The organism is Bacillus sp. PS196 (assembly GCF_037963555.1).
Taxonomy (GTDB): Bacteria; Bacillota; Bacilli; order Bacillales; family Bacillaceae; genus Bacillus; species Bacillus subtilis.
In genome coordinates this window covers 35001-150343 of sequence record NZ_CP150159.1, presented here as the reverse complement: position 1 = coordinate 150343, position 115343 = coordinate 35001, and the positions used below count along the sequence as shown (strand labels likewise).

The 115343-nt window shown below is 43.5% G+C and carries 122 protein-coding genes, 11 tRNA genes, 6 rRNA genes, 1 pseudogene and 2 other annotated features (2 of these 142 cut by a window edge); of the genes and pseudogenes, 1 reads left to right on the top strand and 139 read right to left on the bottom strand.

Annotated elements, in window-relative coordinates; all coding sequences use genetic code 11:
- From NST79_RS00875 to metG, 126 genes and pseudogenes are all read right to left on the bottom strand, one after another.
- Positions 1 to 446, bottom strand: partial view of an energy-coupling factor ABC transporter ATP-binding protein gene (locus NST79_RS00875; protein WP_212059412.1) — the 5' portion only. 400 nt of this gene lie to the left of the window's left edge; the window shows 446 of its 846 coding nt (coding positions 1–446); it begins with the start codon at positions 444 to 446; its stop codon lies off the left edge, out of view.
- 127 nt (positions 447 to 573) lie between these two features.
- A complete protein-coding gene (rplQ, locus tag NST79_RS00870) occupies positions 574 to 936 on the bottom strand; it encodes a 50S ribosomal protein L17 (protein WP_003225836.1) in 363 nt (120 codons plus the stop codon).
- 77 nt (positions 937 to 1013) lie between these two features.
- Complete coding sequence (locus NST79_RS00865; RefSeq protein ID WP_003225835.1) at positions 1014 to 1958, bottom strand: DNA-directed RNA polymerase subunit alpha; 945 nt, start codon at positions 1956 to 1958, stop codon at positions 1014 to 1016.
- Between the two features lie 176 nt (positions 1959 to 2134).
- Positions 2135 to 2530, bottom strand: coding sequence for a 30S ribosomal protein S11 (rpsK, locus tag NST79_RS00860; protein WP_009966385.1), 396 nt, complete (start codon positions 2528 to 2530; stop codon positions 2135 to 2137).
- Positions 2531 to 2550: 20 nt separating this feature from the next.
- On the bottom strand, positions 2551 to 2916 hold the full coding sequence (rpsM, locus tag NST79_RS00855; RefSeq protein ID WP_003235095.1) for a 30S ribosomal protein S13: 366 nt from the start codon (positions 2914 to 2916) through the stop codon (positions 2551 to 2553).
- A 22-nt stretch (positions 2917 to 2938) separates the two neighbouring features.
- Positions 2939 to 3052, bottom strand: coding sequence for a 50S ribosomal protein L36 (rpmJ, locus tag NST79_RS00850; RefSeq protein WP_003156543.1), 114 nt, complete (start codon positions 3050 to 3052; stop codon positions 2939 to 2941).
- A gap of 33 nt (positions 3053 to 3085) precedes the next feature.
- A complete protein-coding gene (infA, locus tag NST79_RS00845; RefSeq protein ID WP_003156508.1) occupies positions 3086 to 3304 on the bottom strand; it encodes a translation initiation factor IF-1 in 219 nt (72 codons plus the stop codon).
- Positions 3282 to 3550: pseudogene (locus NST79_RS00840) on the bottom strand (ribosome-binding protein ybzG). The gene infA and the pseudogene NST79_RS00840 overlap by 23 nt, the downstream one beginning before the upstream one ends.
- Before the next feature lie 65 nt (positions 3551 to 3615).
- A complete protein-coding gene (gene map, locus NST79_RS00835) occupies positions 3616 to 4362 on the bottom strand; it encodes a type I methionyl aminopeptidase (protein ID WP_003225828.1) in 747 nt (248 codons plus the stop codon).
- On the bottom strand, positions 4359 to 5012 hold the full coding sequence (locus tag NST79_RS00830; RefSeq protein WP_004399686.1) for an adenylate kinase: 654 nt from the start codon (positions 5010 to 5012) through the stop codon (positions 4359 to 4361). Before NST79_RS00830 ends, map begins: the two co-directional genes overlap by 4 nt.
- 54 nt (positions 5013 to 5066) lie before the next feature.
- Positions 5067 to 6362 (bottom strand): preprotein translocase subunit SecY, encoded by a 1296-nt coding sequence (gene secY, locus NST79_RS00825; protein ID WP_004399662.1) that lies wholly within the window; start codon positions 6360 to 6362, stop codon positions 5067 to 5069.
- 1 nt (position 6363) lies between these two features.
- The gene (gene rplO, locus NST79_RS00820) at positions 6364 to 6804 is read right to left on the bottom strand and encodes a 50S ribosomal protein L15 (protein WP_003225819.1); all 441 of its coding nucleotides are present in this window, start codon (positions 6802 to 6804) and stop codon (positions 6364 to 6366) included.
- 30 nt (positions 6805 to 6834) lie between these two features.
- A complete protein-coding gene (rpmD, locus tag NST79_RS00815) occupies positions 6835 to 7014 on the bottom strand; it encodes a 50S ribosomal protein L30 (protein ID WP_003156497.1) in 180 nt (59 codons plus the stop codon).
- Between the two features lie 13 nt (positions 7015 to 7027).
- A complete protein-coding gene (rpsE, locus tag NST79_RS00810; RefSeq protein WP_003328273.1) occupies positions 7028 to 7528 on the bottom strand; it encodes a 30S ribosomal protein S5 in 501 nt (166 codons plus the stop codon).
- A gap of 24 nt (positions 7529 to 7552) precedes the next feature.
- Entirely contained in the window at positions 7553 to 7915 is a 363-nt protein-coding gene (gene rplR / locus NST79_RS00805; RefSeq protein ID WP_003225816.1) for a 50S ribosomal protein L18, read from the bottom strand.
- A gap of 32 nt (positions 7916 to 7947) precedes the next feature.
- The gene (rplF, locus tag NST79_RS00800) at positions 7948 to 8487 is read right to left on the bottom strand and encodes a 50S ribosomal protein L6 (protein ID WP_003241996.1); all 540 of its coding nucleotides are present in this window, start codon (positions 8485 to 8487) and stop codon (positions 7948 to 7950) included.
- A gap of 29 nt (positions 8488 to 8516) precedes the next feature.
- Positions 8517 to 8915 carry a 30S ribosomal protein S8 gene (gene rpsH, locus NST79_RS00795; RefSeq protein WP_003241998.1) on the bottom strand — a complete coding sequence of 133 codons (399 nt, stop codon included), beginning with the start codon at positions 8913 to 8915 and terminating at the stop codon, positions 8517 to 8519.
- A 31-nt stretch (positions 8916 to 8946) separates the two neighbouring features.
- Positions 8947 to 9132 carry a 30S ribosomal protein S14 gene (rpsN, locus tag NST79_RS00790; protein ID WP_003156488.1) on the bottom strand — a complete coding sequence of 62 codons (186 nt, stop codon included), beginning with the start codon at positions 9130 to 9132 and terminating at the stop codon, positions 8947 to 8949.
- Positions 9133 to 9154: 22 nt separating this feature from the next.
- On the bottom strand, positions 9155 to 9694 hold the full coding sequence (gene rplE / locus NST79_RS00785; protein WP_003225809.1) for a 50S ribosomal protein L5: 540 nt from the start codon (positions 9692 to 9694) through the stop codon (positions 9155 to 9157).
- A gap of 26 nt (positions 9695 to 9720) precedes the next feature.
- Positions 9721 to 10032: a 50S ribosomal protein L24 gene (rplX, locus tag NST79_RS00780; RefSeq protein ID WP_003156486.1), complete on the bottom strand. Its 312-nt coding sequence runs from the start codon at positions 10030 to 10032 to the stop codon at positions 9721 to 9723.
- Positions 10033 to 10069: 37 nt separating this feature from the next.
- Positions 10070 to 10438: a 50S ribosomal protein L14 gene (rplN, locus tag NST79_RS00775; RefSeq protein WP_003225805.1), complete on the bottom strand. Its 369-nt coding sequence runs from the start codon at positions 10436 to 10438 to the stop codon at positions 10070 to 10072.
- Between the two features lie 40 nt (positions 10439 to 10478).
- Complete coding sequence (gene rpsQ, locus NST79_RS00770; RefSeq protein ID WP_003225804.1) at positions 10479 to 10742, bottom strand: 30S ribosomal protein S17; 264 nt, start codon at positions 10740 to 10742, stop codon at positions 10479 to 10481.
- A 22-nt stretch (positions 10743 to 10764) separates the two neighbouring features.
- Complete coding sequence (gene rpmC, locus NST79_RS00765) at positions 10765 to 10965, bottom strand: 50S ribosomal protein L29 (RefSeq protein WP_003156482.1); 201 nt, start codon at positions 10963 to 10965, stop codon at positions 10765 to 10767.
- Positions 10955 to 11389, bottom strand: coding sequence for a 50S ribosomal protein L16 (rplP, locus tag NST79_RS00760; RefSeq protein ID WP_003225801.1), 435 nt, complete (start codon positions 11387 to 11389; stop codon positions 10955 to 10957). Before rplP ends, rpmC begins: the two co-directional genes overlap by 11 nt.
- Before the next feature lies 1 nt (position 11390).
- Positions 11391 to 12047 (bottom strand): 30S ribosomal protein S3, encoded by a 657-nt coding sequence (gene rpsC / locus NST79_RS00755; protein WP_003235068.1) that lies wholly within the window; start codon positions 12045 to 12047, stop codon positions 11391 to 11393.
- A gap of 3 nt (positions 12048 to 12050) precedes the next feature.
- Positions 12051 to 12392 (bottom strand): 50S ribosomal protein L22, encoded by a 342-nt coding sequence (gene rplV / locus NST79_RS00750; protein WP_003156475.1) that lies wholly within the window; start codon positions 12390 to 12392, stop codon positions 12051 to 12053.
- A 16-nt stretch (positions 12393 to 12408) separates the two neighbouring features.
- Positions 12409 to 12687: a 30S ribosomal protein S19 gene (gene rpsS / locus NST79_RS00745; protein ID WP_003156472.1), complete on the bottom strand. Its 279-nt coding sequence runs from the start codon at positions 12685 to 12687 to the stop codon at positions 12409 to 12411.
- Positions 12688 to 12744: 57 nt separating this feature from the next.
- Entirely contained in the window at positions 12745 to 13578 is an 834-nt protein-coding gene (gene rplB / locus NST79_RS00740) for a 50S ribosomal protein L2 (protein WP_003225795.1), read from the bottom strand.
- A gap of 31 nt (positions 13579 to 13609) precedes the next feature.
- Positions 13610 to 13897, bottom strand: a complete 288-nt coding sequence (gene rplW / locus NST79_RS00735; protein WP_003156467.1) for a 50S ribosomal protein L23 — start codon at positions 13895 to 13897, stop codon at positions 13610 to 13612.
- The gene (gene rplD / locus NST79_RS00730) at positions 13897 to 14520 is read right to left on the bottom strand and encodes a 50S ribosomal protein L4 (RefSeq protein WP_003225792.1); all 624 of its coding nucleotides are present in this window, start codon (positions 14518 to 14520) and stop codon (positions 13897 to 13899) included. Before rplD ends, rplW begins: the two co-directional genes overlap by 1 nt.
- Positions 14521 to 14547: 27 nt before the next feature.
- Positions 14548 to 15177, bottom strand: a complete 630-nt coding sequence (rplC, locus tag NST79_RS00725; RefSeq protein ID WP_004399671.1) for a 50S ribosomal protein L3 — start codon at positions 15175 to 15177, stop codon at positions 14548 to 14550.
- A 39-nt stretch (positions 15178 to 15216) separates the two neighbouring features.
- A complete protein-coding gene (rpsJ, locus tag NST79_RS00720; protein WP_003156464.1) occupies positions 15217 to 15525 on the bottom strand; it encodes a 30S ribosomal protein S10 in 309 nt (102 codons plus the stop codon).
- Positions 15526 to 15761: 236 nt separating this feature from the next.
- The gene (locus NST79_RS00715; RefSeq protein WP_212059410.1) at positions 15762 to 16718 is read right to left on the bottom strand and encodes an alpha/beta hydrolase; all 957 of its coding nucleotides are present in this window, start codon (positions 16716 to 16718) and stop codon (positions 15762 to 15764) included.
- 98 nt (positions 16719 to 16816) lie between these two features.
- Positions 16817 to 18007, bottom strand: a complete 1191-nt coding sequence (gene tuf / locus NST79_RS00710) for an elongation factor Tu (protein ID WP_003235058.1) — start codon at positions 18005 to 18007, stop codon at positions 16817 to 16819.
- A 119-nt stretch (positions 18008 to 18126) separates the two neighbouring features.
- Positions 18127 to 20205, bottom strand: a complete 2079-nt coding sequence (gene fusA / locus NST79_RS00705; RefSeq protein ID WP_003235056.1) for an elongation factor G — start codon at positions 20203 to 20205, stop codon at positions 18127 to 18129.
- A gap of 53 nt (positions 20206 to 20258) precedes the next feature.
- Positions 20259 to 20729, bottom strand: a complete 471-nt coding sequence (gene rpsG / locus NST79_RS00700) for a 30S ribosomal protein S7 (protein ID WP_003225784.1) — start codon at positions 20727 to 20729, stop codon at positions 20259 to 20261.
- A 41-nt stretch (positions 20730 to 20770) separates the two neighbouring features.
- The gene (gene rpsL, locus NST79_RS00695; protein WP_003225781.1) at positions 20771 to 21187 is read right to left on the bottom strand and encodes a 30S ribosomal protein S12; all 417 of its coding nucleotides are present in this window, start codon (positions 21185 to 21187) and stop codon (positions 20771 to 20773) included.
- A gap of 113 nt (positions 21188 to 21300) precedes the next feature.
- Complete coding sequence (locus NST79_RS00690) at positions 21301 to 21549, bottom strand: 50S ribosomal protein L7ae-like protein (protein ID WP_003225778.1); 249 nt, start codon at positions 21547 to 21549, stop codon at positions 21301 to 21303.
- A gap of 178 nt (positions 21550 to 21727) precedes the next feature.
- Positions 21728 to 25327 carry a DNA-directed RNA polymerase subunit beta' gene (gene rpoC / locus NST79_RS00685; RefSeq protein ID WP_004399688.1) on the bottom strand — a complete coding sequence of 1200 codons (3600 nt, stop codon included), beginning with the start codon at positions 25325 to 25327 and terminating at the stop codon, positions 21728 to 21730.
- 61 nt (positions 25328 to 25388) lie between these two features.
- Positions 25389 to 28970: a DNA-directed RNA polymerase subunit beta gene (gene rpoB / locus NST79_RS00680; protein WP_009966326.1), complete on the bottom strand. Its 3582-nt coding sequence runs from the start codon at positions 28968 to 28970 to the stop codon at positions 25389 to 25391.
- 245 nt (positions 28971 to 29215) lie between these two features.
- Complete coding sequence (locus NST79_RS00675) at positions 29216 to 29821, bottom strand: class I SAM-dependent methyltransferase (protein ID WP_015252989.1); 606 nt, start codon at positions 29819 to 29821, stop codon at positions 29216 to 29218.
- Positions 29822 to 29910: 89 nt separating this feature from the next.
- Complete coding sequence (rplL, locus tag NST79_RS00670) at positions 29911 to 30282, bottom strand: 50S ribosomal protein L7/L12 (protein ID WP_003156436.1); 372 nt, start codon at positions 30280 to 30282, stop codon at positions 29911 to 29913.
- Between the two features lie 45 nt (positions 30283 to 30327).
- Positions 30328 to 30828, bottom strand: coding sequence for a 50S ribosomal protein L10 (gene rplJ, locus NST79_RS00665; RefSeq protein ID WP_003235042.1), 501 nt, complete (start codon positions 30826 to 30828; stop codon positions 30328 to 30330).
- A 65-nt stretch (positions 30829 to 30893) separates the two neighbouring features.
- Positions 30894 to 31034: a sequence feature (ribosomal protein L10 leader region), on the bottom strand.
- A 45-nt stretch (positions 31035 to 31079) separates the two neighbouring features.
- A complete protein-coding gene (gene rplA / locus NST79_RS00660) occupies positions 31080 to 31778 on the bottom strand; it encodes a 50S ribosomal protein L1 (protein ID WP_003235040.1) in 699 nt (232 codons plus the stop codon).
- Between the two features lie 94 nt (positions 31779 to 31872).
- The gene (gene rplK / locus NST79_RS00655) at positions 31873 to 32298 is read right to left on the bottom strand and encodes a 50S ribosomal protein L11 (RefSeq protein ID WP_003156430.1); all 426 of its coding nucleotides are present in this window, start codon (positions 32296 to 32298) and stop codon (positions 31873 to 31875) included.
- Between the two features lie 167 nt (positions 32299 to 32465).
- Positions 32466 to 32999, bottom strand: a complete 534-nt coding sequence (nusG, locus tag NST79_RS00650; RefSeq protein ID WP_003225764.1) for a transcription termination/antitermination protein NusG — start codon at positions 32997 to 32999, stop codon at positions 32466 to 32468.
- Between the two features lie 178 nt (positions 33000 to 33177).
- Complete coding sequence (secE, locus tag NST79_RS00645) at positions 33178 to 33357, bottom strand: preprotein translocase subunit SecE (protein ID WP_004399676.1); 180 nt, start codon at positions 33355 to 33357, stop codon at positions 33178 to 33180.
- A gap of 33 nt (positions 33358 to 33390) precedes the next feature.
- Positions 33391 to 33540 carry a 50S ribosomal protein L33 gene (gene rpmG, locus NST79_RS00640; RefSeq protein ID WP_003156421.1) on the bottom strand — a complete coding sequence of 50 codons (150 nt, stop codon included), beginning with the start codon at positions 33538 to 33540 and terminating at the stop codon, positions 33391 to 33393.
- 92 nt (positions 33541 to 33632) lie between these two features.
- Positions 33633 to 34289 carry an RNA polymerase sporulation sigma factor SigH gene (sigH, locus tag NST79_RS00635; RefSeq protein WP_003225758.1) on the bottom strand — a complete coding sequence of 219 codons (657 nt, stop codon included), beginning with the start codon at positions 34287 to 34289 and terminating at the stop codon, positions 33633 to 33635.
- Between the two features lie 62 nt (positions 34290 to 34351).
- Positions 34352 to 34864 (bottom strand): ribosome-dependent mRNA decay endonuclease Rae1/YacP, encoded by a 513-nt coding sequence (rae1, locus tag NST79_RS00630; RefSeq protein ID WP_003235032.1) that lies wholly within the window; start codon positions 34862 to 34864, stop codon positions 34352 to 34354.
- Positions 34865 to 34870: 6 nt separating this feature from the next.
- Positions 34871 to 35620, bottom strand: a complete 750-nt coding sequence (gene rlmB, locus NST79_RS00625) for a 23S rRNA (guanosine(2251)-2'-O)-methyltransferase RlmB (protein WP_080528831.1) — start codon at positions 35618 to 35620, stop codon at positions 34871 to 34873.
- Positions 35604 to 36035, bottom strand: coding sequence for a mini-ribonuclease 3 (locus NST79_RS00620; RefSeq protein WP_004399685.1), 432 nt, complete (start codon positions 36033 to 36035; stop codon positions 35604 to 35606). The genes rlmB and NST79_RS00620 overlap by 17 nt, the downstream gene beginning before the upstream one ends.
- Positions 36036 to 36038: 3 nt before the next feature.
- On the bottom strand, positions 36039 to 37439 hold the full coding sequence (cysS, locus tag NST79_RS00615; protein ID WP_014478619.1) for a cysteine--tRNA ligase: 1401 nt from the start codon (positions 37437 to 37439) through the stop codon (positions 36039 to 36041).
- Entirely contained in the window at positions 37436 to 38089 is a 654-nt protein-coding gene (gene cysE, locus NST79_RS00610) for a serine O-acetyltransferase (protein WP_003225749.1), read from the bottom strand. Before cysE ends, cysS begins: the two co-directional genes overlap by 4 nt.
- 68 nt (positions 38090 to 38157) lie before the next feature.
- Positions 38158 to 38388, bottom strand: a binding site (T-box leader).
- A gap of 2 nt (positions 38389 to 38390) precedes the next feature.
- Positions 38391 to 39842, bottom strand: a complete 1452-nt coding sequence (gltX, locus tag NST79_RS00605) for a glutamate--tRNA ligase (RefSeq protein ID WP_014478617.1) — start codon at positions 39840 to 39842, stop codon at positions 38391 to 38393.
- A gap of 90 nt (positions 39843 to 39932) precedes the next feature.
- Positions 39933 to 40409 carry a 2-C-methyl-D-erythritol 2,4-cyclodiphosphate synthase gene (gene ispF / locus NST79_RS00600; protein ID WP_003225745.1) on the bottom strand — a complete coding sequence of 159 codons (477 nt, stop codon included), beginning with the start codon at positions 40407 to 40409 and terminating at the stop codon, positions 39933 to 39935.
- Positions 40402 to 41100, bottom strand: a complete 699-nt coding sequence (gene ispD, locus NST79_RS00595; RefSeq protein ID WP_015252991.1) for a 2-C-methyl-D-erythritol 4-phosphate cytidylyltransferase — start codon at positions 41098 to 41100, stop codon at positions 40402 to 40404. The genes ispF and ispD overlap by 8 nt, the downstream gene beginning before the upstream one ends.
- Positions 41101 to 41114: 14 nt before the next feature.
- Positions 41115 to 42215, bottom strand: coding sequence for a PIN/TRAM domain-containing protein (locus NST79_RS00590; RefSeq protein ID WP_003235014.1), 1101 nt, complete (start codon positions 42213 to 42215; stop codon positions 41115 to 41117).
- 115 nt (positions 42216 to 42330) lie between these two features.
- Positions 42331 to 43413, bottom strand: a complete 1083-nt coding sequence (gene disA, locus NST79_RS00585) for a DNA integrity scanning diadenylate cyclase DisA (protein WP_003225736.1) — start codon at positions 43411 to 43413, stop codon at positions 42331 to 42333.
- 3 nt (positions 43414 to 43416) lie between these two features.
- On the bottom strand, positions 43417 to 44793 hold the full coding sequence (radA, locus tag NST79_RS00580; RefSeq protein ID WP_015252992.1) for a DNA repair protein RadA: 1377 nt from the start codon (positions 44791 to 44793) through the stop codon (positions 43417 to 43419).
- A gap of 91 nt (positions 44794 to 44884) precedes the next feature.
- Positions 44885 to 47317, bottom strand: coding sequence for an ATP-dependent protease ATP-binding subunit ClpC (gene clpC / locus NST79_RS00575; protein WP_014475592.1), 2433 nt, complete (start codon positions 47315 to 47317; stop codon positions 44885 to 44887).
- Positions 47314 to 48405, bottom strand: a complete 1092-nt coding sequence (locus tag NST79_RS00570; protein WP_003235007.1) for a protein arginine kinase — start codon at positions 48403 to 48405, stop codon at positions 47314 to 47316. Before NST79_RS00570 ends, clpC begins: the two co-directional genes overlap by 4 nt.
- Positions 48405 to 48962, bottom strand: a complete 558-nt coding sequence (gene mcsA / locus NST79_RS00565) for a protein-arginine kinase activator protein McsA (RefSeq protein ID WP_015252993.1) — start codon at positions 48960 to 48962, stop codon at positions 48405 to 48407. The genes NST79_RS00570 and mcsA overlap by 1 nt, the downstream gene beginning before the upstream one ends.
- A 13-nt stretch (positions 48963 to 48975) precedes the next feature.
- On the bottom strand, positions 48976 to 49440 hold the full coding sequence (gene ctsR / locus NST79_RS00560) for a transcriptional regulator CtsR (RefSeq protein ID WP_003225724.1): 465 nt from the start codon (positions 49438 to 49440) through the stop codon (positions 48976 to 48978).
- Positions 49441 to 49680: 240 nt separating this feature from the next.
- Positions 49681 to 49796: ribosomal RNA gene (gene rrf, locus NST79_RS00555) — 5S ribosomal RNA — on the bottom strand.
- Between the two features lie 55 nt (positions 49797 to 49851).
- Positions 49852 to 52779, bottom strand: a 23S ribosomal RNA gene (locus tag NST79_RS00550).
- 170 nt (positions 52780 to 52949) lie between these two features.
- Positions 52950 to 54499: ribosomal RNA gene (locus tag NST79_RS00545) — 16S ribosomal RNA — on the bottom strand.
- Positions 54500 to 54670: 171 nt separating this feature from the next.
- Positions 54671 to 54746, bottom strand: a tRNA-Ala gene (locus NST79_RS00540).
- An 8-nt stretch (positions 54747 to 54754) separates the two neighbouring features.
- A tRNA-Pro gene (locus NST79_RS00535) sits at positions 54755 to 54831 on the bottom strand.
- A 27-nt stretch (positions 54832 to 54858) separates the two neighbouring features.
- Positions 54859 to 54935 (bottom strand) — tRNA-Arg (locus NST79_RS00530).
- A gap of 9 nt (positions 54936 to 54944) precedes the next feature.
- Positions 54945 to 55030, bottom strand: a tRNA-Leu gene (locus NST79_RS00525).
- A 14-nt stretch (positions 55031 to 55044) separates the two neighbouring features.
- Positions 55045 to 55119: transfer RNA gene (locus NST79_RS00520), tRNA-Gly, on the bottom strand.
- Between the two features lie 40 nt (positions 55120 to 55159).
- A tRNA-Leu gene (locus NST79_RS00515) sits at positions 55160 to 55242 on the bottom strand.
- A 6-nt stretch (positions 55243 to 55248) separates the two neighbouring features.
- Positions 55249 to 55324 (bottom strand) — tRNA-Lys (locus NST79_RS00510).
- Positions 55325 to 55360: 36 nt separating this feature from the next.
- Positions 55361 to 55436 (bottom strand) — tRNA-Thr (locus NST79_RS00505).
- Positions 55437 to 55440: 4 nt separating this feature from the next.
- Positions 55441 to 55516, bottom strand: a tRNA-Val gene (locus tag NST79_RS00500).
- Between the two features lie 22 nt (positions 55517 to 55538).
- Positions 55539 to 55654, bottom strand: a 5S ribosomal RNA gene (rrf, locus tag NST79_RS00495).
- A 55-nt stretch (positions 55655 to 55709) separates the two neighbouring features.
- A 23S ribosomal RNA gene (locus NST79_RS00490) occupies positions 55710 to 58637 on the bottom strand.
- 170 nt (positions 58638 to 58807) lie between these two features.
- Positions 58808 to 60357, bottom strand: a 16S ribosomal RNA gene (locus NST79_RS00485).
- Together the 16S, 23S and 5S rRNA genes with 9 tRNA genes alongside form the textbook arrangement of a ribosomal RNA operon.
- A 310-nt stretch (positions 60358 to 60667) precedes the next feature.
- Positions 60668 to 62167 (bottom strand): lysine--tRNA ligase, encoded by a 1500-nt coding sequence (gene lysS, locus NST79_RS00480; RefSeq protein WP_003226674.1) that lies wholly within the window; start codon positions 62165 to 62167, stop codon positions 60668 to 60670.
- Between the two features lie 91 nt (positions 62168 to 62258).
- On the bottom strand, positions 62259 to 63260 hold the full coding sequence (dusB, locus tag NST79_RS00475) for a tRNA dihydrouridine synthase DusB (RefSeq protein WP_014475588.1): 1002 nt from the start codon (positions 63258 to 63260) through the stop codon (positions 62259 to 62261).
- A 23-nt stretch (positions 63261 to 63283) separates the two neighbouring features.
- The gene (locus NST79_RS00470) at positions 63284 to 63493 is read right to left on the bottom strand and encodes a helix-turn-helix transcriptional regulator (protein WP_003226678.1); all 210 of its coding nucleotides are present in this window, start codon (positions 63491 to 63493) and stop codon (positions 63284 to 63286) included.
- Positions 63445 to 63948, bottom strand: coding sequence for a 2-amino-4-hydroxy-6-hydroxymethyldihydropteridine diphosphokinase (gene folK / locus NST79_RS00465; protein WP_003242690.1), 504 nt, complete (start codon positions 63946 to 63948; stop codon positions 63445 to 63447). The genes NST79_RS00470 and folK overlap by 49 nt, the downstream gene beginning before the upstream one ends.
- A complete protein-coding gene (folB, locus tag NST79_RS00460; RefSeq protein ID WP_014478613.1) occupies positions 63945 to 64307 on the bottom strand; it encodes a dihydroneopterin aldolase in 363 nt (120 codons plus the stop codon). Before folB ends, folK begins: the two co-directional genes overlap by 4 nt.
- Positions 64300 to 65157 (bottom strand): dihydropteroate synthase, encoded by an 858-nt coding sequence (folP, locus tag NST79_RS00455; protein WP_003242672.1) that lies wholly within the window; start codon positions 65155 to 65157, stop codon positions 64300 to 64302. Before folP ends, folB begins: the two co-directional genes overlap by 8 nt.
- Positions 65139 to 66020, bottom strand: a complete 882-nt coding sequence (gene pabC / locus NST79_RS00450) for an aminodeoxychorismate lyase (RefSeq protein ID WP_212059559.1) — start codon at positions 66018 to 66020, stop codon at positions 65139 to 65141. The genes folP and pabC overlap by 19 nt, the downstream gene beginning before the upstream one ends.
- Positions 66020 to 66604, bottom strand: coding sequence for an aminodeoxychorismate/anthranilate synthase component II (gene pabA / locus NST79_RS00445; RefSeq protein ID WP_044052655.1), 585 nt, complete (start codon positions 66602 to 66604; stop codon positions 66020 to 66022). The genes pabC and pabA overlap by 1 nt, the downstream gene beginning before the upstream one ends.
- A gap of 13 nt (positions 66605 to 66617) precedes the next feature.
- Positions 66618 to 68030 carry an anthranilate synthase component I family protein gene (locus tag NST79_RS00440; protein WP_131226977.1) on the bottom strand — a complete coding sequence of 471 codons (1413 nt, stop codon included), beginning with the start codon at positions 68028 to 68030 and terminating at the stop codon, positions 66618 to 66620.
- Positions 68031 to 68196: 166 nt separating this feature from the next.
- Positions 68197 to 69123 (bottom strand): cysteine synthase A, encoded by a 927-nt coding sequence (gene cysK, locus NST79_RS00435; RefSeq protein WP_003218399.1) that lies wholly within the window; start codon positions 69121 to 69123, stop codon positions 68197 to 68199.
- Positions 69124 to 69198: 75 nt separating this feature from the next.
- A complete protein-coding gene (locus NST79_RS00430; RefSeq protein WP_024571698.1) occupies positions 69199 to 70092 on the bottom strand; it encodes a peptidyl-prolyl cis-trans isomerase in 894 nt (297 codons plus the stop codon).
- A 46-nt stretch (positions 70093 to 70138) separates the two neighbouring features.
- Positions 70139 to 71014 carry a redox-regulated molecular chaperone HslO gene (gene hslO / locus NST79_RS00425; protein WP_003226695.1) on the bottom strand — a complete coding sequence of 292 codons (876 nt, stop codon included), beginning with the start codon at positions 71012 to 71014 and terminating at the stop codon, positions 70139 to 70141.
- Positions 71015 to 71025: 11 nt separating this feature from the next.
- Complete coding sequence (locus tag NST79_RS00420; RefSeq protein WP_010886388.1) at positions 71026 to 71802, bottom strand: type III pantothenate kinase; 777 nt, start codon at positions 71800 to 71802, stop codon at positions 71026 to 71028.
- 194 nt (positions 71803 to 71996) lie between these two features.
- Positions 71997 to 73910 carry an ATP-dependent zinc metalloprotease FtsH gene (gene ftsH / locus NST79_RS00415; RefSeq protein ID WP_003243881.1) on the bottom strand — a complete coding sequence of 638 codons (1914 nt, stop codon included), beginning with the start codon at positions 73908 to 73910 and terminating at the stop codon, positions 71997 to 71999.
- 97 nt (positions 73911 to 74007) lie between these two features.
- Complete coding sequence (hpt, locus tag NST79_RS00410; RefSeq protein ID WP_003226700.1) at positions 74008 to 74550, bottom strand: hypoxanthine phosphoribosyltransferase; 543 nt, start codon at positions 74548 to 74550, stop codon at positions 74008 to 74010.
- Positions 74547 to 75965 carry a tRNA lysidine(34) synthetase TilS gene (gene tilS, locus NST79_RS00405; RefSeq protein ID WP_106074239.1) on the bottom strand — a complete coding sequence of 473 codons (1419 nt, stop codon included), beginning with the start codon at positions 75963 to 75965 and terminating at the stop codon, positions 74547 to 74549. The genes hpt and tilS overlap by 4 nt, the downstream gene beginning before the upstream one ends.
- 103 nt (positions 75966 to 76068) lie before the next feature.
- Positions 76069 to 77085 (bottom strand): serine/threonine protein kinase PrkT, encoded by a 1017-nt coding sequence (gene prkT / locus NST79_RS00400; protein WP_106074238.1) that lies wholly within the window; start codon positions 77083 to 77085, stop codon positions 76069 to 76071.
- Positions 77051 to 77788, bottom strand: a complete 738-nt coding sequence (locus tag NST79_RS00395; RefSeq protein ID WP_003243782.1) for a VWA domain-containing protein — start codon at positions 77786 to 77788, stop codon at positions 77051 to 77053. The genes prkT and NST79_RS00395 overlap by 35 nt, the downstream gene beginning before the upstream one ends.
- A gap of 84 nt (positions 77789 to 77872) precedes the next feature.
- Positions 77873 to 80356 carry a stage II sporulation protein E gene (gene spoIIE, locus NST79_RS00390; RefSeq protein ID WP_212059548.1) on the bottom strand — a complete coding sequence of 828 codons (2484 nt, stop codon included), beginning with the start codon at positions 80354 to 80356 and terminating at the stop codon, positions 77873 to 77875.
- A gap of 199 nt (positions 80357 to 80555) precedes the next feature.
- Positions 80556 to 80627 (bottom strand) — tRNA-Glu (locus NST79_RS00385).
- Between the two features lie 9 nt (positions 80628 to 80636).
- Positions 80637 to 80713, bottom strand: a tRNA-Met gene (locus NST79_RS00380).
- A 168-nt stretch (positions 80714 to 80881) separates the two neighbouring features.
- Entirely contained in the window at positions 80882 to 81268 is a 387-nt protein-coding gene (locus NST79_RS00375) for a S1 domain-containing RNA-binding protein (RefSeq protein WP_003218379.1), read from the bottom strand.
- Positions 81269 to 81348: 80 nt separating this feature from the next.
- A complete protein-coding gene (gene divIC / locus NST79_RS00370; protein WP_003243211.1) occupies positions 81349 to 81726 on the bottom strand; it encodes a cell division protein DivIC in 378 nt (125 codons plus the stop codon).
- A 17-nt stretch (positions 81727 to 81743) separates the two neighbouring features.
- The gene (gene yabQ, locus NST79_RS00365) at positions 81744 to 82379 is read right to left on the bottom strand and encodes a spore cortex biosynthesis protein YabQ (protein WP_003243260.1); all 636 of its coding nucleotides are present in this window, start codon (positions 82377 to 82379) and stop codon (positions 81744 to 81746) included.
- Positions 82376 to 82678, bottom strand: coding sequence for a sporulation protein YabP (gene yabP / locus NST79_RS00360; protein WP_003226714.1), 303 nt, complete (start codon positions 82676 to 82678; stop codon positions 82376 to 82378). The genes yabQ and yabP overlap by 4 nt, the downstream gene beginning before the upstream one ends.
- A gap of 78 nt (positions 82679 to 82756) precedes the next feature.
- Positions 82757 to 83017, bottom strand: a complete 261-nt coding sequence (locus tag NST79_RS00355; protein ID WP_003226716.1) for a S4 domain-containing protein — start codon at positions 83015 to 83017, stop codon at positions 82757 to 82759.
- 2 nt (positions 83018 to 83019) lie between these two features.
- On the bottom strand, positions 83020 to 84489 hold the full coding sequence (gene mazG, locus NST79_RS00350) for a nucleoside triphosphate pyrophosphohydrolase (protein ID WP_144482711.1): 1470 nt from the start codon (positions 84487 to 84489) through the stop codon (positions 83020 to 83022).
- Positions 84479 to 86077 carry a polysaccharide biosynthesis protein gene (locus NST79_RS00345; RefSeq protein ID WP_212059550.1) on the bottom strand — a complete coding sequence of 533 codons (1599 nt, stop codon included), beginning with the start codon at positions 86075 to 86077 and terminating at the stop codon, positions 84479 to 84481. Before NST79_RS00345 ends, mazG begins: the two co-directional genes overlap by 11 nt.
- Before the next feature lie 181 nt (positions 86078 to 86258).
- Positions 86259 to 86795 (bottom strand): stage V sporulation protein T, encoded by a 537-nt coding sequence (gene spoVT / locus NST79_RS00340; RefSeq protein WP_003218365.1) that lies wholly within the window; start codon positions 86793 to 86795, stop codon positions 86259 to 86261.
- Between the two features lie 135 nt (positions 86796 to 86930).
- Entirely contained in the window at positions 86931 to 90464 is a 3534-nt protein-coding gene (mfd, locus tag NST79_RS00335) for a transcription-repair coupling factor (protein WP_003243453.1), read from the bottom strand.
- Positions 90465 to 90533: 69 nt separating this feature from the next.
- Positions 90534 to 90764, bottom strand: coding sequence for an anti-sigma-F factor Fin (fin, locus tag NST79_RS00330; RefSeq protein WP_003243417.1), 231 nt, complete (start codon positions 90762 to 90764; stop codon positions 90534 to 90536).
- A gap of 59 nt (positions 90765 to 90823) precedes the next feature.
- Positions 90824 to 91390, bottom strand: coding sequence for an aminoacyl-tRNA hydrolase (gene pth / locus NST79_RS00325; protein WP_003226727.1), 567 nt, complete (start codon positions 91388 to 91390; stop codon positions 90824 to 90826).
- Positions 91391 to 91496: 106 nt separating this feature from the next.
- A complete protein-coding gene (locus tag NST79_RS00320; RefSeq protein ID WP_003243443.1) occupies positions 91497 to 92111 on the bottom strand; it encodes a 50S ribosomal protein L25/general stress protein Ctc in 615 nt (204 codons plus the stop codon).
- An 84-nt stretch (positions 92112 to 92195) separates the two neighbouring features.
- Entirely contained in the window at positions 92196 to 93149 is a 954-nt protein-coding gene (locus tag NST79_RS00315; RefSeq protein ID WP_003218353.1) for a ribose-phosphate diphosphokinase, read from the bottom strand.
- Between the two features lie 22 nt (positions 93150 to 93171).
- A complete protein-coding gene (gene glmU, locus NST79_RS00310) occupies positions 93172 to 94542 on the bottom strand; it encodes a bifunctional UDP-N-acetylglucosamine diphosphorylase/glucosamine-1-phosphate N-acetyltransferase GlmU (RefSeq protein WP_029317168.1) in 1371 nt (456 codons plus the stop codon).
- Positions 94543 to 94734: 192 nt separating this feature from the next.
- Entirely contained in the window at positions 94735 to 95028 is a 294-nt protein-coding gene (spoVG, locus tag NST79_RS00305; protein WP_003218346.1) for a septation regulator SpoVG, read from the bottom strand.
- A gap of 194 nt (positions 95029 to 95222) precedes the next feature.
- Positions 95223 to 95600, bottom strand: a complete 378-nt coding sequence (gene ridA, locus NST79_RS00300; RefSeq protein WP_003226738.1) for a 2-iminobutanoate/2-iminopropanoate deaminase — start codon at positions 95598 to 95600, stop codon at positions 95223 to 95225.
- On the bottom strand, positions 95597 to 96454 hold the full coding sequence (purR, locus tag NST79_RS00295) for a pur operon repressor (protein WP_003218342.1): 858 nt from the start codon (positions 96452 to 96454) through the stop codon (positions 95597 to 95599). Before purR ends, ridA begins: the two co-directional genes overlap by 4 nt.
- Positions 96455 to 96509: 55 nt before the next feature.
- The gene (gene ispE / locus NST79_RS00290) at positions 96510 to 97379 is read right to left on the bottom strand and encodes a 4-(cytidine 5'-diphospho)-2-C-methyl-D-erythritol kinase (protein WP_003226742.1); all 870 of its coding nucleotides are present in this window, start codon (positions 97377 to 97379) and stop codon (positions 96510 to 96512) included.
- 147 nt (positions 97380 to 97526) lie between these two features.
- A complete protein-coding gene (locus NST79_RS00285; protein WP_003218333.1) occupies positions 97527 to 97712 on the bottom strand; it encodes a small, acid-soluble spore protein, alpha/beta type in 186 nt (61 codons plus the stop codon).
- Positions 97713 to 97871: 159 nt separating this feature from the next.
- Positions 97872 to 98132, bottom strand: a complete 261-nt coding sequence (locus tag NST79_RS00280; RefSeq protein ID WP_003218330.1) for a Veg family protein — start codon at positions 98130 to 98132, stop codon at positions 97872 to 97874.
- A gap of 210 nt (positions 98133 to 98342) precedes the next feature.
- The gene (gene prtG, locus NST79_RS00275) at positions 98343 to 99215 is read right to left on the bottom strand and encodes a sporulation-specific protease PrtG (RefSeq protein ID WP_014475574.1); all 873 of its coding nucleotides are present in this window, start codon (positions 99213 to 99215) and stop codon (positions 98343 to 98345) included.
- A gap of 161 nt (positions 99216 to 99376) precedes the next feature.
- Positions 99377 to 100255: a 16S rRNA (adenine(1518)-N(6)/adenine(1519)-N(6))-dimethyltransferase RsmA gene (gene rsmA / locus NST79_RS00270; protein ID WP_212059552.1), complete on the bottom strand. Its 879-nt coding sequence runs from the start codon at positions 100253 to 100255 to the stop codon at positions 99377 to 99379.
- Entirely contained in the window at positions 100248 to 100808 is a 561-nt protein-coding gene (rnmV, locus tag NST79_RS00265) for a ribonuclease M5 (RefSeq protein WP_212059554.1), read from the bottom strand. Before rnmV ends, rsmA begins: the two co-directional genes overlap by 8 nt.
- 144 nt (positions 100809 to 100952) lie before the next feature.
- Positions 100953 to 102266 carry a ubiquitin-like domain-containing protein gene (locus NST79_RS00260; protein ID WP_212059556.1) on the bottom strand — a complete coding sequence of 438 codons (1314 nt, stop codon included), beginning with the start codon at positions 102264 to 102266 and terminating at the stop codon, positions 100953 to 100955.
- 155 nt (positions 102267 to 102421) lie between these two features.
- Positions 102422 to 103189, bottom strand: a complete 768-nt coding sequence (locus NST79_RS00255; protein WP_212059557.1) for a TatD family hydrolase — start codon at positions 103187 to 103189, stop codon at positions 102422 to 102424.
- A 79-nt stretch (positions 103190 to 103268) separates the two neighbouring features.
- Entirely contained in the window at positions 103269 to 105263 is a 1995-nt protein-coding gene (metG, locus tag NST79_RS00250; RefSeq protein ID WP_212059558.1) for a methionine--tRNA ligase, read from the bottom strand.
- Between the two features lie 494 nt (positions 105264 to 105757).
- Between metG and abrB the strand changes: the two genes are divergently transcribed.
- Complete coding sequence (abrB, locus tag NST79_RS00245) at positions 105758 to 106048, top strand: transition state genes transcriptional regulator AbrB (RefSeq protein WP_003226760.1); 291 nt, start codon at positions 105758 to 105760, stop codon at positions 106046 to 106048.
- A gap of 48 nt (positions 106049 to 106096) precedes the next feature.
- Here the strand turns inward: abrB and rsmI are convergent, their stop codons facing one another.
- From rsmI to csfB, 13 genes are all read right to left on the bottom strand, one after another.
- Positions 106097 to 106975: a 16S rRNA (cytidine(1402)-2'-O)-methyltransferase gene (rsmI, locus tag NST79_RS00240; protein WP_003243457.1), complete on the bottom strand. Its 879-nt coding sequence runs from the start codon at positions 106973 to 106975 to the stop codon at positions 106097 to 106099.
- Positions 106950 to 107249, bottom strand: a complete 300-nt coding sequence (locus NST79_RS00235) for a GIY-YIG nuclease family protein (RefSeq protein WP_003242983.1) — start codon at positions 107247 to 107249, stop codon at positions 106950 to 106952. Before NST79_RS00235 ends, rsmI begins: the two co-directional genes overlap by 26 nt.
- Positions 107236 to 107979 (bottom strand): tRNA1(Val) (adenine(37)-N6)-methyltransferase, encoded by a 744-nt coding sequence (locus NST79_RS00230; RefSeq protein ID WP_015253014.1) that lies wholly within the window; start codon positions 107977 to 107979, stop codon positions 107236 to 107238. The genes NST79_RS00235 and NST79_RS00230 overlap by 14 nt, the downstream gene beginning before the upstream one ends.
- 58 nt (positions 107980 to 108037) lie before the next feature.
- Positions 108038 to 108397, bottom strand: coding sequence for a replication initiation-control protein YabA (gene yabA, locus NST79_RS00225; protein WP_003218308.1), 360 nt, complete (start codon positions 108395 to 108397; stop codon positions 108038 to 108040).
- A 14-nt stretch (positions 108398 to 108411) separates the two neighbouring features.
- Positions 108412 to 109239, bottom strand: a complete 828-nt coding sequence (gene ricT, locus NST79_RS00220) for a competence/sporulation regulator complex protein RicT (protein ID WP_003226767.1) — start codon at positions 109237 to 109239, stop codon at positions 108412 to 108414.
- Between the two features lie 2 nt (positions 109240 to 109241).
- Positions 109242 to 110231, bottom strand: a complete 990-nt coding sequence (gene holB / locus NST79_RS00215; protein WP_003244417.1) for a DNA polymerase III subunit delta' — start codon at positions 110229 to 110231, stop codon at positions 109242 to 109244.
- 11 nt (positions 110232 to 110242) lie between these two features.
- Positions 110243 to 110683, bottom strand: coding sequence for a YaaR family protein (locus NST79_RS00210; protein ID WP_009966249.1), 441 nt, complete (start codon positions 110681 to 110683; stop codon positions 110243 to 110245).
- Between the two features lie 12 nt (positions 110684 to 110695).
- Positions 110696 to 111025, bottom strand: a complete 330-nt coding sequence (gene darA / locus NST79_RS00205; protein WP_003242755.1) for a cyclic di-AMP receptor DarA — start codon at positions 111023 to 111025, stop codon at positions 110696 to 110698.
- A gap of 73 nt (positions 111026 to 111098) precedes the next feature.
- The gene (tmk, locus tag NST79_RS00200; RefSeq protein ID WP_015253015.1) at positions 111099 to 111737 is read right to left on the bottom strand and encodes a dTMP kinase; all 639 of its coding nucleotides are present in this window, start codon (positions 111735 to 111737) and stop codon (positions 111099 to 111101) included.
- Positions 111734 to 113176 carry an aminotransferase class I/II-fold pyridoxal phosphate-dependent enzyme gene (locus NST79_RS00195; RefSeq protein ID WP_212059517.1) on the bottom strand — a complete coding sequence of 481 codons (1443 nt, stop codon included), beginning with the start codon at positions 113174 to 113176 and terminating at the stop codon, positions 111734 to 111736. Before NST79_RS00195 ends, tmk begins: the two co-directional genes overlap by 4 nt.
- An 81-nt stretch (positions 113177 to 113257) precedes the next feature.
- A complete protein-coding gene (locus NST79_RS00190) occupies positions 113258 to 114418 on the bottom strand; it encodes a toxic anion resistance protein (RefSeq protein ID WP_212059519.1) in 1161 nt (386 codons plus the stop codon).
- An 18-nt stretch (positions 114419 to 114436) separates the two neighbouring features.
- Positions 114437 to 115051 carry a 5-bromo-4-chloroindolyl phosphate hydrolysis family protein gene (locus tag NST79_RS00185; protein WP_069963934.1) on the bottom strand — a complete coding sequence of 205 codons (615 nt, stop codon included), beginning with the start codon at positions 115049 to 115051 and terminating at the stop codon, positions 114437 to 114439.
- A 119-nt stretch (positions 115052 to 115170) separates the two neighbouring features.
- Positions 115171 to 115343, bottom strand: partial view of an anti-sigma-G factor gene (gene csfB / locus NST79_RS00180; RefSeq protein ID WP_003243294.1) — the 3' portion only. The gene runs 22 nt beyond the window's last position; 173 of the gene's 195 nt are visible here — the last part of the coding sequence; its start codon lies beyond the right edge, outside the window; it ends in the stop codon at positions 115171 to 115173.

The following is a 115343-nucleotide window of genomic DNA, read 5'->3' as shown; positions in this document are numbered from 1 at the left end:
TGCTTTTGGCCTCCGGAGAGATGGTGCGGCTCTTGATCGAGAAAATCTTGCATATTCACCTGTTTTACTGCCCAGTCTACTCTCTCAATCATTTCTTCCCGCGGTACACCATTGTTTTCTAAACCAAAAGCCACATCATCGCGAACAGTCGTTCCGACAAATTGGTTATCCGGATTTTGAAAGACCATACCTATCTTCTTACGAACTTCCCAAACAGATTCCTCTGTCAATTGAATCCCGGCAACCTCAATGTCGCCTGATTCAGGAAGAATTAAACCATTCAATGCCCGGGCCAGTGTTGATTTCCCTGAACCGTTATGACCTACGATTGCAAGCCATTCACCCTCATACACCTGCAGGGAGACGCCGTCTAGTGCTCGTCTTTCTGCGTCCTTCTGATATCGAAATACGATATCCTCTACCGATATCAACTGATTTTGATTCATGGAAAACCGGCCTCCTCTCAGCTAATGCTCTGCTTTTCTCTCTATTAAAAGTTGCAGTATCTAAAAAAAGGGCATAGATCCAGTTAGAAACTGTCCCGCCCTTCTTTAGATACACAAAAATATGTGATTAAACCAATTCGATAATTGCCATTGGTGCTCCGTCACCACGGCGAGGACCAAGCTTCATAATACGTGTGTATCCGCCTTGGCGCTCCTCGTAACGAGTTGCAATGTCAGAGAATAATTTTTGAAGTGCATCTTGGTTATTTTCTTCGTTTGCAACCTCGTTGCGGATGTATGCAGCAGCTTGACGGCGAGCGTGAAGATCACCGCGTTTGCCAAGCGTGATCATTTTTTCAACTACAGAGCGAAGTTCTTTCGCACGTGTTTCAGTTGTTTCGATTCTTTCGTTGATGATCAAATCAGTTGTAAGATCACGAAGCATAGCTTTACGCTGTGCACTCGTACGTCCTAGTTTTCTGTATGACATGTGATGTCCCCTCCTTTATTGGAATGCTGTTTCTGAATAATAAACACACGAAAATCCTAGTTCACAAGGGAAACTAGTCAATCGTCTTTGCGAAGTCCGAGTCCAAGTTCTTCTAGTTTCGCTTTCACTTCTTCAAGTGATTTGCGTCCTAGATTTCGAACTTTCATCATATCTTCTTCCGTCTTGTTCGCAAGCTCTTGAACCGTGTTAATACCCGCACGCTTTAAGCAGTTGTAAGAACGAACAGAAAGATCCAATTCTTCAATTGTCATTTCAAGAACTTTCTCTTTTTGATCTTCTTCTTTTTCAACCATGATTTCAGCATGTTGAGCTTCGTCAGTTAAACCAACGAATATATTAAGGTGTTCAGTTAAAATCTTTGAACCAAGCGCAATTGCTTCTTTCGGTCCAGTGCTTCCATCAGTCCAAACATCAAGTGTAAGTTTATCATAGTTTGCAACTTGGCCTACACGAGTGTTCTCTACCTGATAAGATACACGAGAAACTGGCGTATAGATAGAATCGATCGGAATCACGCCGATTGGCTGATCATCTCTCTTGTTTGCGTCAGCAGGCGTATACCCACGTCCTCTTTGAGCAGTAAGGCGAACTCGGAAACTCGCATTCTCACCAAGAGTCGCGATATGAAGATCAGGATTTAAGATCTCTACATCACTATCGTGTGTAATATCAGCTGCCGTTACAGTTCCTTCACCCTGTACATCAATTTCTAGCGTCTTCTCTTCATCAGAGTAGATTTTCAATGCAAGCTTTTTAATGTGTAAGATAATCGTTGTAACATCTTCCACAACGCCTTCAATTGTCGAGAATTCGTGCAGTACACCATCTATCTGGATTGATGTTACAGCGGCACCAGGGAGTGAGGATAAGAGGATACGACGTAAGGAGTTACCCAGAGTTGTACCATATCCACGCTCAAGTGGCTCTACGACAAACTTACCAAATTTGGCATCGTCGCTGATTTCAACCGTTTCGATTTTTGGTTTTTCAATCTCGATCATTACTTAAAACCCTCCTTCAAAACGTCGAAACCTCGAATAGAATCATATGAGATTCCATCCGAAATTCCCCATTGTTTAGTCCCGTATGTGCTCAGGCAACGAGTCGGTGCATTCGTTTCATAAATAACTGTATCATAACCCATTATTGACAGGGACACAAAATCTATACAAACAAATTACACGCGGCGACGTTTTGGTGGACGGCATCCGTTATGAGGAACAGGAGTTACGTCTCTGATAGCAGTGACTTCTAGTCCAGCAGCTTGAAGTGCACGGATTGCAGCTTCACGGCCTGAACCAGGTCCTTTAACAGTAACCTCTAGAGTTTTAAGACCATGTTCGATTGAACCTTTAGCAGCTGTTTCTGCAGCCATTTGCGCAGCAAAAGGAGTAGATTTACGAGAACCTCTGAATCCTAAAGCTCCGGCACTAGACCAAGAAATAGCATTACCATGAGTGTCAGTGATCGTAACGATCGTGTTATTGAAAGTTGAACGAATATGAGCAATTCCAGACTCAATATTCTTTTTCACGCGACGTTTACGCGTGTTAGATTTACGAGCAGCAGCCATTGTTTAAGAACCTCCCTTACTTATTTTTTCTTGTTAGCTACAGTACGACGCGGACCTTTACGAGTACGCGCGTTGTTTTTAGAGTTTTGTCCGCGAACAGGTAATCCTCTGCGATGACGGATTCCGCGGTAGCTTCCGATTTCGATCAGACGTTTGATATTAAGAGAAACTTCACGGCGAAGGTCACCTTCTACTTTCAGTTTGTCAATAATATCACGGATTTTACCAAGTTCTTCTTCAGTAAGATCGCGCACACGAGTATCTTCTGAAACTCCAGCTTCTTTTAAAACTTGCTGAGCCGTTGTGCGGCCAATTCCGAAGATGTATGTTAAAGAAATAACAACACGTTTGTCACGTGGGATATCTACACCAGCAATACGAGCCATTCTCTGGGCACCTCCTTATAAATTATCCTTGTTTTTGTTTATGCTTTGGATTTTCACAGATCACCATTACTTTTCCTTTTCTGCGAATAACTTTACATTTTTCGCAGATTGGTTTAACTGATGGTCTCACTTTCATGTGTTTCCAACCTCCTTCAGTTTCCGGAGTGCTTTATTTGTAACGGTACGTAATCCTGCCACGAGTTAAGTCATATGGAGATAATTCTACCGTAACTTTGTCTCCAGGTAAAATGCGAATGAAGTGCATGCGGATTTTACCAGATACATGAGCCAAAACAGTGTGGCCATTTTCAAGTTCAACTTTGAACATCGCGTTTGGCAGTGTTTCGACTATAGTACCTTCCACTTCAATTACATCGTCTTTCGCCATTCAAGTGTTCTCCCTTCTTCAAATCAGTAACTTGCTTTCTGACAAATTTCAAAAGAAGTTTGTCACACGCCCTGTTTCGTTTATACTGTTCTGAACTTCCGGAGATACGCAATCATAAAGGGTTAAATGATTGATATTCTTTTTCTTAGGAGAATGAAATGTACGCTTTTCTCCGTCTGCTGTTAGTACATTGATGATGGTTAAAATTCCAACGACAAGCAGCAAGATGAATTCGGTCTTGCCAATGTTCACCCAAGCTTTCTGCCCTATCAAGCTTGAAAAACATCTGTCTTCGGAATTATTTTCATCATCTAGACTCTCGTCAGTATATCAAAACCCGTTTCCGTAATCGCAATCGTATGTTCAAAATGAGCACACTTTTTCCCATCTACCGTTACAACCGTCCAGTTATCAGCCAATGTTTTCACGTAGCGGCTGCCAGCGTTCACCATAGGTTCAATAGCGAGAACCATGCCAGGTTTAAGCCGTGGTCCTTTGTTGGGCGGACCGTAATGAGGAATTTGCGGGTCCTCATGCAAGTCTTGACCAACACCATGTCCGACATACTCCCTAACAACTGAAAACTGCTCATTTTCGACATACGTTTGTATTGCGTGGGAAATATTCGACAAACGTTCACCTGGTTTTGCTTCCTGCAAGCCTTTATATAAAGACTCCTCTGTCACTTCCAGAAGTTTTTTGTCATCATCGCTGATGTTTCCTACCGGATATGTCCATGCAGAGTCACCATGATAACCATTTAATTTAGCACCGATATCAATACTGATGATGTCACCGTCCTTCAGCACCCTGCTGCCAGGTATGCCGTGAACGAGTTCTTCATTAACTGATACGCAAATGCTCCCGCGAAACCCATTATACCCCTTAAAAGATGGGATTGCACCCTGCTTCTTAATAAAACGTTCGGCAATTTGATCCAATTCTTTTGTCGAGATTCCTGGTTTAATGTGCTTTTTTAACTCTTCATGAGTTAAAGCCACGATTCGCCCTGCTTCCCGCATGATACCAAGTTCACGTGGGGTTTTACAGATAATCATTTTTTTAATCCTCCAAGAAGATCCTTCACATCTGCATAAACGTCTTGAATGTCCTGCTGGCCATTCACGTTTGCAAGATAACCTTTCTCTGAATAGAAATCGAGTAAAGGCTGAGTTTGCTTCATGTTTACCTCAAGCCGTTTAGAGACTGTTTCCTCATTATCATCTGCCCGTTGATAGAGTTCGCCTCCGTCTTTATCACAAATACCCGGCGTTTTCGGCGGATTAAAGACTAAATGATAGGTTGTGCCGCAAACACTGCAAATTCTGCGTCCAGTCAGACGTTCCATCAGAACATCTTTGTCGACTTCAATGTTAATGACATAATCAATCGGCTTGCCGTATTCCTCAAGAATTTCTTCAAGAGCTTCGGCTTGAGCGACTGTTCGCGGAAATCCGTCCAGAAGAAAACCTCTTTCACAATCATCTTTGCCAAGTCTCTCTTTTACAATTCCGATTGTGACTTCGTCAGGTACGAGCTCTCCCTTATCAATATAAGATTTTGCTTCGAGTCCGAGTGGTGTTTCTTCTTTCATAGCAGCACGGAACATATCTCCTGTTGAGATATGAGGAATCCCATAATCCTCAACAATTCGTTCGCCCTGTGTGCCTTTACCGGCACCAGGAAGCCCCATTAAGACTAAGTTCATTCGGATTTCCCCCGTCCTCTCTTTATTAAGAGGGAATGGATAAATCCATTTCCTCTAGTTTTTCATAAATCCACGGTAGTTTCGTTTCACCAACTGGCTTTCTAGTTGTTTCATTGTCTCCAAGGCTACCCCGACAACAATTAACAAAGATGTTCCGCCAATTTGTGCACTTTGAGGCAATCCAGCGAATTGAATGAAAAAGATAGGAAGAATGGAAATCACGGCTAAGAATATAGAACCCACAAACGTAAGTCGATACAAAATGCTCGTAATTCTATCTTGAGTCATTTTCCCTGGACGAACCCCCGGGATATAGCCACCCTGTTTTTTAAGGTTATCAGCCATTTGTTCAGGGTTTACCTGTACAAAAGCATAAAAGTACGTAAAGGCAATAATCAACGCAACATATATCGCCATACCCACCGGATGCGTATTATCAAAGTTGTTTTGAATCCACTTTGTCACATCGTTTGTTCCAAAGAATGACGCGATCGTCCGCGGCGTTATCAAAAACGCAACCGCAAAGATTACCGGAATAACCCCTGCAGGATTCACTTTCAATGGAAGGTGTGTAGACTGACCTCCGCCAGCAGGTGAACGACCTGTGCCTTTAGCATATTGAATCGCAATTTTCCGTACGGCTTGCTGAATGAAAATAACTCCAACAATAACTGCTAAAATCGCAATCACAAGAAGTGCGACTTTCACAATATGAATAAACAACTGATCGTTGCTGCCGACAAATTGAGTCTCATATATTTGCCCAATTGTTTTTGGAATACTAGACACAATCCCCGCGAAGATAATGATCGATATTCCGTTGCCTACTCCATGAGAAGTAATTTGTTCCCCAAGCCACATTAAAAAGGCAGTTCCGCCAGTGAGCACTAAAGCAATGATAAGATATGTCGATACACCGGATTTTTCGATCAGCATACCGTTTGCCAGATTGTTGAATCCATATGACATACCTAACGCTTGGATGAAACCAAGCACAATCGTAAAGTACCTTGTGAACTGAGCTAATTTACGGCGGCCAACTTCACCTTGCTTAGACCACTCGGTAAACTTCGGTACCACATCCATCTGAAGCAGCTGAATGATGATCGAAGCCGTGATATAAGGAGTAATTCCCATTGCGAAAATGGAAAATTGGTAAAGCGCACCGCCGCCAAATGTATTAAGGAGATCAAAAACACCCATTTGAGACTGTGCCTGTAACGCTTCAGCGTTAACGTAAGGCACAGGAATAAACGCACCTATGCGAAAGACGATAAGCATGAGTAAAGTGAATATGATTTTATTCCTGATATCACTCACACGCATAAAGTTGGAGATTGTTTTAAACAAGTTAGATCACCTCAGCTGTACCGCCAGCAGCTTCAACAGCTTCTTTCGCAGAAGCAGAGAATTTATTGGCTTTTACAGTTAATTTTTTCTCTAATTTACCGTTGCCAAGAATCTTTACTCCTGCATTAAGTTTGCTAATAACACCAGTCTCTAGAAGAAGTTCAGGAGTGACTTCCGTTCCTTCTGCAAAACCGTTCAATTTGTCTAGGTTGACTACAGCGTATTCCTTGCGGTTGATGTTAGTGAAACCGCGTTTAGGAAGACGTTGGAATAAAGGCATTTGTCCCCCCTCGAATCCAGGGCGTACACCGCCGCCAGAACGAGCGTTTTGACCTTTGTGACCTTTACCAGCTGTTTTACCGTTGCCAGAACCAATACCACGACCTACGCGATTACGCGTTTTGCGTGAACCTTCTGAAGGTTTTAATTCATGAAGTTTCATTAGGACACCTCCTTATCCGATCAAATATTTTTATTGTTCTTTAACAGAAACTAAATGAGATACTTTATTAATCATACCACGGATCGCAGCGTTGTCTTCATGAACAACAGTTTGGTTTGTTTTCTTTAAACCAAGTGTTCTTACAGTAACGCGTTGGTCTTCCGGGCGACCGATTACACTTCGTTTGAGGGTAATTTCTAATTTAGCCATTAATGTTCCCTCCTTATCCTAACAGTTCTTCTACAGATTTTCCACGAAGCTTCGCAACGTCTTCAGCACGTTTAAGCTCACTTAAACCTTGAAGTGTTGCACGAATCATGTTGATCGGTGTGTTAGAACCTAAAGACTTAGAAAGGATATCAGCTACACCAGCTAGCTCAAGTACCGCACGTACAGGGCCTCCAGCGATAACTCCAGTACCTTCAGAAGCAGGTTTTAACAAGATGTTACCTGCACCGAAACGTCCGATGATTTCGTGTGGAATTGTAGTTCCAACCATTGGTACTTCAATCAAATTCTTTTTCGCATCTTCAACAGCTTTGCGGATCGCTTCTGGTACTTCTTGTGCTTTACCAGTACCGAATCCTACGTGTCCGTTTTTGTCACCGACAACGACTAGAGCTGCGAAGCGGAAACGACGACCACCTTTAACAACTTTCGCTACGCGGTTAACCGTAACTAAGCGTTCTTCTAACTCTAATTTGCTTGGGTCAATACGACGCATAATCATGTGTCCCTCCTTCTTTTATTAAAATTTAAGTCCAGCTTCACGAGCGGCATCAGCCAAAGCTTTTACACGTCCATGGTATAAGTATCCGCCACGGTCAAATACTACGTCAGAAATGCCTTTTTCAGCAGCGCGTTTTGCAACTAATTCTCCAACTTTAGTAGCAGCAGAAGTATCTCCAGTGCTTTCAACGTTCAAGTCTTTATCGAGAGTAGATGCACTAGCAAGTGTTACACCATTTACATCATCGATGATTTGAGCGTAAATGTGCTTGTTAGAACGGAAAACGTTCAGGCGCGGTCTTTCAGCAGTACCGGAAAGTTTAGCGCGAACACGAGCGTGTCTTTTAAGACGAGCAGCATTTTTGCTAGTTTTCGTAATCATCTAGGTCACTCCTTTCTTCACTTTAAGCGATCTTACTTAGCAGATTTACCTTCTTTACGGCGAACAACTTCACCTTCGTAGCGGATTCCTTTACCTTTGTAAGGCTCTGGAGAACGTACAGCGCGGATGTTAGCAGCAATAGCTCCTACGCGTTCTTTGTCTGTACCTTTTACAACTACTTTTGTTTGAGAAGGAACTTCGATTTCGATGCCTTCTTCAGGAACGATCTCAACAGGATGAGAGTATCCAACGTTTAAAACAAGTTTATTTCCGGATTTAGAAGCACGGTAACCGACACCGACTAATTCCAAACCTCTTTCAAATCCTTTAGATACACCTTCAACCATGTTGCCAAGCAGACTGCGAGTCGTACCATGCAGGGCACGGTGCTCTTTTTGATCAGAAGGACGAGTGACTGTAAGCACATTGTCCTCTACTTTAATCTCCATATCAGGGTGAAACGTACGAGTTAATTCTCCTTTTGGTCCTTTCACAGCTACAGTGTTGTTATCATTTAACGTTACTGTAACATCAGAAGGAATCTCAAGTAGCTTCTTACCTACACGAGACATACCAAACACCTCCATTCATGTTAAACTTCTTACCAAACGTATGCTAGAACTTCTCCACCAGCTTGTTTTGCACGGGCTTCTTTGTCCGTTAAAACACCTTGTGATGTAGAAATAATCGCGATTCCAAGACCGTTAAGTACGCGAGGTACTTCATTAGATTTAGCATAAACACGCAAACCAGGCTTGCTGATTCTTTTAAGACCAGTGATAACGCGCTCGTTGTTTTGTCCGTATTTCAAGAAAACGCGGATGATACCTTGTTTGCTGTCTTCTACGAACTCAACGTCACGAATGAAACCTTCACGCTTTAAAATTTCAGCAATTTCTCTTTTCAATTTAGAAGCAGGAATTTCAAGCTTCTCATGACGTACCATGTTTGCATTGCGAATACGAGTTAGCATATCTGCAATTGGATCTGTCATAACCATTATATAATTACCTCCTTCCCTTTCTTGGGGATTACCAGCTGGCTTTTTTCACGCCAGGAATTTGTCCTTTATATGCAAGCTCACGGAAACAAATACGGCAAAGTTTAAATTTACGAATGACTGAATGCGGACGTCCGCAGCGTTCACAGCGTGTGTACTCTTGTACTTTAAACTTTGGTGTACGTTGTTGTTTCGCAATCATAGACTTTTTAGCCACGATTTCGCCTCCCTTTCATTGATTATTTCTGGAACGGCATACCTACTTGAGTTAATAGCTCACGAGCTTCTTCGTCAGTATTAGCAGTTGTTACGATAACGATGTCCATTCCGCGAACCTTTGTTACTTTATCGTAGTCAATTTCAGGGAAGATTAACTGTTCTTTGATACCAAGTGTGTAGTTACCGCGACCGTCGAAAGATTTTTTAGAAACCCCGCGGAAGTCACGTACACGCGGTAAAGATACAGAAATAAGTTTATCAAGGAAATCATACATGCGCTCTCCGCGAAGAGTTACTTTCGCACCGATAGGCATTCCCTCACGAAGACGGAATCCAGCAATTGATTTCTTCGCACGAGTAACGACAGGTTTTTGACCTGCGATAAACGTTAATTCCTCAACAGCACTGTCGATTGCTTTGGCGTTTTGAACAGCGTCACCAACACCCATGTTGATTACGATTTTTTCGATTTTAGGCACTTGCATGACTGAATCATAGTTGAACTTAGTCATTAAAGCAGGTGCAATTTCTTTATTGTACTTTTCTTTAAGGCGGTTCATGAGATAGACCTCCCTTCCTTTTAATACTATTTATCTAGAACTTGCCCAGATTTTTTTGCTACACGAACTTTTTTGCCATCTTCCACTTTGTATCCTACGCGAGTCACTTCACCTGTTTTAGGATCGAGCGGCATAACGTTTGATACATGAATTGGCGCCTCTTGATTAGAAATACCGCCTTGAGGGTTAGCTTGAGTTGGTTTAGAGTGTTTCTTTACCATGTTAACACCTTCAACTAAAACGCGGTCCTTTTTAGGGAAAGCAGCAAGGATTGTTCCTTGTTTGCCTTTATCTTTACCAGAGATAACCATAACTTTATCGCCTTTTTTTACATGCATCCTGATCGCACCTCCTTGAGTAAGGCATTTATTTCAATTAGATAACTTCTGGAGCTAGAGAAACAATTTTCATAAAGTTGTTTTCACGCAATTCACGAGCAACTGGTCCGAAGATACGAGTTCCGCGTGGGCTCTTGTCGTCACGGATGATAACACATGCATTCTCATCGAAGCTGATGTATGAACCGTCACTTCTGCGCGCTCCGCTTTTAGTGCGAACGATAACAGCTTTTACGACTTCACCTTTTTTGACAACGCCTCCTGGTGTTGCTTGTTTAACCGTGCAAACAATTACATCACCAATGTTAGCTGTTTTACGTCCAGAACCACCAAGAACTTTAATAGTAAGTACTTCACGTGCGCCAGAGTTGTCAGCTACTTTTAAACGAGTCTCTTGTTGAATCATTATTTGTTACCTCCCTTCGGAAAAAGAATTCCGAACTTTATTAGATAATAACAGCTTCTTCGACAACTTCAACTAGACGGAAACGCTTAGTTGCAGACAATGGACGAGTTTCCATGATCTTAACGATGTCACCGATTTTAGCTTGATTATTTTCATCATGTGCTTTGAATTTTTTTGAGTATTTTACGCGTTTACCGTAAAGTGTATGTTTTTTGTATGTCTCAACAACAACAGTAATGGTTTTATCCATTTTGTCAGAAACAACACGGCCTTGGTAAACTTTGCGTTGGTTACGTTCGCTCATGCTCACGACCTCCCCTCAGTGATTATTTATTAGCAGCAATTTCTCTTTCACGAATCACAGTTTTCATGCGCGCGATAGCTTTGCGCACTTCACGAATGCGAGCAGTATTTTCAAGTTGTCCTGTCGCTAATTGAAAGCGAAGATTGAAAAGTTCTTCTTTAAGAGACTTTACTTTTTGTTCAATTTCAGCAGTGGTAAGGTCACGAATTTCATTAGCTTTCATTTGATTCACCACCAATTTCTTCACGTTTTACGAACTTCGTTTTAATTGGCAATTTGTGAGATGCAAGGCGAAGCGCTTCACGAGCAACCTCTTCAGACACACCAGAAATTTCAAATAAAACTTTGCCCGGTTTTACAACAGCTACCCAACCTTCTGGAGCCCCTTTACCGGATCCCATACGTACCTCAAGTGGTTTAGCAGTGTAAGGTTTAGAAGGGAAAATTTTGATCCAAACTTTACCGCCACGTTTCATGTAACGAGTCATCGCAATACGTGCAGCTTCGATTTGACGGTTAGTAATCCAAGAAGCTTCTAGAGCTTGGATACCGAATTCTCCGAAATGTACTTCAGTACCGCCTTTCGCACGGCCACGCATTTTTCCGCGATGCTCTCTGCGATATTTAACGCGTTTTGGTAATAACATATTATTTTCCTCCTTCCTCATTTTTCTTCTTAGTAGGAAGAACCTCTCCACGATAGATCCAGACTTTTACACCAAGCTTACCGTAAGTAGTATCAGCTTCAGATGTTGCATAGTCAATGTCCGCACGTAATGTGTGCAATGGAACAGTTCCTTCACTGTAGTATTCAGAACGAGCGATATCTGCACCGCCAAGACGACCAGAAACCATTGTTTTCACACCTTGTGCTCCAGCACGCATAGTACGTTGGATTTGTTGTTTCTGCGCACGGCGGAAAGAAACACGGTTTTCTAATTGACGAGCGATGTTGTCAGCAACTAGCTGTGCATCAAGATCTGCTCTTTTGATTTCAAGAATGTTAATGTGTACACGCTTGCCAGTAAGGCTGTTAAGGGCTTTGCGAAGTGCTTCGACTTCAGAACCGCCTTTACCGATAACCATACCAGGCTTAGCTGTGTGGATCGTAATGTTAACGCGGTTTGCTGCACGCTCGATTTCTACTTTAGAAACAGAAGCGTCAGAAAGGCGTTTGCTAATGTATTCACGAATTTTTAAATCTTCGTGCAGGAAGTCAGCGTAATCTTTACCAGCGTACCACTTAGATTCCCAATCACGAATGACTCCGATACGAAGACCGACTGGATTTACCTTTTGACCCACTACTTATCCCTCCTTCTTTTCTGATACAACGATTGTAATGTGGCTCGTACGTTTGTTGATTTGGCTCGCACGTCCCATAGCACGTGGGCGGAATCTTTTTAACGTAGGGCCTTCGTCAACGAATGCTTGAGAAATAACCAGGTTGTTAGCGTCCATTTCATAGTTATGCTCAGCATTTGCAATAGCGGATTTTAATACTTTCTCGATAATTGGAGAAGCAGCTCTTGGTGTAAGGTTCAAGATTGATACTGCCTCACCTACTTGCTTGCCTCGAATCAGGTCCATTACTAGACGTGCTTTACGAGGAGCAATACGGACTGTTCTTGCAACAGCTTTAGCTTGCATTTAAAAGCCTCCTCTCTTAGCGTCTTGTTTTTTTGTCATCACTAGCATGACCTTTGTACGTACGAGTTGGAGCGAATTCACCCAACTTGTGCCCTACCATATCTTCAGAGATGAATACAGGCACGTGTTTACGTCCGTCATAGACTGCGATTGTGTGACCAATAAACTGTGGGAAAATAGTAGAACGACGAGACCAAGTTTTTACGACTTGTTTCTTGTCTGTTTCATTTAATTTCTCGATTTTAGTCATCAAGTGTCCATCGACAAATGGTCCTTTTTTTAAGCTGCGAGCCATTTTGGAACCTCCCTTCGTGATTGCACTACGGTCCGAAAAGAACCGTAGACAACCCCGTTATTTATTTTTACGACGACGTACGATAAATTTATCGGATTTGTTCTTTTTCTTACGAGTCTTGAATCCAAGAGTTGGTTTGCCCCATGGAGACATTGGTGATTTACGTCCGATTGGCGCACGTCCTTCACCACCACCGTGTGGGTGATCGTTAGGGTTCATTACAGAACCACGAACTGTAGGACGGATGCCTTTCCAGCGAGAACGTCCAGCTTTACCAATGTTGATAAGTTCGTGCTGTTCGTTACCTACTTGACCGATAGAAGCACGGCAAGCAGAAAGGATCATGCGAACTTCACCAGAGTTAAGACGTACAAGAACGTATTTACCTTCTTTACCAAGAACCTGAGCAGATGTACCAGCTGAACGTACAAGCTGTCCGCCTTTACCAGGTTTTAATTCAATGTTATGCACAACTGTACCAACAGGGATGTTGATAAGTGGAAGTGCATTACCTACTTTAATGTCAGCTTCAGGACCTGACATGATTTCAGTACCTACTTGAATTCCTTTAGGAGCAAGAATGTAACGTTTTTCTCCGTCTGCATAGTTGATTAGAGCGATGTTAGCTGAACGGTTTGGATCGTATTCAACTGTAGCAACGCGTCCAGGTATACCATCTTTATCGCGTTTGAAGTCGATAACACGGTATTGGCGTTTATGTCCGCCACCTTGGTGACGTACAGTCAATTTACCTTGGTTGTTACGTCCGCCTTTTTTGTGAAGGGGAGCAAGCAAGGATTTTTCCGGCTTGTCAGTCGTGATTTCAGCAAAATCTGAAGTTGTCATGCCACGACGTCCATTAGAGGTCGGTTTATACTTTTTAATCGCCATTTTGAATTTCCCTCCTTCTTTTTACAGATAATTAAGCTTCAAAAATTTCGATTTCTTTGCTGTCTGCAGTAAGTTTTACGATCGCTTTTCTGCGACGGCTAGTCATACCAGTGTAGCGTCCAACACGTTTTGATTTGCCTTTGTAGTTCATGATGTTGACTTTGTCAACTTTCACTCCAAAGATGCTTTCAACCGCGTCTTTCACTTCTGTTTTGTTAGCTCTTACATCAACTTCAAAAGTATATTTTTTTTCAGTCATTAAATCGGCAGAACGTTCAGTAATGACGGGGCGCTTTAGAACATCACGAGGATCTTTCATTATGCAAGCACCTCCTCTACTTTTTCAACCGCTGCTTTTGTAATCAGAAGCTTCTCGTGGTTGACAACGTCTAAAACGTTGATTCCGTTAGCTTCAACAACAGTAACTCCAGGAATGTTACGAGCAGATAAAGCTACTGCTTCGTTTGCATCCGCAGTTACGATTAAAGCTTTTTTCTCAACAGATAATCCTTTAAGGATAGCTGCCATTTCTTTTGTTTTAGCCGTATCAAGAGTAAGATCTTCAAGAACGATGATGTTGTTGTCGTTCACTTTAGAAGACAATACTGATTTGATTGCCAAGCGGCGAACTTTTTTAGGTAATTTATAAGAATAGCTGCGTGGTGTTGGGCCGAATACGACACCACCTCCGCGCCATTGCGGTGAACGGATTGAACCTTGACGGGCACGTCCAGTACCTTTTTGACGCCATGGTTTACGACCTCCGCCGCGTACTTCAGAACGATTTTTTACTTTGTGAGTTCCTTGACGTAAGGAAGCTCTTTGCATAAGAATAGCGTCGAATACAACACTCTCATTTGGTTCGATACCAAATACAGAAGCGTTTAATTCGATGTCACCAGCAGTAGAACCGTTTTGGTTGTATAATGCTACTTTTGGCATAATCAATTTCCTCCTTTCCTAAGAGAATTATTTAGATTTAACAGCACTTTTAACAGTGATTAAAGATTTCTTCGCACCAGGTACGTTACCTTTGATCAAAAGAAGATTGCGTTCTGCATCAACTTTTACGATTTCAAGGTTTTGAACAGTGATTTGCTCTCCGCCCATACGTCCAGGTAATAATTTACCTTTGAATACACGGTTAGGATCTACAGGTCCCATTGAACCAGGACGACGGTGGTAGCGTGAACCGTGAGACATAGGTCCGCGAGATTGTCCGTGGCGCTTGATTGCACCTTGGAAACCTTTACCTTTAGATACTCCTGTTACATCTACGATTTCTCCAGCAGAGAAAATTTCAACCTTGACTTCCTGACCAACTTCATACGCATCCATTTCCACTCCGCGTAATTCTTTAACGAAGCGCTTAGGAGCAGTTTCCGCTTTTGCAACGTGCCCTTTTTCAGGTTTGTTAGAAAGCTTTTCACGCTTGTCGTCAAAACCAAGCTGGATTGCTTCGTAACCGTCGTTTTCAGCTGTTTTCTTTTGAAGAACAACGTTTGGAGCAGCCTCGATAACAGTTACCGGAATAAGATCACCATTCTCAGCGAATACTTGCGTCATACCAATTTTTCTTCCTAAGATTCCTTTGGTCATTCGTCACACCTCCTATTAAGATCATTCTATATTTTAGAATTAAAGTTTAATTTCGATATCGACACCAGATGGTAAGTCTAATCGCATAAGAGCATCAACAGTTTGTGGTGTTGGGTTCACAATGTCGATTAAACGTTTATGTGTACGCATTTCAAATTGCTCACGAGAATCTTTGTATTTGTGCACCGCACGAAGGATTGTGTAAACTGATTTTTCAGTTGGCAACGGAATCGGACCAGATACGCTGGCACCAGAACGTTTTGCCGTTTCAACAATCTTCTCTGCAGATTGATCAAGGATTCTATGATCATATGCTTTCAAACGAATACGAATTTTTTGTTTTGCCATTATTTTCCCTCCTTTTCGCCTACATCACGTTAGACAGTTCTCCGTGAGAAAAACCTGAACACCTTGCCATGGCAAAGCGGCCGGGTGTGTCAGCAACCTCTCACTTCATCGCAGTCAAAGACCAACATACACCATTATACAGAAAATAGGCGCATGTTGCAAGACTTATTTAAAATATGCATGGTTTGCACACTTTTTTTATTATACAGGGGTTTTTCTTATTTATCAAGGATCTATCATAAATGGTGTCGTGCATGTCGACTTAATGTGTTCGCGAATAATGCCGGCTCCTCAATATGCGGGGTGTGAGCTGAGTTCTCAAATTGAAACCAGCGCTTTTCGGGTGCCTCAAGCACTTGATAATACTGTTTCGATATTTCAGCAGGAACAATTAAGTCATGTTTCCCTGAAATGAAAACACACGGTACTTTAATAGAAGGAACTGATGTAAAAGCATTAAACCGGTACAACTCACCAGTTAAATGTTTTTTACTGAAGCGCAATCCATTTAGGAAGCTGTGCATGTTCCGCACTCCATACTCATTGCCAGTAAGCATTTGAAATAATACAGCTAGAGATTGACGATGACGGCGAGTGAAGCCTCCCCTGCTTAGCTCGACACAAAACCGATAGATAAGGTGCTGGATATCCTGCTTCCAAGGCGGGGCACCAATGAAACGTGTGAGGAAAGATAATAAACTGGCTTTTTTTGATTCAGAAATTTCACGAATATGTTGATAAGCAGTTGATTCTTCATCGTGAGGGTTAACAACCTGGCTGATTCCATAATACGCGTAAAATAAATCAGGACACTGCTGCAGCACATGAAGCGCCAGTATTGACCCCCAAGAATGACCGGCTAGGTAAAGTTTTGATTTTGAAAAATGAGCTAAAAGCCATTGAGTGACTTGGATTGTATCTTTAATGAAGTGATTTATTGTCATAGAGTGATGCGAAATTCGCTTAGAATAAGAAAGCCCCGATCCTCTCTGATCCCAATGAACTACTGTAAAATACTGTTCCAGCTCTTTTTGATAATGTCTAACATATCCGATTTGCGGCGTTCCCGGCCCGCCATGTAAAAAAAGCAGCAATGGATTTTTCACGTCAACTCCATTAATCATCAGCATTTGCTTTGTATTTCCAATGCTTAGTTCTTTCATGATTGCGATTGATTTCTTTTCAGGAATCATAAATATTAACCCCTCGAATATGATAGATCCTATTATACAAGAAAAAGATAAGCAAACAAAAAACGAGACCCACAGGGGTCTCGTTTAAAACCATACTATTACTCAGTGATTGTAGAAACAACGCCTGAACCAACAGTACGTCCGCCTTCACGAATAGAGAAACGAGTTCCTTCTTCGATAGCGATTGTAGAAATAAGTTCAACGTTCATTTCAGTGTTATCTCCAGGCATAACCATTTCTACGCCTTCTGGAAGATGGATGATACCAGTTACGTCAGTTGTACGGAAGTAGAACTGAGGACGGTAGTTAGAGAAGAATGGAGTATGACGTCCACCCTCTTCTTTAGAAAGAACGTAAACTTCAGCTTTGAATTTGCTGTGTGGAGTGATTGTACCTGGTTTAGCAAGTACTTGACCACGTTGGATTTCTTCACGAGATACACCGCGAAGAAGGGCACCAATGTTGTCACCAGCTTCAGCGTAATCAAGAAGCTTACGGAACATTTCAACACCTGTAACAGTTGTTTTCTTGTTCTCTTCTTGAAGACCGATGATTTCAACTTCGTCACCGACTTTAACTTGTCCGCGTTCTACACGGCCAGTAGCAACTGTACCACGACCAGTGATTGAGAATACGTCCTCAACTGGCATCATGAATGGTTTTTCAGTGTCGCGTTCTGGAGTTGGGATGTACTCATCAACCGCATCCATAAGTTCGAAGATTTTAGCTTCCCACTCAGCGTCTCCTTCAAGAGCTTTAAGAGCAGAACCTTTAACAACTGGTACATCATCACCAGGGAAGTCGTATTCGCTAAGAAGATCGCGAACTTCCATTTCAACTAGTTCAAGAAGCTCTTCGTCGTCTACCATGTCGCATTTGTTTAAGAATACAACGATGTATGGTACACCAACGTTTTTAGAAAGAAGGATGTGCTCACGAGTTTGTGGCATTGGGCCATCAGCAGCAGATACTACAAGGATAGCTCCGTCCATTTGCGCAGCACCAGTGATCATGTTTTTAACATAGTCAGCGTGTCCTGGGCAGTCAACGTGTGCATAGTGACGAGTTTCAGTTTCGTACTCAACGTGTGCAGTAGAGATTGTGATACCGCGCTCGCGTTCTTCTGGAGCACCATCAATTTGATCGTACGCCATAGCTGTACCTTTACCAGATTTCTTATGAAGTACTGTTGTGATAGCAGCAGTTAAAGTTGTTTTACCATGGTCAACGTGTCCAATTGTACCAATATTGGCATGTGATTTGGAACGGTCGAATTTTTCTTTAGCCATTCTAAAATCCTCCTTAAGAGCTTTTAATTAGTAATGTATAGAGTGATAGGAAGTGAAAGAAAGCTTTCACTTCCTCATCTTACAATAGTAGTTATACTTGAGTTAAGCGGCAAAATCAATTATTCGCCTTTATTTTTTTTGATAATTTCTTCTGCGACGCTCTTCGGCACTTCTTCGTAGTGATCCATGTGCATAGTGAACGTACCGCGACCTTGCGTATTAGAACGAAGTGCAGTAGCGTAACCGAACATTTCAGCAAGAGGAACCATAGCACGAACAACTTGAGCGTTACCGCGTGCTTCCATACCTTCTACGCGTCCGCGACGTGAAGTGATATCACCCATGATATCTCCCATATATTCTTCTGGAATAACCACTTCTACTTTCATGATTGGTTCAAGAAGAACTGGGTTACATTTGCTAACTGCATTTTTCAATGCCATAGAAGCAGCAACTTTAAATGCCATTTCGTTTGAGTCAACATCATGGTAAGAACCGTCGAAAAGTTTAGCTTTAATGTCGATAAGCGGGAAGCCTGCTAGTACACCATTTTCAAGTGCATCTTCCAGACCTGCTTGAACAGCTGGGATGTATTCACGAGGAACGACCCCACCGACAATCGCATTTTCAAATTCAAAGCCAGCGCCTTCTTCGTTTGGTTCGAATTCGATCCAAACGTGTCCGAACTGACCGCGTCCACCAGACTGACGTACGAATTTACCTTCAACTTTTGCACCGGTACGGAATGTTTCACGGTACGCAACTTGAGGAGCACCAACATTGGCTTCTACTTTAAATTCGCGTTTCATACGGTCAACAATGATATCAAGGTGAAGTTCACCCATACCAGAGATGATCGTTTGGCCAGTTTCTGGGTTTGTTTGAGTACGGAATGTAGGATCTTCTTCAGCAAGTTTCGCTAAAGCGATACCCATTTTATCTTGGTCGGCTTTTGATTTAGGCTCAATAGCAACGTCGATAACTGGTTCTGGGAATTCCATTGACTCAAGGATAACAAGATCCTTCTCATCACATAGAGTATCTCCAGTAGTTGTATCTTTTAGACCTACAGCAGCTGCGATATCCCCTGCGTATACAGTAGAGATTTCTTCACGGCTGTTAGCGTGCATTTGAAGAATACGTCCAACACGCTCACGTTTGCCTTTAGTAGAGTTTTTCACGTATGAACCAGAATCAAGTGTTCCAGAGTACACACGGAAGAACGTCAACTTACCAACGTAAGGGTCAGTCATAACTTTAAATGCTAATGCAGAGAATGGCTCTTCGTCAGAAGAATGACGCTCAATCTCTTCATTTGTATCAGGACGTGTACCTTTGATTGCAGCAACGTCAGTTGGTGCAGGAAGGTAGTCAAGAACAGCATCAAGTACTAGTTGAACACCTTTGTTTTTGAAGGCAGAACCAACAAGAACAGGGTAGAATTCAACATTTAATGTACCTTTACGAATTCCTGCTTTTAACTCGTCAATTGTGATTTCTTCACCCTCAAGGTACTTATCCATAAGCTCTTCATCAAGCTCACATACAGCTTCAATAAGGCTGTTGCGAAGTTCTTCAGCTTGCTCTTTGTACTCTTCAGGGATTTCTTTTGCATCAGAACGAGTTCCGAGGTCATCTTCGTAGAAATACGCAACGTTTTCTACAAGGTCAATGATACCTTCGAAGTTATCTTCAGCACCGATCGGCAATTGAATTGCATGAGCGTTTGCTTGAAGACGGTCTCTTAAAGTTCCTACAGAGTAAAGGAAGTCTGCACCGATTTTGTCCATTTTGTTAACAAAAACGATACGCGGTACTCCATAAGTTGTTGCCTGACGCCAAACAGTTTCTGTTTGAGGCTCAACGCCTGATTGCGCGTCAAGTACAGCAACAGCACCATCAAGTACACGAAGAGAACGTTCAACTTCAACTGTGAAGTCTACGTGTCCTGGAGTATCGATGATGTTTACGCGGTATCCTTTCCACTGTGCAGTTGTCGCAGCGGAAGTGATTGTGATACCACGTTCTTGTTCCTGCTCCATCCAGTCCATTTGTGAAGCTCCTTCATGAGTTTCACCAATTTTGTGGATACGACCAGTATAGAACAAGATACGTTCTGTAGTTGTCGTTTTACCGGCATCGATGTGAGCCATGATACCGATATTACGAGTTTTTTCTAAGGAGAACTCTCTTGCCATTGGGTAATTTCTCCTTCCTTATTAGGAAATTGTGTTTTGTTAATCTATAAATCCTACCAGCGATAGTGTGCAAATGCTTTGTTTGCTTCAGCCATCTTATGAGTGTCTTCACGTTTCTTAACAGCAGCACCAGTGTTGTTAGCTGCGTCAAGGATTTCGTTAGCTAAACGCTCTTCCATCGTTTTTTCTCCGCGAAGACGAGCGTAGTTAACTAACCAGCGAAGTCCAAGAGTCGTACGACGTTCAGGACGAACTTCTACAGGAACTTGGTAGTTCGCACCACCTACACGGCGTGCTTTTACTTCAAGTACAGGCATGATGTTTTTCAATGCTTGTTCGAAAACCTCCATTGCATCATTGCCAGTACGTTCTTTAATGATATCGAATGACTTGTATAGGATTGTTTGAGACTTACCTTTTTTACCATCGATCATCATTTTGTTGATTAGACGAGATACAAGCTTAGAGTTGTAAATCGGATCAGGTAAAACATCTCTTTTTGCTACAGGACCTTTACGTGGCATCTGAATATCCTCCCTTCATCAATTATGCGTATTTTCGTATATTATTTTGCTTTAGGTTTTTTCGTACCGTATTTAGAACGGCCTTGTGCACGGTTTTCAACTCCAGCAGTATCAAGCGCACCACGAACGATGTGGTAACGTACCCCTGGTAAGTCTTTTACACGTCCGCCGCGGATAAGTACAACACTGTGCTCTTGCAGGTTGTGACCGATACCAGGAATGTAAGCAGTAACCTCGATTCCGTTAGTCAAACGAACACGAGCATATTTACGAAGTGCTGAGTTCGGTTTTTTCGGTGTCATTGTACCAACACGAGTACATACCCCGCGTTTTTGTGGAGAAGATACGTTAGTGTGCTCTTTTTTAAAGCTGTTGTATCCTTTGTTAAGTGCAGGAGACTTTGAGTTTTCTACTTTACTCACGCGTCCTTTGCGAATTAGCTGATTAATTGTAGGCATGAATTTTTCCTCCCTTCATTACGTTTTATAACCCACATACCCAGGTGGTTCATCAAAAGGCAAAAAACAATGTCTTTACACAAGATGGAATCTTACGCAAAAACAAAAGTACGTTATAAAATAATGGCAACAGCGGCTGCTCCTACCTCAATTCCGCAGGCTTTGCCGAGCTTTTTCATGGATTCAACCATTGAGACAGAGATACCTTGATCTTCAGCAAGTGAAACAACACTTGACGTGAGTATCGGATCTGCGTCTTTTGCAACGACTACTTCCTTTACTGAACCTCGCTTTAGAGCTTTCACTGTTTGCTTCGTACCAATAATAATTGATTTGGCCTGTGATACTTTATCATAAGACATAAACATATCCTCCAAAGTAACAGGTTTATTTCGAGCACCTTGGTTATATTATCATTCTAGGAGACGAATGTCAACAAGGTATGACATTTTTTAGATTCGTTCTTCTCATAGAGTGACTTTTTCATAAATATATCTGCTGAAAGACTGTTTTTGCAGTCTTTCAGCAGAGTTAAATCAGTTATTCAACCGGGACCATATCGTCAGTCGGCTGAACATTTGATACTGGTTTTACTTTACGGTATTTCATCATTCCTGTACCTGCTGGAACAAGCTTACCGATGATAACATTCTCTTTCAAGCCGAGAAGCTCGTCACGCTTACCTTTGATCGCTGCATCTGTAAGGACACGTGTTGTTTCCTGGAAGGAAGCAGCAGATAAGAATGAATCAGTTTCAAGAGATGCTTTTGTAATACCGAGTAAGACAGGACGGCCTGTAGCTGGTCGGTTGCCTTCAAGCAATACCTTTTTGTTCGCTTCAGTAAATTGGTGAATATCAAGCAATGTACCTGGAAGCACATCAGTGTCACCGGCATCAATCACGCGTACTTTGCGAAGCATCTGGCGAACCATTACTTCTACGTGTTTATCACCGATTTCAACACCCTGCATACGGTAAACCTTTTGAACCTCATGGAGAAGATACTCTTGAACAGTCGTCAGGTCAGTCACTTTAAGAAGTTCTTTCGGATCGATTGAACCTTCTGTCAGTACTTGGCCTCGAGTAATTTTATCTCCTTCCGCTACTTTCAGGCGGGAGTTGTAAGGTGCCGTATAAGAACGTGTTTCCACTGCGCCTTGAACCACAATTTCCTGTTGCTTATCACGAACTTCATTGATCTCAACGACTGTACCGTCGATTTCCGTAATTGTTGCCTGACCTTTCGGATTACGCGCTTCGAAAAGCTCTTGGATACGCGGAAGACCCTGTGTGATATCGTCTCCGGCAACCCCGCCTGTATGGAATGTACGCATTGTTAACTGTGTACCAGGCTCACCGATTGATTGGGCAGCAATGATTCCGACAGCTTCACCGACTTCAACATCGGAGCCAGTTGCAAGATTTCGGCCATAGCATCGTTTACATACACCATGAGGCGTATTACATGTGAAGGCAGAACGGATCCACACTTCTTCAATGCCGGCTTCGACAATCTCCAGTGCTTTATCTTCATCGATCAGTTCGTTTTCATTCACAAGCACTTCACCTGTTTCAGGGTGCTTCACTTGTTTTCTTGCAAAACGTCCGATTAAGCGTTCTTCTAAGCGCTCAATTGTTTCAGTTCCTTCTTTAAGAGGCTTAGCAAGAATGCCTCGGTCAGTTCCGCAATCAGTTTCACGGATGATAACATCCTGAGCAACGTCAACGAGACGGCGTGTAAGGTAACCTGAGTCAGCAGTTTTAAGAGCGGTATCGGCAAGACCTTTACGCGCACCGTGTGTGGAGATAAAGTACTCCAATACTGTCAGACCTTCACGGAAACTTGATTTGATCGGCAACTCAATGATACGTCCAGCCGGGTTGGCCATCAGGCCGCGCATTCCGGCAAGCTGCGTAAAGTTAGATGCGTTACCACGGGCACCAGAGTCACTCATCATGTAGATCGGGTTGAGTTCATCAAGTGATTTCATCAGTTTGCCTTGGATAACGTCTTTTGCAGCACTCCAGATAGAGATGACTCTCTCATAGCGTTCTTCTTCAGTGATAAGACCGCGGCGGAATTGCTTCATAACGTTGTCAACTTTGCTTTGCGCTTCCTCAAGAATTTCTTGTTTATCATCGAGTACGACGATGTCAGAAACCCCAACTGTAATACCAGCTTTAGTTGAATATTTGAAACCTAGGTTTTTCATGCGGTCAAGCATTTTAGACGTTTCCGTAATATGGAATCGTTTAAAGATTTCCGCGATGATTTTACCCAGAATGCCTTTTTTAAACGGCGCATTGATTGGCTGCTGTGCGATAACAGCTTTAACATCAGCACCTTTTTCTAAGAAGAAACGGTCAGGTGTTTTCTCTTCAATGTTGCTCTTCGTTGGTTCATTCATGTAAGGGAATGATTCCGGAAGAATTTCATTGAAGACAAGCTTACCGACAGTTGTAATTAACAATTTTGAGCGCTGTTCTTCGGTAAATGTCACATTCTTAAGTGAGTTAGCTGCAACAGCTACTCTCGTATGAAGGTGAACATATCCGTTTTGATAAGCAAGCAGCGCTTCGTCTGTATTCTTGAAGACCATGCCTTCACCGACAGCACCGGCACGCTCAAGTGTCAGGTAATAGTTACCCAGTACCATATCCTGAGACGGTGTTACAACCGGTTTACCATCTTTAGGGTTCAAGATGTTTTGAGCAGCAAGCATCAAGATGCGTGCTTCAGCTTGTGCTTCAGCAGATAATGGTACGTGAACCGCCATTTGGTCACCGTCAAAGTCAGCGTTGTAAGCTGTACATACGAGCGGGTGAAGACGGATTGCGCGTCCTTCAACAAGCGTTGGTTCAAACGCCTGGATACCTAATCTGTGAAGAGTAGGGGCACGGTTCAGCAGTACCGGGTGCTCCTTAATAACTGATTCTAGTACATCCCAAACTTCAGGCTGTACGCGCTCAATTTTGCGTTTCGCACTCTTAATGTTGTGAGCAAGACCTTTTTCAACAAGTTCTTTCATAACGAAAGGTTTGAAAAGTTCAAGTGCCATTTCCTTCGGTAATCCGCATTGGTACATTTTCAAATGAGGACCAACAACGATTACAGAACGTCCGGAGTAATCGACACGTTTACCAAGAAGGTTTTGACGGAAACGGCCTTGCTTCCCTTTCAGCATGTGAGAAAGAGATTTTAACGGTCTGTTTCCAGGACCTGTTACAGGGCGTCCGCGGCGGCCGTTGTCAATTAGGGCATCGACAGCCTCTTGAAGCATACGCTTTTCGTTTTGAACGATGATGCTAGGCGCACCAAGGTCCAAAAGGCGTTTCAAACGATTGTTACGGTTGATGACACGACGATAAAGGTCATTCAAATCAGAAGTCGCAAAACGTCCGCCATCTAGCTGAACCATCGGTCTAAGCTCCGGAGGAATAACAGGAAGCACATCAAGGATCATCCAAGAAGGCTTGTTTCCTGAGTTACGGAAGGCTTCTAAAACTTCAAGACGTTTGATCGCACGAGTACGGCGTTGTCCTTGTGAAGTTTTCAGCTCTTCTTTTAACATATCAACTTCTTTGACAAGATCGATATCTTGAAGAAGTTTATGAATTGCTTCAGCACCCATAGATGCTTGGAATTTATTACCGTATTTATCAAGATAAGCACGATATTCTTTCTCAGACAGAAGCTGTTTCTTTTCAAGCGGTGTATTCGCCGGATCAGTTACAACGTAAGAAGCAAAGTAAATGACTTCTTCTAAAGCACGAGGTGACATATCCAGCACAAGACCCATACGGCTTGGAATACCTTTGAAATACCAAATGTGGGAAACTGGGGCAGCCAGTTCAATGTGCCCCATTCTCTCACGACGGACTTTAGCCCGTGTTACTTCGACTCCGCAGCGGTCACAAACTACGCCTTTATAACGAACTCGCTTGTACTTCCCGCAATGACATTCCCAGTCCTTAGTCGGTCCGAAAATGCGTTCGCAGAATAGACCGTCCTTTTCAGGTTTTAACGTACGATAGTTTATCGTTTCAGGCTTTTTCACTTCACCAAAAGACCATGAACGGATTTTATCTGGTGAAGCAAGACCGATGTTCATATACTCAAAATTGTTCACATCTAGCAAGGGGCCTACCTCCCTTTTTATCTTCGGATTAACCGATGTCACTTGCCTTTATAACTAGAGATTATTCTTTTGTTACTACATCGCGTTCAACGTCTGCAGATGCTGTTTCTTCCGGCTCTTCATCACCTGATAATGCCAGGCCGTCAGCTTGTTTCGCATCTTCTTCGTCTTCTAAATCTCTCATTTCTATTTCTTCTTCATCACCAGAAAGGATTTTGACATCCATACCTAAGCTTTGAAGTTCTTTGATTAATACTTTGAATGATTCCGGAACACCTGGTTCAGGAACATTGTCGCCTTTAACGATGGCTTCGTATGTTTTCACACGTCCAACCACGTCATCAGACTTAACAGTCAGAATTTCTTGAAGAGTATAAGCCGCACCGTAAGCTTCAAGTGCCCAAACCTCCATCTCACCAAAACGCTGTCCGCCAAATTGCGCTTTACCGCCAAGAGGCTGCTGCGTAACAAGTGAGTAAGGACCTGTAGAGCGTGCATGAAGTTTATCGTCAACCATGTGAGCCAGTTTGATCATGTACATGATACCGACAGATACACGGTTATCAAACGGCTCTCCAGTACGTCCGTCGTAAAGCACTGTTTTGGCGTCACGAGACATGCCGGCTTCTTCAAGTGTTTCCCAGACATCCTCTTCTCGCGCTCCGTCAAATACAGGAGATGCAATGTGAATGCCAAGGTAACGAGCGGCCATACCCATGTGAAGTTCCAATACCTGCCCGATGTTCATACGTGATGGTACGCCCAGCGGGTTAAGCATGATATCAATTGGTGTGCCGTCAGGAAGGTAAGGCATATCCTCTTCAGGAAGAATCTTAGAGATAACACCTTTGTTACCGTGACGACCGGCCATTTTATCCCCTTCAGAAATCTTACGTTTCTGAACGATATATACGCGTACTAACTGGTTAACACCTGGAGGAAGTTCGTCTCCGTCTTCACGGTTGAAGACTTTAACGTCATGGATAATTCCGCCGCCGCCGTGAGGCACACGAAGAGAAGTATCACGAACCTCGCGGGCTTTCTCGCCAAAAATGGCGTGAAGAAGGCGTTCTTCTGCAGTCAGTTCAGTTACGCCTTTAGGCGTTACTTTACCAACAAGAAGATCTCCGTCTTTTACTTCTGCCCCAATACGGATGATTCCGCGGTCATCAAGATTGCGAAGCGCATCTTCACCGACGTTTGGAATATCGCGAGTGATTTCTTCAGGTCCAAGTTTCGTATCACGTGCTTCTGATTCGTATTCTTCAATGTGGATAGATGTATAAACATCATCCTTCACTAGGCGTTCACTCATGATGATGGCATCCTCATAGTTGTAGCCATCCCACGTCATGAAGCCGACCATTACGTTACGGCCAAGTGCAAGTTCACCAAGCTCCATAGAAGGACCGTCAGCAAGGATTTCTCCTTTTACCACTTCATCGCCGACACTTACGATCGGACGCTGGTTGTAGCACGTACCTTGGTTAGAGCGGACAAATTTCAGCAGGCTGTATTTATCCAGGTTTCCTTTTACTTTTTGACCGTCTACTTCTTCATAACGGCGAACCCAAACGTTTTTCGCTTCTACGCGTTCAACGATACCAGGGTGTTTACAAATAACAGCGGCACCAGAGTCTTTTCCTGATACGTATTCCATACCAGTTCCAACAAATGGCGCTTCCGGTTGCATCAAAGGCACAGCCTGACGCTGCATGTTCGCTCCCATGAGGGCACGGTTGGAGTCATCGTTTTCTAAGAACGGGATACATGCTGTCGCAGCAGATACAACCTGCTTAGGCGATACATCCATGTAGTCTACACGATTTCTGGAAACAACGGTGTTCTCCCCGCGGAAACGAGCTACGATGCTGTCATCAATAAAGGCGCCTTCGTCATCAAGACGAGCATTCGCTTGAGCGACAACATAGTTATCCTCTTCATCAGCAGTTAAGTAATCGATTCTGCCCGTTACCTTCCCTGTTTCAGGGTCAACGCGGCGATATGGCGTTTCAATAAAGCCAAAACGGTTTACTTTTGCATAAGATGATAGTGAGTTGATCAAACCGATGTTCGGGCCCTCAGGCGTTTCAATCGGACACATACGGCCATAGTGGGAGTAGTGAACGTCACGCACTTCCATTCCGGCACGCTCACGTGTCAATCCGCCCGGTCCTAATGCTGACAGACGACGCTTGTGCGTTAATTCAGCAAGCGGGTTCGTCTGATCCATGAATTGAGAAAGCTGTGAGCTTCCAAAGAACTCTTTAATGGATGCAATAACAGGACGAATATTGATCAGCTGCTGAGGCGTAATTGTATTCGTATCTTGAATTGACATTCTCTCACGAACCACACGCTCCATACGGCTTAAACCGATACGGAATTGGTTCTGGAGAAGCTCGCCTACAGAACGTAAACGGCGGTTTCCAAGATGATCGATATCATCTGTGTCGCCTACTCCGTGCAGCAGGTTGAAGAAGTAGCTGATTGAAGAAATAATATCAGCAGGCGTGATGTTTTTAATCTCTTCTTCGATGTAAGCATTGCCGATTACATTGATAACCTGTTCTCCTTCTTGATCAGTCGGAGCAAAGATTTTAATTGATTGAAGAGTCACTTCATCTTCAACAACGCCGCCATTCGGATACAGCTTTCTGAAACCGATTCCGTTTTCTAAGTATGGCAGTACTTTATCAAGTGTTCTTCTATCAAGAATCTGGCCTTTTTCAGCAAGGATTTCTCCTGTTTCAGGATCAACAAGCGTTTCAGCAAGTCTCTGATTGAAGAGGCGATTCTTAATATGAAGTTTTTTATTAATTTTATAGCGTCCTACATTGGCAAGATCGTATCGTTTCGGATCAAAGAAACGAGAATCAAGCAAGCTTTTCGCATTTTCTACTGTAGGCGGCTCTCCAGGACGGAGACGCTCGTAAATTTCCAGCAACGCTTTGTCGCTGTTTTCTGTGTTATCTTTATCAAGCGTATTTCGCAGGTATTCGTTTTCTCCTATGAGATCAAGAATCTCTTGATCGGAGCCGAAGCCGAGAGCACGCAAAAGAACCGTAACCGGCAACTTACGTGTGCGATCAATGCGGACATAAACAACATCTTTCGCATCAGTTTCGTATTCTAACCATGCGCCACGGTTTGGAATGACAGTTGCGGTAAAACCTTTTTTACCGTTTTTGTCTACTTTACCACTGAAATATACACTTGGAGACCGAACAAGCTGGGAAACGATAACGCGTTCCGCACCGTTAATGATAAAAGTACCTGTATCTGTCATAATAGGGAAATCACCCATGAAGACATCTTGGTCTTTTACCTCTCCAGTTTCTTTGTTAATTAAACGAACCTTCACTCTTAGCGGAGCTGAGTAAGTCACATCACGTTCTTTTGATTCCTCTACAGGATATTTAGGCTCACCTAAACTATAATCAATGAACTCAAGAGAGAGGTTACCAGTGAAATCCTCAATTGGTGATATGTCTTGAAACATCTCTCTAAGACCCTCATCAAGAAACCACTGATAAGAAGAGGTTTGAATTTCAATGAGATTTGGTAATTCTAACACTTCGCTAATGCGAGCATAGCTTCTGCGCTGGCGGTGTCGTCCATACTGAACTAGTTGACCTGTCAACTGATTCACCCCTCAAATCATGCGTATTATATGTGTAATAAGCATTTCTTCCAAAGAAAGAAAATACTTTTACAAGACAAAAGAAAAAAGGGTTTCTAATTAAGAAAACCACATCCAAAAACAAATACCGATTTTATTAGCATTTCCATACTTGTATAATTTATACATAGATATTGACAATTCATCATATCAAGCAAAATATATACATTGGCATTTTACAATATTAACATAGTTAAAATACCGAGTCAAACTTTTTTTGCTTTTATGATATAATAGCCTTTCTTTTTTTGAACGACGGAAACTTCATCGAACAGTTCCTCGAGCTTTTCAATGGCAGAAGGCGCGCCTTGCTTTTTCTGTATGACGATCCACAATTCACCTGAAGCTTTTAAGTGTTCAGCGCTTTTCTCAAAGATAGCATGGACAACTTTTTTTCCGGCTCGGATTGGGGGATTTGTAAGAATAGAAGCAAATGTTTGAGCAGAATCAACGTTTGAAAACAAATCGCTTTGATAAATCTTAACGTTTGTTATTCCGTTATGTTCCGCATTTTCATTTGATAGTTCTACGGCTCTCTCATTAACGTCAATCATGTGGATAGTCCGGTCTTTAAAGTCGCTGGCGAGCGATAAACCAATCGGGCCGTATCCGCAGCCTACATCCAAAATGCCGCCCTCAACCTCAGGCTCTTCAAAAGAATCAATCAGCAGGCGGGAGCCGAAATCAACTTCTTTTTTAGAAAAAACCCCGCTGTCGCTGGTAAACGTGAAATCTTTATTCCGAAGCCTAAAAGACCAGGTTTGCTTGTTGCTTTTCACTGAAGGTTTTTCTGAATAATAGTGCTCACTCATTATTAGAACCTCCTTTTTTCATGGCTTAAAGAATGGCAAAGAAAAAGCTCGCCTCATAAAAGCGAGCTTCCCCTACAGGTAAGTGAAGATTACTTAACTTCTACAGAAGCGCCAACTTCTTCAAGTTTAGCTTTAAGCTCTTCAGCTTCTTCTTTAGCAATACCTTCTTTAAGTGGTTTTGGAGTGTTGTCAACAAGTTCTTTAGCTTCTTTCAAGCCAAGACCAGTGATTTCACGTACAACTTTGATAACTTTGATTTTTTGAGATCCTGCACCAGCAAGGATAAGATCGAATTCGCTTTGCTCTTCAGCAGCTCCGCCAGCAGCAGCTCCGCCAGCTACAGCTACAGGAGCAGCAGCAGTTACGCCAAATTCTTCTTCGATTGCTTTTACTAGGTCGTTCAATTCAAGTACAGTTGCTTCTTTAACGGAAGCAATGATTTCTTCGATATTTAAAGCCATTTGTAATTCCTCCATTTTGTTTTAATTTATGAAAAACTGATTAGATTAAGCGCCTTGTTCTTCCTTTTGTTCTGCCACAGCTTTTGCAGCAAGAGCAAGGTTGCGAACTGGAGCTTGAAGTACGCTAAGCAACATAGAAAGCAAGCCTTCGCGTGATGGAAGTTCAGCAAGAGCTTTCACTTCTTCAACAGTAGAAACTTTACCTTCGATAACGCCAGCTTTGATTTCAAGAGCTTCGTGATTTTTAGCGAAGTCATTAAGAACTTTAGCCGGAGCGACAACATCTTCAGTGCTGAATGCGATCGCGTTCGGTCCAGTTAAGAAATCATTCAAACCATTAAGCTCAGCTTGTTCAACCGCACGGCGAGTCATCGTATTTTTGTAAACTTTGAACTCAACGTTAGCTTCGCGAAGCTGTTTACGAAGTTCAGTTACTTCAGAAACGTTAAGTCCGCGATAGTCAACGATGATCGTTGACTTACTTTCTTTCAGTTTAGAAGCAATTTCTTCAACAACAACTTTTTTTGTTTCAATTGCGCTGCTCATGGTTACACCTCCTGTAGATTCTTGTGTAACACTTATACCGTTAGGTGATCACGACTGAGACGACGGATTCCATATAAAAAGCCTCCATGAGACATGGAGGCTGTATATACAAGCATACGTAACGTAATAGCTGTGATAATATACACCTCGGTAGGATAATTAAGCGGTTAGGCCCCTACTGTCTACGGTATAAATGATATTCTATTTTACAACATTTTGAATAATATCAGAATGTTGATGTCATGTCAATATTATTTTACGTTAAAAGTTGAAGAGTCTACTTTGACACCAGGTCCCATAGTAGAAGTTACAGCAACGTTTTTCACGTAAACGCCTTTAGCTGCAGCAGGTTTAGCTTTAAGGATTGTATCGTACATTGTTGTGAAGTTCTCAACAAGTTTTTCATCCTCGAAAGAAACTTTACCGATAGGAACATGAATGTTTCCAGCTTTATCAACGCGGTATTCAACTTTACCAGCTTTGATTTCGCCGATAGCTTTTTCAACTTCGAAAGTAACTGTACCAGTTTTAGGGTTTGGCATTAAACCTTTTGGTCCAAGTACACGACCGATTTTACCAACTTCACCCATCATGTCAGGTGTAGCTACGATTACATCGAAATCGAACCAGCCTTGTTGAATTTTGTTGATGTAGTCAGTATCGCCTACGAAATCTGCACCAGCAGCTTCAGCTTCTTTCGCTTTTTCGCCTTTTGCGAAAACGAGAACGCGCTGAGTTTTACCAGTTCCGTTTGGAAGCACAACTGCTCCACGGATTTGCTGGTCGTTTTTACGAGGGTCAACCCCTAAACGGAAAGCCACTTCAACTGTAGCGTCGAATTTAGCTGTGTTTGTTTTTTTAACGAGAGCTACTGCTTCAGAGACGTCGTAAGCTTTAGAACGGTCTACAAGCTTAGCAGCTTCAACGTACTTTTTACCTTTTTTAGCCATTTCAAAATTTCCTCCTTATGTGGTTATAGCGGAATAACCTCCCACGAATAAGGGTTGCGAACTTGTTAAAACTCGCAACCCGACAAGAAACAAATTAATCCTCGATTACAATACCCATACTGCGGGCAGTACCTTCAACCATGCGCATTGCCGCTTCAACGTCTGCTGCGTTTAAGTCAGGCATTTTCGTTTCAGCGATTTCGCGTACTTTATCGCGCTTAACGGTTGCCACTTTATTACGGTTTGGTTCACCAGAACCAGACTCAATTCCAGCTGCTTTTTTAAGCAATACTGCAGCAGGTGGAGTTTTTGTAATAAATGTAAATGAACGGTCTTCGTAAACCGAAATTTCAACAGGAATGATTAAACCAGCTTGGTCAGCTGTACGAGCGTTAAACTCCTTACAGAATCCCATGATGTTAACACCGGCTTGACCAAGTGCAGGTCCAACTGGTGGTGCTGGGTTAGCTTTTCCAGCAGGAATTTGCAATTTTACAACTTTAACTACTTTTTTAGCCACGAGACACACCTCCTTAAGTCCGTGATGTGGTAATAGGGTAAACCCTCCCACTCAAGGTTTCATTCTTTATATGAATGACGAAATATCATGCTAGTTGCCTTGGATAAGTCCAAGACGTACCTTTGCTATATTATCATTTATATATAGCAATTTCAAGTTTTTTCACATTACAATTTATCGATTTGGGTAAATTCCAGCTCAACCGGCGTTTCACGGCCAAACATATTAACGAAAACTTTGACCTTGCTTTTATCATAATCAATCTCTTCAATTGATCCTGTAAAGTTAGCAAAAGGTCCGTCTATTACTTTCACTGTCTCTTTCAGTTCAAAGTCAATATCAGTTTTTCGCTCATCCATGCCCATTCTCTTCAGAATGGTTTCTGCTTCGCCCGGAAGAAGCGGCGTCGGTTTTGAACCTGACCCGGCAGATCCTACGAATCCAGTAACGCCCGGCGTGTTGCGGACAACATACCAAGAGTCGTCTGTCATTACAATTTCAACAAGCACATAACCAGGGAATACTTTCTTTTTCACGACTTTTTTCTTGCCGTTTTTGATATCCGTTTCTTCTTCTTCGGGTACGACTACGCGGAAAATTTTATCCTGCATCCCCATTGATTCAACACGCTTTTCCAAGTTGGCTTTTACTTTATTCTCATAACCAGAGTACGTGTGAACAACATACCAATTCTTTTCCATTCTATTCAGGACTGTCCAGTCCTTCCCTCCCCGCATTTGGTTTTAGTGAATTACCATAACGCTTCAAAAAATAGGCGGCAAGCCTATGATAACTTTCATTTTAAGCCACAATAAAAAACCCGCTGAACGGGTTTTGGCAAGTAATATTATGATCTATTATAGCACGTATTGCTGATCATTATTCAACTATTAAACGAATTAATTGAGAAATTCCTGTGTCAAGGAGGGCAAAAAAGATAACAAAAAAGATAACTGTTGAAATTACCGTAATGGTATAACGCGTTAACTCTTTTCCTTTAGGCCAGCTTACCTTTTTCATTTCTTTCCCAACATCTTTAAAGAATTTCATAATACGCATGTAAAAGACCTCCACAATTTAAAAGCGCAAAAACTATTTTGTTTCAAGATGAGCTGTATGTGAATTGCAAGTACTGCAGTATTTCTTTACTTCTAATCGCTCAGCCGCTGATGCAGAGCTCTTCATTGTCGTATAATTACGGTTTCCGCATGTCTTGCATGCTAACGTAATCTTTTTTCTCATGTCATTACACCTTTTTCTAAATAGACATTAGTTCTTATCTTTAGTAACATATCATAGTCAGAAAAATACTGTCAATATAGCATAAATTCCTATTACAAACTGATTTCGCGAATTTCCAAGTACTTCTCCAGCTTGCGTTTCACACGCTGAAGGGCATTGTCGATCGATTTCACATGTCGGTTCAGTTCATCAGAAATCTCTTGGTAACTTCTCCCGTCGAGATATAAGACGAGTACTTTTCTCTCTAAATCACTTAATAGTTCTCCCATTTTCATTTCAATATCATCAAATTCTTCCTGATTAATGATCATTTCCTCAGGATTTAAGGTTTTCGCTCCTGAAATGACATCCAGCAGCGTTCGGTCTGATTCTTCATCAAAGATCGGTTTATCTAATGAGACGTAGGAATTCAAAGGAATGTGTTTCTGGCGAGTAGCTGTCTTTATTGCGGTAATAATTTGGCGGGTAATACATAATTCTGCAAAAGCTTTGAATGAGGTAAGCTTGTCCTCTTTGAAGTCACGAATAGACTTATAGAGGCCTATCATGCCTTCCTGAACAATATCCTCTCTGTCCGCCCCTATTAAGAAATAGGATCTTGCTTTTGCCCGAACAAAGTTTCGGTACTTCGTAATCAAGTAATCTAACGCATCACTGTCCCCAACATGAACCTTTTCAATGACCTGCTCGTCCTCCAACTGGCAAAACTGCTCTTTGTTGAATTTTCCCTTGTTGTTCTGTAGATTCACTCCGATCCCCCCGGCGCACGTAGATAGAAATATTATACAGTATTGGGCAAAAAAGCGTCAACTTAATCTAAGTCTCCCCGCCTCCACTTTTCAAACGTTTTCAAAACCTCTTCCGATAAAGCAATTTTACCCGCCGGCTTTTCGGAAGTGATTTTTCTTACCCGTCTCTCTATTCGCCTTTCAATCGTTTCTACCTCTCTCAAAAGCTCCCGGGCCGATTTCCGCAATGCCCCCTGTCCGAAAATCGCCCACTGCTCAGTATAGTCAGAGGTCGCAACGTGAATTTGAGTCGCAATATTATTCAAAGCCTGAGCGAGCTTTTCTATCCGCTCATCAGCCGTCTCATTTTCTTTTGTAAAAATCACTTCAACTCTATGGTTGGTCTGTTTTTTCTCAAGCCCTTTTACGAGATGCGCGTCAAAAACAACAATAACCCTGTTTCCTGTATACGATTGATATTCCGCCATTTTCTGAATCAGTACGTCTCTCGCCTCTTCAAAACTGTTCGCTTTTAAATCCTTCAGCTGCGGCCAGGCTCCAATCATGTTGTACCCGTCTACTAACAGGATATCCATGGGTCTTTATTCTCCCAGAGGGTTTCGTTTCCGGTAGACTTCATACATCAAAAGACCAGCCGCGACAGATGCATTTAGTGAAGTTACCTTTCCGACCATCGGGAGTTTAATGAGAAAATCGCACTTTTCTTTCACAAGGCGGCCCATCCCTTTTCCTTCACTTCCGATGACTAGAGCCAAAGGCATATTGCCGTCCATATTGCGGTAATCCTCACGCGCTGACGCATCCGTTCCGACAACCCAGATTCCCCGCTCTTTCATCTCTTCTAACGTCCGTGCCAAATTGGTGACTCTTGCTACAGGAATGTGCTCAATTGCTCCTGTTGAAGCTTTTGCCACTGTTGTTGTCAGCCCGACAGCTCTCCGTTTTGGAATGACGATGCCATGAGCGCCGACCGCATCTGCTGTCCTCATAATGGAACCAAGATTATGAGGGTCTTCAAGCTCGTCCAGAATGAGGAAGAAAGGCTGTTCATTTTTTTCTTCGGCTGCTTTATATAAATCGTCCAGTTCTGCATATTCATACGCTGCAACCTGTGCCACTACGCCCTGATGCTGTCCTGTCACCATTTGATCGAGTTTTTTTCTCGGGACGTATTGAATCGTGATTCCCTGCTTTTTGGCAAGCTCAATCACTTGCTGTGCTTGTCCCTTTACGGTGTTTTCCGCCATCCACAGCTTATACAGCTTCCGATCAGATTTTAACGTCTCGATCACTGCATTTTTCCCTATGACGTAATCATGTTGCTGACTCATTTGTTTTCCTCCCTGACGTCCCGAATTGTATAGCTTCGGCTACGAGCTGACTAAGTCGTTCCTCTTTTTTCTCTAGAAAAAGGTAGCCCAGAAGCGCTTCAAATGCTGTACTGTAGCGGTACGTCTGAACATCTGTATTTTTAGGTGTTGTCCCTGACTTGGCATTTCTGCCTCTTTTCAGCACCGCTTCCTCTTCTTCCGTAAAAAATGATTGATTCTGCAGAAAAAATAGGATCTCAGCCTGTGACTTTGCTGAAACAATCCGGCTTGATTTCTTATGAAGATCATTTGGTTTGGTAAAGCCCTGCTTAAGCAGGTGATGCCTGACATACACTTCAAAAATGGCATCACCTATATAAGCAAGCGCAAGACCGTTAAGCTGCTTAGAATCTTTTATCGTATCAAATTCAAGCATCTGTTATTCTCCCCGTTTCCAGCGAGTGCCTTGAGCCGTATCTTCAAGAATGATATTCATGCTTTTCAGCTGGTCGCGGATCTGGTCTGACAATGCAAAATCGCGATTCCGGCGCGCTTCATTTCGCTTTTCGATTAAGTCTTCAATCTCTTGATCGAGAAGTTCCTGCTCACCCAACGAAAAACCGAGGACAGAAACAATGCGGTCAAACATCTCAATAAACGCCGTAATCACATGATCAGCCGTATGATCTTTCTGAAGATAATAATTGGCGTGTTTCGCTAAGTCAAACAAGACTGAAATGGCATTCGCCGTATTAAAATCATCGTCCATCGCTTCTTCGAATGCTTTGCGGTGTTCTTCAACTTTTTCAAGCCATTGATCGTCATCTTCGGTTAAATTCGTACTGCTGTTCAGACGGTGCTGAAGATTGCTGTACGCTGTTTTTAAACGGTTGAACGCGCTTTTCGTATTCTCCAGAAGCTCTTCTGAATAGTTAATCGGATGGCGATAATGAACAGATAGCATAAAGAATCTCAAAAGCTGCGGATCATGCTGTTTAATGATGTCATGCACAAGCACAAAGTTGCCTAGTGATTTTGACATTTTTTCATTATCAATATTGATATAACCATTATGAAGCCAATACTTCGCAAACGTTTTGCCTGTTAGCGCCTCAGATTGCGCAATTTCGTTTTCATGGTGAGGGAATGTTAAATCCTGTCCGCCCGCATGGATATCAATCTGGTCACCGAGATACTTTTTCACCATTGCTGAGCATTCAATGTGCCAGCCCGGACGTCCTTTCCCCCAAGGGCTATCCCAAGAGATTTCTCCTTCTTTTGCCGCTTTCCACAGTGCGAAATCAAGAGCATCTTCTTTTTTCTCGCCGACTCGGATGCGTGCACCTGATCTAAGTTCATCGATTGATTGCTGAGAAAGCTTTCCGTACCCTTCAAACGCTCTGGTTTTGAAATATACGTCACCTTCTGATTCATATGCGTAGCCCTTTTTCACGAGCTGATCTACGAATTCGATAATGGCATCCATGTTCTCCATTACTCGCGGATGAAGGTCGGCTTTTCGGCAGCCGAGCGCACCTACGTCTTCAAAGTATGCTTTAATAAAACGCTCTGAAATGGTGGGTACATCCTCACCGAGTTCATTTGCCGCTTTAATTAATTTATCGTCTACGTCTGTGAAGTTAGAGACATACTGCACATCATAGCCTTTATACTCTAAATAGTTTCGAACCGTATCGTAAACGATTGCCGGACGCGCGTTCCCGATATGAATGTAATTGTAAACCGTGGGTCCGCATACATACATTTTCACTTTTCCCTCTTCAAGAGGAACGAATGTTTCCTTCTGTCTAGTCAATGTATTATAAAGTGTGATTGTCATTTTTGATTGATCCTTTCTTTTCTGTCTTCAAGTTCTGCCTTCAGCTCTAAAATCTGCTGTTCCAAAGACTTAAAGCGGTCAGCAACTGGATCGGGCAAATCCTGATGGTTTAAATCGCGTCTTACTTTCTTGCCATTTTGTACAACGACCCGTCCAGGGATACCGACAACTGTTGAAAAATCAGGAACATCATGCAGCACTACTGAACCAGCGCCAATCTTTGAGCCTTCACCGACCGTAATAGAACCGAGCACTTTAGCACCTGTGGCTATCAATGCGTCATCTTTAATCGTTGGGTGCCTTTTTCCCTTTTCTTTTCCCGTTCCCCCGAGGGTAACCCCCTGAAAAACGGTTACGTTATTGCCGATTTCACATGTCTCCCCAATGACAACCCCCATGCCGTGGTCTATGAAAAATCTTCTCCCGATTGTAGCGCCGGGGTGGATTTCTATCCCGGTAAAAAATCGGCTTACTTGAGATATAAGGCGTGCAAGGAAATAAAATTTTCGTTTATATAAAGCATGTGCAATCCGATGCGCCCATATAGCATGTAAACCGGAATAAGTTAAAATCACTTCAAAATAGCTTCTTGCTGCGGGATCTTGATCGAACACAGTATCAATGTCTTCTTTGAGCATTCTAAAAAACACATGCTTCCCCCCGTTTCTCTATCTGATTTCCTCTACCCAATAAAAAAAGCGTCTCTGCATGTAAACATGACAGAGACGCTTTAACCGCGCGGTTCCACTCTGTTTGAAAAGCAGACTTCTGCTCTCCCAACTTCAGCCTGTAACGGCGGCGGCCGCCTTTGAATACTGGTTTCAAAAAACGTTCTTCAAAGGTCTTAAGGGCGCACTTCTAAAACCCGGCTCATGGATCTCTCTCAGCCAATGAAGATCCTTTCTGTAATGGCCTAAAGCTTTATACTCTTCCCTGTCAACAATCATTTATTTAGATATTCTTTAAACGCTGAATTGCAGTCTCTTTACCGATCAATTCAATTGATTGCGGCAGTTCCGGACCGTGAGTTTGCCCTGTTACAGCAACACGAATCGGCATAAACAGTTTTTTCCCTTTATGGCCAGTTTCTTTCTGCACTGCTTTGATTGATGCTTTGATATTATCCGGAGTGAACTCCTCAAGCTCTTCAAGCTTCGCTGCGAATGTGCTGAGCACTTCAGGAACCTGTTCTTCTTCCAGAACAGCTTTCGCTTCTTGATTATACTCGATCTCATCCGTAAAGAACAAATCAGTCAGCTCAACAATTTCCGCACCGTAGCTTAATTGCTCATGATACAGGGAAATCAGTTTACGAACCCACTCTTGTTCTTCAGCAGAAAGCTCAGTGCCAACTTTGCCCGCTTTTTGCAAATGCGGAAGCGTCAGTTCAACAACCTGATCAAGATCCAGCTTCTTCACATATTGGTTGTTAACCCATTTTAGCTTATGCATATCAAACAAAGCTGGTGATTTAGATAAACGATTTACATCAAAAATTTCAATAAACTGCTCTTTTGTGAAAAGCTCTTCTTCTCCAACCGGTGACCAGCCTAGCAGTCCGATAAAGTTGAACAGCGCTTCTGGCAGGTAGCCAAGCTCTTTGTACTGCTCAATGAATTGAATAATGGATTCATCACGTTTGCTGAGCTTTTTACGGCTTTCGTTTACGATCAGCGTCATGTGTCCGAACTGAGGAATATCCCATCCGAATGCTTGATAAATCATAATCTGTTTCGGTGTGTTAGAAATATGATCCTCACCGCGCAGCACGTGTGTCATTTTCATTAAGTAGTCATCAATCGCTACCGCGAAGTTGTAAGTCGGCGTTCCGTCCTTTTTCACAATAACAAAGTCGCCGATGCCATCTGATTCAAAAGAAATTTCGCCTTTTACGATATCATTGAAGGCGATAATTTTTCCTTCCGGCACGCGGAAACGAATACTTGGTTTTCTGCCTTCAGCGATAAATTTCTCCTGTTCTTCCTGAGTCAGGTCTCTGTGTTTTCCGGAATAACGAGGCATTTCTCCGCGGGCAATCTGTTCTTCACGCTCTTTTTCAAGCTCTTCTTCCGTACAGTAACATTTATAAGCAAGCCCTTTTTCAAGAAGCTCTTCATAGTACACTTTATAGATATCGTTACGCTCGGATTGACGGTATGGGCCGTACTCTCCTCCGACATCCACACTCTCATCCCAGTCAATACCTAGCCACTTCAGATAATTCAGCTGGCTTTGTTCTCCGCCCTCAATATTGCGCTTTTTATCTGTATCCTCAACTCGGATGATAAACTTACCGCCTTGATTGCGGGCAAATAAATAATTAAAAAGCGCCGTTCTGGCATTTCCAATATGCAAATGTCCGGTTGGACTCGGTGCATAACGGACGCGTACTTCGTTTCCCATTTTCAAATACTTCCTTTCATGTCATGTATGGCCTCAGGCAAAAATGTATGAATCTATTCTACCACCAAATAGACCCGGCATCAAAACAAGTTAGCCTTTTTGTATCAGTACTGTCGCCTGAGCCGCTATTCCTTCCGCCCGGCCTGTAAATCCAAGCTTTTCTGTCGTTGTTGCTTTTACATTTACTTGAGAAACATCTGCCTCAAGGCCTTCAGCAATTCTTTTTCTCATATCTTCTATGTACGGCAGCATCTTCGGCTTTTGCGCTATGATGGTGCAATCAATGTTCCCAAGGACATACCCCTTCTGTTTCACGATTCCCCAGACATGCTGAAGTAATTTGAAAGAATCTGCGTCCTTGAACTCGGGATCTGTGTCAGGAAAATGCTTGCCGATGTCTCCTTCACCCACAGCTCCCAGGCAGGCGTCAGCGACGGTATGCAGCAAAACGTCTGCATCAGAATGGCCAAGCAGCCCTTTTTCGTACGGGATTTCAATTCCGCCAATAATGAGAGGACGGCCCTCCACTAATTGATGCACATCAAATCCTTGTCCAATTCTAAACATGTTTATTCCCACTTTCTGATTCCATGATAGCTTCAGCTGACGTCAAATCGTCTGGCGTCGTCAGCTTAATATTTGTATAGCTGCCTTCTACAACACGGACCGAACCGCCCTCCATCTGTTCAACGAGGCTGGCGTCATCCGTCCCTAAAAATCCCTTGCGCTCAGCCTCAGCGTGAGCCTTCATCAATAAAGAAAGACGAAAAGCTTGTGGCGTTTGGACAGCCCACAAGCTTGAACGTTCAATCGTCTCACTGACTTGTAAATCTTGAACGCGTTTAATCGTATCTTTTACCGGAACAGCAAGGATGGCCGCTCCTGTCTGTTCCGCCTCTGCGATCAGTTCGTCAATTTGTTCATGTTTTATAAATGGGCGGGCACCGTCATGTACAAGGACAATCTTTTCCTGCTTTACGGCTTTCAGCCCCTTATACACACTGTGCTGCCGCTCTTCTCCGCCTGCAACAAGCTCAATTGAAGTTTGAAACGGGTAATCGGACAGCAATTGCTGAAAGTGCTCCCGCTCCTGCTCGTTAATCACCAAAATGATTTTATCGCACTGCCGGTGGCTGTCAAACACTCTTAACGTGTGTATGATCACCGGGTCTCCCTTCAGCTCAATGAACAGTTTATTTCTCCCTGCCTTCATCCGCTTTCCCTGTCCGGCTGCAGGAATCACCACATCATAACTCATTGTTTCTTCTCCCTTTACAGCGCCTTCTCCAACAGCTTAGGCTTCGCAAAAATCATTCGTCCCGCTGCTGTCTGCAGCACACTTGTGACGAGTACATCAATATGCTTGCCGATATAATTCCGTCCTTCTTCAACGACAATCATCGTACCGTCATCCAAGTAGGCAACTCCCTGATTATGCTCTTTCCCGTCCTTAATGACCTGAACATTCATTTCCTCGCCAGGAAGCACAACAGGCTTAACCGCATTGGCAAGGTCATTAATGTTTAATACTGCTACCTTCTGAAGCTCGCACACTTTATTTAAATTAAAATCATTCGTCACAACGACCCCGGATGTCAGCTTAGCAAGTTTGACGAGCTTGCTGTCAACCTCCTGAATATCTTCAAAGTCGCCTTCGTAAATTTCAACTTCAATGTCTAATTCTTTCTGAATGCGGTTCAGGATATCAAGACCGCGGCGTCCTCTGTTTCGTTTTAAAACATCTGAAGAGTCTGCAATATGCTGCAATTCCTCAAGGACAAACTGCGGAATCACGATAACTCCCTCTAAAAAACCAGTCTGACAAATATCTGCTATTCTCCCATCAATAATAACACTAGTGTCCAAAATTTTCAGCTTCTTGTCTTGAACCTCATGTTCTTCATCAGCTGTTCCTTTTTTCTTTTGCATTCTGGCGGAAATGGAAAACAGGCTGATCAATTCATCCTTTTTCTTAAAGCCCACCTGGAAGCCGAGATAACCGAGGAAGAAAGCCAAAAATACAGGAATTATTGTGCTGAATATGCGGTAAGGTATATTGTCTAAAGGAATAACATTTACGATAAGATAAGCAATTATAAGTCCAAAAACTAAGCCAAGACTTCCAAATAACAAATCTGGAACCGGCGCTTTTAACAATGAATCCTCTATCCACTTCACCCAGTTCACAACGTATTCTGTACCCCATATACTGATGAGAAAAAAGATAATTGCTCCTATTGCCGCAGACGTATATGCGTTTGTTATTAAAGGTATGTCCTGTATATTTAACAGTACAAACAATTCAGGTATCAAAAATATACCAACAACGCCGCCAAAAATAATGAAGAACGCCTGAACTATTCGTTTTAACATACCCCCACCTCCTTTTTTAACATTTTAATTTCACAAAGTCTTATGCATCCTACGAATATCAGAATAAACAAAAACCAACATTAATATACCCGTATTCATAAGGTTTTAACCGAAATCACAGTTGTCTGTCTAAATAATGCTTCTCTTGCAGGCGTTTTAATCCTTTTTTGATTTTTTGGGCTCGTACTTCACCGATTCCCTCTACTTCATCTAATTCTTCTGCACTCGCCTCAATAATCCTTGGCAGGACTCCAAATGCTTCTACAACATTTTCAACAATCGGCATCGGAAGACGCGGTATCTTATTTAACAGCCTGTATCCTCTCGGCAATACATAATCATCAAGATTAGTAGAAGCAGGGTAACCGAGAAGCTTATACACAATGGAATCATCCAGCAGATCATAACTGGACATATCCTGCAGCTCCTTCAAGAGAACAAACGGATCTTTAATCTTTTCTTTTACATAGTCCTTAATAAATAAAGCGGCCTCTTCTTCCATATCCGTAATCAATTCAATGACTTGCAGTTTGATCAGATGCCCTTCTGTCCCCAGCTCTTTGATATACATATTAATTTCGTTTTTGATTCTCAGTACCATTTCATAACGATGCATGACAGACAAGACATCACTGAAGGTAACAAGTTCCTCAAACTCTAACGCGTTCAGTGCATTAATCGTTTTATCGAGGATTGTCTTATATTTTTCAAGTGTTTGAATGGCTTGGTTCGCCTTGGTTAAAATAAATCCTATGTCTTTTAGTGTATACTTCATGTTTTCCTGATATAACGTTATGACATTTCTTCTTTCAGAAATGGCGATTACAAGACAGCCAGTTTGCTTAGCTACTCTTTCGGCAGTTCTGTGCCGCATTCCTGTTTCTGATGAAGAAATTGTGGCATCCGGCATCAGCTGAGTATTCGCGTAGAGGATCTTTTGACCCGAATCACTTAAAATGATCGCTCCATCCATTTTAGCCAACTCATATAAATGCGCCGGAGAAAAAGCCGTGTTTATGTGAAAGCCGCCGTCCACCACTTCTTTTACTTTATCATTATATCCAACAACAATCAGACCGCCTGTATTTGCTCTCAAGACGTTTTCCATCCCCGCTCTGAGCGGTGTACCCGGAGCAACAAACTGCAATATAGATGACAGGTCTAACTCGTGTTTCGCCCCTTTTTTCTCTTTTTCCATCTATTATCCTCCTAATGAAGTACGAAGCGCTTCTGCAACATTTGCTACTCCGATAACCTCAATCCCTTTTGGTTTTGTCCATCCATCCAGATTTGCCGCGGGTATGATCATGCGTTTAAAACCAAGCTTTGCCGCTTCTTTCACACGCTGTTCAATTCTTGAAACCCGCCGGACTTCTCCGGTTAATCCCACTTCTCCAATAAAACAATCTGCAGGATTTGGAGGTGTGTCTCTAAAGCTTGATGCGATACTAATCGCAATGGCAAGATCAATTGCCGGTTCATCAAGCTTAACGCCGCCAGCCACTTTCAAATAAGCATCCTGATTTTGCAGCAGCAGTCCAACTCTTTTTTCTAACACAGCCATTAACAGAGAAACCCTGTTATGGTCTATTCCCGTTGCCATACGCCTTGGGTTGCCAAAGCTTGTTGGCGAGATGAGCGCCTGAATTTCAACGAGAATCGGTCTAGTGCCCTCCATAGAGGCAGTGATACTCGAGCCTGCGGAACCAGCAGAGCGTTCTTCTAAGAAAATTTCCGAAGGATTCAAAACCTCAGTGAGCCCCTCTTCCCGCATTTCGAAAATGCCCATTTCGTTTGTAGATCCGAAACGGTTTTTTACAGCCCGCAAAATACGGAAAGTATGGTGGCGTTCTCCTTCAAAATATAAAACAGTGTCAACCATATGCTCCAACAGTCTTGGACCTGCAATAGACCCTTCTTTCGTTACGTGCCCTACGATAAAAATCGGAATACCTTTTGTTTTTGCAATTTTCATCAGCTCAGCGGTACATTCTCTGACCTGTGACACACTGCCTGGAGCCGATGTAATATCGCTTTGGTAAACCGTTTGAATAGAGTCAACAACGACAAACGCTGGATTCATCTCTTGTATAGCAGACGAAATATACTCCATATCGGTTTCAGATAAAACATGCAGTGACGGATTATTAATGCCGAGACGGTCTGCTCGCAGCTTCGTTTGCTTTACAGATTCTTCTCCCGAAATATACAGGACACTGTTTGATGAGCCTGATAATTGAGCGGAAACCTGCAGTAATAGCGTTGACTTTCCGATACCAGGATCACCGCCAATTAAAACGAGGGAGCCTTTAACGACACCTCCGCCGAGTACTCTGTTAAACTCGCCAAGCTGGGTTTTGACGCGGGGTTCTTCTGATGTTTCGATTGATGTAATAGGTGAAGGTTTCTGTACAGTTTGAACAGAATGAGAAAAAGCCGCTCTCCGATTGGCCGGTGCTTTTTTAATCATTTCTTCCACCATTGTATTCCAAGCACCGCAGCCCGGACATTTCCCCATCCATTTTGGAGACTCGTAGCCGCAGGATTGGCAGATGAATTTCGATTTTGTTTTAGCCATATATAGTGTAAGACCTCTCCCTTGTTCTATTTCTTGATATGAAAGTGAGGCATACACTTACATGCTGTATGCCTCATTTCCGTCTTCTATATTAATTCGTTTTAGCAGTCGTTTTTACGACAAATTCGCCATCTTCTACATCAAGAACAATATGCTGTCCTTTATGAATATTTCCTCTGAGGAGTTCTTCAGATAAACGATCCTCGACATGTTTTTGGATCGCTCTTCTTAACGGACGGGCACCGTATTCCAGGTCAACGCCCTCTTCCGCGACTTTCGCTTTTGCAGCATCTGTCAATTCGATAGAAAGATCTTGTTCTTTCAGGCGTTTCGTTAATTGATCAGACATTAATGACACAATTTCAGTAAGATGTTTTTTCTCAAGTGAATGGAAGACAATGATTTCATCAATACGGTTGATGAACTCAGGTCTGAACGCTCGTTTCAATTCACCCATCACTTTATCTTTCATGTCTTTATGATTTTGAGTTTCATCCTGAACGTTAAAGCCGACATATTTATTGCGTTTCAGCTCACTTGCTCCGACGTTTGATGTCATGATCAGAATGGTATTGCGGAAATCGACTGTGCGTCCTTTAGAATCAGTCAATCGCCCGTCTTCAAGAACTTGCAGAAGGATATTGAAGACATCAGGGTGCGCTTTCTCGATCTCATCAAGAAGCACGACAGAGTAAGGTTTTCTTCTGACTTTCTCTGTCAATTGACCGCCTTCATCATATCCCACATATCCCGGAGGTGAACCAACAAGTCTTGAGGTTGAGTGTTTTTCCATGTATTCAGACATATCAATTCTGATCATGGATTCTTCATCGCCAAAAATGGATTCAGCGAGTGCTCGTGCAAGCTCTGTTTTACCTACACCTGTAGGGCCTAAGAAAATGAATGAGCCGATTGGGCGTTTAGGATCTTTCAATCCTGCTCTCGCACGTCTGACGGCTTTTGCAACAGCTACAACTGCTTCATCCTGGCCGATGACGCGGGAATGAAGAATGTTTTCCATATTGAGAAGCTTATCAGTTTCAGTTTGGGCGATTTTAGATACAGGCACACCGGTCCAGCTGGATACAACCATCGCAATATCATCCACAGTAACCTCTGAGTTTTCCTGCCCTTGCTTCTCTTTCCATGATTTCTTCGTATCCTCTACTTGCTCGCGCAGGCGTTGTTCAGTATCACGCAAGGAAGCAGCTTTTTCAAACTCTTGGCTTTGCACTGCCGCATCCTTCTCTTTACGAACCTCATCAAGCTTCTGCTCAAGCTCTTTTAAGTTAGGAGGCGTTGTAAATGAGCGCAGTCTCACCTTTGAACCTGCTTCATCGATCAAGTCAATTGCTTTATCCGGAAGGAAGCGGTCAGAAATATATCTGTCAGAAAGCTTAACCGCAGCTTCAATGGCATCATCAGTGATAGAAACGCGGTGGTGGGCTTCGTATCTGTCACGCAGACCTTGTAAAATTTGAATACTTTCATCTACAGATGGCTGATCAACCTGAATCGGCTGAAAACGGCGTTCCAGTGCTGCATCTTTTTCAATATATTTACGGTACTCATCAAGAGTCGTTGCACCAATACATTGGAGTTCGCCGCGAGCAAGTGAAGGTTTTAAAATATTAGATGCATCAATAGCACCTTCTGCTCCGCCTGCCCCGATTAATGTATGGAGCTCATCGATGAATAGAATGATATTTCCTGCCTGGCGAATTTCATCCATGACCTTCTTCAGGCGATCCTCAAATTCTCCGCGGTATTTTGTGCCGGCAACAACTGTTCCCATGTCTAATGTCATCACACGTTTATCACGCAAAATTTCGGGTACTTCATTATTGATAATTTGCTGTGCCAAACCTTCTGCGATAGCCGTTTTACCTACACCTGGTTCCCCAATGAGAACAGGGTTGTTTTTCGTTCTGCGGCTTAACACTTCAATGACACGCTGGATCTCCTTGCTTCTGCCGATTACAGGGTCAAGGCTGTCTTCCTTCGCAATAGCAGTTAAGTCTCTTGCCAAGCTGTCAAGCGTAGGCGTATTCGCATTGCTGTTTGTTCCTGCCGCTGATGATCCTGTTTCATTACTTCCTAGAAGCTGGAGCACCTGCTGTCTTGCTTTATTTAAGCTGACACCGAGATTATTCAAAACTCTCGCAGCAACACCTTCTCCTTCACGAATCAGTCCAAGAAGAATATGTTCTGTTCCAACATAAGAATGACCGAGTTTTCTTGCCTCATCCATTGAAAGCTCAATGACTTTTTTAGCTCTAGGAGTATAATGAATCGTTTGAGACATTTCCTGCCCGCGCCCGATCAAACTTTCTACTTCTTTCTGAATTTTATCTGAACCGAGTCCAAGCGCTTGAAGAGCTTTAGCAGCAATGCCCTCTCCTTCTCTTACCAGTCCTAATAAAATATGCTCAGTGCCAATGTTATTATGACCTAACCGAAGTGCTTCTTCCTGTGCTAGCGCCAGTACTTTTTGAGCTCGTTCTGTAAATCTTCCAAACATCATATCGATTCATCCTCCTGTCTTTTCCCATTCATTTCTAAGTGAAGCCGTTCTCTGATGAGAGCCGCTCTTCGAATGTCCCTTTCGTTCGGACGCAAAGCGCCTCCCGAGTATTGCTGTAAAAAACCTGGCTGCGTCAAAATCATAAGTTCGTTAAGTATGTTGCTTGAAAGTCCTTTTATAATGCCTAAGTCTATGCCTAACCGAACATCTGAAAGGCACTTTGCAGTTTCTTTCGATTCTATCATCCGGCAATTAGACAAGACCCCATAAGACCGATATACCCGATCCTCAAGTTCGATTTTAGAAGTTTGATAAATCGCTTCTCGGGCGGATCGTTCTTGTTCAATCAACTGAGCAGCAACACTGTTAAGATCCTCTACAATATCCTGCTCTGACTTACCAAGCGTGATCTGATTTGAAATTTGAAAGATATTCCCTACTGCTTCGCTGCCTTCCCCATAAATTCCTCTAACAACTAAGCCTAATTGATTAATTGCCGGTATAATTCGATTTATTTGCCTAGTTAAAACCAGCGCCGGCAGATGCATCATGACCGAAGCCCTTAAACCTGTACCTACGTTTGTAGGACAGCTGGTTAAGTATCCTCTTTGCTCATTGAATGCATAATCAACTTTTTCTTCAATCCAGTCGTCGACCTGGTTTGCGGCTTTCATTGCTTCTAAAAGCTGAAATCCAGGGAAAAGACACTGAATTCTAATATGGTCCTCTTCATTTAGCATGACGCTTACTTCCTCATTTTCAGAAAGCAAACAGCCGCCAAAAGGAGACTCTGTCAGATTCGGACTGATTAGATGTTTTTCAACAAGTACACGCTTCTCTAAAGGCTGTGCATCATTCATTCTAATCAAAACAAATTTGCCGATTCCGGGAATTTCTTGCTCTGAAAACTGATCTTCAAATTGCTGTATGATGGATGAGGCTTCTTCATTGGAATACCGCGTAGGGAACCGAATATGCTCAAAGTTCCTTGCTAAACGTATGCGGCTGCTGAGTACAATGTCACTTTCAGGTCCTTTCTGCTTCATCCAACTGCTTAGTGCGTCCTGAATAAAATGCTTTAGCGACATTACTCCTGTTCCTCCTCACTATCTGTACTTTTGAGTGATTGTTCTAATGAACGAATTTGATCTCTTACATGAGCTGCATTTTCAAATTCTTCTTGATGGATTAAGGATTCTAATTCCTTTTTTAGCATATCAATCTGCCGTCTGACATGAAGATTGCCGCCTATTCGTTTCGGTATCTTACCTGCATGCACAGTGTTTCCGCTGTGCACTTTACGTAGGATTGGTGTAATGTTGCTATGAAATGTTTTGTAACATTCAGAACATCCAAAACGGCCAATTTTTCTGAATTGCTGAAAAGTCATTCCGCATTTCGGACAAGCAGATATTTGCTCCGAGTGACTGAACATTTGAGTTCCTGCATTTTGAAATGAAGAATCCATGTTCAGTAGACCCGAAAGTAAATTATGAATAGAGAAACCCTGATTTGCACTTATACCATATGAATCACTATTTTCTTTGGCACATTGTTCACAAATATGAACTTCTATTTTTTCTCCGTTAACAACCTTTGTAAAGTGAAAAGTGGCTGGTCTCTCGTGGCACTCTTGACAAATCAATCTTTTCACCCGCTTATTTTAATTTTAAAGAAGTCAGCATTGCCTTCATCATTCTCGCTCTTAATTCATCACGTTCAGGTAAGTCAATGTGTAAAACTGAGCGGTCCATTACGCTGACCATCATTTTTGCTTCTCTTTCTGAAATTACCTTGTCTTCTAATAGCCTTAAAATAATGTCATCAGAGGCTGCTTGAGACAAATGGGTATTAATTTGAGAAATAATATTATTGATCAGGACAACTTCATTGTTCATTTTAATTTTAATGATTCTGATGTAACCGCCGCCCCCGCGTTTGCTCTCAACAATATATCCTCTTTCGCTTGTAAATCTGGTGTTGATGACATAATTTATTTGGGAAGGAACGCATTGAAATTTATCTGCAATTTCACTTCGTTTAATCTCTAAAATTTCCTTGCCATTTTGATCTAACACTCGTTTTAAATATTGTTCAATGATGTCAGAAATATTATGTCCCACTCAACCCCCTCCTTTACTGACTTTGACTATATTTGACTATAATCTTACTATAAGCCGTTTCTCGAGAATTTTCAACTTTCTCGCTCTATCCTTTATTATTTCCATTTTCCCGGTCCACAAAACCTGATTGCTGATTTAAAATTCGGTATAAAGTTATTATATTATACAGTTAAGTGGAATTTTATGATACTAATAAACCAAAATACAAAAAACCCAGCTCAATGAGCTGGGTTTAAGCTTGCTTGGCGGCGTCCTACTCTCACAGGGGGAAACCCCCGACTACCATCGGCGCTGAAGAGCTTAACTTCCGTGTTCGGTATGGGAACGGGTGTGACCTCTTCGCTATCGCCACCAAACAAATTGAGAGTGTTCTCTCAAAACTAGATAACAGGTGTGACATCATTCAAAAATATGGTTAAGTCCTCGATCGATTAGTATCTGTCAGCTCCATGTGTCGCCACACTTCCACCTCAGACCTATCAACCTGATCATCTTTCAGGGATCTTACTTCCTTGCGGAATGGGAAATCTCATCTTGAGGGGGGCTTCATGCTTAGATGCTTTCAGCACTTATCCCGTCCGCACATAGCTACCCAGCGATGCCCTTGGCAGAACAACTGGTACACCAGCGGTGCGTCCATCCCGGTCCTCTCGTACTAAGGACAGCTCCTCTCAAATTTCCTGCGCCCGCGACGGATAGGGACCGAACTGTCTCACGACGTTCTGAACCCAGCTCGCGTACCGCTTTAATGGGCGAACAGCCCAACCCTTGGGACCGACTACAGCCCCAGGATGCGATGAGCCGACATCGAGGTGCCAAACCTCCCCGTCGATGTGGACTCTTGGGGGAGATAAGCCTGTTATCCCCGGGGTAGCTTTTATCCGTTGAGCGATGGCCCTTCCATGCGGAACCACCGGATCACTAAGCCCGACTTTCGTCCCTGCTCGACTTGTAGGTCTCGCAGTCAAGCTCCCTTGTGCCTTTACACTCTGCGAATGATTTCCAACCATTCTGAGGGAACCTTTGGGCGCCTCCGTTACCTTTTAGGAGGCGACCGCCCCAGTCAAACTGCCCACCTGACACTGTCTCCCCGCCCGATAAGGGCGGCGGGTTAGAAGGTCAATACAGCCAGGGTAGTATCCCACCGATGCCTCCACCGAAGCTGGCGCTCCGGTTTCCAAGGCTCCTACCTATCCTGTACAAGCTGTACCAACATTCAATATCAGGCTGCAGTAAAGCTCCACGGGGTCTTTCCGTCCTGTCGCGGGTAACCTGCATCTTCACAGGTACTATAATTTCACCGAGTCTCTCGTTGAGACAGTGCCCAGATCGTTGCGCCTTTCGTGCGGGTCGGAACTTACCCGACAAGGAATTTCGCTACCTTAGGACCGTTATAGTTACGGCCGCCGTTTACTGGGGCTTCAATTCGCACCTTCGCTTACGCTAAGCGCTCCTCTTAACCTTCCAGCACCGGGCAGGCGTCAGCCCCTATACTTCGCCTTACGGCTTCGCAGAGACCTGTGTTTTTGCTAAACAGTCGCCTGGGCCTATTCACTGCGGCTCTCTCGGGCTTGCACCCTAACAGAGCACCCCTTCTCCCGAAGTTACGGGGTCATTTTGCCGAGTTCCTTAACGAGAGTTCTCTCGATCACCTTAGGATTCTCTCCTCGCCTACCTGTGTCGGTTTGCGGTACGGGCACCTCTCACCTCGCTAGAGGCTTTTCTTGGCAGTGTGGAATCAGGAACTTCGCTACTATATTTCGCTCGCCATCACAGCTCAGCCTTATGGGAAACGGATTTGCCTATTTCCCAGCCTAACTGCTTGGACGCGGATATCCAATACCGCGCTTACCCTATCCTCCTGCGTCCCCCCATTGCTCAAATGGTGAGGAGGTGGTACAGGAATATCAACCTGTTGTCCATCGCCTACGCCTTTCGGCCTCGGCTTAGGTCCCGACTAACCCTGAGCGGACGAGCCTTCCTCAGGAAACCTTAGGCATTCGGTGGAGGGGATTCTCACCCCTCTTTCGCTACTCATACCGGCATTCTCACTTCTAAGCGCTCCACCAGTCCTTCCGGTCTGGCTTCACAGCCCTTAGAACGCTCTCCTACCACTGTTCGAAGAACAGTCCGCAGCTTCGGTGATACGTTTAGCCCCGGTACATTTTCGGCGCAGAGTCACTCGACCAGTGAGCTATTACGCACTCTTTAAATGGTGGCTGCTTCTAAGCCAACATCCTGGTTGTCTAAGCAACTCCACATCCTTTTCCACTTAACGTATACTTTGGGACCTTAGCTGGCGGTCTGGGCTGTTTCCCTTTCGACTACGGATCTTATCACTCGCAGTCTGACTCCCAAGGATAAGTCATTGGCATTCGGAGTTTGACTGAATTCGGTAACCCGGTAGGGGCCCCTAGTCCAATCAGTGCTCTACCTCCAAGACTCTTACCTTGAGGCTAGCCCTAAAGCTATTTCGGAGAGAACCAGCTATCTCCAGGTTCGATTGGCATTTCACCCCTACCCACACCTCATCCCCGCACTTTTCAACGTGCGTGGGTTCGGGCCTCCATTCAGTGTTACCTGAACTTCACCCTGGACATGGGTAGATCACCTGGTTTCGGGTCTACGACCACGTACTCATGCGCCCTATTCAGACTCGCTTTCGCTGCGGCTCCGCATCTTCTGCTTAACCTTGCACGGGATCGTAACTCGCCGGTTCATTCTACAAAAGGCACGCCATCACCCGTTAACGGGCTCTGACTACTTGTAGGCACACGGTTTCAGGATCTCTTTCACTCCCCTTCCGGGGTGCTTTTCACCTTTCCCTCACGGTACTGGTTCACTATCGGTCACTAGGGAGTATTTAGCCTTGGGAGATGGTCCTCCCGGATTCCGACGGAATTTCACGTGTTCCGCCGTACTCAGGATCCACTCAGGAGAGAACGAAGTTTTGACTACAGGGCTGTTACCTCCTATGGCGGGCCTTTCCAGACCTCTTCATCTACCTCGTTCCTTTGTAACTCCGTACAGAGTGTCCTACAACCCCAAGAGGCAAGCCTCTTGGTTTGGGCTAATCCCGTTTCGCTCGCCGCTACTCAGGGAATCGCATTTGCTTTCTCTTCCTCCGGGTACTTAGATGTTTCAGTTCCCCGGGTCTGCCTTCTCATATCCTATGAATTCAGATATGGATACCACTCCATTACGAGTGGTGGGTTTCCCCATTCGGAAATCTCCGGATCAAAGCTTGCTTACAGCTCCCCGAAGCATATCGGTGTTCGTCCCGTCCTTCATCGGCTCCTAGTGCCAAGGCATCCACCGTGCGCCCTTTCTAACTTAACCGTTAAAAAGAATCACTATGTGATATCTTGTGTTACTAATTGAATGTGATGTCTACTGTTATCTAGTTTTCAAAGAACACGTTTCGAAGGAATGATCCTTCAAAACTAAACAAGACAGGGAACGTTCTGTTTATAAGACCCAAGGTCTTATATTCCGTATAATATCCTTAGAAAGGAGGTGATCCAGCCGCACCTTCCGATACGGCTACCTTGTTACGACTTCACCCCAATCATCTGTCCCACCTTCGGCGGCTGGCTCCTAAAAGGTTACCTCACCGACTTCGGGTGTTACAAACTCTCGTGGTGTGACGGGCGGTGTGTACAAGGCCCGGGAACGTATTCACCGCGGCATGCTGATCCGCGATTACTAGCGATTCCAGCTTCACGCAGTCGAGTTGCAGACTGCGATCCGAACTGAGAACAGATTTGTGGGATTGGCTTAACCTCGCGGTTTCGCTGCCCTTTGTTCTGTCCATTGTAGCACGTGTGTAGCCCAGGTCATAAGGGGCATGATGATTTGACGTCATCCCCACCTTCCTCCGGTTTGTCACCGGCAGTCACCTTAGAGTGCCCAACTGAATGCTGGCAACTAAGATCAAGGGTTGCGCTCGTTGCGGGACTTAACCCAACATCTCACGACACGAGCTGACGACAACCATGCACCACCTGTCACTCTGCCCCCGAAGGGGACGTCCTATCTCTAGGATTGTCAGAGGATGTCAAGACCTGGTAAGGTTCTTCGCGTTGCTTCGAATTAAACCACATGCTCCACCGCTTGTGCGGGCCCCCGTCAATTCCTTTGAGTTTCAGTCTTGCGACCGTACTCCCCAGGCGGAGTGCTTAATGCGTTAGCTGCAGCACTAAGGGGCGGAAACCCCCTAACACTTAGCACTCATCGTTTACGGCGTGGACTACCAGGGTATCTAATCCTGTTCGCTCCCCACGCTTTCGCTCCTCAGCGTCAGTTACAGACCAGAGAGTCGCCTTCGCCACTGGTGTTCCTCCACATCTCTACGCATTTCACCGCTACACGTGGAATTCCACTCTCCTCTTCTGCACTCAAGTTCCCCAGTTTCCAATGACCCTCCCCGGTTGAGCCGGGGGCTTTCACATCAGACTTAAGAAACCGCCTGCGAGCCCTTTACGCCCAATAATTCCGGACAACGCTTGCCACCTACGTATTACCGCGGCTGCTGGCACGTAGTTAGCCGTGGCTTTCTGGTTAGGTACCGTCAAGGTACCGCCCTATTCGAACGGTACTTGTTCTTCCCTAACAACAGAGCTTTACGATCCGAAAACCTTCATCACTCACGCGGCGTTGCTCCGTCAGACTTTCGTCCATTGCGGAAGATTCCCTACTGCTGCCTCCCGTAGGAGTCTGGGCCGTGTCTCAGTCCCAGTGTGGCCGATCACCCTCTCAGGTCGGCTACGCATCGTTGCCTTGGTGAGCCATTACCTCACCAACTAGCTAATGCGCCGCGGGTCCATCTGTAAGTGGTAGCCGAAGCCACCTTTTATGTTTGAACCATGCGGTTCAAACAACCATCCGGTATTAGCCCCGGTTTCCCGGAGTTATCCCAGTCTTACAGGCAGGTTACCCACGTGTTACTCACCCGTCCGCCGCTAACATCAGGGAGCAAGCTCCCATCTGTCCGCTCGACTTGCATGTATTAGGCACGCCGCCAGCGTTCGTCCTGAGCCAGGATCAAACTCTCCGATAAAGTAGTTTGACTGACTACGCACATCGCTGTGCGATTTTTTAAAAACTGAATTAACAGGTACGTTTTGTCTTGTTTAGTTTTCAAAGATCATTTTGTTTGTTTGCTTTGTTAAAGCAACTTTATTAGTATACAACGTCACTTCTTCAAAGTCAACAACTTTTTAAAAACTTTTGGTGGAGCCTAGCGGGATCGAACCGCTGACCTCCTGCGTGCAAAGCAGGCGCTCTCCCAGCTGAGCTAAGGCCCCATAAAAAATGGTCGGGAAGACAGGATTCGAACCTGCGACCCCATGGTCCCAAACCATGTGCTCTACCAAGCTGAGCTACTTCCCGATTTCCCATCTATTCTATTAAAAGATATGGCGCGCCCGAGAGGAGTCGAACCCCTAACCTTTTGATCCGTAGTCAAACGCTCTATCCAATTGAGCTACGGGCGCAAAACATAATGCCGAGGGCCGGACTTGAACCGGCACGGTAGTCACCTACCGCAGGATTTTAAGTCCTGTGTGTCTGCCAATTCCACCACCCCGGCGTGGATGGTATAGTTGGAGCGGAAGACGGGACTCGAACCCGCGACCCCCACCTTGGCAAGGTGGTGTTCTACCACTGAACTACTTCCGCAGACAGGATGTCCAGTTTTTCTAACTGTTATCCTATATAATGCGGGTGAAGGGACTTGAACCCCCACGTCATAAAGACACTAGATCCTAAGTCTAGCGCGTCTGCCAATTCCGCCACACCCGCGTAAAATGGTGAGCCATGAAGGACTCGAACCTTCGACCCTCTGATTAAAAGTCAGATGCTCTACCAACTGAGCTAATGGCTCTTCTACAAGAGACTTGAGTATTATATCATATAAAAGTGGTGCCGGCAAGAGGACTTGAACCCCCAACCTACTGATTACAAGTCAGTTGCTCTACCAATTGAGCTACACCGGCATAATGGTGGAGGATGACGGGCTCGAACCGCCGACCCTCTGCTTGTAAGGCAGATGCTCTCCCAGCTGAGCTAATCCTCCATAATTGCACTAACGTGCAATTGCTTGGCGGCGTCCTACTCTCACAGGGGGAAACCCCCGACTACCATCGGCGCTGAAGAGCTTAACTTCCGTGTTCGGTATGGGAACGGGTGTGACCTCTTCGCTATCGCCACCAAACAAATTGAGAGTGTTCTCTCAAAACTAGATAACAGGTGTGACATCATTCAAAAATATGGTTAAGTCCTCGATCGATTAGTATCTGTCAGCTCCATGTGTCGCCACACTTCCACCTCAGACCTATCAACCTGATCATCTTTCAGGGATCTTACTTCCTTGCGGAATGGGAAATCTCATCTTGAGGGGGGCTTCATGCTTAGATGCTTTCAGCACTTATCCCGTCCGCACATAGCTACCCAGCGATGCCCTTGGCAGAACAACTGGTACACCAGCGGTGCGTCCATCCCGGTCCTCTCGTACTAAGGACAGCTCCTCTCAAATTTCCTGCGCCCGCGACGGATAGGGACCGAACTGTCTCACGACGTTCTGAACCCAGCTCGCGTACCGCTTTAATGGGCGAACAGCCCAACCCTTGGGACCGACTACAGCCCCAGGATGCGATGAGCCGACATCGAGGTGCCAAACCTCCCCGTCGATGTGGACTCTTGGGGGAGATAAGCCTGTTATCCCCGGGGTAGCTTTTATCCGTTGAGCGATGGCCCTTCCATGCGGAACCACCGGATCACTAAGCCCGACTTTCGTCCCTGCTCGACTTGTAGGTCTCGCAGTCAAGCTCCCTTGTGCCTTTACACTCTGCGAATGATTTCCAACCATTCTGAGGGAACCTTTGGGCGCCTCCGTTACCTTTTAGGAGGCGACCGCCCCAGTCAAACTGCCCACCTGACACTGTCTCCCCGCCCGATAAGGGCGGCGGGTTAGAAGGTCAATACAGCCAGGGTAGTATCCCACCGATGCCTCCACCGAAGCTGGCGCTCCGGTTTCCAAGGCTCCTACCTATCCTGTACAAGCTGTACCAACATTCAATATCAGGCTGCAGTAAAGCTCCACGGGGTCTTTCCGTCCTGTCGCGGGTAACCTGCATCTTCACAGGTACTATAATTTCACCGAGTCTCTCGTTGAGACAGTGCCCAGATCGTTGCGCCTTTCGTGCGGGTCGGAACTTACCCGACAAGGAATTTCGCTACCTTAGGACCGTTATAGTTACGGCCGCCGTTTACTGGGGCTTCAATTCGCACCTTCGCTTACGCTAAGCGCTCCTCTTAACCTTCCAGCACCGGGCAGGCGTCAGCCCCTATACTTCGCCTTACGGCTTCGCAGAGACCTGTGTTTTTGCTAAACAGTCGCCTGGGCCTATTCACTGCGGCTCTCTCGGGCTTGCACCCTAACAGAGCACCCCTTCTCCCGAAGTTACGGGGTCATTTTGCCGAGTTCCTTAACGAGAGTTCTCTCGATCACCTTAGGATTCTCTCCTCGCCTACCTGTGTCGGTTTGCGGTACGGGCACCTCTCACCTCGCTAGAGGCTTTTCTTGGCAGTGTGGAATCAGGAACTTCGCTACTATATTTCGCTCGCCATCACAGCTCAGCCTTATGGGAAACGGATTTGCCTATTTCCCAGCCTAACTGCTTGGACGCGGATATCCAATACCGCGCTTACCCTATCCTCCTGCGTCCCCCCATTGCTCAAATGGTGAGGAGGTGGTACAGGAATATCAACCTGTTGTCCATCGCCTACGCCTTTCGGCCTCGGCTTAGGTCCCGACTAACCCTGAGCGGACGAGCCTTCCTCAGGAAACCTTAGGCATTCGGTGGAGGGGATTCTCACCCCTCTTTCGCTACTCATACCGGCATTCTCACTTCTAAGCGCTCCACCAGTCCTTCCGGTCTGGCTTCACAGCCCTTAGAACGCTCTCCTACCACTGTTCGAAGAACAGTCCGCAGCTTCGGTGATACGTTTAGCCCCGGTACATTTTCGGCGCAGAGTCACTCGACCAGTGAGCTATTACGCACTCTTTAAATGGTGGCTGCTTCTAAGCCAACATCCTGGTTGTCTAAGCAACTCCACATCCTTTTCCACTTAACGTATACTTTGGGACCTTAGCTGGCGGTCTGGGCTGTTTCCCTTTCGACTACGGATCTTATCACTCGCAGTCTGACTCCCAAGGATAAGTCATTGGCATTCGGAGTTTGACTGAATTCGGTAACCCGGTAGGGGCCCCTAGTCCAATCAGTGCTCTACCTCCAAGACTCTTACCTTGAGGCTAGCCCTAAAGCTATTTCGGAGAGAACCAGCTATCTCCAGGTTCGATTGGCATTTCACCCCTACCCACACCTCATCCCCGCACTTTTCAACGTGCGTGGGTTCGGGCCTCCATTCAGTGTTACCTGAACTTCACCCTGGACATGGGTAGATCACCTGGTTTCGGGTCTACGACCACGTACTCATGCGCCCTATTCAGACTCGCTTTCGCTGCGGCTCCGCATCTTCTGCTTAACCTTGCACGGGATCGTAACTCGCCGGTTCATTCTACAAAAGGCACGCCATCACCCGTTAACGGGCTCTGACTACTTGTAGGCACACGGTTTCAGGATCTCTTTCACTCCCCTTCCGGGGTGCTTTTCACCTTTCCCTCACGGTACTGGTTCACTATCGGTCACTAGGGAGTATTTAGCCTTGGGAGATGGTCCTCCCGGATTCCGACGGAATTTCACGTGTTCCGCCGTACTCAGGATCCACTCAGGAGAGAACGAAGTTTTGACTACAGGGCTGTTACCTCCTATGGCGGGCCTTTCCAGACCTCTTCATCTACCTCGTTCCTTTGTAACTCCGTACAGAGTGTCCTACAACCCCAAGAGGCAAGCCTCTTGGTTTGGGCTAATCCCGTTTCGCTCGCCGCTACTCAGGGAATCGCATTTGCTTTCTCTTCCTCCGGGTACTTAGATGTTTCAGTTCCCCGGGTCTGCCTTCTCATATCCTATGAATTCAGATATGGATACCACTCCATTACGAGTGGTGGGTTTCCCCATTCGGAAATCTCCGGATCAAAGCTTGCTTACAGCTCCCCGAAGCATATCGGTGTTCGTCCCGTCCTTCATCGGCTCCTAGTGCCAAGGCATCCACCGTGCGCCCTTTCTAACTTAACCGTTAAAAAGAATCACTATGTGATATCTTGTGTTACTAATTGAATGTGATGTCTACTGTTATCTAGTTTTCAAAGAACACGTTTCGAAGGAATGATCCTTCAAAACTAAACAAGACAGGGAACGTTCTGTTTATAAGACCCAAGGTCTTATATTCCGTATAATATCCTTAGAAAGGAGGTGATCCAGCCGCACCTTCCGATACGGCTACCTTGTTACGACTTCACCCCAATCATCTGTCCCACCTTCGGCGGCTGGCTCCTAAAAGGTTACCTCACCGACTTCGGGTGTTACAAACTCTCGTGGTGTGACGGGCGGTGTGTACAAGGCCCGGGAACGTATTCACCGCGGCATGCTGATCCGCGATTACTAGCGATTCCAGCTTCACGCAGTCGAGTTGCAGACTGCGATCCGAACTGAGAACAGATTTGTGGGATTGGCTTAACCTCGCGGTTTCGCTGCCCTTTGTTCTGTCCATTGTAGCACGTGTGTAGCCCAGGTCATAAGGGGCATGATGATTTGACGTCATCCCCACCTTCCTCCGGTTTGTCACCGGCAGTCACCTTAGAGTGCCCAACTGAATGCTGGCAACTAAGATCAAGGGTTGCGCTCGTTGCGGGACTTAACCCAACATCTCACGACACGAGCTGACGACAACCATGCACCACCTGTCACTCTGCCCCCGAAGGGGACGTCCTATCTCTAGGATTGTCAGAGGATGTCAAGACCTGGTAAGGTTCTTCGCGTTGCTTCGAATTAAACCACATGCTCCACCGCTTGTGCGGGCCCCCGTCAATTCCTTTGAGTTTCAGTCTTGCGACCGTACTCCCCAGGCGGAGTGCTTAATGCGTTAGCTGCAGCACTAAGGGGCGGAAACCCCCTAACACTTAGCACTCATCGTTTACGGCGTGGACTACCAGGGTATCTAATCCTGTTCGCTCCCCACGCTTTCGCTCCTCAGCGTCAGTTACAGACCAGAGAGTCGCCTTCGCCACTGGTGTTCCTCCACATCTCTACGCATTTCACCGCTACACGTGGAATTCCACTCTCCTCTTCTGCACTCAAGTTCCCCAGTTTCCAATGACCCTCCCCGGTTGAGCCGGGGGCTTTCACATCAGACTTAAGAAACCGCCTGCGAGCCCTTTACGCCCAATAATTCCGGACAACGCTTGCCACCTACGTATTACCGCGGCTGCTGGCACGTAGTTAGCCGTGGCTTTCTGGTTAGGTACCGTCAAGGTACCGCCCTATTCGAACGGTACTTGTTCTTCCCTAACAACAGAGCTTTACGATCCGAAAACCTTCATCACTCACGCGGCGTTGCTCCGTCAGACTTTCGTCCATTGCGGAAGATTCCCTACTGCTGCCTCCCGTAGGAGTCTGGGCCGTGTCTCAGTCCCAGTGTGGCCGATCACCCTCTCAGGTCGGCTACGCATCGTTGCCTTGGTGAGCCATTACCTCACCAACTAGCTAATGCGCCGCGGGTCCATCTGTAAGTGGTAGCCGAAGCCACCTTTTATGTTTGAACCATGCGGTTCAAACAACCATCCGGTATTAGCCCCGGTTTCCCGGAGTTATCCCAGTCTTACAGGCAGGTTACCCACGTGTTACTCACCCGTCCGCCGCTAACATCAGGGAGCAAGCTCCCATCTGTCCGCTCGACTTGCATGTATTAGGCACGCCGCCAGCGTTCGTCCTGAGCCAGGATCAAACTCTCCGATAAAGTAGTTTGACTGACTACGCACATCGCTGTGCGATTTTTTAAAAACTGAATTAACAGGTACGTTTTGTCTTGTTTAGTTTTCAAAGATCATTTTGTTCACTTCGTTCAAGCGACTTTATTATTATAACTCGTTGACTCAGTGAAGTCAATAACTTTTTTGAAGTTCTTTTTTTCGTTATCGCCTTGTTTAGCGGCAACGAATAATAATATACCACCTAGTAAATAATAGTGCAATAGTTTTTTTGAAGAAATACTAAGGAATTTAAAAAGAGCGGCATCCTTTCCCTATGGAGGATACCGCTCTTCTTTATTAGCGTTGTCTCATTTGCGGGAATAACAGCACATCGCGAATAGAAGGGGCATTCGTCAGCAGCATAACCAGACGGTCGATACCGATGCCTAAACCTCCTGTTGGCGGCATACCGTATTCCAGAGCTTCAACAAAGTCTTCATCCATTAGATGAGCTTCATCATTACCGGCTTCACGCTCTTTTAATTGCGCTTCAAAGCGTTCTCTTTGATCAATAGGATCATTCAGCTCTGTAAACGCGTTGGCATGTTCACGGCCAACGATAAACAGCTCAAAACGGTCTGTAAAACGCGGGTCCTCAGGGTTTTTCTTAGCAAGAGGAGAAATTTCTACAGGATGCCCGTAAATAAACGTTGGCTGAATAAGCGTTTCTTCAATTTTTTGTTCGAAGAATTCGTTGATGATATGCCCTACTGTCATAGAATCTTTAATTTCTACACCATGTTCTTTTGCATATTCACGCGCCTGCTCAACAGTAACCTCTTCCCAGAAATCAACGCCAGTCGCTTCTTTGACTGCGTCAACCATATGGATTCTTTTCCACTCCGGTTTAAGGTCGATTTGCTCTTCCCCGTATTGAATCGTAGTTGTGCCAAGCACTTCTTGGGCGATATGAGCGACAAGGTTTTCAGTTAAGCTCATGATATCTTTATAGTCCGCATATGCTTCATATAACTCAATCATTGTAAATTCAGGGTTATGGCGTGTAGAGACACCTTCGTTACGGAAAACACGGCCGATTTCATATACTTTTTCTAAACCGCCGACAATTAGACGTTTTAGGTGCAGTTCGATAGCAATACGCATATAGAGTGGAATGTCTAACGCGTTGTGGTGAGTGATAAACGGACGTGCAGAAGCTCCCCCAGGAATGCTGTGCATTGTAGGTGTTTCTACTTCTAAGTATCCATGATCATCAAGGTATCTTCTCATAGCTTGAATGATCTTACTTCGTGTAATAAACGTATGTTTGCTGTCTGGGTTTACGATAAGATCCAGGTAGCGCTGACGGTAGCGCTGCTCAACGTCTTTTAAACCATGGTATTTGTCAGGAAGCGGACGAAGCGCTTTTGTCAGCAATTCAAAGGAAGTTGCTTTAACAGACAATTCGCCTACATTTGTTTTGAAGACTTTTCCGGTTACGCCGATAAGATCACCGAGGTCAGAAGACTTGAAGATTTCATATTGGTCGTCACCGACACTGTCTTTTCTTACGTAGATTTGGATTTGGCCTTCTAAATCCTGAAGATGGGCAAAGCCGGCTTTTCCTTTGCCGCGTTTTGTCATCATGCGGCCTGCGATTGTAACTTCAATCGCTTTTTCTTCTAACTCTTCTTTGGTTAGATCTTGATATGCCGAAATAACTTCTTGAGACTGATGAGTTCTTTCAAAACGTGCGCCGAATGGATCGATGCCGTTATCTCTCAGCTGATTCATTTTATCGCGTCTGACTTGCAGCTGATCATTCAATTCTTCATGGTTATGCTCTTCTTGACTCATTGTTATCACTCCATTACAGATATTGTTTCATGAAAAAAGCAGAAAAACTGCCAGCGTAAAACTAGCAGTGAGCAGCAAATAGAGGTGAGTATTATCCTACTTTTGCATTTTGAAGCTCTTTTGCCTCAACTTCAACCGTAAATGCATCTAAAAGCTGTACAAACTCTTCTCTCGTCTCGCAATGATTGATTTCATTACGAACGTTCGCATTGCCTTTCACGCCTTTCAGATACCATGCAGCGTGCTTTCTCATTTCTCTTACCGCTACGTTTTCACCTTTTAAGTCAATCAGGCGGTCAAGATGCAGTTTGCATACGGCCATTTTTTCGCGTACTTGCGGCTCTTCTTTTAATTCACCTGTTTCAAGATACTGAACCGTACGGTAAATCATCCACGGGTTGCCCAATGCAGCGCGTCCGATCATAACCCCGTCTACTCCTGTCTCATCGAGCATACGCTTAGCATCCTGCGGTGTCTTAACATCGCCGTTTCCGATAACCGGAATCGATACTGATTGTTTTACTTCTTTGATGATATCCCAGTTTGCCGTTCCTTCGTACATCTGCACTCTCGTACGGCCGTGAAGCGCAACTGCTTTACCGCCCGCACGTTCTACAGCCTGTGCATTTTTCACTGCGAAAATGTGGTCTTCATCCCAGCCCATTCTCATTTTCACTGTAACTGGTTTATTAACAGCATCCACTACTGCAGAAACCATTTCGTAAATCTTATCAGGATCGAGAAGCCATTTGGCTCCCGCATCGCATTTTGTAATCTTCGGCACGGGACATCCCATGTTAATATCAATGATATCAGCAGTTGTGTTTTGGTCTACAAACTTCGCCGCTTCCACAAGGGTTTCCTTTTTTCCTCCGAAAATTTGAAGGCTCAGTGGTTTCTCACGTTCATCAATATAAAGCATACCCATTGTTCTTGCATTGTTGTAAAGGATCGCTTTGTCACTGACCATTTCAGCGCATACCAATCCGGCTCCGAATTCCTTTACAGTCAATCTGAACGCAGAGTTGCAGACACCAGCCATAGGTGCGAGCACAACCCGGTTTTTCAATTGAATATCTCCGATTTTGAACAATTTTTCTCCTCCTTTCATTTGTTCTATTTTTCTGGCGGCGCCAATTCGTCCGCACTTATATTTAAAACATCTGCTGCATCTTGAATGATGGCAGCTGACGGCAATCGGTTTCCGCGTTCAATTTCGCCGAGAATAGAAACTGATATACCTAATGCTTTTGCAAATCCTTCTTGAGTATAACCTTTCAGCTTTCTGAATGCACGAATTCGTCTACCCCAGATTTCTGCTTCCATACTCTTACACCTTCTTGGTCTGTTTCGGCGCTTGTAGCCTCTTTTTCAACCTGCTGGCAAATTTCCGCAAGCGGCGCAAGGACAAACAAACGCTCATACATTCTCGGATGCGGAACAATTAGTTGCTCTGTTTCAATATTTTCACGATTAAATAACAAAATGTCAAGGTCTGCCGTCCGCGGCCCCCATCTTACTTCCCTTGTTCTGCCTAATTCATTTTCTATCTGCTGCGTCAGTTCAAGGAGTTCAAAAGGGTTCAGTGATGTCTTGATTTCAACAGCCATATTCAAAAATTGAGCTTGATCTTCGTATCCGACCGGGTCAGTTTCGTAAATAGACGACACTTTAGTGACTGTCACCGCAGCATGCTGATGCAGTAAAGCCACTGCTTGCCTTAAATACGTTTCTCTATCTCCAATATTAGATCCAAGTGCAATATAAGCTATGTTGTTCATGACTTTTTTCTCGTAATTTCAATTGCTACTGATTTATAGTGTCCGGGAATTGGCGGGTCTGGCTTAATCACTTTCACCGTACATTGCTGAACAGGCTGAAATTTTTCGAGAACAGTGCCAGCAATACGTTCCGCCAGCGTTTCTACCAATTTTACAGGCTCCCCTTCCACGATATCTTTACATACGTGATAGAGCTCAGCATAGTTGATCGTTTGCTCAAGGTCGTCTGTTTGTCCGGCTTTGCTTAAATCCAGCTCAGCGGTTAAATCGACTTTAAACCGCTGGCCAAGTTTGTTTTCTTCTTTGAACACACCGTGATATCCGTAAAACTCCATACCTTCTACATAAACTTTATCCATGGTGCACCCCTCCCTTATTCAGCATCGCGTCCATCATTTTCGCCATTCTGGCAATTTGCTTTACATCATGGACCCTGACAATGTCACAGCCTTTTTGAATGCCGAGACACACAGTCGCGCCTGTGCCCTCAGCCCGCTCCTCAGGCGGAAGATCCAGAACACGTCCGATGAATCTTTTTCGGGAGGTTGCCAGAAGAACCGGATACCCCAGCCCGCTGAAAATCTCTAGTTTGTTCATCACTGCCAAGTTATCGTGATAGGTTTTCGCGAAACCGATACCGGGATCAAGAATAATGTTCTTCTCGTCTACTCCGGCCTCAACAGCAATTTTTACACTCTCCATTAAGTCCGACAGCATATCCGGCAATAAGTCATTGTAGTTTCTTTCAGGGCGGTTATGCATGAGTACAATTGGAACATTATGTTCAGCTGCAACGGAAGCCATCTTCGGATCATGTTTGGCTCCCCAAATATCATTGATAATGGATGCACCGGCTTTCACTGCTTCATCTGCGACAGAAGCCTTGTACGTGTCTACAGAAATAGGAACACCAAGCTCTTTCGTAATCCGCTCAATCACCGGAATGACTCTGGACATCTCCTCATCCTCAGATACGCACTCAGCGCCAGGCCTTGTCGATTCCCCTCCAATATCAATGATATGGGCACCATCATCGATCATCTCTTTCGCGTGCAGCAGCGCCTTGTCCAAGCTGTCATATTTTCCGCCGTCCGAGAAAGAGTCAGGCGTTACGTTTAAAATTCCCATCACCAGCGTCTTCTCTTTATATGATAAAGCGCTGGGCTTAGTGTGGATTACTTGTGTTTGATCTATTGTGTGCTGCGCCATGCTCTTCCTCCCTTTTCATACATCATGTTCTTTATTTCTTTTTTGTATAACAATTGAAGAGCGGAGGTTGCTTCTCCGCTTTGGCTTCCATAGTTTACTTCTTCTATTTTAGTAAACGGGATGATTTCAAGAACCGAGTTCGTCATCCACGCTTCGTCAGCTGTCAAGAGAGCTTCTGGCTCATATCGGCCCGTTTTGAGCTCCAGGCCGATATTCTTTGCATTTTCTATGATAAAACGTCTCGTGACGCCGTCCAGAATACCGGTATCAAGCGATGGCGTATAGATACAGCGACCTTTTCTCCAGAAGACATTAGATATGATACCCTCTGCAACAGCTCCATCCTCCGTTAAGAAAATTCCCTCGACACGCGGATCATTTCCAATTTCCCGTTTCGCATACATATTATTTAGATAATGATGAGATTTTAACCGGAACGATCCCTCTGGAGTGTTTCTCCGTATCGATAAAACCTTTCCTTCTTTTTGCAAAGGAAGACTTTCTGGTTTCAGCTGATTCACAAAGCATAAAACGGTGGGCTTATCGTACGTCTGGGCGACAAAGCCTTTATCGCTGATTCCCGCTGATATGTTCAGTCTGACGCGGGCATTGCCATCCTTGATATCATTTAGCTTAAGCAGCTTGTCCAGCATCTCAAGGATCTCATGCTTTGAAACAGTATATTCGATTTGCAGATCCTTAAGCGCGCGTTCAAGCCTCTCTATATGCCAATCAAGCAAAAACGGGCAGCCTTCGTAGAGCCTGAAGGTTTCGAAAACACCGATCCCATATAAAAACCCATGGTCAAAAGGAGAAAGAACTGCATCTTTCTCCTCCATATACCGGCCGTTCACATATATCATCACGCAATAACTTCCTTGCGATATGTCTCAATAAAATTTCTGAGCATTTCTTTCCCAAAGGAGGTCATAATAGACTCTGGGTGAAATTGCACACCCTCTATCGGGAGGTCATTGTGGCGAATAGCCATGATTTCTCCTTCTTTCGTTTGTGCTGTTACTGTAAAACAGCTTGGCAGCGTCTCAGGTTTTACGATCAGCGAATGGTATCGCGTCGCAACAAGGGGGTTTTTCAACCCTTCAAAAATGGTTTTGCCGTCATGCTCAATATCCGAGGTTTTCCCGTGCATAAGCCGTTCTGCCCTAACAACATCACCGCCGAACACTTGTGCGATGGACTGATGTCCGAGACATACACCGAAAATAGGAATTTTCCCTGCGAAATGTTTAATTGCTTCGAGGCTGATTCCCGCCTCATCAGGGCTGCACGGTCCGGGAGATATCATCAGAAAGTCCGGAGACAGTTCTTCGATTTCTTCGATTGCGATGCTGTCATTGCGTTTCACAACCAGCTCTTCCCCAAGCTCGCCCAAATACTGTACCAAGTTGTACGTGAATGAATCGTAGTTATCAATCATTAAAATCATTTCTCCGCTCACCTCATCTAATTTTTGTCTCTTCTTTGCTCAGCTCTAATGCTCTTTGCATCGCAAAAGCTTTTTTGAATGATTCCTTGTATTCGTGCTTCGGAACAGAATCAATCACAACTCCTGCGCCGGACTGCATAAACGCCTGCCCTCCGGTTGCATAAATGGTTCGAATGACGATATTAAACTGCAGATCGTGATTATATCCAAACCATCCTATAGATCCAGTATAAAGCCCTCGGCGTGTCGGCTCAAGTTCTTCTATAATTTCCATCGTTCTTACTTTCGGTGCACCAGTAATGGTTCCTCCGGGAAACACAGCATGAATAATATCTACAGCATCATACCCATCCTGCAGTTCACCTTGGACATTAGACACAATGTGCATCACATGCGAGTATTTTTCAATTGCCATGAATTCATTTACGCGCACAGACCCGTAACGTGATACTCTTCCCAGATCATTTCGCTCAAGATCAACCAGCATGACATGTTCCGCGCGTTCTTTTTCATTGTGTATCAATTCGTTTGCAAGCGCCTCGTCTTCTTCATTTGTTTTCCCTCTGGAACGGGTGCCCGCAATCGGTCTTGTCTCTAATAGCTTGCCCTTTTTGCTGACAAGCAGTTCAGGCGATCCGCAAATGATTTGGAAATCAGGTGTTTCTAAATACGCCATATAAGGAGAAGGATTTACTTCTCTCAAGGTTTTGTAAATTTGATATGGGTGGACAGACAGTGACTGTGACTGCCTTATTGATAGATTGACTTGAAACACATCTCCGCTGGCAATGTATTGTTTGATTTTCTCTACAGCTTGTGAGAACCCATCCTCGGTAAATGGCGCCGCGAAAGAACCAGCTGTTTCAGGCTTCATCTCTCGCGAAGTGACAGCGGGAAGCTCAGTCAACCACATCTGCTCTAACTCAGATAGCTTCACATCCGCTGTTTCCTGATCAGAACCATTAACATGAGTAATCAGCCATAGAGACTCTTCTTGATGGTCATAAACTGCTATATCATCAAAAACAAGAAAATAAATATCTGGTGTTTCTAAATCATCTAATGAGAGCATTTTAAAATTTTCAATGTACCGTGCGTAATCATAGCTGAGAAACCCGATTGCCCCGCCTTGAAAGTCAGGGAACTCATGATTCGTTTCTGTTTCCAGTGTTTTAAACCAGCTGTGGAAGGCCCGTAATGGATCACCTTCTTTAAACAGCATCTCATCACCATGCTTAATTGTAGTTATTCCGTCTTTTCCTTTCACAGTCGCAATTGGATCAAGACCGGCTATACTATATCTGCCGCCTCTTGCACTTTCGAGAAGTACATGATGTTTTCGGGATTGCGCAAGTTTCTCAAATTGTTGTAAGAATGAGTCTTTTTGAAAAGGTACTTTTTTGCCTGCCGGTCTGCGTTGTGCCATTTGTATCATTCCTCTATTTTCTTTTTTACTTGTTTTTAATTGTAAAGCAATGTGGTTAGTGAAAAAAGTGAATTTCTCTTCCAAGAATAACATTCGTCGCAGACATGGCATATTTGATGCACGAAATATAAAAAAACTCCCGGCGGACCGGGAGTTTTGGCTTTTTTTAATCGAATTGATACAGCGGCGTGCTTAGATAACGTTCGCCGTTACTTGGAATGATGGCCAATACTTTTTTGCCTTTTCCGAGTTTTTTTGCTACTTGAAGAGCAGCATAAATTGCCGCACCTGATGAGATGCCTCCGAGAATTCCTTCTTCACGTGCAGCTCTGCGGGCATATTCGAATGCTTCTTCATTCTTCACAGGGAAGATTTCATCATATACTTCAGTGTTTAAGATGTCCGGCACGAATCCAGCTCCTATTCCCTGAATTTTGTGGGGGCCTGGTTTTCCTCCTGAAAGCACTGGGGAATCTGACGGTTCAACAGCGTAAATCTTGATGGAAGGGTATGCTTCTTTCAGCACTTCGCCCGCTCCCGTAATCGTTCCGCCCGTTCCGATTCCGGCTACAAATGCGTCAAGCTGGTCATCACCGAATTGCTCAACGATTTCTTTACCCGTTGTTTGGCGGTGAATTTCTGGGTTAGAAGGGTTGTTAAACTGCTGCGGCACAAAGTATCCGTGTTTTTCAGCAAGCTCTTCAGCTTTCTTAATGGCGCCTTTCATGCCTTCCGCACCAGGAGTCAGCACAAGCTCAGCACCGTATGCGCGAAGAAGGTTGCGGCGCTCCATGCTCATTGTATCAGGCATAACCAAAATGGCTTTTAATCCTTTAGCAGCAGCAACCATTGCAAGCCCAATTCCAGTATTTCCGCTTGTCGGTTCAATGATTGTATCACCGGCTTTTAATTTTCCTTCTTTTTCAGCCGCTTCAATCATGGCTAAACCGATACGGTCTTTTACACTGCTTCCAGGGTTCATGTATTCAAGTTTTAGATATACATCCGCACTGTTTTCATCTGCAAGGCGATTTAATTTAACGATTGGCGTATTCCCAATTAATTCAGTAATGGAGTTTGCTACACGTACCATTCTCGACACCTCAATTTCCGACTATTTGTATTGGTATTATGTATATAATCTATCAATTTCAAAATTTTTTGTCAATCACTTAGTACTTTTTTCCCCATAAAACCAAGATACATCGGCTTCTTTCCAAAGTGTCTTAACTGTCGCTTTATCACCTAGCTGATCCATTGCGATTTGCCGTCTGATCTGATCCTTTACTTCATCAAATGAGAACGTTCTTGCCTTTAGTTTTTCTTTCAGCTGGATAATGGCATATCCGTTGCTGACCTTTATTGGTTCCTGAGACCATTCATCCTCTTTGAGTGTTTTCGCCTCTTCAATGTATGCTGATGGAATGTTGTCTGATGCCTCTGTGACAAAACCTAAATCTCCGCCGTATGGTGATGTATATCTGTCTGTAGATCTTTCGGCAGCGACAGCTTCAAAGCTTGATCCGCCTTTCAGTTCTTTCAGGACTTCTCTCGCTTCTTCTTCATCTTTTACAACAATGTGCCGAATTCGATACGAATCATCAAACTGATATAGTTCCTTATTTTTATTATAGAATGATTCCAGTTCTTTGTTTGAAATATCGATATCCCTTGTTAACAATTCTTCAAGGAGGATATTATAACGAATTTGGTCTTTCCACTCTTTCTCCGTCGTATGTTCATCTTCGTAAAAGGAATTATTGACCGCTTTAATCAGTAAAAACTCACGATCAACTTCGCTTTTGGATATTTTAAGGTTGTTCTTTTTAGCCAGCTGCTCAACAACTCGGACATTGATCATATCTTCAAGCGTTGACTTACCATACTGATCTTCCATTTCTTTCAGCCATTCTTCTCTTGTCACACTCTTGCCCCCGATAGTCGCAATAGACTCACCGGATGACGATGCGCCGGCTTGGGATTTCGTCAGCGTATATGCAACAGCAATACAGCAAACCAACAGCGCCCCTAAAATAATGGTCCAGATTGTTCTTGATTTCAAACCTGCTTTCAGCCCCTTTTCTCAAATTAAAAACCCGCTAAAGAGCTTAGCGGGTAGTTTGGTCACGAAGCCCTTCCAGCTCTTCTTTTGTAAATAAGTACTTTTCATTACAAAAATGGCATACTGCTTCGGCTTGTCCATCTTCTTCTATCATATCTTGAATTTCTTTTTTGCCTAGTCCCAAAATGGCTGTTTCGAACCGTTCTTTTGAACAAGGGCAATGGAATCTGACAGGCATGGTTTCCAAAATCTCAGGTTTCTCGCCTAGGACTTCTTCTAAAATTTCTTCTGGTGTCAGCCCTTTTTGGATGAGCTTAGAAATCGGCTCTACTTGAGATAGACGCTGTTCAATTTTTGTTATTGTTTCATCATCTGTTCCCGGCATCAGCTGAATAATAAAGCCCCCTGCCGCAAGAATGGTATTGTCAGGATTTACGAGCACACCTACGCCCACTGATGAAGGAACCTGCTCAGATGATACAAGATAGTAAGTGAAATCATCGCCTAATTCTCCTGAAACGATTTCTACTTGTCCTGTGAAGAACTCGCGCAAACCTAAATCTTTTACGACACTTAACGTTCCGTTTGTTCCAACCGCACGTCTGACATCAAGCTTGCCTTGTTCATTTAAATCAAAATGAACTTGCGGGTTAGAGACATAGGCTCTGACTTCTCCTTTGGCATTGGCATCAGCTACAATAGCTCCGATCGGACCTCCGCCCTCGATTTTCACGGTCAGCTTATCATCGCCCTTCAGCATAGCGCCGAGCATAAGTGAAGCTGTCATTGTGCGGCCCAATGCAGCGGATGCTGTCGGCCACGTACCATGGCGTCTCTGCCCCTCATTTACCATATCAGTCGTTCTCGCCGCATAAGCCCGAACTTTTCCGTCATACGCAAGTGCTTTTACTAAATAATCCATTACTAAACCTCCTATACACTTCCTACGCGGTTTCTTTCATAAATCAATTCCAGCCCTTTTAGGGTTAAGAATGGATCAACGATGTCTATACAATCTGATTCGTTCGCAATGAGCGGCGCCAGGCCTCCTGTCGCAATGACCTTTGGTTCCTGTTTTGCCTGCCATTTCATTCGCTTAACGATTCCTTCCACTTGGCCGACATAGCCAAATAAAATTCCAGATTGCATCGCGCTAACAGTGTTTTTTCCGATAATATTGTCGGGCCGGGTGATTTCGATACGCGGAAGCTTTGCTGCACGCGAGTAAAGCGCCTCTGTCGAAATTGTAATCCCAGGGGCAATCGCCCCGCCCATGTATTGTTTGTTTTCATCAATATAGCAGTACGTTGTGGCGGTTCCGAAATCGACAACAATTAATGGATTGCCGTATAAGTGTATCGCAGCGACAGCATTTACGATTCTGTCTGCCCCCACTTCTTTCGGATTGTCATATTTTATATTTAAACCGGTTTTCATACCTGGACCAACAATTTGAGGCTCGATATGAAAGTATTTTGTGCACATTCTTTCTAACGCAAACATGATTGGCGGCACTACTGACGAAATAATAATGCCATCTATCTGTTCAAACATAAGCCCGGAGTGATCAAATAAGGAGCGCAAAATCATCCCAAACTCATCTTCTGTTTTATGCCTGCTTGTTTCTATACGCCAGTGATATTCTAATTTTCCATCATGATATACACCAAGTACAGTATTGGTGTTCCCCACATCGATAACCAGTAACAACCTCTATCACCACTTTTGAATAGTTTCTCTACTTTACTTTTTACAAACATTCTACAATACCATACACGATCAGCGGCTCATTTGTAAACAAATCGATACCAGAATTGGATGATTGCAAAAGCCGCACCTGAGCCCATAATTTACATAAAAAAACTGCCAGCGTCAGCCGGCAGTTTTTTTAGAAAGAAAGCGAATTACTCTTTCGTATCGTCTTTCTTTTCTTCTGTTTTTGTCAGAATGTTTACTTTCACATCATCGTTCTTTTCATCATCTGAGAAATTACGCTCAGGTAATGTTCCATGATCGATAAGGTGTTTGATCTGTTCAGCGTCAAGCGTTTCAACTTTCAGAAGCGTTTGGGCAATCAATTCAAGCTTGTCACGATTTTCAGTCAGGATTTGTTTCGCACGCTCATAACATTCTTTGATGATGCGCTGAATTTCCTGATCAATTTCGTAAGCGATTTGATCACTGTAGTTCTGTTCGTTGTTGAAATCACGGCCTAAGAATACCTGACCGCCCTGAGACTGTCCAAATTGCAACGGTCCCAATTTTTCTGACATACCGAATTCCGTAACCATTCGTCTTGCAATATTCGTCGCACGCTGGAAGTCATTGTGCGCCCCTGTGCTGACTTCACCGAAGATAATCTCTTCAGCAACACGTCCGCCCAAGAGGCCGACAATTTTATCAAGCAGCTCCGGCTTTGTTTGGAAATAACGGTCTTCTCTTGGCAGCATAACAGCATAACCGCCAGCCTGGCCCCGAGGAACAATCGTTACTTTATGAACCATATCTGCCTCATCTAAAACGAGACCGATAACGGTGTGTCCGCCTTCGTGATAAGCCACGATATTGCGTTCTTTCTTGGAGATAACGCGGCTCTTCTTAGCGGGTCCGGCAATTACACGGTCCGTCGCTTCGTCAATATCACGCGCATCGATTTTTTTCTTGTTTTGACGAGCCGCTACAAGCGCAGCTTCATTCAAGAGGTTTTCTAAGTCAGCGCCTGAGAAGCCTGGTGTTCTCATGGCAATTGATTTTAGGTTAACCGTTTCATCCAGCGGTTTGTTTCTCGCATGGACTTTCAATACAGCTTCACGGCCAATGACATCTGGGCGGTCCACTGTGATTTGACGGTCAAAACGTCCCGGACGAAGTAAGGCTGGGTCCAAGATGTCCGCACGGTTCGTCGCAGCAATGATGATAATTCCTTCATTAGCGCTGAATCCGTCCATTTCAACAAGCAATTGGTTTAGCGTCTGTTCACGTTCATCGTGTCCACCGCCGAGACCAGCGCCACGCTGGCGTCCGACTGCGTCAATTTCATCAATGAAGATCAAACAAGGCGCATTCTTTTTCGCATTTTCAAACAAGTCACGCACACGGGAAGCACCGACCCCTACAAACATTTCAACGAAATCAGATCCGCTGATGCTGAAGAAAGGTACGCCGGCTTCTCCTGCACAAGCCTTGGCAAGCAATGTTTTACCGGTACCCGGAGGTCCGACTAAAAGCACGCCTTTCGGTATTCTGGCGCCGAGCTCGGCAAACTTGCGGGGATCTTTCAGAAACTCAACAACTTCAACAAGTTCTTGCTTTTCTTCGTCAGCCCCTGCAACGTCTTTAAATTTGACGCGTTTCTTTTCCTCTGTATACAGCTTCGCTTTACTCTTGCCAAAGTTCATGACACGGCTGCCGCCGCCTTGAGCCTGATTGAGCAGGAAGAAAAACAGAATAAAGATAATGACAAATGGGATGATGGTCGTCAGGAACGTCACCCATCCGCTTGTTTCTTGCGCGGGCTCAACCTTTACGTCTGTCTTTTTCAAAGCGTTAAATATCTGGTCTGCTCCCTTTCCTTCAGGAACATGAGTCAAAAAGTATTGATCTTTGTCGTAGTTTTTCAGCTGCCCTTTTACCTCATAAACACCTCTGACAGGCTGAACCGATACGCTATCAACTTTCCCGTCATCCAGGTTTTTGATGAACGTACTGTACGACATATTTTCTGTTTTCGGATTTGAGGTCTGGAAGTAGCTCACAACCCCGATTACTACTAATAAAATAAGTAAATAAAAAATGGTATTACGGAAGACCCGATTCATTCCTTACCTCCTCCCACAGTAAGCACAACTATGTTCAATAGTACCATAGAAAATCATTCCAATACAAACAATAACCATCTCGGAAGCAGGCTGCCGATCAGCTTTCATAAACTGCCGGTTTTAACACTCCGATATAAGGCAGATTGCGATAGCGCTCAGCATAATCAAGTCCGTAACCCACTACAAACGCGTCAGGAACTTCAAAACCGACAAAGTCTGCTTTGATGTCCGCTTTTCTTCCGCTCGGTTTATCCAAAAGGGTAACAATCTTAATTGATTTTGCTTTACGGTATCGGAAGAGCTCTACGAGATAACTTAAGGTTAACCCACTGTCGATGATATCTTCAATAATTAAGATGTCCCGGCCCTCTACAGATGTATCCAAATCTTTAATGATTTTTACTTCTCCAGAAGAAACCGTAGAATTTCCGTAGCTTGATACATCCATGAAATCCATTTCCAAATATGTATCAATATGCTTGATAAGATCCGCCATAAAAGGAAGTGCTCCTTTTAACACACCGATTGCCAACGGAAATGTATCTTGATACTCGCTCGTTAATTCTGCACCTAACTCTTTTACTTTCTTTTGTATCTCTTCCTCTGAGATCAGTACTTTCTCGATATCATGTTTCATCATGATTTTGCTTGCCCCCTACACTTTTCATGCTGTCTATATTGTAATACAATGCGGTCGCTGTTTGGAATCACAAGATCTTCAAAAATTGATTTTTTCAAGCCAGGTATCCAGATAATTTCACCGCTTGCGTCCGTCACAATCGGCCAGTTGTCTCTTTCTTGGAGAGGCAATTTCTTATCAATAAATATATCCTTTACCTTTTTTGAGCCGTTCATCCCTTTTAGTTTGATCCGGTCTCCAGCTTTTCTCGTCCGGATTGTTAAGGGAAATCGCACCTTTTTTTCACTTGTGATAAAAACAGCATTCCCATGTTCTTCAGGCGAGTCCGCATAATGCCTTGCCTCTATCAGATATCCATTAGGGAGCACTGCCGTTTCATCAGAAGCTCCGCTAATTTGGTATTCAAAGGGAACATTTTTGCACTGCCATTGTTCAAATGTAAACAAACATGTCTGATATGATTTGACCACCTTCAGCCCTTTCGGAAAGTCCAGTACTCCTGAAGGACTGCCATTTTCCGCCCAATCGAGAAACTGCTGAATGTGATGGGCTGAAAAGGATGATGGAACGTTTTCATAAAGATAGTTTAATATTAGTTGAACTCCTCTTCTTTGTAAAGGCATCGGGAGGGCAAGCAATTGAGAGGAATTGATTTCAACTGATGTATTAGACTGGCTTGTGATTACTTTATTCATTTCATCTTTCGTTAATGACTGTAAGAATTGCTCATCTTCCGTCAGTGCTTCACTCACTTTCTGAAACCTTTTATGCACATCCGGAGATTCCTGCTTCAAAAACGGGAGCACTGTTTTTCTGAATCTGTTTCTTGTGTAGTCATCTTTGGCGTTGCTTTCATCCGTCCGGTAGCTCAAGCCGTTTTCACGGCAATAGTGAAGGATCTCTTCCTTTGTAATGGTTAAGAACGGCCTGATAATCCGCCCCGTCCCAAAACGTCTAACCGGTTGCATTCCCGCAAGTCCCGTTCCAAGCGTACCCTTAGCCAGTTTCATAAGCATTGTTTCAACCTGGTCATCACCATGATGCGCAAGAGCCAGATAGTCCGCTTGGTGCTTCGACATGATTTCCTCAAAAAACTGGTAGCGGCAATCGCGTGCTGCAGCCTGCTTATTGAGTCCTTTTTCCTGTGCATATGCGGTTACATTGATTTGAGCCGTTTCGCACACGAGCTGTTCAGCTTTACAATAAGCTTGGACAAAACGCATGTCCTCCTCGGATTCCGCACCTCTGAACCGATGGTCAACGTGAGCTGCAATAACATTCGCTGAACGGCCGCATAACGTATGCAACGCGTGAAGAAGAGCCATTGAGTCCGGACCGCCGGAAACGCCTACAATGATTGTCGCCCCTTTTAACGTAAGATTCTGTTTGTTTAAAAAATCTTTGACACTTTTCACAATGTCCTCCTCACAATGAGCAGGTATTTTAAAGATATTCATATCCTAACACTTTCAACCCCTCCAAGCAAAGAAGAAGCATAGGCTCTGCAGTTTGCGCCATTCAGATTAAGAAAAAGATAATATAGGCGAAATAAAGCGCTAAAACACTGATCACGATAAGCGTTGTTTCAAATAACCCCCCCGACTTAGCCGGTTTCTGTTTTGGGGTATATCGCGTCTTCGTTATTTTTCCTTGGCGCGGTATTTGCTGTCTTTGTCGTGTGGCAGGCTGCGGTGATGCTTTTATAGGCTGTTTTCTTTGTGCTGCTTTTTGCCCCGCGTCTAGCATATCCTTTTTCATTTCATCTGCGGATTGATAATCTCCGTTCAAGGCTGAAAAAAGCGCTTTTTTATACTTTTGAAGCAGCGGGTTTCCTTCGATGAGAGACCTAAGCTGTTCTTTGGGCTGGTTCGTTTTCTTAAATTCTTTTTTATGCACACTGTTGATCATAATCATGGCAACTGCGAACAGATCATAGGATGGCTCTGCCTTTCTTGTTCCATACCCCCAATAGCCTCTGTCATAAAACTCCGTATACTCTTTTATCGCCCGGCCTTCCTTTGTCGTGCCGCCCACATCAATGCAGCGGATCCTTGCGGGCGGACCAGTTACGATCAGATTATCAGGTTTAAGATCGCCGAATATCCATCCTTGCTGGTGAAGCACCGATAAGCTGGATAACAGCTGAATCATTAATACAGGTATCCACTCTGCTCCTTTATCACTGACATACTTCAAAAGCAGCGGCCCTTTTATGTATTCCATTGCATAAAATGAAACTTTCGTATTGGTACCGGGAATATAAGCATCATCCGTATCAAAAAAAGAAGGCCCCATCGTAACGGACTGGGCCTTTGAGAAAGATTTCAAGACATTCACTTCAGAAGTAATAGACAGGCTGTCATCACTCACCTTTAAGGCAACATGTCCATCTGATGCTTCTGCCAAATACACAATTCCATTGGCCCCTTTACCAAGCTGTTTACGCAATGTATAAGTGTTTCCATTCCACTTGCCTTTGATTGTCGTACCCGGCTTGAGGCTACATGCCAAACTCGTCAAAGCGTCGTTCATCATCTGCCAGCATGCCCCTTCTTGAGCGTATTTTTTCAAACTGCAGTGTCGCTTCACGAATCGCCGGACCTGTCGGCGTGATGCCGCCTGTCGAAAGCTTTGCAAAGAGTGTGGAAAGAGATTGCAGCTTCGGTGTCCAGTTCAGCACAAGCTCGACCTCTTGTTTTTTCCCGGGAAATATACACATCGCAAATTCGTTATTCCCAATTCGGGAATTGAGGCTTACAGACAAATCAATCAGGGCCTCTTTTACTGTTGGAAGCTTTGGCGCCATACTTGCACTTGTATCAACAAGAACCAAAACCTGAAGATGCACCGTTTCTCCAAGCTCGTCTACCACTTCCATGACTTCGCCGCGTTTTTCCGGAGAAAGCTCTTCCATTTCCACATTCTTTCCGAGAATCTGTTTCAGTTCTTGATTGACTACACCTTGTAAGGTTTGCGTCATCGCTTTCTTTGTTACCATTTGAACAGTTTGTGAAAGCTGAGATGCATAAACGACTTGGTGCACGCCTCCTCCGGCAAGTGCAATCCCTTCGACTTCCTTCATTGCCTCAGGGTCAATTTGATTTTCTTCCATTATACCAATGACATTTACCGTAATCCCCTGCTCTTTAGCAAAAGCAGCCATTGCAAGCGGGTCTTCCCCATGGTTTGAGCAGCCATCCGTTATCAGCAAAATTTGATTTAAATGTCCGTTGTTCACATTCATTCCTCCTGGAGAATACGAGGATTCTCAGATTCATATATTCCCATCTTCGCCAGAAGAAATTTGATTTATACGGAAGCGTTATGAAATTTCTTGTTTGTTTTGAAAGATTGCCGGAACAGGAATGGATGCCCACTTCGGTGTATTGTGATCAATCCGGACGACAACAACAGTCATATCGTCCTCAATTTGGCCGGATCTTGTGCGGATGACTTCTTCCATAAGCAAATCGGCAATCTCCTGCGGGTCATTTGTTTTCAACCCTTTCATTTTACGCTTCATCCATAAGTCGTGATTTTCCACATGCTTAGGCCCCTCAAAAATGCCATCACTCATCATAATTAAGAGGTCACCCGCTTTCAGCTGTTCACTCACAACCTCCACATCGAATTCATTAATAATACCGATTGGCAGATTGCTCGCTTGAACTTTCATGACCTGGTCACCCCGTTTGATAAAGCTGGGCGTCGATCCAACCTTCAAAAATTTACAGCTGGCATCTTGAAGATCGATAATAGATAGGTCAAGCGTGGAATATATTTCGTCAGTTGTCCTTAGAGACAGTATGCTGTTGATCGTTTTAATTGCTATTTTTTCATCAATGCCCGATTCAAGGATTTTTTCAAGAAGCTTGATCGTTTCATTGCTTTCAAAGTGCGCTCTTGCGCCATTGCCCATTCCGTCACTGATTGCTGCAGCATATTTTCTGGCTCCAAGCTCCATCATGCTGTAGCTGTCACCGGAGACAAGGCCGCCGCCCTTCGCAGCGTGAGCAGCTCCCGTGGACACCCTGTATGATTTTGTTGATCCAAAGGCGACATGGCTGTATCCATTCGGATGCGGAGAGTGCTGTTCGGCTTTCACAAGAATTTGTTCCTCCAGAATGTCAGAAAGCATAGGAGCAATGATTTTTTCACTTTCTCCATGTCCGCTGAACGGAATGGTCATTTCAATATCGATATTTCCTTGTTCAAGACTATAGATCTCGACATGCTGAATCTCAATTCCGAAATGCTGAAGCGCTTCTATGATTTGCTCTTCCTGCAGAAAGTGCTGTTCTCGCTCTCTTTTTATTTCCCGAGAAAAGTCGGCCATAACCTCAGAAACGCCTAAAAGCTGTTCAGCAACAAGGCGCCTGCTGTCTTGGACTTTTTTCTTGAGTGTCAAATGGGCATGATGATGTGCGAGCTCATCCTCAATCAGCTCTTCAACCTGCTTGGATTTAGAACAATACTGTTGAAACTCTTTTTTCAGCCTTCGGTTTGATGCATATTCTTTTTCCTCTGTTTCAAGCATAACTTGTTTCATTAAGTCATATGTTTTATCAAAGTTCTGTACCCAGCACCTGTTTTTCTTGTAGCACGTCTGGCAGGAATGCTCCGTGATTTTGCTTAAGAACAGATCAACTTCGCTGTCATCTGTCTGTTCGTCTGATGCTTGATAAAAGGTTGCAAAGCTTTCAGACAGCGCGTGAAATACATTGGAGAATTGGTCTACCTTCTGAGCAGTGACATCACGGATTTTTCTAGCGTATTGCTGTTGCTCTTGAAGATGCTCGACAGTTCCCGGAATATATCTCGCCACTTTCCTCGTAATAGATTGAGGTGTGAGCAAAAACAGGCCGACTGCGATTAATGACTCATAGAGCGTTGTCATCAGACCGGCAGAGCCTTCACCATATAAAGATATAAGAAGTGATCCAACGATCAAACCAATTGCTGCACCCGCTTTTTTCCCTTCCTTCAGCAAACCGCCCAATAAACCGGAAAAAGCAAGCAGACTCATTTGATATAGGTTTCCGATATTCGCCAAGCCAAGAATCAGGCCGGTCACAACCCCAACCGTACAGCCGATGCTTGCTCCGCCAATAAAGGAAAAACTCAACACAACATAACGAGCCAATATATGCTCTGCCTGCATCCCTTGGTAGGACAAGCCAGCCAGCCCCGTTAAAACAGAGGCAATAAGAATCATAAAGCAAATGATTTCCTCTATTTTTAATGATTGTTTCACTTTTTTCACAGTAAAAATCGGAAGGCTCTGAAGAAAAATCAGTGTTAAGATAAACGAAAGTCCAGCCTCAACGATAGCCATTACATAATCATAGGTTGTAAATACGCCATTTTGGGCATAAACAAACCCGGCTCTTGCTGCAGCCATGGAGAAGAACACGACAATCGGGAGTGCTTTTACACGATCGTCGGTAATGAAGGCAGCCACTTTAGAAAATACGAAGAATGCCATCAATGCCGCCAGTATGAGCAATGAGTGCTTTGGAGATATGGTCAGCGCACCTGCAAGCACAGCCAAAACCGCATAAAACGCTTTGTCTCTTCTGATGAGAAGCATCGCTCCAAAGAAAGGAAGTGCGAAAGGAAGCACCTCGGATAATATGAAAGCCCGTCCAAGCAAAAATCCGATGACAACATAAATGAATCCTTTATAGAAAAACAGTGAATGCAAATGATGAGTCACCAGCTTCGTGCCCCTGTTAAAAAACGATTGGAGTTTTTCCAAAGCTTGTCCCGCCATTGGCCCGTTCACTCTTCTTTCTGCTTTTTCCATTCCTCTCATCTCCCACCTGTTATATTCGTTGCCTGTCATTATAGCGAAAGCACAGATAGGATTTTGTCAAAAGAAGGTAACAATACCAAAGAAATCTTCGACGGTTTCTGCCTTGATATTCGTTTATCAAAAGAATTTCCGGAATGTTGTCTAAAAATGAAAAAAATCGGCTTCTGCAAGAGAAACCGATTTTTTAGGATGACCCGTACGGGATTCGAACCCGTGTTACCGCCGTGAAAGGGCGGTGTCTTAACCGCTTGACCAACGGGCCAAACAAATATGGTAGCGGCGGAGGGGATCGAACCCCCGACCTCACGGGTATGAACCGTACGCTCTAGCCAGCTGAGCTACACCGCCATATTGTTTTGTGCTTCTAAGCACAAGTTATATAATACAAAGGTTTGTCACTTTCGTCAACAGAAACTTTAATGTTGTAATTTTCTGACTCTTAAAGAGGATGAGGATAATAAAAAAGCATCCGTCGGGATGAACGGATGCTTCATTTATTTTATAGAAAGCAGCAAGTTATCCTCTTCTTGCTCCGCGCCCTCCACGTTTTGATTCCGTATTGCGTTTTAAAGATGACAAGCGATCTTCGCTGTCTTTTAAAAACTTATTCATTTTCTGTTCAAAAGATTCTTTCGGACGGAAATCATTTCTAGGTCTGGCTTGCGGACGGTCTTTAGCTTTTTTAATAGATAAACCAATTTTCCCGTCTTTTTCAACGTTGATGACTTTCACTTCAACTTGGTCGCCGACTTTTAAGTGGTCGTTAATGTCTTTGACATAATTATCAGCTACCTCACTAATGTGAACGAGACCGGTTGAGCCTCCAGGCAATTCAACAAATGCTCCAAAATTTGTAATACCTGTAATTTTCCCTTGCAACTTGCTGCCAACTTCAATCGACATAAAAAAAGTGCTCCTCCTTAGGCTTATAAAAAGATCGTTTGCTTAATTATACCTAAATAAAAATTTAAGTGTCAACAAGGCTACTTGCTCTTCTTCTCCACATTGAAGATAATTTCTCCGTCTCCAGACATGAATAAGTCCCTTCTGGCAAGCTCTGTGACGTAATCCTCATCCTTCAATTTGGATATTTCTTCTTTTAAATCCGTTTGTTTTGTCTTTAAACTTTTCAGTTCTTTTTCAAGCTGTTCTTTCTTTTCTTCTTTTGCACTAAGGGAAGATGTTTGGGACCATACAGAGCTTGCCAGCACAATTGCCGTCAGGAATACTAGGGCGCCGAATACAGTTAACCGTCTGTACAGCCCTTTGCGTCTTCGTTTCTTCAGCTGATTTTGCCGTTCTACTTGTTCTTTATAGTCGTTTTGTATTTCAGTTATCGTTCGTTCCCTGGAAAAATTCAAACCAGACGGTCCTCCTTTCATCTCTTCAAAAACCGTGTGATGGTCGTTCTTATGGTTATCAATAGTTTCTTCTTCTTTTTGAGAAATCCTGCACCTTTTTCAAAATAACGTCTAAAAGTTAGACGCATTTTCACAGGAAGAAGTTTCAAACATTGTTTCGCGATAAAACGGATCGGAAAACACAGAACCATGACTATTTTATATAGACACAGCAGGAGAAAACCTATCAGGCTGTATGTTTTCTTGAATAAAAATGCCGCCAGCCAGATGATCGCTCCGCATGTCCACACAATAGGACGAAATAACACGTGCTGAATGAGTTTTTTGAAGAATTGATAAACAGAAACAACAAGGTAAATGACGAATTTCAGTATTTTTATATAGATTCGTTTGCAAAGGCTCTGATACGTCGCAACGCCCAGCAGAACCGCTAAAAAGATGTAAATCCTGAATTCTCCCTCATTTACATGAAGCAAGACATAAAAGAAAAGCAGCCCTTGCATAATCCAGAAAAGAATATCATGAATAAATAATAGCCATCTGGCTGTTTTGGCACGAATGACAAAGAGCCGGTATGTATCAAGCGAAGCACCAAGCCAGAGACCCATACCGGACATCGCCAGCATTGTATAGAATTGTGTCGTCAGCGTCATTTAAACAACTTGCTAAAAAACCCTTTAGCTTTATCCCCTTGTTGTTCGTCTAAGTACACTAAATCAAATACCCTGCCTTTAATCGAAACAATCCCTTTTTCCACATCAAGATTTTTCATCTGCAGGTTTTGGCCTCTGACGGAGAGCATTCCCATCACCGTTTCCAGCAGGAATTCTTCGTTATCAAAACTCTCCACATGCTTAACCCCAGAAATATCTAAATGCTTCCGGCCTTTCATTGTCACATCATGCTGTTCCGGAACAGACGAAGAACCTTTTTGATCATAATATGAATTCATCTATTCAGCCCCCATATCCTCGATACTTTTAGCATTATTACTGCATTGTATGAGGAGGGGGATTTTTTTAGAACAAGCCTATTCGCCGAGTTTTTCTTCTTTTAGAATCGTGTACATGTTTGCAGCTTCTTCTTTTTTCGTCGTGTCTTTCAATTCATTAACTTGAACCGTTACAAGCTTTTGGCCGAAGCGGACCGTTAGTTCATCTCCCGGTTTTACGTCAGAGCTAGCTTTAGCTTGGTTTCCGTTAATAGAGATTCGTCCTTGGTCAGCTACTTCCTTCGCTAGTGTACGCCGTTTGATCAGCCGTGATACTTTCAAAAATTTATCTAATCTCATATCTATGATCTCCTCTCAGTTTCTTTTGCTTCATTCCACAGTTTGTCCATGTCCTCAAGGGACATATCAGCCAACTCGACTCCCTCTTCCTTCGCTGTTTCCTCAATGTATGAGAACCGTCTCCGGAATTTGTCATTAGTCATGGCCAGCGCTTCCTCTGGCTCTATTTTGTAGAAGCGGGCTACATTCACCAGCGCGAATAAAATGTCGCCAAACTCAGCTTTAAGATTGTGTTCGTGAGGAGCTTCAGAAACCTCAGAAGAAAATTCCTTCATTTCCTCACTTACCTTTTCCCAAATATCGCTGACGTCTTCCCAGTCAAAACCGACATTCGCTGCTTTTTTCTGCAATTTAGCAGCTTTCGAAAGAGCTGGAAGGGTTTTCGGTACGCTGTCTAGTAACGATGATTCAGATGTATTTTTTTCGGCCTTTTTTATATCTTCCCAATTGGCCAAAACATCGTTTTCATCCTGAACCTTAACATCTTTAAACACATGGGGATGTCTTCGGACCATTTTTTCACTGATTCCTTTTATGACATCATCAATTGTGAAATAACCTTCATCTTCACCAATTTGTGCGTGAAGCAAGACCTGAAGCAAAACGTCGCCAAGCTCTTCGATCATATGGTCTGTGTCTTCTTCGTCAATAGCTTCGAGAAGCTCATAACATTCTTCAATCATGTACTGCTTTAATGACTGATGCGTCTGCTTTTTATCCCACGGACATCCATTAGGTCCGCGAAGCTCTCTGATGATGCTTCGGAACGTGGAGAATTCGTGATAAAGCAGCTTCTCTTCTTTAATCGGCGGAATATACACACTTGTTAAGTTGTTCAAGGCGACATTGCGGTCCAGCTCAAATAATGGCACTGTCCTGATCTCCTCGCCACGGCTGCCTGCTGCAGTCACAATGACGACCTCATAATCATCAGGCAGCTTCTCCATCAATGTCAGCTTGACTTCAGAAGCCGTCATTTGGTCGTAAACCTGACATATGATCAGATGATGTCTGAGCTCAAGCTCATCCGCGGACAATGTGCCGGCATCCACAAATTGAAAACCTTCAATCGGGTCAATTTGCAAGGCATTGAATGTGGCATCAAGGAAACTTTGTCCCCCCGCGACTTTCACTTGAACGTTTTCCTTTTCCTGCCGCTCCGTCAGCAGCTGAACTGTTTTTTCTGCGACAAAAGGATGTCCCGGCACAGCATAAACCACGTCCTCACGCCGCGCCGCTTCAAAGAGGGTATCCGCAATTTCTTCATATACCGCCTCGAACTGATCATGTTTCTCATATATATCATCAAAGAAACGGATGTTCTTCGTTTCTTTTTCAAGCTCCTCAATTAAAGGATGATCCTTGGTTCTGACATACAGCGTATCTGCCTTCGTCAGCAGCTTGTGTATACCAATTGTCAATTGGTCCATGTCTCCGGCACCAAGTCCGACGACTGTAATTTTACCCGCCATTTTGTTCTCTCCTTCTCATGAATTTGCTTAACTTGCTGCCGAATGGCACACTGTTCAGCTCTTCATCTGTAAATATTCCCAATCTCATCATACAATAAATAAACACCGCGCCACCAATGGCAACAGCAGAAAGACTCTCAATCACAGCCGCTCCTCTTCCTGTTGCAGGAAACAAGAAAGTCCAGAGACGCGTATACGCAAGCAAAACAGCTGACATCAAAAGAGCAGATCCAATAATCGGAATCAAAACGCCTCTAAGCTTATCGAGCCATTCCTTTTGCCGAAGCTGATACAAGTTAAGGCCGGCGACAGCCGCAAAGGAAGCAGCTGTCGCAAGCGATGCGCCTTCAATCCCATAGCGCGGAACCAAAAGTGTGTTTAACACCCATTTCACCGCAACACCCGCGCCCACCGCTATCGCAGGAAAAACTGTGTACCCCGCTCCCTGTAAGACTGCCGCTGCCGTTACCGCCATAGATGCAAACAAAATGGAACAGCTAAATACTTGTAACGCACCTGTCCCTTCTCCATTTTGAAACAGCATGATATTTACCGGCTTTAGAATGCAAATCAACCCAACCGATGCGCCTGTACCGAGCACAAGGCATAGTTTCAAAGATGACGTGATTTTTTCTTTCATGATCTTCAGCTCTTTGTTTTTTACAGCCATAGAAATATACGGAACGAGAGACGTCGCAATGCTTACGGCAAAAACTGAGCCGAGCTGCAGCAACGGTTGTCCCCGATCATAGATCCCCTTCAGGCGTTTTGCTTCTTCGCTTGCCTCACCACCTGAAAGCAATGCATATAAATTCAAAGCATCAACAAGCTGGATAAACAAAAGCAGCAAACTGCTTACACAAATTGTAACCGAATATAAAAGCAGTTTTTTCGTCAATTCTTTTGTTGTGATGACATTTTCGTTTTGCCTATCCGTTTGGTTGTCTCTTTTCGTTTTGAACCAAAAAAACCCCAGTATTATCAATGCAACCAAACTTCCGGCAAGAGAGCCTGAAGCGGCTGCCGCTCCCGCAGTATAAAGCGAGGCTCCCTTTTTCACGAGCCAAAATGATAAACCCAAGAGCACCGCAACACGCAGAAACTGCTCTGTCATCTGTGATAAGGCTGAAGGGAGCATTTCGTGCCGCCCCTGAAAACCGCCTCTAAGCAACGCGACAAATGGGAACAGCAGAAACGCGTATGCGGTCACTTGAATTAACACGGCTAGATGCGAATCCCCCATAAAGAGTGCAATAGGAACAGCACCCAGATATAAACAAAGAAATAATAAAATACCGATTAAAGACAAAAATAACGCTGATATTTTTAATATAGTGTGATGATTTTTTTCACTATAATCATTCATCAGTTTTGAAATAATGACTGGAAATCCTGATGTGGACAGCATGACCGCAATACCAAGAAAGGGATATACCTGCTGATATATATAAAATCCAACATCGCCGACAATGTTTTGAAACGGGACTCTGTAAACAGCGCTTAAAATTTTTGTGATGACGCCTGCCAGAATTAAAACAAAAGCCCCCTGCCAAATCCAATGCCGTTTAACGCCTATTGAATCGTCCATCCAAAAGCTCCTTCCCAACGTCAGGGGCAATACGGTTCACGTATTACCGCGGCACAAATAAAAACGAGGTTATTATACCACATCCCAACCCTTGGATTCCTTTTTCGGCACGCATGAAAAAGAACAGCGTCCCAAGGAGAGCTGTTCTTTACATACCTATTTTCGAAGAAAGGAATAAGACCTACTGTTCCATTTGACGAGCCAAAAATCCAGCTGCTGTTTCAACGGCTTTATGCTCTACTTCGCCCATTGTCTGATCTTTTGAAAAGATCACCACAGCACCTATCGGATCACCGTTCGCCACAATTGGGCCGACAGTATAAGAATTCATGTCCTCATCAATTCCATTCACAAGCTGTACTGATTTCGCATCACTCTCAAGCACGGAGCTGCGCTGATCCATTGTTCTTTCCAGCATTTCGCTGATTGACTTGTTTAAGTAATCTTTTTTGGAGCTGCCGGACACGGCAATATATACATCACGATCACAAATCAGCACTGAATGGCCGAGGCTGTCGTAAAGCGCGTCTGCATACTCCTTTGCAAAGTCTCCAAGCTCACTGATCGGAGAGTACTTTTTCAAAATCACTTCTCCGTCACGATCTACAAAAATCTCAAGCGGATCGCCTTCCCTGATTCTCAGAGTTCTTCGAATTTCTTTAGGAATCACGACCCGACCTAAGTCATCAATACGACGTACGATACCGGTTGCTTTCATCTCTGGTGCCTCTCTTTCATTTGATGGTATATACATGTGGGAAAGACCTAAAGCAGTTACTTTATGTACCTTCCGCCTCGCTTGAAATTAGTATCCGTCACATCAAATGTAATATACACCAGAGAGTAACAAAATTTACGTTGATGAAATGGTTTGTTTTTTCACATCTTTTAAGCCCTTCAGCATGCCCAGCACGGTGTCGAGCCATTCATCAGCACTACGGCCTTTCGTCTGTATGGAGATTTTGAGTTTTTTGCCTTCCATTCCCAGTCCGATTTGTCTGCCATATTGATTGCCAAGCTCAAACAGCTTCTGCCCGTCAATTTCAGCACTTGCTTCTTCAGAAATCGTCAATCTGACAGCATCTTTATCCTGCTTAATCAGCTCGACACGTTCCTGTCTCGCATAGACTTTCATTTCTGCAACAGTAAACAAGTATTCGACTTCTTTTGGATAGTTTCCAAAGCGGTCGATCATTTCATCTTGAAGCTCATTCTTCTCTTCGATTGTCGCCACAGACCTGAAGCGTTTATACATATCAATTTTCTGTTTGCCGTCTTGAATATAAGTTTCCGGAATATACGCATCAAGCTCGACATCAATTTCTGTTTCAAACTGCTCTGTCTTCGCTGTGTCTCCTTTACGCTCCTCAATGGCCTCCTTCAGCATTTGTGAATAGAGGTCAAATCCGACCGAATCGATGAAGCCATGCTGCTGGGCACCAAGAAGATTTCCGGCTCCGCGAATCGTTAAGTCACGCATTGCGATTTTAAAACCGGAACCTAGCTCTGTGAATTCTTTAATAGCCTGCAGCCTTTTTTCAGCCACTTCTGTCAGCACTTTATCCCGGCGATACGTGAAGTACGCATACGCCACACGGTTAGAACGGCCGACACGCCCCCGCAGCTGGTAAAGCTGAGAAAGTCCCATCTTGTCGGCGTCAAATACGATCAGCGTATTGACGTTCGGGATGTCCACGCCAGTTTCGATAATGGTTGTGCTGACGAGAACGTCTGATTCTCCTTCAAGGAAACTTAGCATAACGGTTTCTAATTCATTTTCTGTCATTTTCCCATGCGCATATGCTACCTTCGCGTCAGGGACTAGCATTGAAATTTCATCCGCTTTCCGCTCAATGTCCTCTACCCGGTTGTACAAGAAATAGACCTGGCCTCCGCGTGCAAGCTCACGTTCAATCGCCTCTCTGACAAGAGCGCCGTTATATTCCACAACATACGTCTGTACGGGGAAGCGATTTTCCGGCGGAGTCTCGATGACTGAAAGGTCCCTTACGCCAAGCATAGACATATGCAACGTACGCGGAATCGGTGTTGCTGTTAACGTTAATACATCAACATTGGCTTTTATTTGCTTGATCTTTTCTTTATGGGTTACACCGAAACGCTGCTCTTCATCAATGATGAGGAGCCCTAAGTCTTTATACACGACATCCTTTGATAGCAGCCGATGCGTCCCGATGACGATATCAACCGTTCCGTTTTTCAGCCCTTTGATTGTTTCGTTTGCTTCTTTTCGCGTTCTGAACCTGCTGAGAAGGCCGATATTAATCGGATAGTCCTGGAAGCGCTCTTTTATGGTTTCATAGTGCTGCTGTGCCAAAATTGTTGTCGGAACGAGCAGAGCTACCTGCTTTCCGTCACCGATCGCCTTAAACGCGGCACGTATGGCAACCTCTGTTTTACCGTAGCCCACATCTCCGCACAGCAAGCGGTCCATCGGACGTTCTCTTTCCATGTCTTTTTTGATTTCGTGAATCGAACGGAGCTGATCCTCAGTCTCTTGATAAGGGAAAGCCGATTCGAATTCACGCTGCATCTCATGGTCAGGAGAAAACGCATAGCCCTTGCTCGCTTCTCTTTCGGCATACAGCTTAATTAAGTCGTCAGCAATATCCTGAACGGATGTCTCTACTTTTTTCTTGACCCGCTTCCATTCACTTCCGCCTAATTTATACAGCTTTGGCTCTTTTCCTTCGGAGCCGACATATTTTTGGACCTGATCAATTTGTTCTACAGGGACGTAAAGCTTGTCACTGCCCTGATAATGTATATTTAAATAGTCTTTATGAATGCCGTTGATTTCAAGAGTTTCGATCCCCAGGTATTTTCCGATCCCGTGATTAATATGAACGACATAATCTCCAATTTGAAGCTCAGAATAGCTTTTGATGCGTTCTGCATTGGTAAGCTTCTGTTTTCGCGGCTTCTTCTTTACACGGTTTTTGAACAGTTCTTCTTCCGTGATAACGGCAAGCTTCATTAACGGCAGCTCAAATCCTGATTGGAGCTCGCCTTCCATGATATAGACCTGTCCCTGAACAAGCGCTTTTTTGCTGTCTGTCATGGCAGCCTCGATATCATAATCAGCCAAAACAGATGACAATTTCTGTGTACGTTCCTTGTTTGCTCCTAAGAACACAACAGTGAAATTTGATTTTTTAAAACGTTCCATTTCGCCCGCAAGCACGTTCATTTGGCCATGGAAACTCTGCATTTGCCGGCCTGACACATTGACGATATTTTGCGGGCTCGTATGGTGTACATGCCGCAAAAATAAAGAGTAGTACAGCAGAGGCCGTTTTTGCTCAGCCACTATTTTTTGGAAGCTGAATGACAAACGAATGTCATGCAAAATCTTCCCTTCCTCAAGAAGATTTGTTATAAACTCCGCTTCTTCTTTTTGAAGCTGTTCTTCCATCTCATGGATCCGACTGACTTCATCCAAAATCAGAAGTGTATTATCAGGTGTATAATCTAGTAAACTAGCAGGCTTTTCATAGAAATATGAGAGATACTTCACGAGCTCCTGATCTGTCTGGCCTTCAGACAAGCGTTCTTTATCGTGAGAAATATTCGCATGAAGTATTTCTTTTTGTTTGTCAGCCTTTAATTTTTTCAAGCTCGCGGCAAGACCACTATCGATTTTCTCCATCGCCCGCGCTTTTTCTTCCGGTCTGATAATTAATTCCTTCGCGGGACCGATATTGATCGAGGTAAGGGTCTCAATTGACCGCTGATCATCTGAATTAAAGCTGCGGATTGAATCCACCTCGGTGTCAAAAAGTTCAATTCTCACCGGATTCTCTGAAGTCAACGGATAAATGTCAATGATTCCCCCGCGAATACTGAATTCCCCGGGCGCAGAAACCATATCAGACCGCTCATACCCTACCTCTACCAGCCGTGAGGCAAGCTGGTCAGGTTCAATATCATGGCCTACTTGAATGAGCATCTGGCTGCTTTTCCACACCTCAACAGGCGGCAGCATTCTTCTGATTGCAGCTACCGGAGCAACGACAATTGGCGCTTCTCCATTCGTTAGTCTATTAATGACATCTAATCGCTGCGCCCGCAATTCAGGGCTTGCAACTGCGATTTCTGATGAAATGAGTTCATTGACGGGGTACAAAAGGACAGACCGATCCTCTAGAAGTGAAGTCAGATCATCTGTTACTTTCTGGGCTTGATATAAGTTATGGGTGATTAGAAAGATAGGCTTATTGGTTTCATTAGCCAGAGCAGAAGTAAAAACAGAACGCGCGGAACCCGACAGACCCGCGAGCAGCTGTTCCTTCAGGCCCTCGTGTAAACCGTTGATGATGGATTTAAAGTCATCGCTTTCTTTTATAAAGGTTTGAATGTTGTCCATATGGCCCCTCCTCTCTGTTTCCTGCGAGAACAGAAAAACGCTTTGGTCTAGTGTCTACACCAAAGCTTTTTATTGAATAAATGTGTGATATTCGTGGTAATGCGGATTTCGGTCAAGCGCCTCTTGGCAGTCTTCACATATCGTCAAAACATGGACATCTCCATTTTCTTTATAAGAAATCATATCGTTTCTTTCCTCATTTGTTAAGTGCTGAAATCCAAGTGAGTCTGTCGATACCATTGAAGATTCGAGACTGCCTACTTTCACTCCGCAATGACGACAATAATAATGCAAAGCCATACAAGGGACCTCCTGATGAAAAAGTCATTTTGGTGTAGTATGGACTTTGTTGTTACATTTTATACCTTTGCGTTAAATTCGTTCATGACTTCTAAAAACGGTTTACTCAAAGAAGCCTCACAAGCCTTTACAGATTTATCAACCGCTTCTTCGATCTCAGGTGCCTCCTCCTTGGTAAAGGAGCCTAACACATAATCAACGACCTTCATGCCGTTTACAGGCCGGCCGATTCCGATGCGGATACGGTCAAACTCGGACGTTCCAAGATGCTGGATCAGTGATTTGATGCCATTGTGCCCTCCGGCGCTTCCTTTCGTTCTTAAACGGATCTTGCCAGTCGGAAGGTCAAGGTCGTCGTAAATGACTGTCAAATCTTCGTTATCGACATCATAGTAGTCCATTAAAGGCCGCAAACATTCTCCTGATAAATTCATATATGTAAGCGGTTTAACAAGTAGAACCTTTTTGCCGGAAACAAATCCGGTTCCGTATAATCCGTTAAATTTATTTTGATTCAGCTCTATATTCCATTCCTTTGCAAGCTGATCTATCACCATAAATCCGACATTATGCCGTGTGTTTTCATAGTTCTTCCCCGGGTTTCCGAGACCGGCAATCACAAGCATGGCGAATCCTCCCTTAGTCACATAACTCCCGTCTTCATAAACGGGCTATAATTCTTCTCATTCTAGCACAAAAGACGTAACCGCGGGAGGGTTACGCCTTAAGCTATTATTGTTCGTTTTCACCTTCTGGCTGAGCATCGGCAGATTCCTCTTCATCGACCTCAGCTGCTTCCTGCTGCTGCGGAGGAAGGATTGAAGCCACAACCTCATCTGATTCATGATTAAAGGAGTAGTCACCGCCAGCAGGCAAATCTGCAATCGTCAGTACTTCATTTACATCGAGGCTTGAAATATCAGCCTCAATCGTTTGCGGAATGGCTTTTGGCTTGGCCTTTACAGTAAGTGCATATAACGGCTGCTGCAGTACGCCTCCGTTTTTCACTCCAATGGCTTCTCCGGTCAGATGAATCGGAACTTCCACTTCAATGTCCTCACTCATATTAACTACTTGAAAATCAGCATGAGTGATTTCATTTTTCAGCGGGTCCGTCTGCAGGTCTGTTACCATGACTGAGTGCTTTTCTCCGCTGACCTCAAGCGTAATGACTGCATTTTTGCCTTCGTCCCTCAGCGTTTTGATGAGCTCAACACTGTCTAATGACACAGGTTTGTTACCCGTATCCTTCCCATATATGATACCTGGAACATGTCCTGAAGTACGGATATTCCGAAGAGACGAACGAGTAAAGTCCGTTCTTTCTTTTGCCGTTAAAGTTGCCATATTCAGCACCATCCTATTGTCGTTTTAGTTGTCCTATTACAAACAATACCCATAACGATAAGGATTTAAACCTCGAAAAATGGTTTAGCTGAACAGATAGCTGACTGATTGCTGCTCATGAACGCGAATAATCGCTTCGGCCAGAAGCGGTCCGACTGAAAGCTGCTTAAAGCGTTCAATTTTCTTTTCTTCAGGAAGCTTGATGCTGTTTGTCACAACAAGCTCTTTAATTGTTGAATTATTAATCCGTTCAACCGCAGGGCCTGATAGTACAGGGTGTGTACAGCATGCATATACTTCTTTCGCTCCGTTTTCAACGAGCGCATTAGCAGCAAGTGTAATCGTACCTGCAGTATCAATAATGTCATCGATGAGGATAGCAGTCTTCCCTTCGATGTTACCTACAATATTCATGACTTCCGCCACGTTTGGACGCGGACGGCGTTTATCGATAATCGCAATTGGCGCTTTTAGTCGGTCAGCCAGTTTGCGGGCACGTGTCACACCGCCATGGTCTGGTGAAACAATGACGATATCTTCAAGATTTTTGCCTTCAAAATATTCTCCTAAAATCGGAACACCCATTAAGTGGTCAATCGGTATATCAAAGAATCCTTGAATTTGCGGCGCATGCAGGTCAAGTGCAATCACACGAGTCGCACCGGCTGTTTCAAGCAGGTTAGCGAAAAGTTTAGCTGTGATTGGCTCACGGGATCTTGCTTTTCTGTCTTGACGCGCATAACCGTAATAAGGAATAACAATGTTAATCGTTTTTGCAGAAGCGCGTTTTAACGCATCTACCATAATCAGCAGTTCCATAATATGCTCGTTAACGGGGTCACTTGTAGACTGGATGATGTAACAATCACATCCGCGAATACTTTCTTCGATATTAATTTGGACTTCCCCGTCACTAAATCTTGTGACAGAACATTTCCCTAATTGAACTCCAACTATATCTGCGATTTCTTTTGCAAGCTCTGGATTCGAATTCAAAGAAAAAATCTTTAAATTCTTATCTCCGTATTGATTAGACATGGATAAACCTCCGAATTTAGGATTATTTTTTATGAATATTTTTCACATAATCGTCTTTATTTACTTGTCTCGCTCTGGCAATAGCAAGTGCTTTTCCAGGTACATCTTCCGTAACAGTTGAACCTGCCGCCACATAAGCGCCTTCTCCGACTGTGACAGGGGCAACCAAGTTGGAATTGCAGCCGATAAACGCGCCATCTTCAATTTTTGTCAAATACTTATTCTTTCCATCATAATTGACAGTAATTGAACCGCAGCCCAGGTTTACATCAGTGCCTACCTCAGCATCGCCGACATAGCTTAGATGAGATGCCTTGCTTCGGTCTCCGAATTGAGTCTTTTTAATTTCTACAAAATTCCCGATCTTCACTTCATTCCCGATGACAGAATCAGGTCTGATGTGAGCAAAAGGTCCTATGTTTACATCATTCCCCACTTTACTGTGATTGACTACCGATTGTTTAATAACCGTACGGCTGCCAATGGCACTATTCATAATCTCCGTATGAGGGCCAATAATCGTATCTTCTCCGATTTGCACCTCACCTTTGATCATAGTTCCAGGGTAAATCACAGTATCGCTTCCGATAACAGCGTCAGGAGAAATATACGTATTCATCGGGTCAATCAACGTCACGCCATTTTGCATATGCCGTTTATTAATGCGCTCTTTCATAAATTGTTCTGCCTGAGAAAGAGCAACTCTATCATTAACTCCGAGCGTTTCTTGGAAATTACCAGTCTGGTAAGCGGCAACAGTTTCGCCTTCATTTTTAAGAATCTCTATGACATCCGGCAAATAATACTCGCCTTGTGCATTGTCATTAGACACCTGATCAATAGCCCGAAATAGCGCTTCATTGTCAAAACAATACGTACCGGTGTTGATCTCAGTTACAAGACGTTCTTCTTCAGAGGCGTCCTTATGCTCAACGATTTTTTGAACCGCTCCGTTTTCGCTGCGAATAATGCGGCCGTATCCAGTTGGATCTTCTGCAACCGCAGTTAAAATCGTAGCTTTCGCTTCTCTTTGTGTATGTTCTTTCAGCATCTGTTCCATCGTCTCTGCTGTCAAAAGCGGCGTATCTCCGCAAATGACAATCGTGACGCCTTTTTCGTCAGCAAGAAATGGCTGTGCCTGTTTTACAGCATGAGCAGTGCCAAGCTGTTCTGCTTGAAGCGCGTACTCGCTTTTATCACCAAGCTGCTTTTTCACTTCTTCCGCACCATGTCCGACAATCGTGACAAGCTTTGATAAAGATAATTTTAAGGCTTCGTCCACGACGTGCTCTACCATAGGCTTACCGCAAACTGGATGAAGGACTTTATAAAGCTTCGATTTCATTCTCGTTCCTTGTCCAGCCGCTAAAACAACTGCAAACCGCTTATCCATTTATTGGCCTCCAATATCCCTTTTATCCATAGAAAAATATATCCTAAATATCTTCTGATTTCAAGGAGACTTCATGAAGTGCAAGAATTTTCTATTGAGTGCAACTAAGTTTGAAAAATCAGAATTAAAAAAGGACCGCCGGCAAAAGGCTTATGTCAGCCCTTTCAGCAGTCCTTGCTTTTTGGTTATTTTTTAAGAAGCTCCAGCTTCTTCGAATTCTAATGCTTCAGTGTCACCCAGACGATGATACTCATTTAACACGGCATCTTGAATCTTTCCTCGCGTGCTTGAATTAATAGGATGAGCAATATCGCGGAACTCTCCATCAGGGGTGCGTTTACTCGGCATCGCAACGAAAAGACCATTGTTTCCATCAATCACACGAATATCATGTACAACAAATTCGTGATCCAGCGTGATGGATGCAATCGCTCTCATGCGACCATCGGTATTCACGCGGCGTAATCTTACGTCAGTAACTTCCACAGTAGTTCACCACCTTTTCCCTATATAAAAGCATTAGTGTATCAATTCCACGATTTTTTCTGAAATCCTGCTCGTTTTTAAAATATTTTTTGAAAAAATAGGATATAGTTACACAATTAGGTCATAAAGCTTTCATTTTGGGCATAAGGTAAATAAAAAAGTGATCCCGGGCTCTCCCAGAATCACTTTTCTTATTATTTCACCAGTGCAATAACTTCAATCTCGACTAACGCATCCTTCGGGAGTCTCGCGACTTCAACACAAGATCTCGCCGGTTTGTGAGTGTCAAAGTATTGTCCGTACACTTCGTTTACTTCCGCAAACTGTTCCATATCCGCGATAAATACAGTTGCTTTTACAACTGTTTCAAAAGAAGCACCCGCTTCTTCCAGAACCGCCTTTAAATTGCTGAATACTTGATGAGTCTGCTCCTTAATATCGCCGTTCACCATTTCGCCTGAAGGAGTCAAAGGGATTTGACCTGAGCTGTAAAACATATTGTTGACGATAATCCCTTGTGAATAAGGCCCGATTGCCGCTGGGGCATGTTTTGTGTGGACTGCTTTTGTCATGATTCTGTCTCTCCATTCTTTAAAAGATTGTCTTTAAAAAAACGCAGAAAATTGCCATTCTGAATTTCAATGGACTTCTCTTTCATGTTGATGGTTGAAAGAGTAAGAAGTGACATATATTCGTCAACAAGACGTTCATCTACTCCTTCGGCTTCAACTAAGACGCCGATTCCCGCCACATTTGCGTTAAACTCATCCAACAGGTTAATCATACCATTAATTGTGCCGCCTGCTTTCATAAAGTCATCAATAATGAGTACGTTTGAACCCGTTTTCATGCTTCTTTTCGCAAGTGACATTGTTTGAATGCGGTTTGAGGAGCCTGAAACGTAATTAATGCTGACTGTGGAGCCCTCTGTTACCTTATTGTCTTTACGAACGATCACAACAGGCACATTCAAATAGCTTGCAGCTGCGTACGCAAGAGGGATGCCTTTCGTGGCAACGGTCATGACAACATCAATTTCGCGCTCTGCAAACACGGAAGCAAACAGCTTCCCTACCTTGGAGAGTACAGATGGCTTTCCTAAGATATCCGTTAAATATACATAACCGCCCGGAAGGATACGCTCAGGATTTGCCAGCGACTGTCCAAGTGTCTGCACAAACTCTTCAGCTTCAGCCTGCTTCATTTTCGGAATATATTTAACGCCTCCGGCAGCTCCGGGAACAGTAAGCAAAGTACCAATCCCCTGCTGTTCAAAGGTTTGTTTAATAATTGTTAAATCTTCACTGATCGATGATTTTGCAGATTCATACCGCTCAGAGAAAAAGGTTAGCGGTATTAACTCGTGCGGATGGGTTAACAAATAATTTGTTAAGTCCACCAATCTGCCGCTGCGACGAAACTTCATGAACTTACCCCCAAAATCCGAATATTTTAAGATCAATATAACTTAACATACGGATTTAATCAAGAGCGTTCTGTTCGCCGATCATTCTCACCGCATAAACTTGATCGCAGAAGCCTCTTAACCCGTTATAAATTCTCTGCACCTTCGACTCATACTGAACCAGTCCAAATACTGTCGGGCCGCTCCCGCTCATTAACACGGCATCTGCACCAAAGCGTTTCATCTGGTTTTTGATCATCGCAACTTCAGGATGCATATCGAGTGTAACAGATTCAAGCACATTGCCTAACCGGCTGCACATCTTCTGAAAACTCTTCTCTTCTATCGCCTCGATCATGCCTTGTACATCGGGATGCTCTATACCATCCAGTTTCAGCGCTCTGTACACTTCAGCAGTTGAAACACCGATTGTCGGCTTCGCTAAAATGACCCAGCAGTGCGGAGGCGTGCTGATATGTTTAATTTTCTCGCCGCGCCCTGTTGCTAATGCAGTTCCGCCATAGACACAAAATGAAACGTCAGAGCCAATTTCCGCTCCAAGCTCAGCAAGCGTTTCCGCGGACAGATTTAAATTCCACAGTCTGTTCAGCCCTCTGAGCGTCGCCGCCGCATCACTGCTTCCGCCGGCAAGACCGGCAGCCACCGGAATTACCTTCGTAATCATGATGGAAACTCCCTTTTTCACGTTGTATCTGTCCTTGATCAGCTTGGCAGCCTGATAAGCTAAGTTTCTTTGGTCATCAGGCACAAATCGGTTGTGGGAGGAAACCCTCACTTCATCCTCTGCAAGCTCCGTCAATTCAATTCGATCAGCTAAATCAATTGTCGTCATGATCATTTCGACTTCATGATAGCCATCCGGGCGTTTTCGGGTGACGTCAAGTGACAGATTGATCTTAGCTGGCGCTTTTTCTAAAATACGCATAGCTTTCACCTACTTCTCCATCTAAACATAAGTATGAACATTGTATCACATTTGAAGTACAGGATGAACATATCCATATTCAGCCCATTATGTATTTATATCCAAAATAAAAAAACCAGGGAACAGCACGTCCCCCGGGTCACATCCTTATCGGTTATTCTGATTCTGAGCCATTTGCTGTTCGGCGATTTCTATAGCGCGCTTTACCATGTTACCGGCATCGCGAGCCCGAATTTCGCCCCAGCCGCCATTTTTTACTGTGTCATAAAAACCAAGGTCTTTAGCCAGCTCATATTTAAACTCATCTGACATAACTCCACGACGTCTGCCCAAACGAAACAACCCCTTTTTTAGAAGTGATAGCCATTCGTGCACGTCACGATAATATGTGACTGTTTTATCTTTTGTTAAATCAGATGGAACTTTCGTTAAAATTATTGGAAACCAAAAAAGGGCAAAACAAAAAGCAGTAAACAAAAGGTTCACTGCCCGTTAAAATGCCACTGAGCTTGCGGCGTCATCATTAAATGTCAGCTCAACAGTCTCAGTCAAAATATCAGCATAACTGTATGAAACTCTTTCAAACGAGTTCTCGTCTTGATCTAGTTGTATCACAAAAACAGAAGGGTACGTCTCAGCTAAAATGCCCGAACGCTCAATCGTTTTTCGGCGGCCACCGTTTGCTTTTAACGTCAGCCTTTTACCTAAATTCCCATCAAGCGATCTTTTAATATCGGACAACGTCTTCGCCATTGCATCCACCTCACTACATTTATTGTACAACACGAGCCCATTTTTGTCAAATAAAATTTAAATTATATCAACGTTAATAAGACGTTGTCAATAAAATTATTTTGACAAAATTCTATGATTCCTCAATTATGTTCCGCAAGTTTCGGTAAATTATGTATCATTATGTAAAATAAAAAACCCGCATAGCTCTCCTATGCAGGTTTTCAACTGTTAATTGGACTTATAAGGCATACCAATTCTCAGAACTCCTCTTGTTTCAATACCTCCAAGCCCTTTCTCTCTTGTCAGCGTATTACGGAGCACTTCCCATACATTAATCCGTTCCATAAACGGCGTAAAGCTGATCTTCGCGACGATATATACCGGATCAAGCGCATGAATATTGACTCTTGACGGTGAACTTGCAAAATTCGCACCCGCTCTGATGAGTGATTCAAAATGGGATTGGCAGGCCCCCGCAAAAATAACAAGCTGATCTAAGTGAGGGATCTTTTTTCGGGCTGTTTGAACAGTTTCAACAAAGTGCTTAGAATGTCTGTACGCATTCAAATCATCAATGCCGCCCTTTTGCTTCGAATACGCATCATGCCCTGTGATCACCAGGATATCAGGTCGATATTTGTCGAGCAATTCTTCAATAGAAGCAGACATTTTCTTTTCATGGCAATGGATGCCATAGACCGGCACTCCAATTTTTTTATAGACATTCAGGCATTTTTTCAGATATGCTTCGTCACCATCCAGATGAAGCACTTTGCCCGGCATATGGAAATAATGCTCCTGATGCTGATATTGGCTTGTCGCATAGTACTCCTGTTTTTCTCTGAGCAGCTTATAATCCTGGCGGAGCAATTCGAGCGACTCATTCATTCTGCTCTCATCTTTCTTTTTCCGCATCATCTGCTCATCTTTTTTCACTGCTACCAGATCAGAAAAATCCGAATCAGCAATCAGCCTGACTTCATCTCCATGCAAAATGGCAATTGAATTTCCTTTGCTTGTTTGCTCTATTCCTATAATTCGAAACAAAACATCCATCTGATAGGATTTTCTGGCTACCATATCCCCTATTTGAAATTGCACATTCCTCACTCCACACATAGACTAAGCCTCATCATGAAAGAAAGAGCCTTGAGAAAGCGCCTTTTTTCGCTGAGTCCAAGTTTTTTCTTATCATTGAATGAAAGGTCCTTCTCTAGCCTATGTAGCGGCAGTCCATGTGGTGCGCAAAACAAAAAGCCCTTTTAGAAAAGGGCTTTATACAATCCGTTAGACAGCGCTGCGAACTCCTCAATAGACAGGGATTCACCTCGGCGCTTACCGTCAATATTTGTTTCTTCAAGCACTTGCTCAATTGTTGATTTTTGCGCTTTTCCTTCAGGCAGATTGTTAACTAAGTTATTGAGCAGCGTTTTACGACGCTGTGCAAAGCTTGCCTTGATGAGCTTAAAGAAAAAGGATTCGTTTTCCACGTCCACTGCCGGGCCGTCTCGGAGAACCAGACGGATGACTGCGGAATCGACATTAGGCTGAGGAACAAATACGGTTTTCGGAACGATCATCACCGTTTTGGCTTCTGTATAAAACTGCACCGCGATTGAAAGCGAGCCGTACTCCTTAGATGAAGGATCAGCCGCCATGCGCTCAGCCACTTCTTTTTGCAGCATGACCACAATTCCTTTCAGCGGAAGATGTTCTTCAAGCAGTTTCATGATAATCGGTGTTGTTACGTAATAAGGAAGGTTGGCAACTACCATGATCTCATCACAATCTTGAAATTGTTCTTCAATGACTGATTTGACATCAGCCTTTAACACGTCCTGATGAATGACAGTGACATTTTCGTAAGGTGACAGTGTATCCTTCAGAATCGGCAATAGCCGCTGGTCAATCTCAAATGCCACGACCTTTTTCGCCCGCTTGGCAAGCTGTTCGGTTAAAGCCCCGATTCCCGGGCCGATTTCAATGACACCTGTTTTCTCCGTCACTTCCGCGTGATCAACAATTCTGTTTAAAATGTTCGTATCAATTAAGAAATTCTGTCCTAAGCTCTTTTTAAAAGAAAAACCGTATTTCTTCAGTATCTCTTTCGTTCTAATCGGTGTCGCAATATCTTTATTCATTCTGTTCCTCCCGCATAACGGTATCGAGCGCACTCATAAAATCACTTTTTTTAATTTGAAACATTTGCAGCCGTTTTTGAAGCTGTTTGCCATTTGTATAGCCGATTTTCAACAGATCACCCAGTCGTTCCCGTCGGCGTTTGGCCGCAGGCCAGCCTATTAGTCCGGCATGAATCAAATCCTCAGCTGAAATGTCACTCGGCTGCGCTTCCATCTCCTCATGCACATTTTCTAAACATGCCCTAATGCTTTCAACCGATGCATGCTCTACACCAATTCCCCGCTTGTTTTTAGGTTTGGCAAGATGTTTTGGCAAAAATGCATGCTTACAGCCGGGTACAGCCTCTGAGATGGTTTTGCGAATCTTCTCTCCCGGAAAGTCCGGATCCGTTAAAATAATGACGCCTCTGGTCTTCTGGGCCAAACGGATTTGGTCAATCACATGATCATCGATGGCTGAACCATTTGTTTCAATTGTGTCTGCATCAACAGCCAATTTGATGCGGGCCGTATCGTCACGCCCCTCGACCACAATGATCTCTTTAATTTTCATTATTTCCTCCAAGACAAAATAAAAACTTTTGTATATTCATGAAACTTTTTCTTATATCGAGCGTCTAATAAGCAGAAAATGCACTTTGTCTATTATAACGAAAAAAACAGAGGGCGCAAAACCCTCTGAATACATAAGTATATATTAATTTAAGATTTTAATTTTGACTGTTTTATTTCCCCATCGGTACGCCGATGATTTCTCTGGGAAAAAGACGTCTATCTTGTTCCCTTTAATCGCTGAACCGGTATCTGCAGCGATGGCATATCCATAGCCTTCCACGTGGACTTTGGAGCCTAGCGGAATGACATTTGGATCCACAGCGATGACTTTGGCATTCGGATTATTTTTTAAATTGACGCCTGTCGCTGTATGTCCTGAACAACCGCTGCAGCTTGCCGTATAAGCCGTAGATGATACAGTCATGACTTTGCCTGTTGATTCATTGCTGCGGGACACAACTGTTTTTGAATCACCTGAAGCACTGACCGTTTCAAATTTTGGACTGCTTTGCTTTGTGCCGACAGCAATCACTTTATCTTTGCTTTGTTCAGCTGTTTCTTCTTTTACAAGCTCTCTGGACACTTCTTTACCGTTTTCTTTAACGACTTCGAAATGTTTTTTTAGCTTGCCTTCTTTTCCTTTTTGGACGACCTTTTCTTTCCCTTTTTCAAGAGAAGCGTCTTCTTGCTTTTTCACATCGAACGCAATCTTCTCTTCAACTACATCGGTGACCTTTTCGATACGAGTAATTGTAATATCAGCCTTTCCTTTCGTCAGCTTTGCATCTAACGCAGGCTTGATTTTATCTTCGTCTTTTATGTTCATCTTTTGCTGTTTTAAAAAGTCAGCGACCGTAGTCGAAGTCGTCCAGATCTTCTTTTGTTTCCCTGCATCATTCACAGTAACCTGAAATGCGGGCTCTATGTTAATCTTCATGTCTTTCGAAATATCTGTATCTATTGCGGGATCAATTTGATCTTGTTCTTTCACATCAACATCTTGTTCGTCCAGTAATGCACCGACCGTTTTTGCTGTTGACCATAACGCCTTTTCTTCCCCGTTTATTGTAAGCTTCACAGGTTTTGCAGCCTCATACACAACGTCCATGTCTGCTGTTATCTTTGTCTGTTTAGCAGGTGTGATCTTGTCTTCGTCTCTTGTCTTTATATCAAGCGTCTCCAAAAGATCACCGACTGTATTTGCATGTGTGCGTATATGTTTCTTTTTGCCATTGATAGAAACTGAGACTGATTGTTTCGTCAGCTCATGAGCCGCGTACGCAGTCCCGCTTCCTGCCAAAAGCAAACAAGCAGCAACCAGAATGACTTTGCTTTTGCTAAGCTTTACGGAAAACAGCTTTTTCATTTTTTGTGTGATGAAAAACGCCTCCTTCTCCTCGGAGAGATTATATAGAGTATCTAAAAGGCTGTCAACCCTCCCTTCTCTTTCTCCCAAAAGCTCAGTGTCCTCTTCATTATCCTGAAATACACTGAGAAACGGAAGAAAGACTTGTCGACAAACCTATCCTATGAGGAGAAGAAAGCATGTAGAACTTTTATAGAAATACGCTGTAAGGGACAAGCTCTTACAAAACCCGCTAGCGTTTTTTGTCAGTTTATACGGAAAAGTCTTTTCGCATTTTCAGTCGTGATGGAAGCAATCTCTTCAAAGGTCATTTCTTTTAATTCGGCGATTTGTTCTGCCACATATTTCACATAGCTTGGCTCATTTCTTTTCCCGCGGAAAGGGTGCGGTGTGAGAAACGGGCAGTCCGTTTCAATCAGCAGCCGGTCATTGGGAATTTCCTTCACTACTTCCTTCGGTTTCTTCGCATTTTTAAATGTCACCGGTCCCCCAAATGATAAATAAAAATTCATTTTCATGCATTCTCTTGCCACTTCCGCACTTCCTGTAAAGCAGTGCATGATTCCGCCCACAGCTTCTGCGTCTTCCTCTTTCAAAATGGTCACGACATCCTCCGTTGCATCACGGTTATGAATGATAATAGGCAAATTGACCTCTTTCGCTAAGGCGATTTGTTTTCTAAACACCTCTTTTTGAATATCTTTAGGTGATTTATCCCAATGATAATCCAGTCCCATTTCCCCTATCGCTACCACTTTCTCATGAGCAGAAAGCTCTTTAATCCACACTAAGTCTTCCTCTGTCATGTCAATAGCGTCAACAGGGTGCCAGCCAATGGCTGCATAAATAAAATCATATTCCTCAATCATTTCCATCGCACGGGTAATCGTCGGACGGTCAAAACCAACTACGACAATTCGTTCAACTTTTTCAGCTTTTGCCCGTTCAATAACCTCTTCAAGATCAGTATCATATTGTTCTGCATTTAAATGCGCGTGTGTGTCAAACAACATAAGTGAAAAACTCCTTTCTTGTCGAAACACAAAAGGTGTTCGACGAATTGTTACACGTGAAACACCTTTTGTTTTATCATTATTTAATTCTTGTGCCTTTTGGTAACGACTGATCGATAGACACGACCTTTAAAACGCCGTCTGCTTCTCCTGCAAGGATCATACCTTGAGAAAGCTCTCCTCTGAGTTTAACCGGTTTTAGATTTGTTACACAAACGAGTTTTTTTCCAACAAGCTCTTCAGGCGTATAATGCTTCGCAATGCCGGATACCACTTGGCGCTTTTCAAAACCAAGATCAAGCTGCAGCTTCAATAAACGGTCTGCTTTTTTCACTGGCTCTGCCTCAATGACCTCAGCTACGCGAAGCTCTACATCCATGAATTGATCAATCGTAATTTCAGGTAAACGATTGACCTCTTGAGGCTCTTCTTCTTTTGTTTCTTCTTTCGCTGGTGCTGAACCTTGCATTTTCCCTTTGATGTAAGCAATTTCTTCTTCTGCCTCTAAACGAGGGAACAATGGATCGCCTTTTTGTACTTTTGTATCTTTCAGCTGGCCGAAAGCTGTAATGCTGTCCCAAGCTTTTAAAGATTCATCAGTAATGCCCAGCTGCTCGAACATTTTTTCAGGTGTTTTTGTTAAGAATGGCTGAAGCAGTACCGCTGAAATACGCAATGATTCAGCGAGGTGATACATAACTGATCGCAATTCTTCTTCTTTTGCCGGATCTTTCGCAAGCACCCATGGAGCTGTCTCATCAATATATTTGTTTGTGCGGCTGATGAGCTGCCATAAAGTCGAAAGTGCTACCGAGAACTCCATATTTTCCATTGCTTTCTCATAAGCTTTCACTGTTTCTTCAGCAACAGAAGTGAGCGTTTGGTCAAATTCCGTAACAGCACCTTTGTAAGAACCAATTTGTCCGTCAAAATACTTATTGATCATCGCAACAGTACGATTCAATAGATTTCCTAAATCATTCGCTAAATCATAGTTGATTCGCTCAACAAATCCTTCCGGCGTGAAAACACCGTCTGATCCGAACGGCACTTCGCGAAGCAAGTAATAGCGAAGTTCGTCTAAACCATAGCGTTCAATTAATGTAACCGGATCTACAACGTTTCCTTTTGATTTCGACATTTTTCCGTCTTTCATCAAAAGCCATCCATGCGCGAATACTTGCTTTGGCAGCGGAAGATCCAGCGCCATCAGCATAATTGGCCAGTAAATAGTATGGAATCGTACAATCTCCTTACCGACTAAATGAACATCGGCAGGCCAATATTTTTGATAAAGCTCATCATTTTCTGTATCATAACCGAGTGCCGTTAAATAGTTAAATAGTGCGTCAATCCAAACATATACAACATGCTTTGGATTTTCCGGCACCTTCACGCCCCAATCAAAAGTGGTACGTGATACTGCCAAATCCTCAAGTCCAGGTTTGATAAAGTTATTAATCATTTCGTTTTTGCGTGATTCTGGCTGAATGAATGTCGGGTTTTCTTCATAGTATTTCAGAAGTCGATCCGCGTATTTCCCCATGCGGAAGAAATAAGATTCCTCTTTGATCAATTCAACTGGGTGACCGCTGTCAGGGCTTTTTCCGCCGATGACCTCTCCCTTTTCATTCCGCTCAATATCAACGAGCTGAGTTTCCGTGTAGAACGTTTCATCAGGGATGCTGTACCAGCCTTCATACTCATCAAGATAGATGTCCCCGTTATCAAGAAGCTTTTGAAACACTTTTTCAATGACAACTTTATGCCGTTTTTCTGTCGTGCGGATAAAGTCGTCGTTTGAGATTTCAAGCTGCTTCCACAGTTTTTTAATATCTGCCGCTGCACGATCCACATACTCCTGAGGTGTAATGTTTTCCTGTTCAGCTTTTTGCTGGATCTTTTGTCCATGCTCGTCCGTTCCCGTTAAATAGCGAACATCGAACCCTTTTAATCTTTTGTAACGTGCCATTGCATCTCCCGCGACTGTCGTATATGCATGGCCGATATGTAATTTTCCGCTCGGATAATAAATCGGTGTTGTAATGTAAAATGTATTGTTTTCTTGCGGCATCTTGAAACCTCCTAATCAGAATGTCAAAAAGCTCCCGCCCAAAGGACGAGAGCGGCGATAAGTGCAAATCATATATGAATATTATTTATATTTATCCTTTATCTATGATACCATCTTAGCCTTTAAGATCAAGAATATATACATACACCCTGAAAAAGAATAATTAAAATTAAAAATCTTTAATGAAAATAAAAAAAGTCTGTTCATGTCGAATTTTGTCGTATATAATCAAATGAAATAAAAAACTTTGGTTCGAAAGTCTTGATTTAAAAGGATTTTTAGTAGGATAATAGCTTTATTAAATATTTATAAAATGCTGTTATTTCGGTAGTTTCTAAGACATTACTGACTATAAGAACTAATTCTTACAATCAATAGTAAACAAAATGATTGACGATTATTGGAAACCTTGTTATGCTATGAAGGTAAGGATTTTGTCGAATAATGACGAAGAAAAATATAATTTAAACAAATAAGTATCTCTTGGGAGGAGAATGTTTATGAAATCTACTGGTATTGTACGTAAAGTTGATGAATTAGGACGTGTAGTTATTCCTATCGAACTGCGTCGTACTCTTGGAATCGCAGAAAAAGATGCTCTTGAAATCTATGTTGATGATGAAAAAATCATCCTTAAAAAATATAAACCAAACATGACTTGCCAAGTAACTGGTGAAGTTTCTGATGATAACCTTAAACTTGCAGGCGGTAAATTGGTTCTTAGTAAAGAAGGCGCTGAGCAAATCATCAGCGAAATCCAAAACCAGCTTCAAAACCTTAAATAATCATTTCTTGTACAAAAAACGTTCTTGTTATGACACAAGAACGTTTTTTTATTGCTTAATATGGTAAGCATCGTACACTTCACGCTTTGGTACATTGCGATCGACTGCTGCTTTTTTAATAGCTTCTTTAGACGTAGCGCCTTTCGAAATGTAATGCTCGACATGTTCTTTCGCAGTGAGGGTTTCCCACCATTGTTCTTCCTCATCTACCTCTTCATTATTACTTCCTTCTACGACAAGACAAAACTCGCCGCGTATCTGATCCTCGTTTGCCCATCCAATGACCTCAGATATGGTTCCTCGGATAAACTCTTCATATTTCTTAGTGAGTTCACGTGTTACAGCAATTTCCCGATCTCCTAATATCTCTGCCATCGCTGACAAGGTTTCCTTCAATCTGTGGGGCGCTTCATAAAAAATGATCGTTTCCTGCCGTTTTTTAAGGGCTTCAAGCTCCTTCTTCTTTTCTTTTTTCTGTCTGTTGAGAAAACCGTAAAAGAAAAAAGGCTGCGGTACAATACCTGAAGCAATAAGAGCTGTTAATGCAGCATTTGCTCCCGGCAACGGAACAACATAACCGCCTATATCCGTAAAATCCTTTACAATTTCCGCTCCGGGATCAGAAATCGTCGGCAGACCGGCATCACTGACAAGAGCAATGTTTTTTCCCGATTTCAGCCATTCAATAATTTTGTGCCCACTGCTTTCTTTATTGTGTTCGTGATAGCTGACGAGCGGTGTTTCAATTTCATATACATGACAAAGCTTTTTCGTTTGCCTCGTATCTTCCGCAGCAATCGCATCCACTGATTTCAGCGTGTCGATCGCCCGGAATGTCATATCCTCTAAATTTCCGATTGGGGTTGGGACCAAGTAAAGAATCCCCATGTCCGACTTTCCATTAAAGCTCATTTGGCGCCTTAACATATACAGCCTCCTTGCTGTTCCGCTTTTCTTCTATATAAAGCTCTTTTTTCTTCCGAGTTAGTTTTTTGAAATAATATTCCGCCTGCATAGCTTCCCGCTTTGTTGAAAAGCTCTCGGCAAAAATTAATTCAACCGGACGTCTTACTTTTGTGTACTTTGCGCCCTTTCCATCATTGTGCGTTTTCACTCGTTTATGCAGATCGTTGGTATACCCGGCATACCAGCTATTGTCCTTACATTTCACGACGTAGAAGAAATGGTTATTTGTCTCCATATAAAATGGTCCTGATTTCTTTTGTATATTCATTTTGATCATCATAAACGAATAAAGGAGGAAGAATTTTTAAATCCGGGCGCCCGCCTTTGATACCTTCAACCAAAATGGTATTGGCTTCTTTCCCTTGCTTCGGATAGACAAATTGTACACGTTTCGGCTCGATTTGATAAGCCTTCATCAGTTCAAAAATCTCCAGAAGCCTTCCCGGCCGGTGAACAAGAGCTGCTTTTCCCCCTTGCTTGAGCAGCTTGCTGCTGACTGAAATGACATCCTCCAATGTGCAGTGGATTTCATGTCTTGCGATTCGGAGATGCTCGTTCATGTTTTGTTCAGTTTGTTTCGGCGTTTTAAAATACGGCGGATTACAGGTGACAACATCATATCGATTATGTCCAAGTTTCTCCGGCATGTTTTTCAGGTCATCATGTATGATCTGGATCTGATCGTCCAACTTATTATACTCCACGCTGCGAACAGCCATATCATGCAGTCTTTCTTGAATTTCGACTCCCAGAATGTCTGCTTTTGATCTTGTACTGAGCAGCAGCGGCACAATACCATTGCCGGTGCATAAATCAACAATTTTCCCTTTTTGAATCGGAACGTACGCAAATTTGGACAGAAGCACAGCGTCCAACGAAAAAGCAAACACTGTTGGGCTTTGTATGATTTTCATGTCCTCTGCCAGCAAATAATCTAATCTTTCATCATCATGTAATGAAACCATCTTCTTATCCTTTCAGTACCTTTGAAAAAGGCTCCCGTCTTATGCGGAAGCCTTTTCCCTATTTTTTATTTAAGAATGACAGACAGAAAAGACAATCCTCTTTTCGAACACTTCCATAGTGGACATTGCAGATATGAAATCCTTCTTGATACAGACGTGCCAGATTATCATATCCTTCCCCTATATCAGTTTGCTCTGTCTTCTGTGTTTTTGATTCTTTTTTATCAGCTTTGAACTTTTCAATCTGTTGCGTCGTATCGTCCAGCCGTTTGCGCAAATGCTTGTTTTCAAGCTGTAAATGATGATTTTCCTCAATCATCTCACCGATATGCTGCTTCAAATCCCCCAGCTGCCGGTACAGTGAGCCAATTTGTTCTTCTAAGTTAATGACTGTATCAAATAACTCTTTTTTATCCAAGGTTCCACACCTCGTTAATCTGTGGTTTGTGCGGATACGACGCCCTCTTCCAAGAGCTCTTCCCAAGTATATTCTATCACTTTTTCACGGTTTATCAGTTCCACCTGAAGCACCCGTTCCAGAATATTTAGTCCGACTACCTTCGCGGGACCGTTTGCTGTCGTAATCATTTCTCCTATATCAGGAAGCTGTTCTTTTGCCGTCTCATACTCATCGTTCTCATATTTTAGACAGCACATCAATCGTCCGCAAAGACCCGAAATCTTCGTAGGATTTAAAGACAAGTTCTGATCCTTGGCCATTTTAATGGAAACGGGTTCAAAATCTCCAAGAAACGTTGAACAGCAAAGCATTCTTCCGCAAGGACCGATTCCTCCGAGCATTTTTGCCTCATCCCTCACTCCGATTTGGCGCAGCTCAATTCTTGTCTTAAAGATAGAAGCCAAATCCTTTACAAGCTCTCTAAAGTCAACTCGGCCGTCAGCAGTGAAGTAAAAAATGACTTTATTGCGATCAAACGTGAATTCAACATCGACCAGCTTCATATCCAAGCCATGCTCAATCACTTTCTTTTGGCAGATATCAAATGCTGATAGTGCTTCCTGTTTATTTTCTTCTACAATGAGAAGATCGCGCTCGTCTGCCACACGTATCACTTTTCGAAGGGGAAGCACCACATCATGCTCATCCACCTGTTTATTTGCAATTACGACCTGGCCGTACTCAACGCCTCTGACAGTTTCTACAATTACGCAGCTGTCATGTTCTATATGAAATCCATTCGGATCAAAATAATATATTTTACCCGCTTTCTTAAAGCGGACACCAATTACATTGTACAAGCTTATCCCTCCTGCAACATTAACACCAAGTGCTCCATTAATCCTTGTACATTCACATTGGAATGAAGCCGTTTCTTTGCTTCTAAAACAGCAAGTATCTGATTCGTAACGCTTTGTTGTGTTGATTGTAGCGCATGCTGTTTTATTGATTGGAATAAGTCTTGATAAATCAATTTATCTTCATTTCCTATTTGGATGGACAACACATCACGATATATCAATAAGAGCATATCAAGACCCATTTCTTGATGGGTTTTTTCTTTGAAAAAGGGCATCCATTGATCTTGAATAAAGAAAAAAGCATGTCCTTTCCGCTGGTGTAGGACTTCATACAATTTTATCACTTTCGCTCTAGACTCTGCAAACTCATCATTTCGACTTAATTCGACTGCTTCTGCTACATTATTAGTCATGTTGGCCAGAAGCCTTGCCATATGAGGCGAGACGTCCTGTTCGATCAGTCTATCTTCAATTGCTTTCGGTTGCAAAGGCTGAAAAGGAAGGGTTTGGCATCTTGAAATGATGGTATCCAATAACCTTTGGGGCTGCTCAGTGATGAGGACGGCCATTGTGTCTTTGTTCGGTTCTTCTAAAAATTTCAGCAGGCTGTTCGCCGCATTTGCTGTCATTTGATCTGCGTGCGAAATAATATACAGCTTTTTATGCGATTCAAGTCCTGTCTTAGAAAACTCTTCTTGGAGTGCTTGAATTTGCGCCTTTTTGATTGATAAGCCATCAGGCTGAACAAGATGGAGATCAGGATGGTTCCCTGACTCTATCCGTTTACAGTTTCGGCAGCTCTCACAAGGCTCCGCGCCACCCTCCAGACAAAAGAAGCTTTTTGCAAGAAGCAGCGCGGCATCAAGCTTGCCTGTTCCTTTTTTCCCCTCAAACAAATAAGCGTGTGATAGTCTGTCCTTCTCAATACTATTATATAAAAGCTTCATCACTCTGGGCTGAAGCTCGTTCATTTCCTTCCAGGATATTGCCATTGTATCACTCTCTATGTGTAAAGGTTAATTAATAAACCTTTTATTTCGCCAATACGCTCCAGCAAATCAATTGCCGGTTTTTCCTGATCCATCATCTCTTCCGTAAGCTGTATCAACTTGTCATCTATTTCTTTCACAAGTCCCAGCGTTCTGCTGTTCCCATAAAGGTCAAAGCTTTTCGATGTTTCATGTGAAAGGCCGCTGTCCACAGCTTCTTTGACAAAACGTTTCACAAGTCCTTTAAATCTCGCTAAGTCTTTAAAATTCCGAGATTTCGTTAGCCTTTTTCCGAATGCCTCTATATCAGATAACAGCCTGGTAAGCTGATCAAGCTTCATTTTGCTGCTTTGGTTTTCCATTGATGTTTTAAACGATGCTGTGATCTCAGATGTTTTCACAGAGGGAATCTGCTTATTATCTATAAATGTACGTATATCTTTATTAATTTTCACAGTTTCAGATCCTTAAAATTGATGAAATTCATCGACTGGAAGGACAAATACTGTCGCTCCGCCAACTTCAACTTCGACTGGATAAGGGACATAGGAATCAGCATTTCCGCCCATTGGAGATACAGGGGCAATCATCTGATCACGTTTCTGCCCGTTTTCTTTAATGAGACTCAACGCTTTATTGACGCGTATATCCTCGACACCGATCATAAACGTTGTATTGCCTGATTTAAGAAATCCTCCTGTCGTCGCAAGCTTTGTGACTCTGAAGTTGTGATCCGTTAAGGTTTTCAAAAGTCTGTTGCTGTCCTGATCTTGTACAACTGCCACTATCAATTTCATCTGTGAAGGCCTCCTTTAGATTGGAAACAACGTGATCTCGTTTACATTATTATATCAACTATTGGGAAACAGGTCACAATTGAATTTTTTTCAACGCTTCATCGATCACCTTTAGAACATCCTGAACGACGAGGTCTTTGGATTGCCCGGCATCAACTGAATGAAATCTTTCCGGAAATCGCTTCATCAGCTCTTGATAACCTTCTTGTACTTTTGTATGAAAGTCCAGTTTTTCTAAATCGAGCCTGTTTTTCTCCCGTGAGCCGTTTGCGTAAATACGCTTCAGTCCTTCTTCCGGATCAATTGAAAAATAAACCGTTACATGGGGCATCATATCTCCAATGGCAAATTCATTAATCGACAGAACCTCATCAATTCCAAGTCCTCTTGCATATCCTTGATACGCAAGAGAACTGTCTATAAATCTGTCGCAAAGAACGATAAACCCCTGTTCTAAAGCAGGTTTTACTTTTTCAACTAAATGCTGGCGCCTTGCAGCCGCATATAAGAGAGCTTCTGTTTTTGGGTCCATTAATGTGTTGTTCTCATTCAGAATAACCTCTCGAATTTGTTCTGCAATATCTATTCCGCCTGGCTCTCGAGTTGCCATAACCTGAAGGCCTTCTGCTGTCAGTATGTTTTTGATCTCCTGCAGAACAGTCGTTTTTCCTGCACCTTCAGGACCTTCGAATGTAATAAATAAACCGCTCATGATTTCTCCTCTTCTATATAAACAAGTAGTTGTTTCTCTTTGGTTTTCATATTCCCTTGAACATGCGTTTTCATGCTGATCAAGCGGCTGAGCTTTTGCACACTTTCTTTTGTTATTCTTTCTCCCGCCATAATCATCGGGATACCCGGAGGATAAGGGATGATATCTTCTGCATTCAGCCGGCCAGCTGCTTCCTCAAAGCTCACATATTCTTTCTTAAACGAATGTAAGACCTTTTTTGGATAAGGCAAGACAGTAACAGGCTGCACACCCCATTCTGCAGAAACAAACGTCTGATCCGGAGGCGTTTTCTCAATCTCTTCATCGATGCTTCTAATGGTTTCAGCGTTTATGCTCCGTTTTCCTCCCAATGGGAGAACGAGCAGAACTTGATTTTCATCAGCAAGCTCAGTGAATATGTTGGCACGCTCTAAAATGCTTTGCAGCGTATAGCCAGAATGCCCGCGTTTTGAACGAATTGTGAGCTTCAGCGGGTCCGTGATGATCAGTGGATTAGCAGGGTTAACAGCTTCAGCATTTGCAAGTGAATCAAACGTTTGTTTAAGTGTTTGTATCCGCTGCAGAATGTCAGAAAGCTTTTGTTCTTCTATAATATGCTGTACATAAGCGCGGGCAATATCTAACGAAGCCATAATCGGATAAGACGGGCTGCTGCTTTGTAATCGGTTTAAATACTCTGCCACCCGATCCCTGTTAATCCTGCAGCTGCTGTTGAGATGCAAATAAGAACCCATCGTCATGGCAGGCAACGTTTTGTGGGCCGACTGAACAACAATATCTGCCCCCATTTTTAAAGCTGAGACCGGAAAAGGCTCACCTAAAATAAAATGTGCGCCATGAGCTTCATCGACCAAAACAGGAATTCCGTAATGATGGGCTTCAGTAATGATCTCAGTCAAATCAGCACTATGTCCGTAATATGTCGGATTGGTCAGTACCAAGCCTTTCGCATCTGGATATGCTGCCAGGGCCTCTTTAATTGTTCCAAGCGGAACATGCGTAGGCACATGCATCGCTGAATCAACGTCAGGTGCAATATAAACCGGCTCAGCACCGGCCAAATCAACAGCATGAAATACAGATTTATGACAGTTTCTTTGAACCAGAATTGTATCACCAGGTTCACAAACAGATAAAATCATCGCTAAGTTTCCGACAGTCGTACCATTTACCAGAAAAAAACTTTCCGCCGATCCATATAATTGACTGGCAAGCTCCTGAGCTTCCTTAATCACCCCAGAAGGATGATGGAGATCATCCAGTCCTGCCAGTTCAGTTACATCAATGGTGAGAAGCGGATCGAATATTGACTTAGCGTCATCAAAAAAGACATCTCCATTGTGATGTCCCGGAACATGAAATGAATGAGAATTTCTTCTCGCATGTTGAATTAATGCTTTATATAAAGGTGTGTTCATGAAAACAATCCTTTGAATGTGTCTTCTTACACCTTATTATATCGTGCCTCTGACAGAACTTAAAGCCAGACTTACTGGTAACTATCTTTCCTTTATTGTAATCAGCTTTTGCTTCAGGTCGCCTTCCATCATCATGAGCTCTTCTTCTGCCTGACGGCGTTTGATTCGTCCTTCTTCTTGTATAGTCAGTGTTTCTTCAAGCGTGCTTATTAAACTTTCCTGCACCTTCTTCAAGGTATCTATATCAACAAGGCCTCTTTCATTTGCCCGTGCAGTTTCAATTGTATTGGTTTTTAAAAGCTCCGCATTTTTCAGCAAAAGCTCATTGGTTGTATCAGATACTTTCTGTTGTGCATCCACTGCATTGCGCTGCCTTAAAAGCGTCAGTGCAATGGCAACTTGATTTTTCCATAACGGAATCGCTGTCACAATGGATGACTGAATCTTTTCAGCTAACGCTTGGTTTGTATTTTGAATCAGCCTGATTTGCGGTGCACTTTGGATTGTAATTTGCCTGCTCAGCAGCAAATCATGCACCCTTTTATCTAACCGGTCAGCAAATTGAATTAAATCATTCACCTCTTGAACGGCCATTTGGTTATGATCACTCGATTCAGCCTGTTGCTTCAGTTCAGGAATCGTTTTTGTTTTTAATTCCTCCAGCTTCAGTTCTCCTGCAGCAATATAAACATTCAGCGCGGCAAAATATTCTTTATTTTTTTCATATAACTGCTCTAACAGCTTGTTGTCACTGATTAAAGCATTTTTAGAGTGCTCCAGCTTCAAGCTGATTTTGTCTATCTGCACACTGGTCTTTTGGTATTTAGACAGCACCTCTTGAAGAGAACTTGATACTCTTCCAAACATGCGTGCCAAAAAACCCTTTTTCTTAGATTGGAGATCATCAGGATTTACTTGCTCCAGCTTTTTCATCAGCTCTCCAAGTATTTCGCCAATCTCCCCGACATCCTTCTTTTGAACATGATTAATCATATCATGAGAAAAGTTCAGCAGTTTAGATTGAGCTTGTGAACCGTATAAGACAATGCTTTGCATATTTTTATGATCAATCTGTCCAGCAAGCTGAATTGCTTTTTCCTTGTTTTCCTCAGGAAGAACATCAACAAGCCGTACTTGCTCTTTCTCTGCTTTTACAGCCTCCGAACCTGGTATCTCTATGTTACCACCAAAAGGATCTGCCAATAATTCATCTATATGAAGGTCGCTTTGGTCTCGGTTCATCGCTCTTACCCTCTTCCCTTATTTCTTTAATGAATGTTTTGCTGCGTCTAATTCAAACTGCAACTCGTCAATTTCATCACCCATTACTTGAGTTAAATCTTCCTCTAAACGCTTGGTCAATTCAGTAAGAGTGATGCGTGTCTCACTTAACGACATCGACAGTTCTTTGCTTTTTTTTGGGTGAGATGATAGAAAAGCATACTTCTCTGTCAATTCAACAACCGAATCGAGAGTTTGATAAAAAAATCGTTCTGCCTGATAAAACCGCTTTGGCTCTTTTTTGGTGAGGAGATAAATCCTTCTCACAATCCTTAGCATTTCTGCATTTTGCTTAAACATTTGAATGCTTTTAGCCTGAAACAAGGCTTTCCTAAGACGGATCATTTTCTGCCTTGCTTCCTCTAAATTTTTCTTAATATAAGCATACTCTCTTCCTGTCAATTCATGCTTTTTAAGAAATAACCGTCTTGCATTCCAGATGCCAGCTATATATACGGCTGCTCCAGAAGCAAGCCCATAAACAATAGATAAAAAAAGCGACTGGTTTAAACCAAAAAAGCTCAATATTCCAATGAAAACAAAAGTCGCACTGCTAGTTAAACTCCACATCAAAAAGTGAAAAAATCTCTGCATGAGATAATCGACTCCTGTGTCTATACTCAGTTTTAATATTATTATCTACTACGTTCAATCCTTAAACAAGTTTCATCTTCTTTTTATTATTAAGAGTACAAAAAAAGACCTTTTCAGGTCTATGAATATAATGGCGGTGTATGAATGCTCTTTAGTTTTTTTACGTAAAACGCATAGTCAGGATCAGAAGTTGATGTAGAAATTACTTTTCTCTCACAATCTAAGCATATGAATTTCGTATAAAGATGAATGCCTCTATTCTTCTCTTGATCACAAATCACACATGTATGAT

What these genes read in the sequence shown, in the direction of transcription:
- rplQ (WP_003225836.1), bottom strand. Translation starts at nt 936, where the DNA reads ATGTCATACAGAAAACTAGGACGTACGAGTGCACAGCGTAAAGCTATG.
- NST79_RS00865 (WP_003225835.1), bottom strand. Translation starts at nt 1,958, where the DNA reads ATGATCGAGATTGAAAAACCAAAAATCGAAACGGTTGAAATCAGCGAC.
- rpsK (WP_009966385.1), bottom strand. Translation starts at nt 2,530, where the DNA reads ATGGCTGCTGCTCGTAAATCTAACACGCGTAAACGTCGCGTGAAAAAG.
- rpsM (WP_003235095.1), bottom strand. Translation starts at nt 2,916, where the DNA reads ATGGCTCGTATTGCTGGTGTAGATATCCCACGTGACAAACGTGTTGTT.
- rpmJ (WP_003156543.1), bottom strand. Translation starts at nt 3,052, where the DNA reads ATGAAAGTGAGACCATCAGTTAAACCAATCTGCGAAAAATGTAAAGTT.
- infA (WP_003156508.1), bottom strand. Translation starts at nt 3,304, where the DNA reads ATGGCGAAAGACGATGTAATTGAAGTGGAAGGTACTATAGTCGAAACA.
- map (WP_003225828.1), bottom strand. Translation starts at nt 4,362, where the DNA reads ATGATTATCTGTAAAACCCCACGTGAACTTGGTATCATGCGGGAAGCA.
- NST79_RS00830 (WP_004399686.1), bottom strand. Translation starts at nt 5,012, where the DNA reads ATGAACTTAGTCTTAATGGGGCTTCCTGGTGCCGGTAAAGGCACACAG.
- rplO (WP_003225819.1), bottom strand. Translation starts at nt 6,804, where the DNA reads ATGAAACTTCATGAATTAAAACCTTCAGAAGGTTCACGCAAAACGCGT.
- rpmD (WP_003156497.1), bottom strand. Translation starts at nt 7,014, where the DNA reads ATGGCTAAATTAGAAATTACCCTCAAACGAAGTGTAATCGGTCGCCCG.
- rpsE (WP_003328273.1), bottom strand. Translation starts at nt 7,528, where the DNA reads ATGCGTCGTATTGACCCAAGCAAATTAGAGTTAGAAGAACGCTTAGTT.
- rplR (WP_003225816.1), bottom strand. Translation starts at nt 7,915, where the DNA reads ATGATTACGAAAACTAGCAAAAATGCTGCTCGTCTTAAAAGACACGCT.
- rplF (WP_003241996.1), bottom strand. Translation starts at nt 8,487, where the DNA reads ATGTCTCGTGTAGGTAAGAAGCTACTTGAGATTCCTTCTGATGTTACA.
- rpsH (WP_003241998.1), bottom strand. Translation starts at nt 8,915, where the DNA reads ATGGTTATGACAGATCCAATTGCAGATATGCTAACTCGTATTCGCAAT.
- rplE (WP_003225809.1), bottom strand. Translation starts at nt 9,694, where the DNA reads ATGAACCGCCTTAAAGAAAAGTACAATAAAGAAATTGCACCTGCTTTA.
- rplX (WP_003156486.1), bottom strand. Translation starts at nt 10,032, where the DNA reads ATGCATGTAAAAAAAGGCGATAAAGTTATGGTTATCTCTGGTAAAGAT.
- rplN (WP_003225805.1), bottom strand. Translation starts at nt 10,438, where the DNA reads ATGATTCAACAAGAGACTCGTTTAAAAGTAGCTGACAACTCTGGCGCA.
- rpsQ (WP_003225804.1), bottom strand. Translation starts at nt 10,742, where the DNA reads ATGAGCGAACGTAACCAACGCAAAGTTTACCAAGGCCGTGTTGTTTCT.
- rpmC (WP_003156482.1), bottom strand. Translation starts at nt 10,965, where the DNA reads ATGAAAGCTAATGAAATTCGTGACCTTACCACTGCTGAAATTGAACAA.
- rplP (WP_003225801.1), bottom strand. Translation starts at nt 11,389, where the DNA reads ATGTTATTACCAAAACGCGTTAAATATCGCAGAGAGCATCGCGGAAAA.
- rplV (WP_003156475.1), bottom strand. Translation starts at nt 12,392, where the DNA reads ATGCAAGCTAAAGCTGTTGCAAGAACAGTCCGTATTGCTCCTCGTAAA.
- rpsS (WP_003156472.1), bottom strand. Translation starts at nt 12,687, where the DNA reads ATGGCTCGCAGCTTAAAAAAAGGACCATTTGTCGATGGACACTTGATG.
- rplB (WP_003225795.1), bottom strand. Translation starts at nt 13,578, where the DNA reads ATGGCGATTAAAAAGTATAAACCGACCTCTAATGGACGTCGTGGCATG.
- rplW (WP_003156467.1), bottom strand. Translation starts at nt 13,897, where the DNA reads ATGAAAGATCCTCGTGATGTTCTAAAGCGCCCCGTCATTACTGAACGT.
- rplD (WP_003225792.1), bottom strand. Translation starts at nt 14,520, where the DNA reads ATGCCAAAAGTAGCATTATACAACCAAAACGGTTCTACTGCTGGTGAC.
- rplC (WP_004399671.1), bottom strand. Translation starts at nt 15,177, where the DNA reads ATGACCAAAGGAATCTTAGGAAGAAAAATTGGTATGACGCAAGTATTC.
- rpsJ (WP_003156464.1), bottom strand. Translation starts at nt 15,525, where the DNA reads ATGGCAAAACAAAAAATTCGTATTCGTTTGAAAGCATATGATCATAGA.
- NST79_RS00715 (WP_212059410.1), bottom strand. Translation starts at nt 16,718, where the DNA reads ATGATTCCTGAAAAGAAATCAATCGCAATCATGAAAGAACTAAGCATT.
- tuf (WP_003235058.1), bottom strand. Translation starts at nt 18,007, where the DNA reads ATGGCTAAAGAAAAATTCGACCGTTCCAAATCACATGCCAATATTGGT.
- fusA (WP_003235056.1), bottom strand. Translation starts at nt 20,205, where the DNA reads ATGGCAAGAGAGTTCTCCTTAGAAAAAACTCGTAATATCGGTATCATG.
- rpsG (WP_003225784.1), bottom strand. Translation starts at nt 20,729, where the DNA reads ATGCCACGTAAAGGTCCTGTAGCAAAAAGAGATGTTTTACCTGATCCG.
- rpsL (WP_003225781.1), bottom strand. Translation starts at nt 21,187, where the DNA reads ATGCCTACAATTAATCAGCTAATTCGCAAAGGACGCGTGAGTAAAGTA.
- NST79_RS00690 (WP_003225778.1), bottom strand. Translation starts at nt 21,549, where the DNA reads ATGTCTTATGATAAAGTATCACAGGCCAAATCAATTATTATTGGTACG.
- NST79_RS00675 (WP_015252989.1), bottom strand. Translation starts at nt 29,821, where the DNA reads ATGAGTGAGCACTATTATTCAGAAAAACCTTCAGTGAAAAGCAACAAG.
- rplL (WP_003156436.1), bottom strand. Translation starts at nt 30,282, where the DNA reads ATGGCTTTAAATATCGAAGAAATCATTGCTTCCGTTAAAGAAGCAACT.
- rplJ (WP_003235042.1), bottom strand. Translation starts at nt 30,828, where the DNA reads ATGAGCAGCGCAATTGAAACAAAAAAAGTTGTTGTTGAAGAAATTGCT.
- rplA (WP_003235040.1), bottom strand. Translation starts at nt 31,778, where the DNA reads ATGGCTAAAAAAGGTAAAAAGTACGTTGAAGCTGCTAAGCTTGTAGAC.
- nusG (WP_003225764.1), bottom strand. Translation starts at nt 32,999, where the DNA reads ATGGAAAAGAATTGGTATGTTGTTCACACGTACTCTGGTTATGAGAAT.
- secE (WP_004399676.1), bottom strand. Translation starts at nt 33,357, where the DNA reads ATGCGTATTATGAAATTCTTTAAAGATGTTGGGAAAGAAATGAAAAAG.
- rpmG (WP_003156421.1), bottom strand. Translation starts at nt 33,540, where the DNA reads ATGAGAAAAAAGATTACGTTAGCATGCAAGACATGCGGAAACCGTAAT.
- rae1 (WP_003235032.1), bottom strand. Translation starts at nt 34,864, where the DNA reads ATGGATATCCTGTTAGTAGACGGGTACAACATGATTGGAGCCTGGCCG.
- rlmB (WP_080528831.1), bottom strand. Translation starts at nt 35,620, where the DNA reads ATGAGTCAGCAACATGATTACGTCATAGGGAAAAATGCAGTGATCGAG.
- NST79_RS00620 (WP_004399685.1), bottom strand. Translation starts at nt 36,035, where the DNA reads ATGCTTGAATTTGATACGATAAAAGATTCTAAGCAGCTTAACGGTCTT.
- cysS (WP_014478619.1), bottom strand. Translation starts at nt 37,439, where the DNA reads ATGACAATCACACTTTATAATACATTGACTAGACAGAAGGAAACATTC.
- gltX (WP_014478617.1), bottom strand. Translation starts at nt 39,842, where the DNA reads ATGGGAAACGAAGTACGCGTCCGTTATGCACCGAGTCCAACCGGACAT.
- ispF (WP_003225745.1), bottom strand. Translation starts at nt 40,409, where the DNA reads ATGTTTAGAATTGGACAAGGATTTGATGTGCATCAATTAGTGGAGGGC.
- ispD (WP_015252991.1), bottom strand. Translation starts at nt 41,100, where the DNA reads ATGAGTTATGATGTGGTGATTCCTGCAGCCGGACAGGGAAAGCGGATG.
- NST79_RS00590 (WP_003235014.1), bottom strand. Translation starts at nt 42,215, where the DNA reads ATGTTAAAACGAATAGTTCAGGCGTTCTTCATTATTTTTGGCGGCGTT.
- disA (WP_003225736.1), bottom strand. Translation starts at nt 43,413, where the DNA reads ATGGAAAAAGAGAAAAAAGGGGCGAAACACGAGTTAGACCTGTCATCT.
- radA (WP_015252992.1), bottom strand. Translation starts at nt 44,793, where the DNA reads ATGGCTAAAACAAAATCGAAATTCATCTGCCAATCCTGCGGCTACGAG.
- clpC (WP_014475592.1), bottom strand. Translation starts at nt 47,317, where the DNA reads ATGATGTTTGGAAGATTTACAGAACGAGCTCAAAAAGTACTGGCGCTA.
- NST79_RS00570 (WP_003235007.1), bottom strand. Translation starts at nt 48,405, where the DNA reads ATGTCGCTAAAGCATTTTATTCAGGACGCACTAAGCAGTTGGATGAAG.
- lysS (WP_003226674.1), bottom strand. Translation starts at nt 62,167, where the DNA reads ATGAGTCAAGAAGAGCATAACCATGAAGAATTGAATGATCAGCTGCAA.
- NST79_RS00470 (WP_003226678.1), bottom strand. Translation starts at nt 63,493, where the DNA reads ATGGAAGCAGAAATCTGGGGTAGACGAATTCGTGCATTCAGAAAGCTG.
- folK (WP_003242690.1), bottom strand. Translation starts at nt 63,948, where the DNA reads ATGAACAACATAGCTTATATTGCACTTGGATCTAATATTGGAGATAGA.
- folB (WP_014478613.1), bottom strand. Translation starts at nt 64,307, where the DNA reads ATGGATAAAGTTTATGTAGAAGGTATGGAGTTTTACGGATATCACGGT.
- folP (WP_003242672.1), bottom strand. Translation starts at nt 65,157, where the DNA reads ATGGCGCAGCACACAATAGATCAAACACAAGTAATCCACACTAAGCCC.
- pabC (WP_212059559.1), bottom strand. Translation starts at nt 66,020, where the DNA reads ATGATATATGTGAACGGCCGGTATATGGAGGAGAAAGATGCAGTTCTT.
- pabA (WP_044052655.1), bottom strand. Translation starts at nt 66,604, where the DNA reads ATGATTTTAATGATTGATAACTACGATTCATTCACGTACAACTTGGTA.
- NST79_RS00440 (WP_131226977.1), bottom strand. Translation starts at nt 68,030, where the DNA reads ATGGCACAACGCAGACCGGCAGGCAAAAAAGTACCTTTTCAAAAAGAC.
- cysK (WP_003218399.1), bottom strand. Translation starts at nt 69,123, where the DNA reads ATGGTACGTGTAGCAAACTCCATTACTGAATTAATTGGGAATACGCCA.
- hslO (WP_003226695.1), bottom strand. Translation starts at nt 71,014, where the DNA reads ATGGATTATTTAGTAAAAGCACTTGCGTATGACGGAAAAGTTCGGGCT.
- ftsH (WP_003243881.1), bottom strand. Translation starts at nt 73,910, where the DNA reads ATGAATCGGGTCTTCCGTAATACCATTTTTTATTTACTTATTTTATTA.
- hpt (WP_003226700.1), bottom strand. Translation starts at nt 74,550, where the DNA reads ATGATGAAACATGATATCGAGAAAGTACTGATCTCAGAGGAAGAGATA.
- prkT (WP_106074238.1), bottom strand. Translation starts at nt 77,085, where the DNA reads ATGATGAACGACGCTTTGACGAGTTTGGCATGTAGCCTCAAGCCGGGT.
- spoIIE (WP_212059548.1), bottom strand. Translation starts at nt 80,356, where the DNA reads ATGGAAAAAGCAGAAAGAAGAGTGAACGGGCCAATGGCGGGACAAGCT.
- NST79_RS00375 (WP_003218379.1), bottom strand. Translation starts at nt 81,268, where the DNA reads ATGTCGATTGAAGTTGGCAGCAAGTTGCAAGGGAAAATTACAGGTATT.
- yabQ (WP_003243260.1), bottom strand. Translation starts at nt 82,379, where the DNA reads ATGACGCTGACGACACAATTCTATACAATGCTGGCGATGTCCGGTATG.
- yabP (WP_003226714.1), bottom strand. Translation starts at nt 82,678, where the DNA reads ATGAATTCATATTATGATCAAAAAGGTTCTTCGTCTGTTCCGGAACAG.
- NST79_RS00355 (WP_003226716.1), bottom strand. Translation starts at nt 83,017, where the DNA reads ATGAGATTAGATAAATTTTTGAAAGTATCACGGCTGATCAAACGGCGT.
- mazG (WP_144482711.1), bottom strand. Translation starts at nt 84,489, where the DNA reads ATGGCGGGTAAAATTACAGTCGTCGGACTTGGTGCCGGAGACATGGAC.
- NST79_RS00345 (WP_212059550.1), bottom strand. Translation starts at nt 86,077, where the DNA reads ATGGACGATTCAATAGGCGTTAAACGGCATTGGATTTGGCAGGGGGCT.
- spoVT (WP_003218365.1), bottom strand. Translation starts at nt 86,795, where the DNA reads ATGAAAGCAACCGGTATCGTACGTCGTATTGATGACTTAGGTCGGGTC.
- mfd (WP_003243453.1), bottom strand. Translation starts at nt 90,464, where the DNA reads ATGGACAACATTCAAACCTTTATAAAAGAAAGCGATGACTTTAAATCC.
- fin (WP_003243417.1), bottom strand. Translation starts at nt 90,764, where the DNA reads ATGGCTTTGCATTATTATTGTCGTCATTGCGGAGTGAAAGTAGGCAGT.
- pth (WP_003226727.1), bottom strand. Translation starts at nt 91,390, where the DNA reads ATGCTTGTGATTGCCGGTCTCGGAAACCCGGGGAAGAACTATGAAAAC.
- NST79_RS00320 (WP_003243443.1), bottom strand. Translation starts at nt 92,111, where the DNA reads ATGGCAACTTTAACGGCAAAAGAAAGAACGGACTTTACTCGTTCGTCT.
- NST79_RS00315 (WP_003218353.1), bottom strand. Translation starts at nt 93,149, where the DNA reads ATGTCTAATCAATACGGAGATAAGAATTTAAAGATTTTTTCTTTGAAT.
- glmU (WP_029317168.1), bottom strand. Translation starts at nt 94,542, where the DNA reads ATGGATAAGCGGTTTGCAGTTGTTTTAGCGGCTGGACAAGGAACGAGA.
- ridA (WP_003226738.1), bottom strand. Translation starts at nt 95,600, where the DNA reads ATGACAAAAGCAGTCCACACAAAACATGCCCCAGCGGCAATCGGGCCT.
- purR (WP_003218342.1), bottom strand. Translation starts at nt 96,454, where the DNA reads ATGAAGTTTCGTCGCAGCGGCAGATTGGTGGACTTAACAAATTATTTG.
- ispE (WP_003226742.1), bottom strand. Translation starts at nt 97,379, where the DNA reads ATGCGTATTTTAGAAAAAGCGCCAGCTAAGATCAATCTGTCACTTGAC.
- NST79_RS00280 (WP_003218330.1), bottom strand. Translation starts at nt 98,132, where the DNA reads ATGGCGAAGACGTTGTCCGATATTAAAAGATCGCTTGATGGGAATTTA.
- rsmA (WP_212059552.1), bottom strand. Translation starts at nt 100,255, where the DNA reads ATGAATAAAGATATTGCGACACCGATTAGAACGAAAGAGATACTGAAG.
- rnmV (WP_212059554.1), bottom strand. Translation starts at nt 100,808, where the DNA reads ATGAAAATTAAAGAGATCATTGTGGTCGAGGGGCGTGACGATACGGCC.
- NST79_RS00255 (WP_212059557.1), bottom strand. Translation starts at nt 103,189, where the DNA reads ATGTTGTTTGACACACACGCGCATTTAAATGCAGAACAATATGATACT.
- metG (WP_212059558.1), bottom strand. Translation starts at nt 105,263, where the DNA reads ATGCCGCAAGAAAACAATACATTTTACATTACAACACCGATTTATTAT.
- abrB (WP_003226760.1), top strand. Translation starts at nt 105,758, where the DNA reads ATGTTTATGAAATCTACTGGTATTGTACGTAAAGTTGATGAATTAGGA.
- rsmI (WP_003243457.1), bottom strand. Translation starts at nt 106,975, where the DNA reads ATGTTAAGGCGCCAAATGAGCTTTAATGGAAAGTCGGACATGGGGATT.
- NST79_RS00235 (WP_003242983.1), bottom strand. Translation starts at nt 107,249, where the DNA reads ATGGAGACAAATAACCATTTCTTCTACGTCGTGAAATGTAAGGACAAT.
- NST79_RS00230 (WP_015253014.1), bottom strand. Translation starts at nt 107,979, where the DNA reads ATGGTTTCATTACATGATGATGAAAGATTAGATTATTTGCTGGCAGAG.
- holB (WP_003244417.1), bottom strand. Translation starts at nt 110,231, where the DNA reads ATGGCAATATCCTGGAAGGAAATGAACGAGCTTCAGCCCAGAGTGATG.
- darA (WP_003242755.1), bottom strand. Translation starts at nt 111,025, where the DNA reads ATGAAATTGATAGTGGCAGTTGTACAAGATCAGGACAGCAACAGACTT.
- tmk (WP_015253015.1), bottom strand. Translation starts at nt 111,737, where the DNA reads ATGAGCGGTTTATTTATTACATTCGAAGGTCCTGAAGGTGCAGGAAAA.
- NST79_RS00195 (WP_212059517.1), bottom strand. Translation starts at nt 113,176, where the DNA reads ATGAACACACCTTTATATAAAGCATTAATTCAACATGCGAGAAGAAAT.
- NST79_RS00190 (WP_212059519.1), bottom strand. Translation starts at nt 114,418, where the DNA reads ATGAACCGAGACCAAAGCGACCTTCATATAGATGAATTATTGGCAGAT.
- NST79_RS00185 (WP_069963934.1), bottom strand. Translation starts at nt 115,051, where the DNA reads ATGCAGAGATTTTTTCACTTTTTGATGTGGAGTTTAACTAGCAGTGCG.